Here is an 87,941-nt window from a genome sequence, read left to right on the forward strand (position 1 = left end):
AAAGGAAAGAACAATCATGAAATTGATGTTTATATCAGATATTCACGGCTCACTACACTGGTTGCAATTGGCACTGGAAAAGTACAGGGAGGAGAGAGCCGATCGTCTTGTTCTGCTCGGAGATTATATGTACCACGGACCACGTAATCCGTTACCAGAAGGGTATAATCCGGCAGAAGTGGCAGCTCTGCTGAATAAGTACAAGTCCCATATTGCGGTTTCTGTGCGCGGAAATTGCGATGCAGAGGTGGACCAGATGCTACTGGAGTTTCCTATGATGGGTGATTATGCTATGCTGCACCATGAAGGACGGCGAATCTATGTCACGCACGGACATGGCTTTAGTATCGGAAATTTACCACCATTGGAAGCGGGAGATGTGTTCATCCAGGGACATACTCATATTCCGGTAGCGGATGTGGAAAATGGAGTCTTTATACTGAACCCCGGTTCGATCTCGCTGCCAAAAGAAAACTATCCATCCTCTTACGGTGTGCTGGAGGGAGCACAATTCACTGTGAAGGATTTTGATGGGAATACGGTGAAAGCAATCACGTTTTCAAAGTAATTTACTCCAATGTGAATGTAAATTATTAAAACTTTTCCGCTTCGATTGAGACAAAGATCATATTATTGTATGATAGGAGCGGAGTCTACATTATGAAAAAGAAAGAGAGCTTCCATACATGCAAATTAAGGATTCACATTATAAGATGCCGCCTGAATGGGCGCCACATGAACGCACGTATATTTCATGGCCTGTAAAATCTTCAATGGTATACCCGGATATGCATGCTGATGTATGCAAGGGCTATGCCGGAATTGTACGCGCCATGGCGGAATTTGAACCAGTTACTGTGGTCGTAAATCCGGATGATCTGGAGAGCGTTAAGGCGCTTGAACTTGGGGAACGGGTAGAACTGCTGCCGATTGAGCACAGCGATGCGTGGCTGCGTGACAACGGCCCTACTTTTCTCACAGACGAGCATGGTCAAGTGGCAGGTGTAAACTGGAAGTTTAACGCTTGGGGTGGCAAATACGCTCCATGGGACCTGGATGACCAGGTTGCGCCGCAAATTTTGGACAAACTTGGAGTTCCACGGTTTGATGCACCGCTTGTGATGGAAGGCGGCTCACTGCACGTAGATGGCGAAGGCACACTGATTACAACCGAAGAGTGTTTGCTCAATTCCAACCGAAATCCGGAATTAAGCAGAGAAGAAATTGAACGGCATGTATGTGAGTATACAGGTGCCGAGAAGATAATATGGCTAAAACGTGGTCTTAGTGGCGACGAAACAGACGGTCATGTGGACAATATTGCTTGTTTTGCAGCTCCTGGGAAGGTCATTATGCAAGTGTGTGATGATCCTGAGGATGAAAATTACGAAATCACGCAGGAAAATCTGCGTATTCTGGAGCAAGCAACGGATGCCCAAGGCCGTAAGCTGGAAGTGATTCGGATCGGTCAGCCGCCGCGTGTGGATTATGAAGACAGCCGATTGACACTGAGCTATATTAACTTCTACTTTGTGAATGGCGGCATTATTTTGCCGGTGTTTGGCGGCACTGCCGCTGAGAGCGATCTTGCAGCTGAGCAAGTGCTGGCAAATGTATTTCCAGATCGCACCATTCGTACTGTAGACGGCATGGCGGTCATCCGTGAAGGCGGTAACGTGCACTGTACGACCCAGCAGATGCCTGCTGTAAAGCGTTGAACGATACAACATCTAAAAGGAGGACTACAGTGAGAAAAGTAAAAGTGGCAGCAACTCAAATGAGCTGTTCTACCAATATCGAAGAAAATATAAGCAAAGCAGAGAAGCTAGTACGTGAAGCGGCTGCGCAGGGCGCACAAATTATTTTGCTGCAGGAGTTGTTCGAGACTCCATATTTCTGTCAGAAGGAAAAGTCTGATTATTATTCATATGCAACTGAACTGGAGCACAACAAGGCGGTTAACCATTTTAAGAAGATCGCCAAAGAATTACAGGTTGTGTTGCCAATCAGCTTTTATGAAAAGAAAAACTACGCGCGCTACAACAGTCTTGCTGTCATTGACGCAGACGGTGAAGTATTAGGTAAATACCGCAAAAGCCATATCCCGGACGGTCCTGGGTATGAGGAAAAATTCTATTTTAATCCGGGCGATACCGGTTTTAAAGTATGGAATACACGTTACGCCAAAATTGGGGTAGGCGTGTGCTGGGATCAATGGTATCCTGAGGCGGCCCGCTGTATGGCGCTCATGGGGGCAGAACTTTTGTTCTATCCGACAGCTATTGGCTCAGAACCGCAGGATTCTGCCATTGATTCCAAGGATCACTGGCAGACTTGCATGCTGGGTCATGCTGCTTCCAATCTGATCCCAGTCATTGCTTCCAATCGGATCGGAACTGAAACGGACGAGGACTCCAGTATTACATTCTACGGTTCATCCTTTATTGCCGGGCATCAAGGTAACAAGATCGCAGAAGCGGGTCGTACCGATGAGGAAGTGCTTACTGCTGAATTTGACCTGGATGAGCTGGAAGTAGGACGGATTGAATGGGGCATTTTCCGTGACCGTCGTCCTGAACTGTACAATATGATTGCCACCTATGATGGTGATTTAAAAGTATAATCTATATACGGATAGACAAATCTCCCTTGACGTCAAGCTGAGGTGTTTCCTTTCATTGGACTCACCCGGCTTTTCGGGCAGGGGATTTTGGAGCGTGCACCCAACGGTTTCAAAAGAGCGGATCGGTAGGTGGGTCCGGAATATAAGCATGATTTTTTCACACAAAAGGAACATTCCTCAAAGGATTGTTCCTTTTTTATGTCTAACTCCAGTTAATCTATAGATTAAAACTATGATTTACTACATAAAATAGCATTAGAATTTATGGATTAGATGATATAAAATCAAGTCATAAGGAATGATCGTACTTAATAACATCTCGATATTCCCAAAAGTGAAAAAAATCACATATGAGAATGCTTTAATGGAAGCTTGAACATGAAATTTGTAAACTCGCAAGGAGGAAGAACAATGAACCACTATCCTGCTATCTTTGAACCTCTGACCATACGACGCATGACCTTGAAAAATCGGATTGTTATGCCCCCGATGGGAACTAACTTTGCTGCCATGGACGGAAGCTTTGTTCAGGATCATATTGACTATTACGTGCAACGGGCCAAAGGTGGTACCGGCTTGATAACAGTAGAAAATGTTTGTCTGGATTTCCCAATGGGTACAAACGGAACAACCCAGCTGCGTATGGATAACGATCAGTTTATTCCCGGACTGTTTAGATTAACAGAAGCCCTGCACTCTTATGGAGCTTGTGTTTCTGTACAAATTAACCATGCGGGTGCTTCGGCTTATGCGGGACGACTGAACGGAGTTCAGCCTGTATCTTCTTCGAATATTCCTTCTAAAAAGGGCGGAGCCATTCCAAGACCTCTGCAAAAAGAAGAAATTTACGCCATTGTGCGCAAATACGGAGAAGCAGCAGGAAGAGCGCAACGAGCAGGATTTGACTGTGTTGAAATTCATGCGGGACACTCCTACTTGTTGAGTCAGTTTCTTTCGCCGATGTATAATAAACGCACGGATGAATTTGGCGGCAGCGCAGAAAACCGCACCCGTTTTGCCAGATTAGTCATTGATGAAATTCGTTCAGTGGTGGGTCCATTTTTCCCTATTTGCTTACGATTTAGCGCGGAAGAGTTCACAGAAGGTGGGAACACCCTGGAAGATACACTCGAGTTATTGGAGTATCTTAATGATGAGGTAGATATTCTGAACGTTTCTGCTGCTCTGAATGATTCCATCCAGTTCCAGATTGACGGAATGAACCTGCCGGATGGTTGGCGCTCTTATATGGCCAAAGCGGTAAAAGAAAAATTCGGGAAGGTCACGATGACCTCGGGTAATATTCGAAGTCCACAGGCAGCGCAGGATATTTTGGAGAGAGGTGACGCGGATCTTTTGGCTATGGGTAGAGGCTTGATTGCAGAACCGAACTGGGTGCTTAAAGTGCAAAACGGCTACGAACATTTGCTTAGAAAATGTATCTCTTGCAACATTGGTTGTGCTGATCACCGTATCTCCAAAAGTAAGCCGATTTGCTGTACGGTAAATCCAGATCTGTTCAAGGAAGCTGAATACCGGAAACAACGTGTTAAAAACAATGTTCAAGTTGTTGTGATCGGTGGGGGTACCGCTGGGATGGAAGCAGCATGTACGGCAGCCGAAGTAGGCTGCAAAGTAACCCTCTTTGAGGAGAAACCAGAGTTGGGCGGCTTGGCTCATGATATTGCCCGCTTGCCAGACAAAACACGCATCAATGATTTCCCTGATTACCTGATTCAACGCACCAAACAGTTAACCAATCTGAATATTGTAACAGGGACCCGAGCCGATTTGGCGATGATTAGTGCCCTGAATCCTGATATTATTGTCAATGCGACGGGGGCCACACCACTTCTTCCGCCCATTGCAGGTTTGCATGAGCAACTGGGCAAACCAGGCACAAAAGTGTTCTCCATCTTTGATCTTTTGCACAACATGGAGAAATTTCAGGAGTTTGAAGGTAAACGCATTGCTGTAGTTGGTGGCGGAGCTGTGGGACTGGATGTCGTCGAATATTACGCAGAGCGTGGAGCACAAGAGGTTTCCATCATTGAGATGATGCCGCTACTGGGTAAAGATCTGGATATGATTACCCGGATTTCCATGATGAAAATGGTAGAGGAGCGGGAAGTAAACGTCCATACGGAAACAGCTTTGACAGAAGTGCGTAGCGACCGCTTCAAAGTAAAGCACGGAGAACAGGAGTTTGAGATTCATTTTGACCTTGGATTCGTATGCTTGGGTATGCGTTCATACAGTCCGCTGCTGGACAGCTTGCTCGAATATGGTAAAGAACATCAAGTAGAAGTTATTAATATCGGGGATAGTAAACAAGCTCGTCGTATTATTGATGGCACACGTGAAGGTCGCAATATATTGAAAACCATTCAACGGGTAGACGAATTTAAACATGAGTTTTCTTATTCTTACTGATTTGACAATATAAGTGATGGGTATACACGAGGGCAACTCAGTAAATATTGAGGTTGAAGAGACAGCTTGTCTTTTCAGCCTTTTTTATTTGAATTTTTCTTGGCAAGAAGATTGATTCCTCTGTCATTTCAAAGGTAAACTATGGAAAGCATGTATAGTAAGTAAGGCTATTTTAACGTGGGGGGATGAGCGTGAATCAACTCTTTAGTGAAATACCGGGTTCCAGCACGTGGAGCAAGGTGGAAGAGATTCATAGGGGCTGGTCCAGTGACAAAAAATATTATATTCAAACCACTGACGGCAGGGATTTGCTGCTAAGAATGGCGGATATGGTTCATTATGATAAAAAGAAACGCGAGTTTGAAGCTATAACAAAGCTGAATCACGTGGCGAATCTGTTCATGTCCCGGCCGCTTGATTTTGGGATTTGTCATGATGGTCAATCTGTATATTCCCTGTTCACCTGGATCGAAGGGAAAGATGCTGAAGAGATGATCCCCACGTTAACCGCAGCACAACAGTATCGACTCGGAGTTCAAGCAGGAAATGCATTGAAAAAAATGCATGAGATTCATGCGGAGCAAGATCGAGTTCCATGGGCTGAACATTATAGTGCCAAAATCAACAGATATATTACAAACTACAAGTCATGCGGTATTCCCTTAAAGGGAGCAGATCAAGCCATAAGCTTTATTGAGCAAAACCGTCATCTATTAGAAAATCGTCCCCAGACTTTTCAGCATGGGGATTATCATGTGGGCAATATGGTGGTTACCCCATCTGATGAACTGGGTATCATCGATTTTAATAGAATGGATTATGGTGATCCTTGGGAGGAGTTCAATAGAATTACCTGGTGCGCAGGATTAAGTCCTTTATTCGCTTCGGGCCGTATCCACGGTTATTTTGATAACAATGTACCTGATTTATTTTTTAGATTAATGGCTCTGTATATTGCAAGCAATCAGCTTTCATCGGTTCACTGGGCCATTCCATTTGGCAAAAAAGAGGTAGACGATATGGTGCAGCGAGCTGAAGAGGTTTTGGAAGCGTATGATTACTTTCAAACCTATATACCGAAATGGTATGTGCCCAGTTACTGCGACTTGTAAAAGCGAAGACCGCCGCTCCTGGGAGTGACGGTCTATTTTCAGTATTCTATTATTGTTTCTTAATTTTATACGTAAATTCCCAAACGGCTTGATGACCTGAGTAACGTCCACGGTTTTCAGTAACCGTCACTTTTAACTTAACGGTAGAACCTTTGGCAGAAACAGAGGAGACCTTTATATTCTTGGTGGCTTCGCCTTCATCAGGAATTTTGTCTTGTTCCTCAGCGTACGCATGCATACAGCTTTATGCTGCCACTCGATTTGACCTTCACCTTTACGCTGTTACCTTCACTAATGGATTGGCCAGCTACCTGGGCAGCAATGGCCCATTCGTTGCCTACGTGATCGTTGGATACCAAAGTTGCTTGTTGAAACGTAACGATATACGTTGATGTTGCTGAAGCTGCGAGCGCGTACGTTCCATTGAACGTCAGGGATATCACTACCAATAGAATAGCCGATGCTTTCGTCCATATGACCTGAATTTATTTAGTAGAGAAAGGGAAGGGAAAATCTGTTGAAAAAAATATACAGCGAACAAGAACTCATAGATATGACGATTAAACTGCTTGAAAAAACTTCAATATATGAAGAGCAGTATGAGCAATATGTAAGACGACCTTTCCGTACAGATTTTTATGATGATCTGAGCCCGTATGTGCAAGTGGGCAAGCGGGGTTATACGCTCCAGATGTATGAAAGAGGCATACAGATGCTGAACAAGCTTACGAAAGAGGAAGAGGATGTGATTTATTGGATCATCGAAGATACAATTCACATCATTGCTCATCTGAATCTGCTTCGCAAATATAAAGTCGATAACATAAATACTCATTTAAAATATACTAAGGAGATCATGAAGGAGCTGACAACTGCAATGAACAAAGCATTTTATGAAATTGGAGGAATCTATCAGGAATGGCATGAAACGAATAGAAGAGGAGTACTGGAGAACCCATTAAAGTAAAACAAAAAATTAAAGAAACAGTTGACAATCAGTGAGGTAAAATTTACAATTTTATATTAGTGATAATGATTATCAATATCACTAATTTTAAGTATGTTTTGCACTTACTATATTTCAAAGGAGATTTACAACATGCATCGTATGATGAATAAGAAGTTTCACATGATTTTATGTGCACTATTCGTAGTGATTTTCGTTATTTCAGGTTGTGGGAATGCTGGCAGTTCCTCTGATTCATCTGCTAAACCCGCGTCGTCCACGAAGGAAGAGGTAAGCAGTGATTCTGATACCCGTACAGTCTCTACGGTAAAAGGAGACGTGAAGGTGCCCGCTAATCCTCAACGGGTAGTAGTGAACTGGTATGTTGGCGATGTATTTACACTAGGGATTAAGCCGGCCGCAGTCATGGGATGGAAACAAGAAACGATGCCTTTTTACGATAAGTTTAACGACATCCCCAATATTGAAAAGTGGGAAACTGAGGAAATTATGAAGTATGATCCTGATCTCATCATTACATATGATACAAAGGATTATGATAAGCTGTCTAAAATTGCGCCTGTTCTTGTGATACCTGAGGATAAAATGACCTCTCTAGAACGTTTGAAATTTCTTGGTCAGGCCACAGGACATGAAGCAGAAGCGGATAAAGTGATTTCACAGTTTGAAAGCAAGTTGAGTCAGGCCAAAGAAAAACTAAATTCCGACATATTCAAGGACAAAACGTTTAGCATTTTCGAGGACTGGGGCAGTGGTTCCTACGGAATTTATTATGAAACAGGCTCACGTGGAGGAACGTTGCTTTACAATTATCTTGGACTTCACAAACCGGAAAAGCTCAGCACATTGGTTAAAAGCTCCGGAGAGCGTCGAGGTTCTTTATCTTATGAGGTAGCTGCTGAATACTTTGGAGATTATGTTCTTTGGTTTAAGCAAGAGGGCAAGGAATCCGAATATGCGAAGACAAAAATCTGGAGCAGTATTCCAGCCGTTAAAAACGGACATATCATCGAAATTCCAGCGAAATATGCAGGACTGTTCTATTATTCGGACGTTGCTAGTATGACGGGACAGCTAGATTATATGACTAGCAAATTGCTAGAACAGACGAAGTAACGATGCATAATTGACCAACTAAGGGTGTAATCGATGTCTACTCACAAAGAACCAAATAAAAAAGGAATATTTCATTTTGTAAGCTACATGATCGTGGGCGTGTTCCTGCTTCTGGTGGTTACCGCAGCATCTATTACCTTTGGTGCTGCGGAAATGAGCTTGAAGCTGGCGTGGGGGGCAATATTTCAGTTTGATCCCAACATTACGGAACATCAGATTATTCACACCTTGCGTTTTCCACGCACCGTGGCAGATATCATCGTAGGGTGCAGCTTGGCTGTGTGTGGGGCGATTATGCAGGGAACCACTCGCAATCCACTAGCGGATTCGGGACTCATTGGCATAAGTTCAGGCTCGACATTTGCTATTGCGTTATGTATGGCCTTTTTGCCTGGTCGCACCTACGGAGAAACCATGCTGTATTCTTGCCTAGGTGCAGCAATCACTACGGGCATTACGTATTACATCGCATCCATAGGCAAGCGAGGAATGACGCCTCAGCGACTGGTGCTGGCAGGAATGTCCATCTCCATGCTTTTTGGTGCGTTTAGTACGTTTATCGCTATTAAGTATGAGATTGGCCAAGCCCTTGATTATTGGTCTGCTGGTGGTACAGCCAGTGCCAAGTGGGGTGAATTGGCTTTCATTGCGCCACTGTTTGTAGTGGGTTTGATCTGTGCCATCGCGCTTTCTCCCTCAATTACGATTTTGAGCTTCGGGGAGGATGTGGCATCAGGCTTGGGTATTCGTGCGAACAGGATTAAGCTGTTTTCAACCTTAATTGTATTAATTCTAACGGGGTTATCGGTTATTGTGGTCGGCCCTGTTGGCTTCGTTGGTTTGATCGTGCCACACATTATGCGCCATCTGGTCGGAACAGATTATCGGTATATTATCCCGGCCTCAGCTCTGTATGGAGCAGTCTTTCTGTTGGCGGCGGATTTACTCGGACGACTGATCAATCGCCCTCACGAAACGCCCCTAGGCATTATTTTTGCCTTGGTGGGTGTACCCTATTTTCTCTACCTTGTGCGCAAGCAGAGGAGGGAGTTTAGTTGAAACTGTCCCGTAATACCAGGGGGATTAGCATTATTTTACTGTTAGTAGTGCTGACGCTGTTAGTGGCTGTACTCAGTATGAATGTTGGGAAAATGAACCTATCTCCACTCGAAGTTTTCAAGGTTATCATTGGCGAAGGAACGAGCAAACAGAACCTAATCGTGTTTGACTTTCGACTGCCACGTATTGTGCTTTCCATATTGGTAGGTATTGGCATGGCGATATCAGGCTGTATTATGCAAAGCTTGCTCAAAAACGACATGGCCAGCCCGGGGACACTCGGCATCAGCTCAGGTTCGGGTTTATTTGTACTTATGTATATAACGCTGTTCGCTAGTGAAGGATTGCTATCGCCTATTCTTCTTCCAGGGCTGGCTTTTGCAGGCGGCCTTACGGCGGCATTTTTGATTTTTATGTTTGCTTTCAGGCGGGGAAGAGACATCTCGCCTACAGGCTTAATTTTAACTGGTGTAGCTATGGGCAGTGGCTATAGCGCATTATCTCTGATGTTGACACTCCGGCTAGACAAGCAACAATATGACTTTGCTCTGCGATGGCAGGCTGGAGACCTGTGGGGGGACGACTGGAGCTATATTATGGTGCTGCTCCCTTGGGTACTTATCATCTGCTTTTACGTTTTTTACAGGTCTAACACACTCAATACGTTGAATTTGGGAAATCAGACAGCATCGGGGCTCGGCGTAGCGATTAAAAGGGAGTTTATCGGCTTGACGATTGCTGCCGTTGCGCTTGCTTCTGGTAGCGTGGCACTTGGCGGGAATTTCTTTTTTGTAGGCATGGTCAGTCCCCATCTAGCGCGCAAGCTAGTAGGGCCCAATCATAAGCTATTGCTACCTACGACGGCATTAGTTGGTGCACTCGTCATTTTGATTGCTGACACAATTACTCGGACGATCAGTTTTGGTGCAGATATTCCAACCGGAATTATTATCACCATACTGGTTACCCCTTATTTCCTTTACTTGCTGTCGAAAGCCAGTTAAATGTACGATAAGTAAAAAGACGCTAACCATGTCCATGGAAAAAATGGCTAGGTTAGTATCTTTTTTTGTTACTACTTAGGTCTCCTTGCGGAAAAACAATTCTTTCTCACATTCTGTTAGGATTTCCGGCCTTCGTGTTGAAGGGGGGGATTGTAAATAAAGCCTAATCCTTGGCATAATTCAAACCCAAGCGATAAGCTTGGTCCAGCAGTATTTCAAAATGACTGGGATTTGAACTCAGAGTCTCAACTAAGAATTCAACCTTGGAATTGGTAACACCGCAATAATCTGCAATACCCACATTCAGCAAATGAGTAATCATTTCATCATAGTTACGCTTTTTCAGCTGTTCCTTCGAAACGCCGGCCAAGCCAATCCACAAGACATGCTGATGATGCAGGTAATTCGAACCGTACGCAAACCCATTGTTCCATACACGGTCAATATAACCCTTCAGCATAGCTGGCAAATTCCACCACCAAAGTGGAAAAATAAATGCCAATGCATCATGCTCCTTCATCCGCCTTATTTCCATTTCTACTTCAGGGGAAAAGGACTGTTCCGCAACTGTTAAATCCGGTTCATCTACTCCTTTTAAAATAGGATCAAAACCAATCCCATGCAAATCCAATATCTCATAATCGTGGCCTGCATCGGCAAGACCCTGTACGAAACGATCCGCAACCTTAAAGGTCAAGGAATCTTTTCTCGGGTGTGAAACAACGGTTAATACTTTCATGCCTCTTCACTACCTTTCTCAATAGCTTACTTCTAGGAATGCTCAATGCTTGATGCTATTATATACAGTAGGAAAATAATCTGGAAGTACGCACTTTTAAGTTCTATAGGATGATACAGGTGTCATAGGAACATGGAAGTGCCCTAGGTAGATTCCCTAGAAACTGATCTGAGTAATGAATTGAAGTGATGGGTTGTTCTGAGCAAACGAAGCCTTCTAAAGGAGGATTAAGAAATGACTGAACAGACGGAAAATAGGGTTCAAAAGAAGTATCAAGTTGGAGTGGAAGCGGCTTTAGAGGTGATGGGAGGGAAATGGAAGCCTTTAATTATCTACCATCTGATGACAGGACGGAAACGAACGTCTGAGTTTCGTCGGTTAATACCCGGCATTACACAAAAAATGCTGACTACTCAGCTCAGAGGCCTAGAAAAGGATGAGATCGTTACACGAAAGGTTTATAATGAAATCCCTCCTAAAGTGGAGTATGAGTTAACGGACTACGGCTGGGGATTAAAACCCGCGCTAGACCATTTATGCTACTGGGGAGAGGATCACCTGGATAAGGTCCATGGAGACAAATCCAAGGTCTTGGAAGAATTCTAAGGCTGCTGTATAGAGTAACTTCAAGCTAATATTAAGCCCTCACAAAGCATTCAATCAGAATAGCTTGCGAGGGCTTAACTGTCGATGATAATATAAAAGGCTAACTTTCGGTCATTCCGTTATCATAGCTCAATTGCCACTCAATTCCGAACTTATCTTTAAGGCTACCGTAATATTTGCTCCAGAATGTTTCTTGAAGTTCCATGCTTACGGTTCCTCCTTCTTTTAATTTATGAAAGTACGATCGAATTTTCTCTTCGTCCTTATTGACGATGGCGAGGCTGATGTTGTTTCCGGCTACGAAAGGCATACCAGGAAAAACGTCTGAAAACATGACATTACTACCATCAATTTGAAGCCGCGTGTGCATGACCAAATTTTTGGCTTCTTCTGGTAGAGGATAATCGGGATTGGGTGGTGCTTCACCAAACGTCATGATTTGAGGTTTCTCAGTCCCAAAAACCTCTGCGTAAAACTCCGCTGCTTCACGACAGTTTCCATTAAAGTTAAAATAAACATCAACAGACATGTGTTTCACTCCTTCAAGAATATTATTTTTCCATACTAAACGACCTTATTTCATTATTTACCTGCAAACAAACAAAAATACCATAAGATCCGTTTTGCGAAAGTATTTGCGGCTTAACATGTTCAATTTTTAAAACAATTGGGCATGATGATCAAAGTAATGGTATGATAGCTTAGTTAAATCTGAACGACTAGTAATGGAGTGATCATATGGGTGGAAAAAGCAAAGGCGGCGGAACCGGCAGAGGTACAGGTAGTAAGGGCTGGACACGCTGGAACAAAACTGCGAAGCCAGTAAGGATAAAAAGCGCTTCTACAAGTGCACCGGGGAGCAAAGCGGCAGGTGGCACAAAAAGCAGCACTGCCAAACCAACAAGGAATAAAAGCGGCGGCAACAGTAGTAAATAAGCCGGGAAAGTATAAGTTGTCGTAAACGGCGAACATCTGATTAAGCAAGAACAATCAGGTGTTTTTTTAATTATCTTACTTAAACTCGCATATTATAATCAGAAGCAGGTGAATCGTGAGAATTAACAAGTACATCAGTGAGACAGGATTTTGCTCACGTCGGGAAACCAACAGGCTGATTGCAGCAGGACGAATTACGATTAATGGAAATGTTTGTGAAGCGGGCGCAGAAGTACAGCCACAGGATATCGTGCTGATTGATGGAGAAGTTATTCCAGCCAACTGTAATGAACCTGTATATTTGGCTCTGAATAAGCCTATAGGCATTGTTTGTACCGCAGCGGAGCAGGTGGCTGGCAATATTATTAGTTATGTCAATTATCCTTCACGTATTTTTGCCATTGGCAGACTGGATAAAGCTTCAGAGGGACTCATTCTATTAACCAACGATGGAAGCATTGTCAATCAAATGATGCGTTCCGAGCATGGTCATGAGAAGGAATATGTAGTGACTGTAGACAAACCAGTTACAAACGAGTTTACGCAGGTCATGTCGGGTGGCGTTGAGATATTGAACGTCGTTACTAAGCCGTGCAAGGTTGATCGTACGAGCGAATACGAGTTTCGGATTATTTTGACACAGGGTCTGAACTTGCAAATTCGTAGAATGTGCAAAGCTTTGGGATACAGGGTATTAAAGCTGGAGCGTGTTCGAATTATGAATATAACACTGGATCATCTGGAACGGGGGCAATGGAGACATCTTGAGAAGGAGGAACTGGAGTTGCTTCTTGCTAAATTGCAATAAGGAGTACAACAAAAGTTTATTTGAGGACCTTATGCTCATACAGCCAACGCAACTTTAGTGATACTTCTTACGTAATTTCAACGAGCCGCCTACCTTACCCATCAGCCATAGCACAATAGGAAATACAATACCGAAAATCATGGCGTAAAAAGGCCATACTGAAAAAAACATGGTTATAAATTGCATGTTTGGCCAAATAGAATGAACCATTGCCATTGCGATTAGGATTAGAGGAACTAAGAGAGAGTTAGCGCTTCGAAGACGAAAAGCATCTGCAAGCCCTTGCGCTGAAACATATAAAAGCAGTGCGAGTCGGAAAAAAATAGTGACAAACCAGAACACGGCAACGACAATTTCAAACCGTTGTAGAAACTCTCCGTTACTGATTGTTCGGTTAATAAAATAAGTAGGAAACGTCAAATTAGATACAACACCTTCACTCATCACGGCGATTATTTGTAGAACCATGAAAAAATACATGCCGCCGCTAATCAATGCAGAGGTAATCACTGTCTTTCTCCACTTTTTTGGATCGGGGATGTACTGTGCAAAAAAAAGATATAGAATTGCTTCAAGGTAGGGAAAGGCAAACAAATTGAACGAAGCGAGAACGATAGGGTTCAAACCATACTCGAAAATAGGAAGCACATTATTTATGTTGGTATCAGGAAGGAGGGTAATTCTGACCAAAAGATACAGAGCGAGAAGGAAAAAAAACAGGATTTCCGCACAACGGCCAATTACAGCAGGGCCTGATCGAACGGCGAAATAAATGACTATTAGCATGATGAAATATATCGCGTCGGAGGGAGTTTCCGGCATAATAGCTATCGAGATAAAGTCGCCTAGATTTCGAAGCGTCATGATGAACACAAGAAAGGGAAAGAAAAAAATGAAAACGATGCTGATCGTCCCGCCCAAGGGACCGAAGAGGCAACGGAGATGCTCTACGAAAGATTTCCCCTGTATTTGCCTAGCGATGGAGGCATATAAAGGTATCAATAAGAGATGGAAACCTACGGAGATTGGGATGGAGAGCCAGGCATCTTGTTTAGCGGCAGTGGTAATTGCCGCCGGAAGTACCAGATATGCGCTTCCTATTTGATATAATGTAAACCACATAATAGCTTGTCGAATGGTCAAATTGGAATTCACTCCAAAGCCCCCTTAAGATAACATTTCTGTAAGTAACCGGCTTACCGGTTGAAATAGGATTTGAATGCCCGTCAGTGGAGTCGGCAGTTCAATGTTAGCGATCCTTAGGATAATCAATATAACGCCTATAATTAACAATACTGCGCTGAATACAATTTCACGCACATAGTGTTTCTCCTTAAATTTTTTAAACTCATACAACGATGTTAAAATGGAACTTACGAGAATCACGTAAAGCATATGCATTCACTCCTGATTGTGTAGTCCCATATCGATTGGACTGGTGATGTCTCCGAACCGGACTAAACGATAATTGAGCTGAATATCCACTTTAAGCGTTTGGAATTTTTGTGACCAATCCTCTTTCCATCTATGCCATTCACGCGGGAACTTGCGGTGAAAAGCTTCTCCAAACCCGAATATATCGGAACCGATATGTTGTGCATTTCGAATGCCTTCCTTCAAAGACTGTTCCAGATGCTCTTTAGCTGATTTTTGAAGATCTCTAAATGTCTCTTCATTCATAAGATTGGCATTGCACGAGACCGTTCCGATGTTGGATTCTGTATCTACAATAAGAGAAATATGCGGCTCATGGTCTATTATTTCTGGACGCATCTTTACTTTGGAACGGATTACTTCAACAACAAATTTTCCTTTGGAATTCGGACAATCAATGGAAGCTACGGTGCTGGAAACACGGTTGGATATATAGGTAAAGGCTTTACTTTGTGAATCATCCATCCAATCGATAAGTCGGTCGCCCTTGAAAACACCAATTCCAGTAAAAAAATATTTAACATGTTGGGGCGACTTTGTCACATTATCAATAGTTAGACCTTTTTCTAGGTTTGTCAGTCGAATACCAGTGAGAACCGGTTCAATGCCATCCTCTGTAAATTTCTGCAAAAGATCTTTTACATTGACTGCAGAAGTTGGAGCCCATGCTTTTTCAGAAATCCTTAATGCCTTATACATATCCATTGCAGGCAAGACCTCGGTTGGAGCTACAAAAGTAACGGCCTCCTTTGCCGAGTTTCCTCTTACAACGGCCAAATAGAAATCAGGCCGAACTTCATGATCACGGAATAGAAAGTCCAGTGGCTCCTTGATTCCTTTTTTTGCCGTTTTCTCATCAAAAATGACAAACTTTAAGTGAGACATATACATTTTTCGGGAGGATTCCGTTGTTAATTTTCGAATAGCTTCAAATATGGTATCGGCGCGTTTGGAAAAAATGATCGTTGGCGTCCGTTCCATGGGGGAATTCTGAGACATTTTCGATGGGTCAACCACTTGTAAACTGACTTCATATTGGTCATCAACTGCATCAATGCCCAGAGCCATCACGACGGAAATTGCGCTCAATTCCTTACTGTTCCAGCAACCCGTAAGAAACACCATTAGCCAGATGCACATAAACAGTAATAAAATGGTGGATCGATACGAGTTCATGATGGCCTACTCCTTTAGTTTTTGCGATGTTTTTTAGTTCTATATGGAAAACGCAATATGGCGTCCCTCTGCTCCGACGATTTGTAATTGGCAAAGGGGCTCAAATATGGTACACCGAATGAATGAAGCCCATTCAGATGCACAAAGAGCATGAGAATACCAACAGTCAATCCGTACACACCAAACATAGCGGCTATGCCTATGAAAGCGAAACGTAATATCCGAATTGGAATTGCAAAAGTGTACGAGGGAATGACAAAGCTCGAAATGGCAGTTATTGCAACAACAATGACCATAACAGCCGAAACGATGTTTGCTTCTACGGCTGCCTGGCCGATCACTATTGACCCGACAATAGAAACGGCTTGACCGACCGTCCGTGGCATACGAAGACCTGCCTCCCTCAGAATTTCAAAAACCACTTCCATGATCATCGCCTCAATAAATGCTGGAAACGGTACTCCTTCACGTTGCGCGGATAAGCTTAATAACAAAACTGTTGGAATCATATCCTGATGGAATGTCGTTAATGCGACATAAATGGCCGGAGCCAACATACAGATTGCCAGGCAGATGTACCTTAATATTCGAATGATACTGCTGTAAACAAAGGATTGATAATAATCTTCTGCAGATTGAATAAAATCTACAAACACTGCAGGTGCAAGGATGGCGAAGGGAGATCCATCCACAAAGATCGCAATTTTCCCCTCCATAATTCCTGCTGCAATAGAGTCTGGGCGATCAGAATTATAAAAGAGCGGAAATATCGTGAGTTGTTTCTCTTCATGGAGACATTCTTCCAAATATTCGCTTTCAAGCACGCCTTCTACATGCATGTTCTTTAACTTGGATATCATATTCTGCACCTTTTTTGGGTCAGCGACCTCATGTAAATACATGACCGATATATCGGTCTTGGTTTTTTCGCCAACTTTTATGGTAGTTAGACGTACTCTTGTATCCTTCACCCTTCGACGAACCATAGTCGTATTCGTACGTAAAGTTTCTGTAAACGACTCTTGCGGACCTCTGACCACTGGCTGTGTCTTCGAGTCCGAAATGCTGCGTTCTTCCCATCCAGGCAAAGAAATGACCAATCCTTCATCCGTATCGTCCAATAGTAGGAGAAGACCACCTGAGAGGATCTGATCCAAGGCATCTTCAAAGTTTTGAGTGAAGCTTGCTTCACCAATGTCCAGAATTGCGTTTTTCAATAACGGTAAAGTGATCTCGTCAGAGGAGACACGATCATGCAACGGACGGATCACGTTGTCCTGCACCTTTTGCATGTCAGTCATTCCGTCCAAATAAAAAAGAGCGGCATGCTTATGGCCAGTCGTGATCTCACGAACAACAAAATCCGAACTGTTTCCCATGAAGTCACAAATGAGATCGATATTCCGGCATAATTGTCTTGAAAATTTGGTATGTAACTTCATTGTTCCCCTCCTCAGATACGTAGTATTAACAATAATCCGAAATAATACCACAATAATCCTGCTCGTTGTCGGCAAGGTCCATGACATCTCTATTCTCTTTCTTTGAAGGTTTTGTATGATGAGGAAAAGTAAACTTGACGTGATATGTAAAGAGCTTAATTTATCGAAATTTCAGTTTATCCGATTATTCAATGCTCATACTGGAATTCCACCATACCAATACTTTCTTAACAGCAAGATCGAACGTGCAAAGCAGTTAATAGAAAAAAATAAAGATATTTATTCAGCAGTAGCAGAATGTGGTTATGTGGATTTAACTCATTTAAATAAACACTTTAAAAGCGTCTATGGGACAACAGCATTTGAGTATATGTCACATCTAAAGTGAGGAGGAGGGAGTATGTTTAAACAGGCTACAGATAACTATCCTTTTTTGGAATAGTTTACTTGTGTAGTATAATATTTTTGACGGATATTCTTTTCTGTCAATTTAAACATCCAAATAGAGAGGTATTTGATCATGCTATTCATTACAAAAAAATCGATCGATAAGCTAGCAGAACCTCATAAAGAATCTGACATGCTTGTCTGCTATTCAACTCCACAAAGCTTTTCGGCTTATACAAGTCGAGCTATATTACTTCTAAATAATGATCGGATTATTATGCTTTTCCTCAATCTATTTTCCACTAAAGTAGTACAAAAAGTTGAATTTGAAGTAGCTGATTTACAAGAGCAAAAATATCATTCTGGACTCCTGTCTTCTGTAATATGGTCATTTAACATCAATGGGCAGCATTGGAGGTTTAGTATAATGAGAAAAATTCTTCCGCTTGGCTCTATGCAAAGGAATTTTCTGAATTTCTTGCAAGAAAATATCTTAAACTAGCGACCGAGTAGATCGGTAATTTCTGTCTGCCTAAGGCAGGGGTACTGAAAGTACTTTATGGGGATAAGTGATAAAGGTAATATTCGGTGTTTTTTTTGTTTACATATCATTGAGGGGAGGAATTCTTCTACATGAATGAACTACTCATAAAAAGCGATGGGATAGTAATTTGTACTGACAGTTTCGGAAAGCAAGTTAACCCGGCAATATTACTGATTATGGGCGCTCAATCCTCACTGGTTTGGTGGGAGGAAGAATTCTGCCAGCGTTTAGCAGCTACAGGTCGCTTTGTCGTTCGCTATGATAACCGAGATGTTGGACGTTCTACAACCTATGAACCTGGGCAACCGGACTATACTTTCGAAGACATGGCAGATGATGCTGTTCGAGTGTTGGATGCTTATAAGATTAAGCAAGTGCATATCGTAGGGATGTCTATGGGCGGAATGCTGACTCAAATGATAGCTCTGCGACATCCAGACAGAGTTCTAACCGTTACCCTTTTAGCAACGTCCAATTTTGCTCCCGATCTTCCACCGATGGAGGAAAAGGTTACGGACTATTTCTCGAATATGGAGGCAATAGATTGGACGAACGAACAATCGGTGGTCGATTTTGTGATAGGTAGATCAAGAATTCTAGTAGGTTCAAAACACCCTTTCGATGAGAATAAAGTTTATAAATTAGCAAAAGAAGAATGGAAAAGAAGCAACAAGATGGCCAGCATGAACAATCACGCAATGCTGTCAGGTGGAGAATCCTATCTGGCTAGGACTGGTGAGATAAACGTACCCACTCTGGTGATACACGGTACTGAAGACCCGATTATCCCTTATGAACACGGAAAAAATCTTGCTAACGAAATTCCAGGTGCGGTTTTACTGACATTGGAAGGTGCCGGACATGAGCTTCACTTCAACGATTGGGATTTAATAATCGAGTCTATTTCAAAACACACTTCGAAACACAATTAGGTCAACTGATGTATAGGAGAGTTGAATAAAACAGCGGCAGTCTAGGACTTAGTTTTCCCGTCCATGGCTGCCGCTGTTTCTATAACTTGGCTCAGTATAATGTAGTATCGTTTTACTCTTTGCCATTCCTCGTTCAACTAACGTTTTTCGTTAGGTAATTAGTAAAAGCAAATAAGGGGTTATACATATATAAATAGGTTGGCTAAAGAATAAGTCTAATGGAATACCTATTGGTGAACCACTAACTAATAGTGTAATAGTTAAGAATACTCCCCCTACAATGAATGAGATCATTGAAGCTAAAAAAGGGGAAATCACGAACTTTCTTAATTGAGCATTAATGGCTGTTTGTACAGCAAAAACAGCTCCAAAACTTATAGCTAGAAATATTGCAAACATTAAAATCACTTCCGGTTTAGCCTATTTCAATTCTATCTCAAAACTTAAAAAAAATTTTAAAATGACTGTATTGTTTAAATTCAAGGATGCTATGTCGTTATTTTTTTTTGATTCTTTATCCATTGTAGCCAATAAGAAAATTCACATGCTAAATGCATTTGATGTGGTTTGATAATGCTTGTAGGAGCAAGTGCAGGAAATTCCACGGAAAGCTTAACTTTTATCCCCGTTTTTGTATCTTTAATTTGGTGGCGAACTCCTCCGATAACTGTGCCATCTTTCAGACGAGCAACACCTACTGATTGATATTCATAAGAATGATCTCTAGGTGTTTGTAACCCTGTTTCATCATCAAAAACAATAAAAAACTGAACAGGTAACGGAGAATTTCCAGTCGTCTCAATTACTTCAAGTTCATTTTTTCCTAAAGGTCTTAATACATAGTGGTCAGGACAAGCCGATAAATTCACCCGATTGTTTTTATCTGATTGATTTAACATAAGATTGTCTATGCCCTTTGTTGCTTCTTCAGCTGTAATTCCATCTAAATAGATTTCTGTTCGAGAAAATTTCCGTCTATTTCCAGATAAAGCAGCGCCCATACGCATAATTATTTCGCTTAATTTCAATTTAGATTCCAATTTGTTATACATTTCTTGATATGAGTAGCCCATTTTAATTTCGGCTAGCTGTTCACTTATCTTATCTGGATTATTTATTTCGGCACTTTTATAATTTAATACTTTAAAAACTTTTTTACACGTTTTCTTTTCCATTCTGTCAATTGTTCGTTTGTAATGTTTTTTCCGTCGATACAAATTTTCATATAAATTCTCCTTTGTCCCAAAATTTTTTAGATGTCTTCTTTCTGATTGTATTTTAGTGTGGTTAATACCAAACTAATCATTTCTTTCTTAATATCATCATTCAGGTTTAACTTCTTTGAATGAGCAATGCTACTGAGTCCGTATAAAATAAATCCAGAGGCTAAAATTGGATTATCGGTATTGAAAATCCTCGTTCTTACTCCATCTTCAATCACCTGTTGTATTAGTGGCTGCATTTGCATGAATACTTTCTGCTCGAGCTGAAAATGTTGTTCTGTTTGAAACGAATCCTCATTTTTATATGGGGCTAGTTTTTCAACAAACGCCCAAAATGTCTCTAAGGATTCTGTCATCTTTTGCATAACGGTCAATTTATTAGAATTAAGTATTTGTTGGATTTCTTCCATATTGTTTACAATAAAATCATTTAAGATTTCATCAACGAACTCTTCTTTAGATTTAAAGTAGTAATAAAATAATCCCGTTGCTACACCAGCGCGATTAACGATATCTTTTATGCTAAATCCTTTTACTCCACCTTTCATATAAAACTCAAAACCAATATCCATTAACTCTTGGCGTCTTACGTCTGGTTCTTTTGATATTCTCTTCATAGTCCATCTCCTACTGTATCCTTCGCGACTGAATTTAATTCAATGGTACAAAACTGAATATAGTTCAGTCAAGTATTATAAAAAACCACTCATTTTGAAAAATAAATGAGTGCGTTAATTTTCTTGTTTGTTACTAAACAATATGGTGCTCGATTGCGGAACAAAAAATCCTGTTTAAGGCAGGATTTTTAATCAAACTTTATTATAAAGGGGTCTCGCCAACCAAATGACATAAAACCCACGCTGATCATTATTAGTTTTTCAAGTAGGAGTAGCATGAGGATTTCGAGTTTTCCATGCTTAGACAGAAAACCTTGTATCAATAGGGTTTGATTTATTAAGACTTAACCTACTTTGTGTCACTTTAGTTGTTATTTTGCACCTGTTTTAAGCGTTATTTTGCACTATAAGTAAATATAAAAATGCTACCTTTTAATAAAGGGGTAGGGTCAGGACCACATATTTTAAAAGACCAATTTCTCAGCACTAAAATTGAGAAATTGGTCTTTTATCGTTACTCCAGAAAAGCGCCCTTTTATGGAATAACAAAAGAGCTTCTATTAACTGGTTTTGTTGCATATTATATTGAATCCATAAGAGTAATTTAGTAGATATACAATTATCTGTGAGAATTACTAACGAATAACCTCATCTCTATATCTAGCAGTTGATCGTTTTTTAAGGTCGTCCCAATTTGGAGTTGAAATATTCACTTCCTTTTTCAATTTATCAAATGTTTCATATAAGGATTCAATCTCACTAAAGGAGCACTCAAACAATTTAGTCACCGGAAGTTTGTGGAATATTTTCAAACCGTGGTAGATTAAATTCCGATGGTTACGAACCATTTTCACTTGAAATGCTGGATCAATTCGATATCCCAATTTTTCTAAAACCATAAATCCTTCATCCATTACAGAAACCATCCGCATTAATGCATTCTTATCCTTAGCTATTTTTTTAAAGTCAAAATTATTTATATAATGGATTGAGTTCATAGCAACAATCGGTACCATATGACTTTTAAGCCAAGCATCAATACTTTCATTAAAACTTAGTTTATATTTTGCATTCTTAAACGTCTGCTCTAATGCAGATTTAAATGATAAGTCACCGTCTAAGCTGCCGATTACCATTTGTCCTCCACCGCGTATGCAAATGATACGACCGCTGTCTTCCCTCGTTCCTCCAATAAGTTGAAAACCAAACGCAATATTCTTTTTAACTTTGCTATTTTCATTTAGGAATGTCTGCATGCTTGCAGCATCAGCATTATTCCCAACAAGCACAATATTGTTACTTGTGTTTTCAGCTAATATCGGAAGGACCGATGGGAATTGGTTGTATTTCATCACAACAAATATGAGATCATAGTGGTCTTCAGGTTGAAGTTGATCGATCACATTTACTGCATCGACAGTATTTTTTCGTTGGAAATGATGACGAATAACAATTCCATCTTCTTTCAATTGTTTATATCGTTTTCCTCTAGCTAAAACGGAAACATCATTCCCTCCTCGAACTAATACGTGGGCAAGATAGCTTCCTAAAACGCCGGCTCCATAAACTAATACTTTCATCGTAATACTCCTCTTCTATAGAATCTTTATCGTTAAAGTTTTTTGGAAAATTAAAAGACAATTGTTGATTATTAAACAAAAGTATATTATATAAGTATAGCGACAGTCTATCTCTACTTCAATCGCTAAATAAACCGTTTTTGTTCAATAATGAACAGATTCAAGTTATCTGTTCATCAACAGGAAAATAAACACCTGTTTCTTTTTGGACCTTTGTTCATTATACTTACAGTTCCAGAGATATTCTTAATTAAACGATCCTGAAGGGAGAATTTTATGGATAAAAGAATTAAAAAATCTAAAAAAGCGATAGAGGAAGCTCTTATTAGTTTAATGGCGGAGAATGATTTTGAAGATATCACCATTAACTCAATTGCGGAAAGAGCAGATGTTAATAGAGGTACAATCTACTTACATTACAAAGATAAATTCGATTTATTGGAACAATGTGTTGAAAGGAAAATACAGGAACTGCTTACTTTTTGCCTGCCTGAAGGGTCTGGAAGTTATCCTTCTAAAACACTTTTACTGCGAACATTTAAATATTTGGAGGAACATTCTTTTACTTACCATACATTGTTAATAAATGAAGGAGTCCCCACCTTCCGAAATAAATTATTAAATGTCATGAATGAAGGACTGAGGGAACAATTGAAATTAAACGGAATGAATCAAAATATGAACAAAGAGATTCTCATTCAGTTTTGGTCCTCCGCAATAATTGGTGTAATAGAATGGTGGATAATGCAATCGATGCCTTATCCCGCAGAAGAAATCACTGAACAATTATGGATTATACTAGAACGGAATCAGATTATACCCAAGTAAAGAGTATCCGGGCTATTCATACTGATCATGTTGAATTCAAATTCACGTGCATCAGTATTTTTTATTTGAACGAAACTGCCCCTTCGCTCCACAAAAAATAGCTTCTGAGATCTCCAGTAACTGTTACTCAACAATCTGGCCCGATTGAGGAATAGAGTAAATAAGCAAGGGACTTTATATTTCAGAGGCAATGGCTGGTCAACTGGTCACTGTCTATGCTCTGCTACATTGAAGGGGAGGGGGATGGCGGTTGCCATGGTTGGAACGCCCATCGCCTTGGCTATTGGTGTCCCTGCGGGAACGTTTCTGGGGAACCTTATGGGTTGGCGGTCTGTTTTTGGAATCATGTCACTACTGACTGTTATACTGATCGCATGGGTGCTTTGGAAGGTGCCGGACTATCCGGGACAGTCCTCCGATAAGCAAGCTTCGATCTATGCAGTCTCCCTCACACCGGGGATTCGGCCCATACTATTGGTTGTACTGACCTGGATGACAGCCCATAATATTCTTTACACTTATATTGCTCCATTTCTTGCGGCCAATGGGATGGGGGAGAGAGTGGGTCTGGCGCTGGCTTTCTTTGGCATTGCTGCTCTCGTAGGTATATGGATAACTGGCTTATTCATCGACCGTTGGCTGCGTAAGCTTGTCCTTATTAGTCTTATTTCCTTCGTCTTTATTTCTATTGCCATGAGCTTTAGCAACTCCAATGTACTTATAATCTATATCATTGTTACGGTATGGGGTTTAACTTTCGGCGGCGCAACAACGCTATTGCAAACGGCGCTTGCTCAGGCAGCAGGGGAGAGCAAAGTGGATATGGTCATGCCAATTAACACGACCGTATGGAATCTGGCGGCGGGATGGCTGGGGGCATTTTACTTGAAACTTTTGGTGCGGGATCATTTTCATGGGCATTATTCATACTCTTATTCCTTGCGCTTCTCGTGGCTTGGGGTGGCAAAAAGTATTCGTTCCCTCCACAGTAATCTTGTAATTAGTGAGTATTTTTTTGAGTTTTGCTTGTTATGACTTCTAACTTTAATGCACAGAAGATGCTGTTCCAAGGGCAGTTTGCAATAAAATAAAGAGCGTTGTCCAAGCCGATGTTGTCGACAGGACAATGCTCTTTGTGTTTGCATTCAATCATACGATAAAAATAAAGTCCTGCTTATTTTCCAAGAAGGGCTGTATTCACTTCGTCCAGCAATTGCCCATAGGCAACCGGACCGAATCCGGCCACCCACACAGTATTATCCACGATGTGGACGTGATTCTTTTTCACTGCGTTCATAATCGGTGGAAATCCTCTGGTCACATTTCAGATACTCGGCATTTGTCATCAATTACTTTAGTGAAATATTCGCTAAAAATCAGTATTGATTTTTTTCTGAGATATCCTTGTTTTTGAGGACAAAATGCACTCTGTGTTCGAACTCAAAACCCTATCTATATCACGAAGGAGAAGATGAATATGAGTATCTTGGAGGATTTATATTATGGAAAATGGTACCCAAGCGAACGAACCAAACCTAAAAACCCTGAGCTTGAACTAGTCCATCAGAAAATATCCGCTTCTATGAAAGCACTAAAAGCAAGACTGTCGGAACAAGATTACGAATTAATTGAAGAACTATCCGATTTAAATGATGTTTTGTTTTCTATATTATCCGCCTCAGATTATATTTCTGGATACAAAGCTGGTGCTTTGACGATGGTTGAAATATTTGATAGAAAAATCATTTAAATTTTGATAGAAAAATCATTTAAATTAAGATAGATCCTAGTACTTTAAAGTTAAAAAAATGTATAGTTATAAGGCCTTACAATATGATTAAGGGTCACCAACGTTTAATAATATATAAGTCAGAGGTCGTAGGGATTAAGTCTTCTAATTCATATAACAATTAGTAATATAGATGGTTTTCCACAAATTTAAATAATGTTATTATGTCTTAATGAACTCATCCAAGGTAAATTATGACAACCATTAAAGTGACACCTGAACAACTTATAACTGTCTCTAAGAAATTTGAGCTTGCGCAGCAAACGGCGATGCAAATGAATAGTCAGTTATCGCAGCAAATTTCGTTTATGGAACGATTTTGGGAGGGGATAACAAAGGAGCAATTCTATTATAGATTCCAAACATCTCAGAAGAATATGGCTGACTTTGTTACACTAACAGATTCGATTGCTAGAGAACTACGGCAGCATGCAAATAAGTTTAGATTAGCAGATATGATGGAGGATGGGAATCTAGACCCAGGTTGCTTGCCACCTCCACCGAATACTTGCGCAGTTCCTGTTGCAGATACACGAAATGCGCTCCAGAAATCGGCGGATAGCTTAACGGAGCTTGGGCAGGATTTTGTAGCAGCTAATTCAGAACGATATGAGAAAAAATTTGATTCAGTCTGGAGCTTCCTAGATTATATGTCGTACGGCATTCCGAAGGGAATGTATCAAGGGTACATGGAACGGGCAGCTAAACAAAACGATTCGTGGAATGACATGCTCAATTTCGGTACATTTGGAGTATCGGGCATGATTCAGGGAGCATTTAATCCCACAAATGCATGGTCAAAAGAACATATGGCAAACTTGATTGGTACAGCAGGCTTGATGATAGGTTCTACGACGACCAAAGCGCTGATTAAGCCCAAAAATATTTTGGACGGGTCTGTTAAATATGAAGTTACTAAAAGTACAAATATTTTAAAAGAAAGCGAACAGCACCCTGCTTTTGTAAGAGGGCTCAATACAGATATTGATGATATATTCAGAAAGAATCCTGATGATCCTTTAAAAGAAGTTATTGGATCTGGAAGAGAGTCACATCCACAAGAATGGAATAAAATTATTGATGAGTTACATTCAGAGGGAGTAGAAGTAATATATAAAGGTAACACAATGGCATATTCTCCTAGCAAGGGAGGGCCTGGCCAACTAATAATAGATGAAGATGCTTCTATAGGAGCGTTAATTCATGAGTATACTCATTACCTAGATGATTCAAAACAAGGATTTCCAGGAATGAGTTACCATTTTCAAACAATAAATCGTGTGAAGATGGAATTAAATGCATATATGAGAGAAATAAAAATTGCCGAAGATATGGGACGTAATGATATTGCAAATATGCTGTTTGAAAATTATATTCAAGAAAGAAGATTACTGACCAGTCACTTGAAATAAAAATAATTCAGGAGGAACAAAATGAATATAGTAAAAAAAATAGAAGAAGGAAAATGTTCAATACAAGAGTTAGAAAATTTGCTGGAAGAAAAGAACCCCATAGTTTTATATCATGCATTAACACATATCGGAAAAGAAGGCCTCCGTACAGAGGAAATTATAAAAAAGTTAAGTGAATTGTCTTCAAAAAGGGAACCTCAAGATAAGCTGATAGGTCATTATAAAGTAGGAGACTTAGCAATAGCTACTATGATAAAACTTGGAGAAAAAGAAGATGAGATAACTGGGTTTAAGATATTAGATGAATTTGAAAAAAAGATGGTTTTCCGTTTATTTGAAGAAATCGAATGGTAATGCCTCCTGTTCGTCTGAATGAATGCACTTAATTCAAAACTTATTTCCCCTCGAACCATGAGGAGAAATAAGTTTTTTTCATATCTAATGGAGGTGAACCAAATGAATAGAATACTTATTCAAGCTGTAGAGCGTTTGTATTCAATTCATTTTGGAAGTTTAGTCAAGTCCAAAATTCTCCGAAAACGTCGCTCTAGGAGAAACTACTTAGCTGCTGAGTGTGTAGAGTAAAAGCCTAACCCAAAATGGGTAACGGATATTACGCAATATCGAGTGGGCGAACGCTGGTGGTATCTTTCTGCGATAAGGACTTGCCAAAGCTTTTGCAAGGCAAAAGACGTGACCGGGCTGATCGTTCATAACGACTAGGGATTCCAGATACAAAATAACAATTGTTTATTTGATGTCTGAAATTTCCAAATGATATCATTGTCACCATGTTGACGATAATGCAAAATGCTGTTATTGTAATTATAGTCAGTATGGTGACAATAAAAAGAAAAGGATATATTTATGGAATATTCTAAAGCGCTTAGAGAGTTATATATAATGCAACAAACTTACGCTACTTTTTTTTCCGTTACTAATAAGTTGCAAATACAAGGCGACAACTATTTTGAGAAATTAACATCACGACAGTACATGATCATGCTGGCAATAGCTCATTTGCCAGAGGATGAAACGACACTTGTTAATATTGCAAGAAAGTTAGAAACAAGCAAACAAAGTGCACAAAAGCTTGTAGTTAATTTAGAGAATAAAGGATACTTGATTACGACACCAAGCAAACGGGACAAACGTGCCATTAACGTGGAAATCACGGAATTAGGGAAAAGAGTCATGCTGGAATGTGGTGAGAAAGCAATATGCCTAATGGCAGATATTTTTAATGAATTCACAACTGAAGAATTAGAAGTGTTATGGAGTTTATTGAAAAGAATATATGGTACTCACAACGAAGAGTATGTTGGTTTTGAGGAAGACGTAAATTATAAATTTGAAGACCTGGAAGGGTTTCAAGGAGCACAAATTCGAGCTTTAGATAGTTTTATTTTGCGGAGAAAACATTTTAAATGATGGAATTGAAAATAGGCAATATTTCCATTCAACTTCTATATTTTCTTTGGAGGCTACGAGATGAAATTACAAGTACAACCAAGAGTTGCACTTATTGATGAAAAAATCGATTTTTGTGTCACAGGGTTACCACCAGAGGGCAAAATGAAAATAACTGCATCCATGCATTTTCCATGGGCAGAAAGTGAAAAGTATCAATCATTTGCTTGGTTTACTGCGGATTCAAACGGCAGTGTTGATTTATCAAAACACAAACCTGATTCTGGAACTTATGATTATATAGATAGTATGGGGCTTATTACTTCTTTACAAAAGATTAATAGTGAGGGAGGGAATATCGCTCTTAATATTTCAATAGATGATAGTGTATTTATTGATATAGTATGTGAAAATGGACAAGATCGAGAATGTATAAGACTAGAGCGTATGTTCAAGTTACCGGAAGTGAAAAGACAACAGGTCACTGATGAATTTATGGGAGAGTTATTTTATTCTGAAAACTCAAATAATAAAACGATTGTAGTATTGGGTGGATCTGATGGTGAACGAAGTGGTCTTTCGCTTTTGTCAGGACCATTGGCATCTAGAGGTTTTAATATTTTAACCGTTGGATATTTCAATGAAAAGGGATTGCCTAAAAAACTTGAGGAAATTCCCCTTGAATATTTTGAAAAGGTGTTCTCTTGGCTTAAAAAGAATCCATTAACACGTGCTAATGAAATATATGTACACGGTACATCTAAAGGCGGAGAATTGGCGTTACTTTTGACATCGCGATATAATTTCATTTCTAAAGTTGTGGCTTCTGCGCCCCATGCATATTGTTTTCAAGCGTTGGATGGTTTGATGAGTGGTAAAAATGTTTCATCATGGTCATATGAAAGGATATCATTACCATTTACACCAGTTTATAATTATATTTTTTACGACCATCAGCGTCATTGCTTAGAAAGGAATATACCTTTTGGTTTTACTACTACATATAAAAAAAGTGTGGAAAGGGCAAGAAATAAAGAGGAGGCTCGAATAAAAATAGAGAATGCAAATGCGAATTTATTGCTAATTGCAGGTCATCAAGATAATATTTGGAATACTCACGAGGCATGTGTAGAAATAATGAGTATTTTGAAAAAAAACAATTATAAATACAAATACAATCTTTTAGACTATAAGGATTTAGGTCACTCATTACCAATACCGTTTATTATACCTTTAAGCGAAACATTGAACTTAAAAATGGGTGGAGGCGTTTTTACTTGTGGTGGTACTTTAAAAGGAAATTCTTTTGGTCAATCAGATTCTTGGCAGAAAACAATAGAATTTTTTATGAATTAGGGCGTGTCTTCAAACTCAGGCAAGCCAAACCATAATGGTTGCCAAGGCAAAAAAAGACTTCAATGTACACGCCAATTTACATAGTGAGTCGCCAGACGACGATAAATTCTTTACTTTATTAAAGAACATTCCACCAAATAACGTTTTTTGTAAACGATCTTATCATATTTTAGGATGACTCGGCGATTTTTTTTCCGGGAATCACTGGAATAGCCTGTTGTTCCTTCAAAAACATGCGAATGGCATGGATATCTTACGCGCGGTCGTTAAACAGTTGGGATGAACATTCCGGGATTATTCGTTTTAGGCTCCATGTTTTTTCGACAAACAGTAATGATGGAGGAGATAAAGGAGTGAACGGTGTTTTATCCCAGTTCGAATATTGATTTTCGATACAAAAGCCTCGGCTCGTTAATAAACGCTGAAGCGTGTCATTATCAGTAAAGCGACATGCAATTCGAGAAGTTGTTTTCTCCGATCCCCAATCACGGAACGTGACCCAGTGCATGATCTGGTTACTTGAATCATACGACTGTGTCCCAGATACCTTGACTTTTATTCCATCCTTATCGATAAAATTTCCCCAGATGCTTTCCTCTTGGTTGGATAAATCGGTTCCCAAGGGGTTTCGTGTTTCAAAAACAAATATCCCATTTGATTCTAGGTGCTTGTAGACGGTTTCGAGTAAGGCTCGTTGATCCGCATCGCTCAAAAATGACTGGAATGCATTTCCTGTCAAATAAATCATGGAAAAACGCTTTTCGGAATCGAATGTACGAGCATCAGCTTCAATAAAATCCACAGGCAAACCTTGAGCTTTAACCCGCGCATATTCAAGCATCGATGAAGAAATATCAACACCTGTTATATGTATCCCCGATTTTGATAAATGAATGGTTGTCAATCCTGTACCACATGCAAGTTCCAGAACCTCGCCTGGGTTCAATCTAGCCATATCAAGATAAAAATTGTATTTATTAGTCTCGCCGCCAAATTCAAGATCATAATTAATCGGGTCTCGATACTCTTCAAGATTATCGTGATCTATCAATACGAATCATCCCTTCACTACAATACAGATTTCTTTAAATCATCCTTCATTATACCATCCATTCTCGGTTTTGCGATATATGGAAACCATGTTGATGTTTTAAAAAAAGGACTGACGCGCCAGCACTTTTAAAACAAAAAAGTCGCTAATTTAGCGGATCTGATGAGGCATATCTTTTTACTGGACGAGAGCGTGTTTATAAACCTAATTTAACATCTCTTGAAAGATTACATTACTAAGGGATGCCATAATCCGTTTAAAAAATGCTGATTAACGTATACGTGATGTTAAGGGAGAACTTTATATTGAAGAATGATAAAAGGGGCAACGTTTAAAATGGGAAAAATAATGGATGTTAGTTTAACTTTTGAGTCAAAAGATGAAGGTACAATTATAGTAGGGACAAACAAAGGATTAGATCATTTAACCTACCCAGAAATAAAAAAAATCATAGGTGATAAAATTCTTATTAAAAATGCAGATCAAGATGAGACAGTATTAAACGTTAGCTCTGTTCAAATTCCAACTTCAATGGCTGAAAGGAAAAATATTGGAGTATGCGTTGGTAAGTTAGCATCTCCTGATCTTGTTCAAGCGGGGGCAAGTATTTACAGTTTGGAAGATTAAGAAATTAACACTAGGCATGTTTTGGGCAATCTTACGTAAAAAAGACGGTTTCCCCTTTTGGGGAAACCATTCGTTATACATAATTTTTAAAATATTCGCTAAATATCCGCATTAACCATACTCTTAATTTTTTATGTGATGTACTTTTAGTGTTTATACCTCTTTGTTATAGGAATTTCTTCATTTCATTAAATGCTAACTCCCTGTGACCTGCTTGGCAGTGTTGCTCACCACCCGTTTCTTTAGTAAATACTTTGGTTGTAATAGACGCAGCATTGATTAATTCTTGTTGGATTTGTGCGAGTCGGCTAATAGGTACGTATTGATCATCTTCTCCAGCTAGTAAAAGAACATCTTGATTAATGAATGCTCCAATGCCTTGCATCGTGTGCTTTTCAAAATTTTTAATGAGATCAAAAGGCGTTGCTTCACCGGTGTTTTCCATCCCTTTGGTAATCTTCCAATGCAAATCAATATTGTGAGTCATCATCTGTTCGAATAATGAATTCACCTGATCTACTTCATCATGATCGACTAGTTGCACTATGCGCTGGTAAGTATCTTCTGGCATCCCCATTTTTAAGGCATCTAAACCGCAATAGAAAATGTTAAAAGCAACTACTTTATCGATTCTCTTTTCGAAGGCTGCCGCACGCATAGCTAAATACCCTCCCCAAGAAGCACCTACGAGACTTACACGATCTAATTTGAAATAATCAATCACCGTTGATATGGGCTTTTCCCAGTTATGAATGAATTTTAGGCCGTTTTTTAATGCAGTTCCTTGGCCAGGACCATCAAATACAATAATATTGTAATCAATTCCTTTCATAAATCTCATCATTTTAAGCATCTCTTCCATATAAGAATCATACCCACCAAAGACAAGCAATGTTTTCGTAGCTCCAGACGCCAATAATTTTACAGCAGGAAGATACGAGTCTTCATAGGGAATTTTGTAGGATTTATAATCAAAATCATGAAAGCCTTTATAGAATGTTTCTCTATATTTTTGATACATTTTTTCTTTATTGGGGTCTGTGGTTGCAAGATAAAATTCTGCAGCTTGATAGTAGACTGAGGCTAAGTCATAGTCCTTGTTGTCTTCGCGTTTCTTTGCAAAATTGAGCCAAGCTTCATACCAGCTATGGGTGTCTTTTAATTTCGGAATCATTTTTTCCAAGTCAGCTTGTGCTCGATCATCTTCTTGATAATAATCATTGATAAAACGATTAATTTGAAGATTGAACTGTTCGTTATTGACATAGGATTTAAACATATATTGTCCTCCTTCAATTTGGGTATGTGCTTACTATAGAGTATAGTTACTACATAAAAAATAATTAGTATCGCATAATCTGTAGGATATCTTACACGGTATATATGAAGTGTTCGAAAACTTACACATAAGGAGCAAGTGGTTAAATGAATGAAGATATCAGAATTTATAAAACAAAAATAGCTATTGAGCGTGCTTTCATTGAATTACTCCAACAACATGATTTTAAAGATATTACGATCAAAAAAATTTGTGATCAAGCTCTTATCGGACGTTCTACTTTTTATAGCCACTATTTGGATAAGTACGACTTGCTAGAAAAAATAGTTAAACAGTATGCTTCTGATTTTAAAGTTGAGGTTGAACATCGCTTTGAAGCAATGGAAGAGGGTAAGGTAGCAAATGCCATAGAACTTGTGACCGATAATATGATTAAAAATAAGCTTGAAATTTCAACATTGTTAGCCGTTCATGAAGTAACAGCAGATCTACGTAAGGAATTTGAACAAATTTTGTTTCAGGCTTGTTTAGATTATTTAAAGCAACAGAATTCTTCAACTTCGATCGCATTGGAGTATTTAGCAGAACTATATGCTGCTAACTCAATGATGTCTATTCAGTGGGTTTTAAAAAATGGAAAAGATGCTAACATCATTCTTCTTTTAGATCAAATGCAAGAATATATTTTTAATCAGTTAAAGTCTGATCTATATACAAGTTAGCACGCGTGGGGTGATGTTTTTATGAATGATATATCATCAGATGGGTTGAAGGGAGGAAACAGTAGAAGAATTGAAGCACTGGTTCAATTCTTCTACGCTAACAACATCGGTTCACCAAAAGGTAACTTGCCGGAACTTTATCTTTACACTGTACATCGAATCCCCGGCAATGAGAGTCTTAAATAAAGACTGATATGACCAGGAGTATGCCCAGGCGTATGGATGACGCGAATTCTGCCGCAAAACGGCAGTTCCTGACCATCTATTAAGGTATCATCCACTCGCCCTTCGGGGGATTCACAAGGTGACCATCTTTTAAAAGTGGGATATCCCCCTGAATATACGGCTTATCCAGTTCGTGTGCATAGACTTTAATATGGTTGCCACACTCCTGCAAAATCTCAGGAAGACAACCTATATAATCCACATCTTGATGCGTCAAAATCACAGCTTTTAGTTTGTCGAACGACACGTCTTAGCCGAAGCATTTCTACTCCCTGTGAAATTTCCATAATATCGGGTTTCACGAACACGAATTGTTGTCACATTGCCGTAAACTGCATCACGTACATATTCCGTATATTGTGTTTGAGTCGCAGAAATTGGTTTCGAGACACCAACAAGTAAATGCGACGTTGCATCATAAGTGTACGTTGTTGGTACACCCAGCACGTCAACAGTGCTTGTGATTCTTCCTTGGTTTTACGAGTCCTCCAATACCGCAAGATCGAATTACAAAATTGTTAGGTAGATGTAAGGCAAATCGATAGCTTAGGCCAGCCTGGGAGGATAAGATTAGAACAAACGAAAATAGAAATTTTTTAAAAGGAGAATCGAGATGAGGCTGTTTGAACTGTTGCTTTTATTGTCAAACATCGGCTTGTTTGCATTAACCGTACTATTAAAAAAAGGACGGCGTAGAATTCCAGTATTCGTTGCAAGCGGGATTGCCACACTTTTACTGGTCATTCATTGGACGGTGGAAGGATCCAGAGTTCAGCTATTTTTCCCATATTGCATAACGATCATTTTTTTAGCCATTTCAGGTTATAGCTATTTTAAAAAAAACGGCCCAAAAAAAATCCCACGATTCATGTTGGGTTCAGCTTATACCGCTATAGCGATAATGCTGGTCGTAACAGCGGGTCTCATGTATGCTTTTCCTGTATTTAAACTACCTGAACCGACAGGCGAATTTAAGGTAGGAACGCAAACTTTTCATTTCGTGGATACAAATAGGGAAGAGATTTTCGACGAAGCCAGAGATGGTAAGAGAGAATTGATGGTTCAGGTATGGTATCCGGTTCAAGCTGGCATCGGCAAGTACGCTCCCTTTATTCCCGATACCCAGATTTTACGTTATATGGCCGCGGACTATGGCCTTCCCGGGTTTACTTTTCAACACCTGAAGTACGTATCCAGTCATGCTTATTCGGGGGTCGAAGTCTCTTCGGCACAGACTTCATACCCGCTGATCCTTGCGAATCCCGGCAACGGCTCTTCCAGGTTCCTCCACACGTCGCAAGCCGAAAATCTCGCGAGTCATGGATATATCGTGGCAGTGATCGACCACACCTACAATACATTTGCAACCGAGTTTCCGGACGGGCGAATCACGACCAGCACAACCAACGACTTATTCTCGTCCGATCATGATTACCAGACGAGTAGAGGAAATCGCGACAAGTTGGGACAAGTTTTAACCGGCGATGTGGCGTTTGCGCTGGACCAATTCGAGCTCATCCAATCGGGGCAGATTCCAAGTCGTCTAAAAGGGAGGATTGATCTCGGTCATGTCGGGGTGTTCGGTCATTCCATCGGCGGAGCGACGGCCTATGACGCTTCTTACGATCCGCGAATCGCGGTTGGAATAGACCTTGATGGAGGGCTTTATCGACTGCGTGACAGAGAGGGTCTGCGAAAGCCGTTTTTATTCATCAACTCGGAAAGCTATTTCGAAAAATTAAAAATGGTGATGGATAACCGGGTCTACACGGATGCAGAGCTTAGCCGTATGGGCTCAACAAGAGAGTGGGAGGATCAAGTAACGGCAGATAAAAAGTTGGAGCTTGAACGGATGCGCGAAACGGTCGACGAAGGGGGACAAGTCCTCTATATCGAAAATACGGAGCATTTGAATTTTGCCGACGTACAGTTCATTTCTCCGATTTTCAAAATGCTGGGCATTACAGGAAAGATTGCGCCCGAAAGAGCGAACTCCGTTATCAATGCCTATATGCTGGATTTCTTCGATAGGTATCTGAAAAATCAAGGCGGAATCTTAATGAAAGGACCGGATAGCCGCTTTCCGGAGGTGAAGTTCGTAACCTCGCTATTATAAATTACGGAACAGGCTACCGATTTTGATATGCTCCCCTTCAAGTAGACAGGTTTAATAAATAAACTGCTACTTGAAGGGGAGTTTTCCTTTGTCTAAGAAGAACGAATACAATGCGATTGAGAAACTAGCCATCATACAGGAGTTAAAAGCAGGACAGAGCAGCCGTGTGGAGCGGAACTGCTCTTCGTACCCTTTGAGCTTGGCCGATAGTTCGATGATTTGTTGTTGTAGGGATTCGATGGTTGGCGTATCTGCATGTTTTTCCATACTTTTACCCATTAACCGATCTCTGTAAGTACCTATGACGAAATGATTACAAAGATGTGTCTAAATGACGGTAATGGCATTAACCTTGGGATGGGCTTGCCGCTGGCTAAGTGAAAGACCATCCAGCGGCCAGCGAAGCTCCCTGCTGGAAATGACTATTTTCGATACGTGCTACTACGTTTGTTTTAATGGCTGTTAAATTTCTTATTGATTTATAAAGACCGGCTTTATCTATATGGGAAAGTAATTTTTGAGAAAAAACCTTAAATATAGGTTGAATATGGATTTTGTTTCCATTATACTCCTGCTTGAGCGGTATATTTTTTCAATCGTCTATCTACGATTCTAATTTATGAGCTGTCCAAGAAGAAAAATACAAAGAGAGGTGATCCCCGTTTCAATGGTCAATACCGCTTGAAGGCTTATTTTCCTGAAGTGTCTAAGAACTTGGATTATTATTATTGAGGAGGGAACTAATGCTAAGAAAAGGATTATGTGCGGTTGCGCTGCTCAGTCTCCTAACCGTTCTGCTTCCAGCAATGCATACAAGCGCAGCACCGAACTCGAATCTTGTGTGGAGCGACGAATTTAATGGAACTTCGTTAAACCGGTCCAATTGGACCCCTGAAATCGGTACCGGAAGCGGCGGATGGGGAAACAATGAACTGCAGTACTATACCGACCGTAAGCAGAATTTGCAGGTTACCGGAGGCAATCTGGTGATTACGGCACAAAAAGAAGCTTACGGCGGAATGAATTACACCTCAGCCCGGATCAAAACTCAAGACTTGAAAAAATTTACTTATGGGAAAGTGGAAGCGCGCATCAAGTTACCGTCCGGTCAAGGGATATGGCCGGCTTTCTGGATGTTAGGCAGCAACATCAGTTCGGTAGGTTGGCCGAAATGCGGAGAAATCGACATTATGGAACGTGTAAACAACAATCCTTCTGTGAACGGTACTGTGCATTGGGATGCGGGAGGCCACGCTGACTTCGGGCGGGTATCGGGCAATCTGGATTTTTCTCAATACCATGTGTACAGCATCGAGTGGGACTCCAAGTATATCCGCTGGTTTGTCGACGGGCAGCAGTTCAATGAATTTTATATAGAGAATGGAACCGGGAACACCGAAGAATTTCAACAGCCGTTCTTTATTCTCCTGAACCTAGCGGTCGGCGGAAACTGGCCTGGTGCTCCCAATAACTCGACGCAGTTCCCGTCCCAAATGCTAGTCGATTACGTGCGTGTCTATCAATAAAGTGTGGGTATTAGATACAATTCATATGAACATTATAAAAGCAACCCCGGTCATTTACGGGGTTGCTTCAATTCGCTATAAATTAACTCGCCACTAAGTCCTAATATCTGATCATTCACATGTACATTACTTAATCCCCCGTGGTAACAAACTACGGATTCAATGTCGAGATCTAAATACTTTTTCAATGAGAGACGAGCTGCATCCATATCCGGTGTGGTCGGGACATGAATTCCCCCCAGAATCCCGTTTACACTGTACATCGAATCCCCGGCAATAAGAGTCTTACTTTGCCTTAAATAAAGACTGATATGACCAGGAGTATGACCAGGCGTATGGATGACGCGAATCCTGTCGCAAAACGGCAGTTCCTGACCATCTATTAAGGTATCGTCCACTTTGCCCTTCGGGGGATGCACAAGGTGACTGTCTTTTAAAAGTGGGAGTTCTCCCTGAATATACGGCTTATCCAGCTCGTGCGCATATACTTTAACATTAGGACCGCACTCCTGCAAAATCTCAGGAAGACAACCTATATGATCCACATCTTGATGAGTCAAAATCACAACTTTTAGTTGGTCAAACGACACGCCTACCTTTTCCATTGCCACGCGTAATTCTTCCATTTGTCCGGGGAATCCTGTGTCTATTAAAACAGCCATTTCTTGATCCCACAAAAGAATAGGGTGAATCATATTCCCATGAAAATCTAGCTGAAGCATTTCTACTCCCTGTGAAATTTCCATAATATCGGGCCTCCGTACAATGTAATTGCCACCCATGCTAAAATAGGTTCAAGGGGCGAATCCAACTCTATGGCGTTGCCGTTCCTTAATATCAATGGATACGGTGCGAATAGATGTAATAGGAATAACAAACGTCTGATATTGCGTAAGGTATTTAACGAACTGTTCGTCAACCTGATCCAATATCCCGTCGCATACATGGGTCCCATCTATAAAATGAATAGTTACTTCCTTGCCTTGTAAGCTTGCTAACATGATATCACCTCGTATTATTTCTTGAAGTTTCTTGCAGATCATTAGGTTTTGAGCATACTCTACAAAGAAGTGATCACTTGATCAATAACCCCATATTCCAGTGCCTCCTGAGCGGACATGTAAAAATCCCGGTCCATATCTTTTTCGACTTTTTCAAAAGATTGTCCGGTTCGTTCAGCTGTGATACGAGTTGCCTTTTCACGAGTCCATAAAATTCGTTTCGCGCTAATCGCAATATCGCTGGCTTGCCCTTGTGCGCCTCCGTGCGGCTGATGGATCATGATTTCACTGTTCGGCAACGCCGAACGTTTCCCTTTGGCGCCCGCCAGCAAAAGGATCGCGCCAAACGAAGCAGCGAATCCCGTACATATCGTGTGTACATCGGGTTTGATGTACTGCATCGTATCATAAATGGCAAATCCTGCGGAAGTAGAGCCACCTGGGCTGTTAATATACATGTAAATTTCTTTTTCCGGATCTTCTGCCGCCAGGAACAATAATTGAGCAATAATACTGTTAGCCAAATGATCATCGATGGCTGCCCCGACAAACACAATACGATCCTTTAAGAGCCTAGAATAGATATCGTACGATCTTTCACCTTGAGCGGTTTGCTCAACAACATAAGGAACATAAACACTCATTTTGATACCCCCAATTTCCTGTTTTCAGTTGATTTCTCCTTGTAAACGAATGTAGGTCGTAAAAAGATACGGAGGTTTCAATGGGAAAACGATTTGCGTAAAAGGTGTAACTTTTACAACCACTTGTTCGTTTACATTGGAGGTAGCAAATGGCTTTGCTCTAGGAAAGGGCAGAATAAGACCGTGGAGGAGAGGACCTATGCGCATAGATGATTCTATACAAATGACAGATAATACAATAAACATCGAGAACTTGGAGGAATTACAGGCGGTCCTGAAACGTTACTGTCTGTCGCTTACAAAATCAAATTGGGATGCGGAAGAACTGGCTCAGGAAACTTGGATAAAAGCATTAGGTAAGTTAAATAGCTTCGAGCATACAAATCCCCAAGCGCTTTTGCTGCGGATTGCTAAGAACACCTGGATTGATGATATACGGAGAAAAGCAGTCTACACTCGGATATTGAATAGGGAACAATCGAAAGTAACTGTACCGGATCATGGATCTTTTGAAATCGAGATAGCGTTGCAGTCCTTAATGAAACATTTATCTCCGCTTCAGAGAACTGTTTTTTTGCTGCGAGATGTGTTTGGATATTCGATTAGCGAGACATCCGACATGCTCGAAACCACGGAGGGAGCGGTAAAAGTTACACTCCACCGGGCACGAAAATCGCTTGAAGCAGTCAAGGAGGATCTCCTCAAAGGAGAGTTATCCTTACCAGAAAGTGAAAACTCGAAGACTTTTCTAAGGGCGTTGACGGCGGCATATCAGATGGGAGATATTGCAGCAATGGTTATGCTCTCCCATCAAGATGTAATGGAGCCGGACGTGGTGATCGGAATCGTCAATCATAAGCTGCACCGGAGACTCGCTTCAGTAAAACAAACGGATTCCCATACCATGAATATGATAGCGGCGTAGTTTGCGAAGAGAAATGCGGGGCTGATCATAGTGGTTGTGTTTCTGATGAAGCAAGTTCCCGGTCATTCCAATTTACAGCTCTTAGCTGGGAATAAAATAAAGTATATTAAAGAAGGCTTCCGTACAGAGAAAATGATAAAAAAATGAAGTGAATTATCATTAAAAAGGGAACCCCAAGATAAACTATTAGGTCATTATAAGGTGGGAGACCTAGCAATAGCGATTTTGATAAAACTTGGAGAAAAGAAAGAAGAAAATAATAATATCTCTTCTAAGTGATTATTTAATAAAAAGATCGATGAGCAAGTATCATCGGTCTTTTTATTAAATGTTGGGGGTGACTGCTATGGTTCAATCAGAGCGAATATAAGTTGCATAACAAAACAAAGGGCTTTGAACCCTTTCCTGTATTGGTATCTTAAAATTAATTGATGCAGGGTAATTTCAAGCCTCTGTTGAAGCGGGTATTATGAAACTGCTTTGAGTCCAACAACACCAACGACAATGATCATGAGACTTATAATGCGCTCAATGCTTTTGGATTCATTGAAAAAAATCATATTTACTAGAACGGCAGCCGAAGTTCCTATTCCAATCCAGACCGCATAGGCAATGCTGACTTGAAGATAGTTAAAGGAGGCGTAAAGAAATGCAAAAGAACCTCCAAATCCGCCAAAGAACATCAGCAAATTCAAAAAGGATTTCCTTAGGCTGAATTTTTTTAAACCGATGACCCCAATCAACTCGAATAGAGCAGCAATAAATACGAATAGCCAACCCATATTAACGAACTCCTTTTGCCGATCCGAATTCCGGCTTATTGTCAAATAGTTTTAAAGCAATAACCCCAATGACCAGAATCCCCATAAACAGACCTTTGGCAACACTGAATTCCGCGTCGAAAATAATAATGTCCATAAGAGCCGTTCCTACTGTACCAGCTGCTGCAAAGATGGCGTAAACGGTGCCTGTTGGCAATGACTCGCATGCTTTTGAAAGAAATTGCATATCGATGATAATAATGGTGATGATGATAACCCAGTGCCACCAAGTATTGGCAACATTAAAGCCAAAGACCCAAAGCAATTCAAATAGAGAAGTCAAAATGACAAAAATCCAACCCTTGTTCATAAAGCATATTCCTTTCCGCTAAGTAAATTCATAATAGTTACTACATGAATAATGAATGAACGTCAGTCATTTTATTTTAAAAAAATAAGGACAAGTTTCCGGTGTTTTTCTTCATATTTCCCGTAATGATCTTTTGATGAAATGAAATACCCGAGTCTTATATACGTCCAGGGGTTCTTCTTGTTCAAGTCCAATATAAAATCGTTCGGCAGCATTTTCAATCAGATTGATGAGAAGTTTGGCCGTCCATTTGGGATGAGGATCATGAATGATCTCATGATGGTTATTGGCTTTCAATAATATGTCCTCAAGCCAATCATAATAAGGAGAATAGATGGCTTCCCATTTTTCCATGGAATGATCGAACGCAAGACCGGAGTAACAAAGGACAAGGATTTCTTTGTATGAATCGGTGATGTTGAAGGTTTCGTCGATGACAACCTCCAACACCTCCCAAAAACTTTCTTTATCCTGTGCTTTTTCTTTAATTTTACCGAAAGTAATCGTCAGAAGATGATCTGCGATCGCCGGAATTAACGCTTTTTTGGAGGAGAAATATAAATAAAACGTTCCTTGGGCAATGCCCGCTTTTTTTGTGATATCGGAAATAACCGTCTTGTCGTATCCTTTTTCAGTTATGACTTCGATAGACGCGTTTAAAATGAGATTGTATTTCCCATCCGTGAAGTTTGCCAATATTTTTTACCCTCCTCAACATGAATGATTGTCATTCATTGTAGGGGGAGGTGAAACTATTGTCAACAAATTATTCCCAGCAGGCGATTAATTGATTGATAAAATCATCGAAATGATCGAGGGATGACAACAGATTCACATGTTTATCCTCCGTCAATATGGTGGCGAGCGCATCGAATACGTCACGGAATATTTTTCGATCCTCCCCGCTGACGGTGATTAATAAAACTATTTTCACGGTAGAATGATCCCATTTGATGCCATTCGGATTCAAATAAATGAACATGCCCGTTTTGCTGGATTCCATTTTGATCGCATGAGGAAGGGCTACTTGTCCGAACGCGGTAGAGGACATTGCTTCCCGTTCCATAATTTGGGTAAAAAAATCTTCGTTCGTATAACCATCCTGGTTCATGGTGTGACAGATAAACCGTAAAACGTCCTCTTTCCCCGACTTTGCCGTGGAGTGGCAGAAATGTCTTTCGTCTAAAAAAGATTCCAGATGGAGCTTAAATTGATTTTTCTTTTTTTGCTCTTTTAATTCAAATATTCTGTTCGATACTTTTTCCCGGTCATTTTCGATAAAAAACGGGGTAATCACGACATAGGGGACTTCTGGAATTTTGTGCAATTGGACGGAAGAAATAATAAAGTCGCTAGTTGCATAATTCAAATCGCTCTCGTCCGTGACAATCGAATGGATCGAGATATCGTCGCCAAAATACTGCTGCAATTTATTGATCATTTGCACATTCATATTGTAGTAGAGCGGAAACAGCACCGTACACGAGATTTTTACGTTCGTTTGCCGCTGCAATTCAATAGCATATCCCAGGTGAAAGGCCAAATAAGCAATTTCATCGTCGCTAATCCGATGACCGGTTTTTTCTTTAATCACATGGGAAGCATGCACAGCGCAATCGTAAATGAGCGGGCATTCTCTTTTGATCGTGTTCGTTAGTGGATTTTTCGTCGAATGATGATTTTTTAATCTCATCAAAAGGTTTTTAACATGCAGTGAAAAACGCGTAATAAAATCGGCATCGGCAATACTGATATAGTAATACTTATCCAAGTCGGATGCGATTTCGCTGACCAAATCAATACAGTCTTTCCCAGCGATCTGCTCCAGGTCACTGACTTCAATTTGCGTAAAATTAATGTTCGTCCCATTGCATGAAATTAAGATCGCCAAATCGGCGATTTCTTCTTCTGAATATTGCACGTGAAAATAGGATTCCAATTTAAAGGCGATTTCTTTGGCGATTAAATACGCGGTGTTGTCCATGTTATAATTCACGGTCTTATTTAAAAACTGAAAATCATGTTTCATTCTGTCCAATGCAATGGTGATATGGATGATCATATTGGTTAAATAAAAATCATTGGTGAAAAAGTGATGGGAAGAAAAGGTTTCAACAACGACTTTCCGAATGTAATCCACATTCAATTCTTGATAAAATCTTTTGATTTTATCAATATCAATAAAGCTTCCATTGGCCTCCTCATACAAAATGCTGCTCATTAATTTACGTTTATCCTTTTCCTTGCCTTGCAAACTAATATGGTCCTTAACCAGGCTCAATTCTAGGCTGTTTTTGGAAATCTTTTCCTTGATCAGCTTTAAATCCACCCTCAGCGTTGATTCGCTGATAAACAGCGCTTCGCTTAAATCATAAATATAAATGGGTTGATTGGTTTGCACCAGTTTTTTCAGAATATAAGCCATTCTTTCGGATTGGGTTTTCGGAATTGACTTTTGTTTGGTAGTTAGAAAGGTGTTCACCTGATCCGTATCGATCTTATAGCCTTTATTCGACGATAGAATTAACCCGTGGTGAATCTGATTAATCTCACCGATATAAGATTTGATGGTACGTTTGGACACGCCATAATTATCCGCTAAACTTTGCGACGAAATCCAATGCTCAGAGGAGCTTAAATATTGAATTAAATCAATATACTGTGTTTTCATATGCGTCTCCTCACTTTAAAATGTTGCACCATAGGGGTGCAGTTTTTTATTTGAAACTGTTTTTGGATTTGTAATATAGTTTGGTTGTAGTAATGATAGCGCTATCACACCACGATTATAAAGAAAAGCGAGGAGGATTACCATGGGAAATTCAAGCGAAATGTTAAATGTGCTGTTAATTTGCGGGTCAGGGGCAAGCTCCGGTTTTATGGCTGCCAATATTCGCAAGGCCGCTAAAAAAAGAAACCTGAATATGGACATCAAAGCCAGAGGGGAAGCGGAAATTGAAAATTACATCCATGACATTGATGCTTTATTAGTCGGCCCCCACTTGGCTTATATCATGGATGATATCAACGAGCTTACCCAAGATACCGATGTCAAAGTGCTCTTGATGAAGCCTTCTTATTATTCCACTTTGGATGGGGAAGCGGCTTTAGATGACCTTCTGAGTGAGTTGAACAGCTAAAGGGGATAAGAAAAATGAACAAATTAATGGAATGGCTTAAAAACGACTTCTCTCCGAAGATGAATAAAGTCAATAACAATGTATGGATCGTAACTCTTAAGGATTCTGTCATGCAGCTATTGCCTTTTATTCTTTTAGGTTCGGTATTTTGTCTTCTGACTATACCCGGAGATGTGTATCATATCAAAAATTATCCTAATTTTTGGGTTCCGTTTGGATGGACGATGGGTATGCTTTCGCTCTTGGTTTCTTTCCTGATTCCGTTTAATTTGATGGAGAAAAAGAAGTTAAGAAAACAGCGCTTTATTGCCGGATGTACCAGCTTAATTACATTTTTAATCATCATAACTCCCCAGGTCGTAAAAGATGGTACGGTTGGTTTTACGCATAATTCTTTGGGAACCGGAGGTATGTTTGTTGCGATCATCGCCGCTCTTTTCACCGGTTATATTATGAGCCTGTTCGGAAAATTCTCTTTTTTCAAAGAAGATTCCGTCATCCCGGACTTTGTCAGAGCCTGGTTTGATTCCATGCTTCCCATCGGGATCACTTTAGTTGCGGCTTGGGTGTTGGTCGATATTGTTCATGTTGATATATACAACATCATTTTGAATATTTTTATGCCGTTGGCCAACGTGGTAGAGACGCCTTGGGGATTCATGCTGATTATATTTCTTTACTGTTTCCTATATTCCATGGGGATCTCCAGTTGGGTGTTAACCCCGGTCACCAAACCGATTTTTCTGGCGGCTATTACCGTAAACGCGACCATGGGGGCGCATAATCTCGTAACGGCCGAAACGATTTTTTCGGCATACTTGTTTGTAGGCGGCGTGGGCTGTACGTTACCCCTGGTTATTATGCATGCGTTCTCTAAAAGCACCAAGCTAAAAGCGCTAGGCCGGGCAAGCTTTATACCCGCCATCTTTAATATCAACGAGCCTTTAGTATTTGGTTCTATCGTATGGAACCCCATATTGATGCTGCCGATGTGGATCATTGGTATTATCTTGCCGGCGATCATTTGGATCGGAACCAAAGTCATACCTTTCGCTCCCATACCGAAATTGATCTTCGATCTGTGGTATGCTCCTTTTCCAATTTCCACGTGGATTACGACAGGAACGATCACAGGCATTATTTTGATGCTCATCTGCGTTGCGGTGGCTACGCTGATTTGGTACCCATTTTTCAAAACCTACGAAAAACAAGAACTTGAAAAAGAATTGCCGCAAACTAATTAATTTGTTAAGGGGAAGTTAACAATGACAACGGAACAAGTAGCTCAAGATGCGATGCAAATCATTTTGCACGCAGGGGAAGCAAGAAAGCATTGTACGGATGCGTTAAAAAATATTGAAAAAAGCGACTTTGCCGGAGCTAAGGAGAAGATGAAATTAGCCAACGGCGAAATTGTGATCGCTCATCGCGTACAAACGAATTGCATCCAAAAAGAAACGGAAGGTGGACAAGGGGAGTACTCAGTGTTATTTGCCCATGCGCAAGACACGTTAATGACGATTTATAGTGAAATTAATATTGCCAAGCGGTTAATCGACATTTTCGAGAGCTTTAATCAGAGGCTGACCCAATTAGAAATGACCAATAAATAAAGAGAGGAAGTAATAAAAATGAAAAATATTCCATCAGGATTTCCAGCCGATTTTTTATGGGGAGGAGCTATCGCTGCCAATCAGGCAGAAGGCGCTTACAATGTGAACGGAAAAGGGTTAAGCGTAGCGGATATTAATGAATTTACGGATGAAATTCCTTTAGATAAAAAGAACAATTTGGAACTGACTACGGACTATATTAAAGAAGCCATTCAAAACGAAGAGCGAATTTTTCCGAAGCGTTGGGGAATTGATTTCTATCACACTTATAAAGAAGACTTGAAATTGTTGAGCGAACTTGGACTAAAAACCTTTCGCACCTCGATCAATTGGACAAGAATTTTTCCGAATGGCGACGAAGAGAAGCCTAATGAAGAAGGTTTGAAATTTTATGATAACCTGATCGACGAAATTATAGCGAACGGAATGGAGCCGATGATCACCCTGTCCCATTACGAAATGCCGCTTCATTTGACCCTGGCTTATAAAGGGTGGTACTCCAGAGAAATGATCGAGTTTTTTGCCCACTTTAGCAAAGTGATTCTTGATCGATACCATAAAAAGGTGAAATATTGGATTATTATTAATCAAATCAATTTAATTGTTCATGAATCCTTTAACCATCTGGGCATTGCGGAAGATGTAGTGGATGATTTAGCCTCCGCCAAATATCAAGGTGTGCATCATGAAATGGTAGCTTGCGGTTTGGTCACGAAGTATGCCAAAAACCTGGATTCCAACTTGCAAATCGGGATGATGCTTTGCGGGGGACCTGCCTATCCGGCTACCAGTAAACCGGAAGATGTATTCGCCACCGTACGCAATAATCAAATGGAGTACTTTTTCTCCGATGTTTTAATGCGCGGATATTATCCTGGCTATGCTTTCCGTTATTTCCACGACAACAATATTACCGTTGAATTCGCGGAAGGCGACGAAGAAGCATTGAGAAATACGGCTGACTTTATGTCATTTTCCTACTACTATACTCGCATTTTTGATGAAGAAAGTTTGAAAAACAAAACAGGACCTTACCGCAATTTTGAACTTCCGGCCAATTCATGGGGATGGACTATTGATCCTATCGGTCTTCGCACTATGCTTAACCTGTTCTATGACCGGTATCAGTGCCCTATTTATATCACGGAAAATGGGGTTGGCTACCATGACAAATTAGAAGAGAATAATTCGATCCATGATCCTTATCGGGTTGACTATTACCGGGCTCATATCGAACAAATGAAAGAAGCCATTAAGGATGGGGTGGATCTAAGAGGCTATTATGCTTGGGGACCGATTGATATCGTTAGTTGTTCATCCTCGGAAATGAGCAAACGCTACGGATTTATTTACGTGGACCAGGATGATTACGGCAAGGGCAGCAAAAAGCGCCTCCGTAAAGACAGTTTTTACTGGATGAAAAAAGTGATCGCTTCCAATGGAGAAAATCTGGACTAAAGGTTGCGTAAATACATGGCTCTTGCGAAATTTGGCGGACGATTAGTTATTGTGGCCGTTGCCACGGCGTTAAGCGCTCTAGCCGTTAATCTATTTATCGAGTGCAATATAGGGTCTGATACATTAACGGTTTTATTGGATGGATTGCATAAAAGCCTCGGAGTTAGTGTCGGTCTTGCAAGCTTTTGCGTAAGTATTGTTTTTCTGGCTGCGGGTTTATTGCTAAATCGTGAATCAATCGGTTTTTCTTCCATCATGTATTCCTTTTTGGTCGGGCCCTTGATTAACTGGATTCATCCGTTTATTGCCAATATGGAACTGGCGGATTTATCGTTATTCAACAAAATCGTCATCGTCATCCTGGCTAACTTTTGTTTCTCCATGACTTATGTGTTGTTGATGAATTTTGGCAATGGCATGTACGCCTTAGACGCGATTTTGCGATATACGGAATCAAAATTCGGAATCAGGTATGATCTCGGCAGAATCGGTGTAGACGCGATCTTTTTAAGCACCGGGTTTTTGTTCGGAGGAATAGTGGGGATCGGAACGGGAATCGCTTTTGTTTTAACCGGACCAGGAACCATGCTGCTCGAAAAAATACTGTTTAAATTTGGAAGGTTATATAAGTTGAACTAAAGAAAGAGCAACTTATATAGAGGAGAGGAGATAGAAACTATGGTGAAAAAAACATTTACAGTCATTGACGAGGTGGGCATTCACACGCGTCCGGCTTCCATCTTGGTTCAAGCCGCAAGCAGATACAATGCGGAGGTTAACATCGAATATAACGGCCGAACCGTTAACCTCAAATCGATAGTGGGTGTAATGTCTCTAGGTGTTCCGCAAGGAGCTCAAATTCAAATTGCTGCGGTTGGTTCCGATGCGGATAAGGCAATCCAAGGGATTGAAGAAACCTTGAAAAACGAAGGGCTTGGCGAATAATGAGCAATAACCTGAAAGGAATTGGTGCTTCAGCCGGTATAGCGATTGCCAAAGCCTACCGCCTGGAGGAGCCGGAGCTTCAAATCGTAAAAAAGAGCATTGAAGACAAGGACGCCGAAAAAAGGCGATTGGAACAGGCCATCAGCCGTTCCAAAGCGGAGCTGGAAAAAATTACGGAATACGTAAACCGTGAGCTTGGCGCCGATAAAGCGGAAATTCTCGCCGCTCAGTTATTGGTGTTAAACGACCCGGAACTATTAAATCCGGTTTTCGAAAATATAAGTACGGAAGGCGTAAACGCGGAATTTGCCTTGAAAGAATCAGCCGACAGGTTCGTTTCCATGCTGGAATCCATGGAAAGCGAATATATGCGGGAACGCGCCAAAGATATCCGCGATGTAACGAAACGGGTAATCGCGCATGTATTAGGCGTGCAAATTCCCGATCCAAGCTTGATTTCCGAAGAAGTTGTCATCATCGCCGAGGATTTGACACCTTCCGATACCGCGCAGTTAAATCGTAGATATGTGAAAGGTTTTACGACGGATATCGGCGGCCGCACTTCTCATTCGGCGATCATGGCCCGCTCCATGGAAATTCCGGCTGTCGTCGGCACAAAGCAAGCTACGGCCAGGATTGAAAACGGCGTAGTTGTTATTGTCGACGGTTTGGAAGGCGATGTCATTATAGACCCATCATCAGAAATCATTGCCCAATATGAAGCGAAAAAAGCAAAATACGAAACGCAAAAAGCACAATGGGCCAAATTGGTTCATGAGCCGACGGTAACTAAGGATGGCGTGCATGTCGAACTGGCCGCTAACATTGGCACACCGGCTGATGTTAAAAGTGTGCTGGAAAATGGAGGAGAAGCGGTCGGGCTTTACCGTACGGAGTTTCTTTACATGGGCAGAGATCGGCTTCCAACAGAGGAAGAGCAGTTTGTCTCTTATAAAACCGTTTTGGAAAAAATGCAAGGGAAGCCGGTAGTTGTCCGTACTTTGGATATCGGTGGCGATAAAGAACTGCCTTACTTGAAACTGCCCAAAGAAATGAACCCGTTTTTAGGCTTTCGGGCGATTCGTTTATGTTTGGAAGAACAGGACATTCTCCGTACACAATTGCGTGCATTATTACGTGCAAGCGTCTATGGAAACCTGAAAATCATGTTTCCTATGATCGCAACATTATCTGAATTCAGGGAAGCCAAAGCCATTCTTTTGGAAGAAAAAGAAAAGCTTGTGGTCAGCGGCGTAAAAGTAGCGAATAATATTGAAATTGGCATGATGGTTGAAATACCGTCTACAGCTGTAATGGCGGATCAATTTGCCAAAGAAGTCGACTTTTTCAGTATCGGCACCAATGATTTGATCCAATATACCATGGCCGCCGATCGTATGAATGAATGCGTATCCTATTTGTATCAACCCTTCAATCCAGCGATTTTACGGCTGATTTCAATGGTCATTGATGCGGCGCATAACGAAGGAAAATGGGTTGGAATGTGCGGAGAAATGGCAGGCGATCCGATTGCCATTCCTTTATTGCTTAGTTTAGGACTTGATGAGTTCTCCATGAGTGCAACCTCAATCCTTCCGGCACGTGCACAAATTAAAGAGCTGGCCAGTGAACATGCAAAAAGCGTTAAAGAGGCCGTTCTATCCATGAAAATGTCGGAAGAAGTTATTGAGTTTGTAAAAAAGACCTTTAATTAATAATGATTGCAGCTTTGGGCTAAAACTTGAAAGGCGATTCTGCTGGATATCTCGGCAGGGTCGCCTTTTTAAGTATCTTGTGAAGTAAACTTATTGCCGCGAAAGAAAATGAGCTGATACCAGTCAGCGCAATGACGGCGCAATCACTCCAATATTTGTAGAAAAACAACCTGCTTGAATATAAGCAGCTTGCGGCTATGAGAACAAACGTCGAATTAAAGACCGCAACGGTTGATTACGCCAAAACCCGTACTGTGTTTGAAGGGTACAAATCCGCGAAATACAGCAGGAAATATTATTCGGAGCATAAGGCCGACATTGAACTGCACCGGGCGGCGAGGGCCGCAGAGAGTTGTTTCAAATAAATAAGTGTGATAAAATACCCATAAACCAAACATCCTATGTTTGATAAAAAAGGTGAAGAGAGGGTTAACACATGCTTCAGAAAACAAACCGGCTGACGCTGGTTGAGCAAGTCGCACTGCAAATGGAAAGTCTGATCGAATCCGGCAAGTGGACTGTCGGGATGCGCATTCCGGCCGAGCCGGAGTTGATGGCGGAGTTGAATGTTAGCCGCAATACATTAAGGGAAGCAGTTCGGGCGTTGATACACGAGGGACTCTTGAAGACGAAACAAGGGGACGGAACTTATGTCTGTTCTTCAAGCGTTTTGGGGGTCGTGCTGCAAAAACGTATTTTGCGCTCCGATACGCTGCAGACGTTAGAAGTCCGGCATGCGCTCGAACGTGAGGGAGCCCATCTGGCTGCGCAACGTAGAACGAGCGACGAGGCGAATGAACTTCTTCTCCAACTTGAACGCTGCGAGGCGGCTGCTGCACTCGGAGACATTGATGGATTTGTAACGGAGGATATTCGTCTTCACCAAAGCATCGTCACTGCATCTCACAATGAAATATTGATCGAATTATACGACCATATCGCTGAAGCGTCGCAAGATTCGATTACAAGCTTGACTCGTTATGAAGTCGGTGCGGATTTCTTGGAAATGCACCGGCTACTTGTCGAAGCGATTGTCGATAAAGACGCCGATCGGGCTGTGGCAGCGGTTCACCGTTATATTGCGGAATCGCAAGCTGTTCTCGACGTCAAAGGAGGGGAACGGCCGTGAGCGTACAAATCGATACGAAGTCAACGATGGTCAAGAAGTCGTTGTCGTCGAGTTGGCCGATCATCATCGGCATCGTCCTGATCTCACTGACCATGCGATCACCGCTAACGTCGGTAGGCCCGTTGGTTGGCTCGATTCGCGAGTCCCTCGGACTGTCGAATACCGGGGTAGGTCTGCTCACAACTTTGCCGATGCTTGCTTTTGCGCTTCTTTCACCGTTCGCGCCCATTCTGGCGCGCCGCTTCGGGGTGGAAAGGACCATGCTTTATGCGTTGGTTCTGCTCATGGCGGGTATCGCGATCCGCTTGTTGCCTGCAACAGCTTCTTTGTTTGCAGGCACTGCTTTGCTTGGGCTCGCGATTGCGGTGTGTAACGTGCTCATTCCGAGTATGGTTAAACGGGATTTTTCTCGTCAAGTCGGTCTCATGACAGGAGTGTACTCCGTGTCGATGAATTTATGCGGGGCGATCGCATCCGGTGTAAGCGTTCCGCTCGCCCGTAATCTAGGTTTCGGTTGGAATGGCGCGCTAGTCATCTGGGGCGCACTCGCTTTGTTGGCCGCGCTATTCTGGTTGCCTCAAGTTCGGGCGAGTCACGCGTCTTCCAGGACAATAACGGGCGGTGCGTCAGCTCGTCGAAGTCTGTGGCGTTCACCGTTGGCATGGATGATTACGATTTTTATGGGGATGCAGTCTCTCTTTTTCTATGTTTTGATCGCTTGGTTGCCTGAAATTATGACAAGCCGGGGCTTGAGTGAAGACAGCGCCGGTTGGATGCTGTCGCTGTTTCAAATCGCTGCGCTGCCCGTAGCGTTCATCGTGCCGATCGTTGCGGGGCGCATAAGGAATCAACGTTTACTGGTTATCATAATGATTATCCTGTTGTTTGTATCTTTGGGAGGCCTTTATTTCGGCGGAAATGCTTTCATTTCGTTATGGACAATTTTACTTGGAATTGGTGGGGGATTTGCGTTCAGCTTGGCCATGATCTTTTTAAGTTTGCGAACGAAAGATGCCCACGATGCAGCTTCTTTGTCCGGCATGTCGCAATCCGTTGGATATTTGCTGGCAGCAACTGGACCGATCTTATTTGGTTTGCTCCATGACATCACAGCAAGTTGGAACTTCCCGCTGTTATTATTGCTTGTCGTTAGCGCTCTGTTGTTCATATCTGGCTTGGGTGCCTCAAAAAATCGCACAGTATAAGGCAGAATCGCCCCCAAGAGCGATCATGACATCGCAACCTTGTAGTTCAGGTGCGTCAGATGAACACATCAACTGTGAGAATTCGAAAAGCTCGCCTTACACCAATGTCCAAACAAGAGTACAACGAGGTTTATTAATAAGTATCGCATTTAATTACATTTACTTGCAGATAGAATTGAATTGTAAATCCTTTCATTTGTTTTAAAAAAGTTGATACTAATTATTAAATCAGTGTGTAGAGATATAGGTATAAGCTTTAATGGCCAAAAATATATGTCGCATGATACGTCTACCATCTGAAATATTTTTATTTCGGAGGGAAACAATATGTATAAGGAAGAAAGACTGCCTCAAAACGCAAGAGAAGGTATATTATTTTTATTGATTATTTCAATTATTTCAGTAAACACGATCGCCCCGATTATTATGGGGTTGGAACGCGGCTTTAGTAAAGAAAATTATTTAGAAACGCTTAAGATTATTCCGTTTATGTGGCTTATCGTTGTTTTGTTAGTAAGATTGGTTGCAAGACCATTAGTAGGTAAAGTGATACCCAAATTCGTAGGACAAACAGATGCATTTAATGCTAGAGTTTTATTGAATACTTTATTGAATGTTACAGTCTTATCTATGCATCTAACCATTATAGGAATTTGGGTTGGTACGAAACAAATAAGCCTAGAACCTTTTCAGAACTTTTTTCATAGTTGGTTTAGAAATTTTGGTGTAGCATTTTGGATTGAGCTATTGATTGCTCAGCCAATAGCAAGATTTGCAATGAAAAAAAATACACGCAAGACAGGCTAGCAAAGCAGAGAGTGTAAATCCGTAACACGATACCAAAGTCATAATAAAAAACCGCATAATAACGTGTTTTTTCGTAAATCGGTAAAGTTACAAACCATGTAGAAAAAGCGCTGGTCCCGGGCTGGAACCAGCGCTTTTTCGCGTTTCGGATTACGAACTTTCGTCAGGCCAAGCAGGCCGGGTTGGCGACTTATTTCCTAAAATGACGCATTGCCGTCCGTTCGCCTCTATTCTTACTGGGCCGTTAAAATCAGTGGTCCGTCTGACGTAACTGCGATCGTATGCTCATATTGCGCCGACAACTTGCCGTCGGCCGTTCTCGCCGTCCACTGATCGTCGTCGATCGTGATACGGAACGTACCTTCGTTGACCATCGGTTCAATCGTAAACACCATGCCTTCCTTTAACCGAATGCCTTTGCCGGCTACGCCGATATGCTCGTAGCTCGGCTCCTCGTGCAGGCTCCGCCCGATCCCATGCGCCAGCAGATCGCGTACGACCGAAAACCCGTTCGCTTCCGCATGCTGTTGAATCGCCGACGTTATGTCGCCGAGCCGGCCCCCAGGGAGGGCCCGGGCGATCCCCAGATCCAAGCATTCCTTTGTCACCTTCATTAATTTTTGCGCCTCCGGCCGGATATTGCCCACCGCATAGCACCAGCACGAATCGCCGAACCATCCGCCGTATTCCACGACGATGTCGAGCTTCAGCAAGTCGCCGTCCATAAGCATCTGGTTCGAAGGAATGCCGTGGGCCACCACATCGTTGACCGAAATGCAGGTTTCGGCGGGGAAACCGTTGTACCCTTTCGTAAACTGCTTGCCGCCCAGCTTGGTGATGTGTCTGGCAACAAAGTCATTGATTTCCCGGGTGGTGATCCCAGGCTCGATCAGTTTCGCCACCTCGCGGTAGCAGTCCGCAACGATTTGGCTCGCCGGCTTCATCTCTTCGATTTCCCTAGGTGATTTTAAAATGATCATTTTTGTCTATTCGCTCCTTATCAATTCTATAATTTTAAAAACCGGACGATATCTTTGGCCTCCTCGTGCAGCTTTCCGCGGCGAAGCGAAAGCGACGCGCAGCCGACCAAGGCGGCCAACAGCATTTCCGCGCGCTGTAGCCGATACGGTGGCTCTGCCGCGTTTCCACCGGAAGCGGCAGCCCCGTCCGCCGCACGACCGGTTTCCAGCAGCGCGGCAAGCGGCGCGAGCACCTCCCGGCGAAAGGCGGCCGAGAGCGGGACAGAGCGCGCTTCAGGCAGCGAGGCAAAACCCTCACCGGCCAGCTTATGCAGCAGGTACAAGGCGTGGTCCTCCGCCCAAAGCTGCAGCAGCCGAATGCCGGCGACGGCGACGGGGCCAAGCTCTGCGAAAGCGGCCGTTTCGCGGCTTCCGCTTTGGGAATCTGCGGCAACCGAGTTCCTGGTGTCCTCCGCAGCAGCCAAGCCGAAATGCCCGCCCGCCGGCGCCTCCCCCGAAGCCGAAGCGCGCGGGGCCTCCAGCCATCCCCCGGCCCGCTCCAACGCGTCCCATAGCAGATCGTGGAGCAAATTGCCCTTATTGCTGTAATAATGGTATACCGTGCCATAGCCGAGTCCCGCCTGCACGGCCACATCGCGGATTTCCAGTAAAGGCCCTTTATTCAAAAACACATCGGCAGCGGCTTTCCGGATTTGCGCCAGACGCCGCAGCCGGATCTCTTCGTTTTGTTCCTTCGTACGTGGAGACATCTCGTCCGTTCACCTCTTTTATTTTTGACCTACTCTTATGTCAATATAAAACATCGGCTTGCGAATAACAAGAGTCGGGCAAACAAAAGTTCCGGCAACACCTCATAAACGAACGAAGATCAGTTATATATCAGCTCAATTTTAATGGTTTGATTGTACTGATATCATTTAGCTGGTTTCAGGTGAGCAGAGTTATGCTATATTATCAGTGCAGTTGATTTAATACCAACAACCGATCTTACCGAATCTACACTAATGGAATCACGTAAAAATCAATCTCAAATGATGCAACAAATAGATGTAACGCAGATGTTCCCTGTTACATTAGAAAAAAAGGTTGTGCCAAGTTATTTTAGTGGTCCTGATATTCAATTAGAAATCATCAAGCCTAAACAATCAAAGTATCATAAGATGCCTCTATATTATTCGATATACGGAGACGGGATGGTCTTAGGAAGTCCAGTCGTGGATCGTCCTGCTAATGCATCTCTTGCTGCACAACATGGTTTCTGTTGTGTATCCGTGTACTATCGCCCAGCACCAGAGCATGTACAGCCAAGTCAGTTACAGGATTGTTATTCGGGCCTAAAATGGTGTATTGAACATGCGGAAGAGTTAGGGATAGATACTCAGAAAGTTTTATTAATTTTAATCTGATAGTATCTTTTTTCATCCCTTCCGACTTTTACCACCCATTTAGGGTAAAATAGTAGCAAGCATAAAATCCAACTACGGAAGTGGTGATGTCCCATGACAACGAGCAGCAAACCGAATAGACTATCCAAGGAAAAATCACCGTATTTGCTACAGCATGCTCACAATCCGGTAAATTGGTTCCCTTGGTCAGATGAGGCTTTTGAAATCGCTAAGCGTGATAACAAGCCTATTTTCCTATCTGTCGGCTATTCCACTTGCCATTGGTGCCATGTAATGGGGAGAGAATCTTTCGAGGATGAAGAAGTGGCTGATGTATTAAACAGGGATTACGTATCCATTAAGGTGGATCGTGAAGAACGTCCGGATGTGGATCATATCTATATGTCCATCTGCCAGACGATGACGGGGCATGGAGGCTGGCCACTGACGATATTGATGACCCCGGATCAGAAGCCTTTTTTTGCGGGGACGTATTTGCCCAAGGAGCAGAAGTTTGGCCGTGTCGGACTGTTGGAGCTGCTGGATAAGGTGGGTACTCGGTGGAAAGAACAGCCCGAAGAGCTGGTGGAACTGAGTGAGCAGGTGCTTACCGAGCATGAGCGGCAGGACTTGCTTGCAGGTTATCGCGGTGAACTGGATGAACAGAGCTTGAATAAAGCTTTCCATGAATACAGCCACACCTTCGATAAGGAATATGGCGGCTTCGGGGAAGCTCCCAAGTTTCCTTCTCCGCATAACCTGTCTTTTTTGCTGCGATATGCACAGCATACGGGGAATCAACAGGCACTGGAAATGGCAGAGAAGACGCTGGATGCGATGTCACGGGGCGGAATCTATGACCATGTAGGCATGGGATTCTCACGATACTCCGTGGACGAGAAGTGGTTGGTGCCGCATTTTGAAAAAATGCTGTATGACAATGCTCTGTTGGCCATCGCGTATACAGAGGCTTGGCAGGTGACAGGCAAGGAACTGTACAGACGGATTACAGAACAAATCTTTACATATATTGCAAGGGACATGACGGATGCAGGTGGTGCCTTTTATTCGGCGGAGGATGCGGATTCCGAAGGAGAAGAGGGAAGATTTTATGTCTGGGACGACTCTGAGGTAAAGGCTGTACTAGGCGATGAGGATGCCGCCTTTTTCAACGATTTGTATGGGATTACACCTTACGGCAATTTTGAAGGTCACAACATTCCAAACCTGATTGATATCAATCTGGAAGCCTATGGGATCAAGCATGACTTGACTGAGCAGGAACTGGAGCAGCGGGTTAGTGAGCTACGCGCCAAGCTGTTTGCTGCCAGAGAGCAGCGGGTTCATCCTCACAAGGATGACAAGATTTTGACCTCGTGGAACGGATTAATGATTGCTGCACTGGCGAAGGCAGGACAAGCTTTTGGAGACACGAGATATACAGAGCAAGCTCGGAAGGCTGAGACGTTTTTATGGAACCATTTAAGACAGGAGAACGGACGGCTGTTCGCACGTTATAGAGACGGAGAAGCAGCTTATCCCGGTTATGTAGATGATTATGCTTTTTATGTGTGGGGCTTGATCGAGCTATACCAGGCGACCTTCGAAATAGAGTATCTGCAACGGGCGATAACGCTCAATCAAAATATGATCGACTTGTTCTGGGATGAGGAACGGGACGGCTTATTCTTTTATGGGTCAGATAGTGAGCAGCTAATTGCCAAGCCTAAAGAAATCTATGACGGTGCGATTCCGTCGGGTAACAGCATTGCAGCTCATAATTTTGTGCGGCTTGCGCGGTTAACAGGTGAATCTCGATTAGAAAACTATGCAGCCAAGCAGTTTAAGGCTTTTGGCGGTATGGTTGCTCATTACCCGTCAGGCCACTCCGCGTTGCTCAGCGCGTTGTTGTATGCGACGGGAACGACGAAGGAGATTGTGATTGTGGGTCATAGGGACGATCCGCAGACCGTACAGTTCATTCAGGCGGTTCGAGCTGGGTTCAGGCCGAATACGGTCGTTATTTTGAAAGATGAAGGACAGTCGGAGATTGCAGAGACGGTTTCTTATATCCGTGATTACGATCTTGTGGAAGGCAAACCAGCTGTATATGTGTGTGAGCATTTTACCTGTCAGGCACCAGTTACTGAACTTGAAGGTCTGAAGGTGTTGTTGGATTGAACTGAATAAAGCGAACAAACCTAATCCCCTTGGGGGTAGTAAGCATACGGTGATTATCGAAAATGACCCTATGTTTGCTACCTTCAAGGGGATATTTTCATGTTAAGAGGTAGGTATAGTGAAATGAAACTAATATTTTCTTAACATGTGCTATGCATTTTTTTTAATATTTTTTAGGTATATTATATCAAAGAACCGGTTCCGACCAGCCTTGTTGTTTTCGAAAATAAGTACATATACCTATTTAACTAGCGCGTTTATATCTTTTATGTCCAAGCGTTTTAGCAGCAGATGTGAAAAATGTGAAAGAGAGTCTGTCGGGTGATTGTCATCATCGGCAAGACGAAGAGGTTCACCATAGGTTAGGAAATCCAGGTAATGAAATGGAGATGTTTATTAATGAAGAAGTTATCGGGAAAAAAGTGGCTAGTTGCAAGGATGCTCAGCAAAAATTTTAAAACGAAGCTAATGGTCGCCTTTATTGCATTTCTGATTTTACCGTCCATGATCGTGGGGGCTTTGTCGTTTATAAGCGCTAGCCAGCAGATTCGAAACCAGATTGAAGAAAGTGCCAAGCAGGCTATCATCCGCACTAATTTTATTGTTGATAGTACTATTAAACCCAAGGTACATGACGCAGAATATTTTGCAGAAAGACTAAAAGGCAATCGGGTAGAGACGGAGGAACAAGCGGCCAAACTGGAAGAGTTTTTCAAGCAATATGCTGCACTTCATCCTGAAGCAGAATCCATCTCTTATGGTACGAAGGACGGTAAATTTATAACCTATCCACAAAAGCAGTTACCGGACAATTATGATCCACGGGTCAGACCTTGGTACGATGAAGCGATAAAGGAGCAAGCAAAGACAGCGATTAGTTCTCCCTATCTTTCGGCAAGCTCGAAGCAAATGACGGTTACGGTGTCTAGGGCAACGTCAGATGGATCGGGTGTTATTGGCATTGACCTGAAAATTGGTGGTATTAAAGAGACGTTGAACAATATTAAAGTAGGTCATGAAGGTTATGCCATATTGCTGGACAGCAACCATACTTACATTGTACATCCGACGAAGGAAGCAGGCACCAAAATTACAGATATTGAATCACGCATGTTTCAGAGCGATACTGGTGAATACGAGTATGAGTATGAAGGCCAGCCCAAATATATGAACTATGCGACTAACAAGCTGACTGGCTGGAAGATAGGCGGAACGCTGTATATGTCTGAAGTCGATGAAGCAGCAGGACCAATTTTGATCAGCACTTTACTAACCATCGTCGGTTGTCTTGTGATTGGTATTATCATTGTTTATTTCCTGATCCGTTCCATCATCAAACCGATTTTAAAGTTAAAAGAACAAGCGGTAAATGTGAGCGCCGGAGATCTGACACAGGACATCGAAGTAAAGAGCGAGGACGAGATCGGAGAATTAGGAGTGGCTTTTCAAAATATGCAGAATAACTTGCGACTTGTCATTCAGAACGTAGGGAACAGTGCAGATCATGTCGCCCTTTCTTCGAATGAACTGACGATAAGTGCGGAACAAACCAGTGCTGCAAGTGAGCAGGTGTCCCAGGCTGTACAAGAAATAGCCAGTGGTGCAGAGAAGCAGACTACAGGGCTGGAAAATAATTCGGTGGCCCTGGATGAAATTGCACAGGGGATCACCCAAATCGCTGAACGCTCGATTTCGGTAGCCGATTTGGCCAAACGATCTGCCTTGCAAGCCGAGGAAGGACGAAAGTCTGTTGAGCAGACAGGCGAGCAAATGAATTCCATTCATCAATCAGTAGAGCGTTCTAACCAGATGATTCAAACCTTGCAAGCCCGCTCTCATGAAATTGGTGAAATTACGAAGGTTATCGGCGATATCTCCAATCAGACAAACCTACTGGCCTTGAATGCAGCTATTGAGGCAGCCAGAGCGGGTGATCATGGAAAAGGCTTTGCCGTCGTTGCTGATGAGGTGCGTAAGCTGGCAGAGCAGTCTCAGACTTCCGCCACACAGATTGCCACCTTGATTGCCGAAATTCAGCATGAAACCGAAACAACAGTGAAGACGATGGACAGGGTTACGACTGAGGTGCAGGATGGACTGCAGATTTCCAAAGCAACCATTGTCAAGCTGGGTCATGCGATGGAGGGCATTCGAGAGACAACGCCTCAGGTAGAGGAGGTCGCTGCGATTGCACAGCAAATATCAGCCAGTGTACAAGAGATTGCAGCGACAGCCAACGAGCTGGCGACGATTGCGACCGGTAATGCCGCCACATCTGAGGAAGTTGCTGCCTCTTCACAAGAGCAACTGGCTTCCATGGAGGAAATATCAGCTTCTGCACAGTTGCTTTCAACCATGGCTGCTGATTTGAAGGCGATGATCAGTCGTTTCAAATATTAAAATGAACTTGAACCCTATGGAATGTATAGTACAATGAATGCTCGGGACAGTTCTTTAAGCCTTATGGCATAAGGAATCTGTCCTGAGTTTTTTTATATTTTCGATATATCTCACAAAACATGGAAGATTATAAGGGGGCGAACATTTGGTTCGAGATTTAATGCTATGTGCTATCGTGATATTATTGTTAGTTTTGGTTTTTCAGCGTCAACTTGTTCGTCAGGCGATCACAGGTGTATTTTATGGAGGGGCGGGAATGTTGTTCTTGTGTTTTGGCATAAGCGATAAAACACTGTTGAGCTGCGTGCTAGAGTTAGGGATGGGTCTAATATTCATGACTCTGTTTGTGTACACTTTAACCACCGCTAAGTATACATATGGACAACGTTTGTTAAACAAAGACCGTGATCTGCTGAATTTACTCCGGGTTCAACCTGGCTTTACCTTTAGGCTGGAGAAAAGCGGTGAGGAATTTTATTATAGGCTGCTTGAAGGTGAATTGCTGGAGCGCGTGGGTCTGAATCTGCAAGTCAACTACAATAAAAGGGAGCATGTGAAGCGCCTCGGTGACATTTTGGAGCTTTCCTCTGAAACGATGGAGCAACTTAACCAATACTACAAACAGGCCTGGTTTGGTGATCGAACCGTATTTGAATTGGAGTTTTGGGAATATTCAGCTCTCATTACCTTACATCCGGTTATGGAGGACGGGGTTACGAGGTCTGTTATCGGTCACGTGTTGGATATTACGGAGTATAAAGCCTCAGAGCAGAAGAGAAAGGAGATGGACGAGGCTAACCATGCGAAAAGCGTTTTTTTGGCTCATATGAGTCACGAAATTCGCACCCCGCTGAATGGAATCATCGGTCTGTCAAAGCTGTTGAATAAGACTGAACTGACTGCCGTTCAAAGAGATTACCTCCACAAGCTTCATGCTTCCTCGCGTACCCTTTCATCCATGCTCAGTAACGTATTGGATTTTTCCAAAATGGAAGCCGGCAGTCTGGAACTGGAAAAGGTAGAATTCGAGCCGGAAAAAATGCTTCGACATCTCGCAGATACCATTGGAACTTTGCTCGAAGATAAGGGAATAGAGGTCGTATTTATAACGGACCCGGCGTTACCGAAAAGGTTTAAGGGAGATCCGCTTCGAATGGAGCAGGTGCTTTCAAATCTTCTGACCAATGCCATCAAGTTTACGGATCAAGGACATGTATTGTTACATGTAAAAAAGCTAAGTCAGCAGGAAGGGCGAGTGGGCGTTTCTTTTATGGTAGAAGATACGGGCATAGGAATCTCCGAGACGTGTAAGGACAAGCTATTCATCCCTTTTATCCAGGCGAGTACATCAACCAGCCGCAGATATGGGGGCTCTGGGCTGGGTTTGGCCATTAGCAAGCATTTGGCTGAAGCTATGGGCGGGAAGGTAGAGGTGAAAAGCCGATTAGGAGAGTACAGTCAATTTTACTTTAATGTCGAGCTGGAAACTGGGGAATTGAATGCAGGAAGCACACGAATAGAAAAACAAATAGAAGGCAAAGCCTTAATTGTTGCACAGCATGAACTGGTGAGATACAGCTTGAACAAACTACTGCAAGATTTGGGATTAAAAACATTCACTATATCATCCTTCCAAGAATGTGTGGACGCTTTTCAAAAGGGTGAGCATTTTGATTTTGTTATCATTGATATGGGGATGGAAGGTTTTAGAGAACTGGACTCCCGGAGGCAATGGCTTCAAATGCTGGATAGGCAGATAACTCAGATCATTGGACTTACAACTGTGTTTCAGATGGAAACAATAGCTGCTGGGGACATGGATCATAGTGTGGATGCTTTTTTGTCCAAGCCCGTTACCCGGAACGCTCTGCTGGAGGTTCTCTGCTGGAAGAAGGAACGGTCAGTGGCTACTGATGGTAATACACTGGAGACTCATGCGACGATGAGTTTCCGTAATGAGATGGGGGATACAACACAGAAGTATCAAATTCTCATAGCAGAGGATAACGAAATTAACCAGGTGGTGATTACCGAGTTTTTAGCAGAGCGTAACTTTGAAGTAACGATGGTCACGAACGGAAGAGAACTAATAGCGTTACTGGAACTGCGTTACTGGGATATGGTGCTGCTTGATCTGCATATGCCAGAGATGGATGGTTTTGAGACGGCGAGACATATTCGGAGAAACAAAGCTTTTAACAGGCTTCCCATTATCGCTTTTACCGCTGATGCTGTGCAGCATGAACAGGAAGTTTGTCTTCGTGCCGGTATTAATGCCGTGTTGCTCAAGCCTGTCCATGAACTGACCGCTGCTAGAGTGTTAACTAGCTGGATTAATTTAGCGTGGCTGCAAGATTTACATGGTATTCACGCTGAGCAGTCGATAGCTGGCATGGATGGCAAGGTGTATATTTTTCAATTTGCCCTTTATAAATGGATACAGGAATACCAGCATCTCGATAAAAGAGTTGTGAGAAAAATGGACAATGGGCAGTTATCTTCTGCTCTTCGATTAATCCACTCGCTTAAGGGAGGAACGGGGAACCTGTGCGCGCCTGAGTTGCTGGCAAAGGTAATAGAGCTGGAAAAGGCATTGAAGCGCAGCAATGAAACCTCAATAGGAGAACTGTATCCAGACTGGAAAGAGCATCTGAGCACGGTTCAGAAGGATATTAACCAAATCAAGTCATCACTTCCCTGGAGCTGACCATGTTATTGCATAAATTTGTAGCCGATTCCCCAGATGGTCTTGATTAATTGCGGTTTCTTAGGGTCTTTTTCGATTTTTCTGCGTAAATGGTTAATATGTACGTCCACAGCCCTCTCATTAATAAAGGAGTCTGTGCCACGAAGAGCCTGAATCAAAGCATACCTGCTGAATACAATTCCCCGGTTCAAATAAAAAAGCTTCATGAGCTCAAATTCTGAATATGTTGTCTCCACATTTTGTCCGTTAACGGTAATCATTCTTCTCGCTAGATCCAAAGTAATGCCCGTATCAGGTTCAGGTGCTCTGCCTCTTCCTTGCAAGCGCGTGATTTCAATACGACGGAAAAGAGCTTCCATCCGTGCTTTTAGCTCTTGCATACTAAAAGGCTTGCAAATATAATCATCTGCTCCCAACGTAAGTGTACGAATGCGCTCTGATATGTTGTTTTCTGTAGAAATCACGATGATGGGCACGTCCGTATGCTTGCGTATCAGTGGGCAGGGATTCATTCCATCCAAATCTGGAAGCAACAGATCCAGCAAAATAATATCGGGCTGTACGATCTCAAGCCTAGCAATACCCTCAGACGCTTGTTCCACTCGAGTAACGTTGTAGTCTTCTCCTGTTAAATACAAGGAAAGGGTATCTCCCAGCATATTGTCATCTTCAATAATCAAAACATTAGACATGATCATATTTCCTTATCTTTCTATCAAATTCGAGCCAAATAGTTAGGATAGCTGCAATGTTTACAACAAGTTTTTGGCAGGTTCTTTTGATAGAGTAAACTCCTTTGGACAGTCTGTCAAAAGATCAGATTTATTTGTGGCAATCCTGTGGCCAAACAGTCCAAACGTATATCTATTTGATATGGAAATGTACTATTTTTGAGATTTGTTTCTATAATACGACATTTTTCGTTTTCTTTTAACAATATACTACAAGTCGTTGATGATAAATTACAAAAATTTAACAAAACACCTCAGAAACATGCATTGACTTAAATGAAAATTATGGTATTTTATTACATAGGAGTTGACATCCTCTGATAGGCCTCTTAGAAAAACCCACTATTTAATCTTCTACTAACCTACTCTCATGTGCTATCTCTGTATTTAATTTTCGTACTTTAATTGTTCTTGTGATCATACTTATGATTCTTTGGTGTGGATATCCCAGTGTGAATTCAGACTGTCTACTCATTTAGATTACATATTTACATTTTTTTGCTTTCCATGCTTGTATTTTTTAAAATCAGGTCAGCGGGAGGACGAGAGATCATGAACACATTCGAAGTGCTGGAGTCCAATGTAAGATCCTATTGCAGAAGTTTTCCAGTTGTTTTCAACAAAGCTAAAAACGATGTACTGTACACGGAGGAAGGCAAGGGCTACATTGACTTTTTTGCCGGGGCAGGGGCTTTGAACTATGGGCATAATAATGATTTTATGAAAAACCGGATATTGGATTATTTAAGCTCCGATCGGATTATGCACGGTCTGGATATGTACACGACGGCCAAGCAAGAGTTTATGGAGTCTTTTTCAGAGCGTATTCTCCAGCCCAAGGGCTTGAATTATAAGCTGCAATTTTGCGGACCGACCGGAACCAATGCGGTGGAAGCAGCACTGAAACTTGCACGCAAGGTGAAAAACAGAAATGGTATTTTTGCTTTTATGGGTGCGTTCCACGGGATGTCGCTGGGCAGTTTATCTATTACCAGCAACAACTCCATGCGAGAGAGCGCAGGGGTTCCCCTGAACAATGTTACCTTCATACCTTATAACAGCACATTTAACGGAATGGATACCATTTTGTATATGGAGCAGCTTTTAACAGACACCCATTCGGGTGTGGAAAAGCCTGCCGCGATCATTTTGGAAACGGTACAGGCTGAAGGCGGTATTCATATTGCAGATACCGAATGGCTGCGTGATTTGCGGCAGCTGTGCGATGATCATGATATTTTGCTCATTGTTGACGATATTCAAGTCGGTTGCGGTCGAGTTGGTTCGTTCTTCTCATTCGAGCGGGCGGGAATCGTTCCTGATATGGTTGTTTTGTCCAAATCGATCAGTGGATACGGATTGCCAATGTCTCTGTTGCTACTCAAGCCAGAATTGGATATATGGAGTCCAGGTGAGCATAACGGCACCTTCCGTGGAAATCAGCTTGCTTTCGTCGGGGCAAAGGCTGCGCTGGAGTTCAGAGATACGGTAGAGCTGGAAGCACAAGTGAAGGAAAAAGAGGCTTTTGTTCAGCAGTTCTTGCGTGAACATATCCAATCAATAGACCCTCTTATTGAAATTCGCGGCATGGGATTGATCTGGGGGATTGATGTATCTCATCTGGGAGAAGCGTTCGCCAAGGAGGTAACGACTCTCTGCTTTAGTAGGGGACTCATTATTGAGCGTGCTGGGCGTAACGATACAGTAATTAAAATTATGCCAGCGTTAACGATAAGCTTGGAAAACTTGCGTAAGGGCTGCGACATTATTAAAGAAAGTATGGCACAGGTAACCAGTACCTTGGTTACAGTATAAATCGATCAGTAAAGCCCCTTGGCTGGAGCTGCCGTCTGCTATAAAGCAGGTATGGCAGGCACCGTCCAAGGGGCTTTTCTAGTAAAAAATTACGAAATAACCGTTTGCACGTATTGTTGTGCGGATTGCTCTAGTTGCTCATCGGTCAATACTGCAGCACCATATTGTATGAAATAAGGGAGCAATTTGACACCAATCATATGGCCTGTAGCTTCCAGGGGTCTCAACAGCTCTTCGATCGTATATCTGTTCCGTCCGTCATGTTGATAGTTTTCCTCAACGCTGGCAGCAGACAAGGCGATCAACAACTCTTTGCCCTGTAGCTTGCCACCTTCGCTTCCATACGCCCAGCCGTAGGTTAAAACCTTATCCTGCCATTTTTTCAGTAAGGAAGGAGTGCTGTACCAGTAAAAAGGGAATTGCAGAACGATACGGTCATGCTGCTCTAGCAGTTCCTGCTCCTGGGCGACATTGATTTGCTCATCCGGATATACTTCATACAGGTTGTGAACGGTCACGCCGGATTGTTTCTTGAGTTCTTGCACCCATCTTTTGTTAATGCGAGATTCCGCAAGATCAGGGTGAACGACAATAACGAGGGTTGACATATAAAAACCATCTCCTTCGAACTTATTTATTGTAAGTAAATAACCAATACATATGTAATGATTTTAGTTTCAACTTATGGAATTGTCAACTCTATTAAATTTTAAGCTCTATATTCAAAAGACTCCGGCAAGCTCATGCCGGAGTCTCATCAAATGAAGTGTTTTTACATTAAGCGATATGATTAAGAGCAACAATTTTGTTTTTACCGGAGCGCTTAGCTTGATACAGATAGTCATCTGCTTGCTGAAAAAATACATCTTTATCTTTGTTCATTTCTTCTGTATAGCTTTTCAGTCCAATGCTTACGGTTACAGAAACGAGTTGCAATTTCTCCTGAAAGGTCATTTTCTCCACTTCACGACGGATGTTTTCGACGATCTGATAAGCTTCTTCGAAAGTATGCTCGAACATCAAAATAGCAAATTCCTCACCGCCATAGCGAGCCGCAATGTCATTTGCGGTAATCTGTTCTGTAATGATTTGCGAGATGCCTTCCAAAATTTTATCTCCGAACTGGTGTCCGTAAGTATCATTGATCTTCTTGAAATTATCAATATCCACTAACGCCAGATGGATGATCGCGCCTTGTTCGGCATATTCGAGTGCTTTTTCATAAAAGTTTTGAAAGGACAAATGATTGTACAGCTTCGTCAAGCCATCAGTCATTGACATTTTGCTGATAATCGCGTTACTGATCATTAATTCCTGTTGGGCGCGCTTTGTTTTATATAAATCCACTAACAAATCGCGGCCGCTGGCCTGAATAATGAGAGCAATAAAGGTGGACATAATTAAAAAGGTTGGAATCGCCACGATATCAAAGTCTGACAAATAGCTGCGGAATGATCCATCTGCTGTCAGCAACAGAAAAAAGACGACCACTTGCAATACAAAGGAAAGCCATATTAAGCGACGATTGAAGAACAGAATAGAAGAGAAAATAGGCAACAAACATAGCGCAGGAATAATCCGGATATCATAATTTAGGCGAATAATCATCCAGCAAATGACGGTGCTTGCCATAAACAGGATCGCAAAAGAATACCTGTTAAATTTAAAATAAGCCAACTCTGCCAGTAAGTTGGAACCACTCATGATTAGCGTGGGAACAATAAGGGTTCCGACGTAAAATTCATAAGGCGAAGCGTGGTAATCAAGAAATAAGTAGCTGCCCAGCTGGATGATAAAATGTACAGCTATAATCATCCAATACAGTAATAACATTTTGCGTACCCAGCGGGCTTGCTTTGTTTTGTAATCCATGGTTTGAGTAAGCCGTTTTGTCTTGTTCATGATGTCACCACACTTAATGTATCTTTAGCCATTCTCGTATTATAAGATACTATGTGGTGAAGTTGAAGCTAATTTTTTTGAGGGGCATGAACTCGTTAGCCCAGTAACACTTTTACCTGGTGAATAGTTCCATCTCCTGCAACCGGCAGAATATTATTCGTTAGAACAGTGCCATCCACGGTAACTGTAGCTACACCTTTGGAGACGTGTTGCGGATTCGTGATATGAATCACATATGTGTCGCCACGGAAGACGCGGGTGACTGTGAATTCTCCCCAGGATTTGGGGATGCACGGATCTACACGCAGACCGTCCCATTCCGGCTGAATACCGAGGATGGATTGAGTAATAGCTATAAAATTCCAAGCCGCAGTACCCGTTAGCCAGGAATTTTTGGCTTCACCTTCACGAACCGCATTCTTGCCCGCAATCATTTGAGCATACACATACGGCTCGGTGCGATGAATGTCGCTGATGTCCTCTAGATAAGCGGGAGCAATTTTGCTATACAGCTCGAAAGCGCGATCACCACGTCCTATGACAGCTTCTGCCATCATAATCCAGGGGTTATTGTGACAGAAAATACCTGCATTTTCCTTATACCCAGGAGGGTAAGAAGAGATTTCACCCAGATTAATATAGTAGCGGGAATAAGGCGGATGTTGCAGCACAATGCCATAGGGAGTTTCCAGCCGATCACGTGTAGAATCGAGAGCTTTTTGAGCCAGACCTTCTTCAACGCCAATTCCTGCCATTACACAGAAGCCTTGAGGTTCAATGAAAATTTGGCCTTCCTCACAATCCTTGCTGCCTATTTTGTCTCCATAATGGTCATAAGCACGTAAGAACCATTCCCCGTCAAAACCATGCTCCAATGTGGCTGTTCGCATACGATCTACATGCGCTTGAGCTGTTGCTGCTTCCTCATCCAATCCTCTGCGCTCGCAAAGCTCAACAAAATCCGGTCCTGTATATACGAATAGTCCGGCGATGAACACGGATTCGGCTATTCGGCCCTCCAAATTCTGTGTTGTCTGATAGGATTCATCTGGTGTAGCGGAAAAACAGTTGAGATTCAGACAGTCGTTCCAGTCAGCCCGGCCAATGAGAGGAAGACCATGCGGACCGAGATTGCCCACAACATGGTAAAAAGAACGCTTCAAATGCTCAAACAGAGTAGCCGTACGCTCTACATTCCCGTCAAAGGGAACTTGTTCATCCAGTATGCCAAAGTCTCCGGTTTCTTTGATATACGCTGAGGTACCGACAATAAGCCACAGCGGATCGTCGTTAAAGCCACCGCCAACCTCATGATTTCCTTTTTTGGTTAACGGTTGGTACTGATGATATGCCCCGCCGTTTTCAAATTGAGTAGAAGCGATGTCGATAATCCGTTCCCGTGCCCGCTCCGGTATTTGGTGGACGAAGCCGAGCAAGTCCTGATTCGAATCCCGGAAGCCCATTCCACGCCCGATACCAGATTCAAAATACGAGGCAGAACGCGACATATTGAACGTAACCATACACTGATAAGGGTTCCATATGTTTACCATTCGGTTCAGCTTGTCGTCGTGGCTTTGAAGGGTATACTTGGACAGCAGATTATTCCAATAGGTTCGCAGCTCACTCAACGCTCGTTCCACATCGGCTTCATCTGCAAACTGCGCAATCATGGCATGTGCCTGTTTTTTATTAATAGCACCGGGCGACTCCCATTTTTCTTCCTCGGGATTTTCCACATAACCGAGTATAAAGTTACAGCTTGTTTCTTCGCCTGGTTCCAGCGTTATCTCAATGCAATGTGATCCGATAGGGGACCATCCGCTGGCAATAGAGTTCGAGGCTTGCCCTGCGGCGACCGTCTGAGGCTGATCTAATCCGTTGTAGAGCCCGAGAAAAGCTTCACGGTCTGTATCATAACCCGCTAGCGGACGATTAGCAGAGAAAAAAGCATAGTGATTGCGACGTTCACGGTATTCCGTTTTGTGATAAATGATAGAATCTTGTATTTCAACCTCACCCGTGTTCAAGTTGCGCTGGTAGTTGGTCATATCGTCATAGGCGTTCCACAGACAAAATTCCACGAACGAGAAGAGTTTGATCTTTTTCGTTTGTAACGATGTGTTCTGAAGCTTAACCTGATGGACCTCGCCGTCAAAGGATAGGGGCACAAGAGCCAGCTGCGTGGCCCGAATACCGCTGCGTTCCCCCATAATTGAGGTATAGCCAAGTCCATGGCGGCATTCATACTGCTCCAGCTCCCGTTTGACCGGCATCCAGCCCGGAGTCCAATAATCCCCATCATCATAAATATAAAAATAACGACCACCGTTATCGACAGGAATATTGTTGTACCGGTAACGTGTTAAGCGACGTAAGCGAGCATCCCGGTAAAATGCATAGCCGCCACTTGTATTGGATATTAGTCCAAAAAATCGTTCATTACCTAAATAATTAATCCAGGGATAAGGGGTTTGAGGGGTGTGGATGACATATTCTTGGTTGACATCATCGAAGAAACCGTACTTCATGGGGCAGAACTCCTCTCGATTTGAAAAAATAAAGACCCAACACATGATTATATTCAAACATAAGGCCATTCTTTCTTTAGGAAGACATTTCCCGCCTTATGTAAAATGTGCTTGATTTTCTCAACCTTTCTGCTGGAATTTGCAAAATATTTGAAATGGGTAAATATACCTTTTTATGCTAAAATGAAAAAGTTAGAACTTAGCAAGGCAGGAGGTTGCAAGAATGGCACCTATCACATTATTTTTCATCCCGTATGCAGGCGGATCGGCGTCGGTCAGCTTCAAATGGAAAAAGTTTCTGTTTCCGCAGATTAAGCTTGTTCCACTGGAATTAGCGGGCAGAGGTATTCGTTCAGGGGAGCCGCTAAAGGAAAGCATTGAGGAGATGAGCGAGGATCTGTTGCACAAGATCAGCGAAGAGATAGCCCCCGGTGATCCTTATGCCATATACGGCCACAGTATGGGAACGATGATCTCATTCGAGCTGTACTACAAGCTGGTGGCCGCTGGATATGGCAAGCCTGCTCATCTGTTCGTTTCGGGTGGACGGGCACCGCATGTCCCAAGAAATTCTCCGTGGCTACACGATCTGCCTGCAGATCAGTTCAGGACGCATTTGCAGCGGTACGGTCAGCTTTCGGAAGCGATTTTTGACAATCGGGAATTATACGACTATTTTATGCCGGTGTTAAGAGCGGATTTCAAAGCTGTCGAGTTGTATAAGTACATGGCTAAAGCCGCACCTTTACATTGTCCTATCACCGCTTTGACGGGAATGACCGATAACACGGTGACCTTACAAGATGCAGAGGCGTGGGCGCACCATACGGATCAGCAATTTCGTATGTTTACCTTTGAGGGAGGACACTTTTTTATTCATGATGAAGTGGAACGGATTACGCACATCATCAATGAGACCTTGGAGCAGAGTACAGTAACAAGTAGCATACAACAATAAAAATAAGAGGTGATTTTTAGTGACAGTAGGTGTATTGGCACATTTGTTTGGCAAGTTGCCTTATCGTGAATTGGCTGCAAAGGTAGGCGCAGCGGGCTTTACTCATGTTCAGCTGGCTCCGTGGAGAGCGATCAGTGATGTGGATTTTAATAAACCGGGTAAGTTCAATCCGGGATTGGCACTGTCTATCGCAGAAGAATTTCGTAAGCATGGTGTATCCATATCGGTGCTCGGGTGCTATTTGCATTTTTTTATACAGGATGAGGAATTGCTGCGTGAAAATGTAGAGCGCTTTAAAGAGCTGATCCGATATGCGGGTCTGTTAGGAGCACCAATGGTAGCAGCCGAAGTCGGACGTAATGAGGATGGTACCGCCTATACGGAACGTGACTGGAGAGTTGTAAGGGAAGTAGTGCGTGAATTAGCAGATGAAGCGGAGAAGTGGGGCGTATTCATAGGATTGGAAGCTGCAAACGATCATTTGGTTGGAACTGCCGTAGAGCTGGCTACCTTTCTGGAGGAAGTACCTTCTTCACACATCGGTGTTGTGATTGATCCGGGTAATCTGCTGAAAACGGAAAATCTGGCGCAGCAGGATGAGATCATCCGCGAAGCTTTCCAACTGCTGGGCCCTCGGATTATCGCAGCCCATGCCAAAGACCGACGTTTGTCATCGTCAGGTGAAATTGAGACGGTGCCACCGGGTTTTGGTGACATGAACTATGGCCTCTACATGGAACTGCTGGAGCAGTACAAGCCGGGGGTTCATATTATTATGGAAGCTGCTCAGGAGCATGAAATGGCTGAATCCAGACGTTATATCGAAGGTCATCGGATAGCCGCTCAGAAAGCACAGCAAGTGCAGACGAAATAATGTATTCTTTCATATACTTAGGAATGATAAGTTAATAAATCGAGGACTTGGAAGCGCCATCTTTTCCAAGTCTCTGTTTCTTTAACCTTGTTAACCTTGCACAACTGCCACGATCACAATGACCCAGCTTGCCAAAAAAGCCAACCCGCCAATGGGGGTGATGGCCCCAAGCTTTTTCACACCGGATACACTAAGGGCATACAAACTACCAGAAAACAGGAGAATACCCACCAGCATAAACCAGCCTGCGGTAACGATGAGAGAAGAATGGACAAGGCTGTCAGCAAGAACTCCAAGCAGCAGCAAACCCAGTCCGTGAGCGATTTGATATTGAATTCCTGTTTGGAATATGCTCATCATGTCCACGGAAAGTCTCTTTTTCAATGCATGTGCGCCGAACGCTCCCAGAGCTACGGCTAAAAACATCACGATACAACCAAGCAATAGCAAAATTTTCATGTTTTAACGCCTCCCTGTGAAATAGTACCGATTCCAATCGATTTCGTCAATTTTCCTTGTGAAACTCTAAACATATAGATTTTTTCGACTCTCATTTGGCGCCTAGTGTGGTATATTTTTCCCAGGGCCAATGCGAAGCATTTGGAGCAATAGACAGCGTGTCCTCCACCTTTTTTATGGGAAAGTGAGGTGATGATGCTGTCTTTTTGTGTTGTCGTTTTTCGGAATAAAATCTTGTGCAAAGCCAAAATTGATAATGGAGAGGATGAATGCAAAAGTGATCAGCAGAAAATCCGTGTTCAGGAAATCTGTCTCTATGGTCATGTCAGCCATTTTGGTACTTCCGTTAACCTTGGGCTTATTTCAAGCCGAACCCGACCGTGCATCAGCCGCAACACCGGAATCGACACGCTTTCTACAATTGTATAAACAGCTGAAGGACCCGGCTAGCGGATACTTTTCAAAAGAAGGCATCCCTTATCATTCCGTTGAAACGCTCATGAGCGAGGCTCCGGATTACGGACACTTAACGACCTCGGAAGCATACAGCTACTGGATGTGGCTGGAAGTGCTGTATGGTCATTATACCGGGGATTGGGGGCATTTGGAATCCGCATGGGACAACATGGAGAAATATATCATTCCTGTGAATGAAGGCGATGGTAAGGAAGAGCAGCCAACAATGAGTAACTACAACCCGAACAGCCCTGCCACCTATGCCGCAGAATATCCGCAGCCGGATCAATACCCAAGTCGTCTGAGTGGTCAGTATGGTGCTGGCAAGGATCCACTGGACTCTGAGCTGAAGGCAACCTATGGCAATAACCAAACGTATCTGATGCACTGGCTGCTGGACGTGGATAATTGGTACGGTTTCGGCAATCTTCTGAATCCGTCGCATACAGCAGCCTATGTCAACACCTTCCAGCGTGGGGAACAGGAATCAGTCTGGGAGGCTGTACCGCATCCATCACAAGATAATCATAAGTTTGGCAAGTCTAATGAAGGCTTTATGAGCCTGTTCACCAAGGAAAATAATGCCCCGGCACAGCAATGGCGTTACACGAATGCCACCGATGCGGATGCACGGGCAGTTCAAGCGATGTACTGGGCTAAGGAATTGGGATATGACAACTCCGTATATTTGGATAAAGCCAAAAAGATGGGAGACTTTTTGCGTTACGGCATGTACGATAAATACTTCCAGAAAACCGGAAGCGCTTCCAACGGCAGTCCAATTGCTGGTACGGGCAAGGATGCCAGCCTTTACCTGATGGCGTGGTATACGGCTTGGGGAGGCGGACTGGGCCAAAGCGGCAACTGGGCTTGGCGTATCGGCGCCAGCCATGCACATCAGGGCTACCAAAATGTCGTCGCAGCGTATGCGTTGTCCGATCAAGATGGTGGATTAATACCGAATTCACCAACGGCGGGACAGGACTGGGCGACCTCGCTGAAGCGCCAACTGGAGTTTTATACTTGGCTGCAATCCGATGAGGGGGCCATTGCAGGCGGAGCGACGAATAGCTGGGATGGTGCCTACAAGGCTTATCCATCTGGCACAAGTACCTTTTATGGCATGGCTTATACAGGGGCTCCTGTATATAACGATCCACCGTCGAACAACTGGTTCGGGATGCAGGCTTGGCCTGTCGAGCGAGTTGCCGAGCTGTACTACATTTTAGCCAAGAAAGGGGATACTTCATCCGAGCAGTTTAAAATGGCTAAACAAGTGACGGAAAACTGGATAGCGTGGTCCAAGAGCTATGTATTTGCCAACGAACGGCCTGTGACTGATGCGCAGGGATACTATTTGGACGCTCAAGGTAAGCGTATTCTGGGTGGCAAGAATCCGAAAGTGGCTACTACAGCAGCTAAAGGGGAATTCTGGCTGCCGAGCAATCTGGAATGGAGCGGAAAGCCTGAAACCTGGAGCGGATTTGCCAATCATAAAGGTAATAGCAATCTCCATGTGGTAACAAAGAATCCAGGGCAGGATGCCGGAGTGCTGGGCAGCTATGTTAAAGCACTTACTTTCTTTGCTGCTGGAACGAAAGCTGAAAAAGGAGACTATTCCGAGTTAGGCAAGGAAGCTAAGGATCTGTCTAAAGCTTTGCTTGATGCTGCATGGGGTTATAACGATGGTATAGGCATTACAACGAAGGAAGCGCGCGAGGATTATTATCGCTATTTCACTAAAGAAGTGTATATTCCGAGCGGCTGGAGCGGTAAGACTGGACAAGGCAACACAATCCCTGGCACAGACGCTACACCGTCTGATCCGTCCAAAGGCGGTAATGGTACGTATTCCAGCTATAGTGACATTCGGCCTAATATCACTAAAGATCCGCAATGGTCTTATCTCAAGGATAAATACACGACTTCATGGAACAAGCAGACCAAAAAATGGGATAAGGGTGCTCCAGAATTTACGTATCACCGTTTCTGGTCCCAAGTGGATATGGCAACGGCTTATGCCGAGTATGACCGTCTCATTAACGGTAGTGGACCAACCGAGCCGACAGCTCCCAAAGCTCCGGCAAATGTGAAGGCAAACGCAGGGGATGCTCAGGTTACACTGACCTGGAGCAAAGCGACGGGTGCCGATAGCTATACAGTCAAGCGCTCGACAACCAGTGGTGGCCCTTATACCACAGTAGCAACGGTAACAGACAGCACTTACAAGGATACAGGAGTGGTGAATGAAACCACTTATTATTATGTGGCAAATGCAACAAATTCTTTAGGAACCAGCCCGAATTCTGCCGAGGTCAGTGCCAAGCCTACGGCAGCACCCATTCCGGCAACGGGAGATGTGATTGCCCAATACCGCGTGGGCGACACCAACCCGGGAGATAACCAGATTCGGCCACTGTTCCGTATTGTAAACAAGGGTAAAGAGGCTGTTGATCTGAAGAATGTCAAGCTGCGATACTACTACACCGTAGATGGCGACAAGTCACAGGAATTCCATTGTGACTATGCACAGTTGGGTAGTAGTAACGTTCTGGGACGTTTTGTAAAACTGGATAAGGCCGTTACAGGCGCAGATTATTATCTGGAAATCTCCTTTGGAGCGGGTGCGGGAAGTCTGGCAGCAGGGGAAAATACAGGGGATATTCAGATTCGCATGAATAAGACGGACTGGAGCAACTATAACGAAAGTGATGATTTTTCCTATGATCCAACCAAGACCTCTTATACGGATTGGGATAAAGCACCTTTGTATATAAACGACAAACGTGTCTGGGGTCTGGAGCCTTGATTGTAAACTAATTGTAGAGATTACGGGCGGAACGTGAGAATGTTGAATTCACTTCCGTCCGTTTTTTTGTGATCGGATTCGTGGTACACTATGATCGTTACATCACTACATACATGACCGAGGTGACCTGAGACATGAATGACAATTTGGCACAGGCTCTGAATGAGCAAATGAACTTTGAATTTTACTCCGCTCACGTATATCTGGCGATGGCTGCTTATTGCTCCAGTGAAAGTCTGGATGGGTTTGCAAACTTCTTCCTGGTACAAGCTGAGGAGGAGCGGTTTCATGCCATGAAACTGTATAAATACATTAATGACCGTAGAGGACGCGCTACATTAGCTGCATTGCCTGAGCCGAAAAATAGCTACGATTCCATGCTGGACGTATTTGAGCATGGCTACAAGCATGAGCAGCAAAACACGCAAAAATTTTATCATTTGGCTGACTTGGCCCTCGATGGACGTGAGCATGCAACGATCCATTTCCTGAAATGGTTTATTGATGAGCAAGTCGAAGAGGAAGCCCTGTTCGACAGTGTTATCCAGAAGCTTAAGCGCATTGAAAGAGACAGTAACGCCTTTTATATGCTGGACAGTGAGTTTGCCAAACGCAGCTTTACTGCCCCTGCGGAGTAACACAGCATACATGTTGTGTTTGAATGCCGGAGATATGGCCCGCATTTTATTCGTCTAGAACGTAGAGGAGCCCGATTCGGGCTTTTTTGCGTTGACTTAATTAACGAATTCCCATCATTCGAGGGGCTATTGTTATTTTAAATGGAGTTATAGAAAAAATTAATTTGTCGCTGAATGGTGAGCATGCTACAGTTATGTTAACTTTTATATCTTATTAAATAGATGGGAATAGTTATATAGTGATTCACTCGTTTTATAAAAACATTATAAGGAGGCGGGTTAGTATGAGTGAAATCTATCGTCTGGCACTCCAGGAGGACGCAGAAAGATTGCAGTATGTGACGTATGAGGCATATGAAACAATTCGGCAGTTGGAGCTTCGATGGCCTGCCGCTCAGGCAGACGTTGCTCTCATTCAAGAAAACATTAAAAATAATGATTGCTATGTGCTGGAAGTAGACGGTGTCATTCAGGCTACCGTTAGCCATCTCAAAAATAGAGCCCTTAATTTTATAACCGATCTACCGTTTGTGATGTGGTTTGCTGTAGACCCGGCTGCCCAGGGCAAAGGATATGGGAAAAAACTGCTGAACTGGGTAGAGCAAACGATTATTCGTGACAAGGTCGGTGCTCCTGCTGTGACGCTGGCGACTGCGGAAAAGCATCCCTATTTGCTATCCATGTACGAGCGTTGGGGGTATGAACGTATCCATGCTTTTGACCATGGAACAGGGGACGGGACGATGCATTTATTGCGTAAAGTGGTGAATCCTGAATTATTCTCCACCTACATTCGTGAAAAAAATGAAGCCGAGACAGCTAACCGAAATTAGACGCGATCATAGGGAACGGACGAAGTCGATTCGTTCGCAGAAGGGGGGAGGAACGAATGAAGTTTGTTTGTTCAGCCTAATAGCTAATCTGCCTAATGCGATTACCGAAGAAGCCTGGAGTTCGCAGCAAAAAACGCTAATTGATCATTACCGTGAACGGCTCGCTTATTACGGTCATGATCCTGCTCAGGCCGTAATTGGTGCCGGAGCCGGGAGCTTGTATCTGGGGATACAGACGAGGAAGCGATCAGACGCTATCGCCCGTATTATGATGCCTACCACTCGACGACGGTAGCTCAGCATAAGGGTAGATGGGCTGGGAGAGCAGGAGCAGCTTGAACAGCTGCATCAGTTTGCCGAGGATATCATACCGGTATTGCGGCGAGAGATTCCCAGTACGATTTGGCAGCAGGGACCGAACCTAGATGACGGAAGCAGGTCGATTATCGTATGATGCAAAAGCCTTATCTCAGAAAAGTCTCCCATGCAGGGGGCTTTCGGGTCTGTGCCGACCAAGAGATAGGGTTTTTGTAGTGTAAATATGTATGAATAATTTCCATATAATTACTTGTTTTAAAAAAAGAAAAACATTGACATTTATGGAATACTCACTTTATGATGTTAGTGAAGTGTTATATATTTGACGCTTTTTTTATTTAGAACAACCACCTTGAATGACTCCCATATTTAATGATTAAGTTCATCTATGATGCTGAAATATTAAGTTTTTAATTACATATTTCAGTCCACTCAAATTCACAACCCCCTAAGATTATACACTTAATTTGTTTCCTTTCGCTCACACCGCGGAATGCAATTTGTAATCCTATGAACGTTCAACAATCTTCTGTTCATTGTTGCTATGGCTGTCTCGATACATATATATGTCAAAATATATGCCTTGAGGCATTTTTTGTGCTTGAGGCTGTACTTAGCCCTTACTTCTTTGCAATTTTTTGTCATTCACTCCGTGTCTATATGTACGAGGTTGGAACCATTCTGTCATTTGTCGCAGACGTATGCTGGGCTGGCTTATGAAAATTCAGTGGTAAAGGGGATATAAATATGGGGAATGAATATCCGGCGGCGGGATCGGTAATGGATCAGCATCAATCATCTATTCGCCAAAAGTTAGCGAAAATGATTGGAAATGTGTCCCAGCTTAGTCTGGGAGAATTGGAGCCGCAAGTACATTTTTTGGAGCTTGGATTGGATTCCATTAATTTGTCCCAAGTCCGTCATAGCATCAAGGATACATTTGGATTGGACATTCCAATGAATGAGTTTTTTGAAACACTAACCAACTTGGAGCTGTTAACGAGTTATGTCGCTGAACGGGTGGTTATCTCTACAGATTCTCCAAATGAAATTGTATTGGAAAACCATCTGGAAGCTCCATTCATTTTAAATAAGCAGCATTTGAACGAGCAGACGGTACCTGATGTATTTCAAACATATCGTCAAGCGGACCTTCCGGCATCCACGTCAATTCATGCAGCAGAGCCGACAGAAGTTCAAAGCTTCCAGGGGTCTGCTTCTTCTATGGGTCTAGAACGGATTTTGGAGCAACAGCTTCACCTGATGTCACAGCAGCTTGATGTCCTGCAGTACAGTAACTCTGCTCCTGTGGCAGATTCCGCTACATTCCAGACGAGAACGCTAATATCACCTTCGGTGTCGGTCGACGGAGAAAAGAGCGGGCTGGTTCGAGCAGAAGTTAAGCAAGAGATCGCCGCCTCTCAGGTATCCGCTTTATTTACCCCAATTGACTCAAAACAGACTGATCCCCAACCCAAGTCGTTCACACCATACAAAAATCTGGATGTTAAAACGCGCGAATTGCTTACGAACCGTCAGGAACAACATCTGCAAGAGCTGATTGAGCGCTACACGGCCCGTACGCGTAGCACCAAACAGTACACCCAGCAATATCGCTCCGTATACGCCAATAACCGCAATGTGGCTGGTTTCCGACCTGTTTTGAAGGAAATGGTGTACCAAATCGTATCCCAACGCGCCGATGGTTCAAAAATTTGGGATCTGGACGGCAATGAATATGTCGACTTGACGATGGGCTTTGGTGTGAATCTGTTCGGACACAATCCAGCCTTTATTCGTGAAAAAATTGAGGAAGAACTGAAGAACGGCATGTGTGTCGGCCCCATGTCCAACATGGCCGGACAGGTCGCTGAGCGAATATGCAAGATGACCGGCGTGGAACGGATTGCTCTGTATAATTCCGGTACCGAGGCCGTTATGGTCGCGCTCCGTTTGGCACGTGCTGCCACAGGACGGGCTAAAGTCGTCATTTTTGCTGGCTCGTATCACGGTACATTCGACGGGGTGCTGGCACTGGGGAGCGCGGGTGATAACAAGGAGCATTCGACACCTCTAGCTCCCGGTATCTTGCAGCATATGGTGGACGATGTCGTCGTGCTTCATTATGGGGCGGACGATTCCCTGGATTATATCCGCACCCACGCACATGAACTGGCCGCGGTTATAGTGGAGCCGGTGCAAAGCCGTCGACCAGATTTTCAGCCTAAAGCCTTTTTGCAGGAAATTCGCCAAATAACGGAGCAGTCGAGTACTGCCTTCATTTTTGATGAAGTCATCACAGGCTTCCGGATTCAGCCCGGAGGGGCCCAAGCGTGGTTTGGGGTGCAAGCCGACCTCGTGACCTACGGTAAAATCATTGGCGGCGGGCTGCCCATCGGCATCGTAGCCGGAAAAGCCGCCTTTATGAACGGGATCGACGGAGGCACATGGAGCTTCGGGGACGATTCCTATCCGCAGCATGAGCAGCAGCGAACCTTTGTCGCAGGAACCTTCTGCCATCATCCGCTGGCAATGGCTGCATCCTTAGCGGTGCTAGACCATTTGGAGAAAAATGGCGAGCAACTGCAAAATCGCTTGAACAGCCGCACCTCGGCGTTAGCAGCGGAACTGAACAGCTATTTCATTGACGAACACGTACCTATGAAGGTCGTTCACTATGGTTCCCTATTCCGCTTCGTGCTCAAAGGTGATCTGGAATTGTTCTTTTATCACATGCTGGACAAAGGCATCTATATCTGGGAAGGACGAAACTGCTTCTTGTCCACGGCCCATACCGAGGAAGATATTGCGCGAATCGTACAAGCGGTCAAGGATAGCGTGAATGAGTTGCGTAAAGGGGGATTTTTACCGGACCCGCCCCCGAATGGAAACGGCCCGGACCCAGATAAGCAATCTGTATCCGTATCTCTTGGGTCCGAAGCAGTGGGTGTTCCAGAAAGTGTGATTGCGCTGACTCCAGACCAAAAGCAGCTTTGGTTCGCCTCCGTCTCGGAACGAAGCGACTCTCAAGCCTTACACGAAACGGCCTTGCTACGGTTTCGCGGCCCATTTCAACCGGAGATTTTCACCGGGGCAATCCGTACCATTATGAGCCGCCATGAAGCTCTACGCACCTTCATAAGCCCCGATGGGGAGACACAGGTAGTTGCTTCTGTGATGAACATCGAGGTACCGCTGCATGATTTCACGGGCTTCCCTTCGGATCAACAGGAACAGCACCTCCAAACATGGATGATTGAGGACAGCACCATGCCGTTCCCTTTCACACCGGATGAGCCGCTATTCCGTGTTCAATTACTGAAAACATCGGAGCAGGAACACCTTGGTGTGTTTACCTTCCATCATTTGATTGCTGATGGCTGGTCGATGGGTGTATTCATGCAGGAGCTGGAACAGATCTACTCCGCACAGGTTCGTCATGAAGCGGTTACTTTACCCGCCCCAGTACCTTTTCGGAATTATGCCGCTTGGCAGCAAGATGAGCTGAGGACGGGGGGAGAGGAAGCCGTCGCTTTTTGGTCGACCGTACTGGAGAAGTCTTTGCCTGTTCTAGATCTGCCTTCCCCAGTACGTGGAATACAGGATCCATCCTCCAACGGAAGCCGACATACCGTTATTCTTGAAGCGCCACTCGTCAAACAATTGAGAACAACCAGCATCAAGCTCGGCAGCAGTCTGTTCGTCACCTTGCTATCGGCATTTCAAATTTTTCTGCATCGGCTGACAGGACAGCAAGAAATAACTGTTAACGTGCCTACGGCGGGACAATCACATATGGACACCTTCTCACTGATCGGCAATTGCGTCAACTTGCTTCCAGTCATTGGCAAGGTGCGACCTGAGATTACTTTTAGTGAATATACTGAAGTGATCAAAAAGCGAATGCATGAACTGGAGGCTTACCAAAAATACAGCTTTGCCGGATTGGCTCAACTGGGGCTAAAGCATCTGCCTGTGATGAATGTTGTATTTAATATGGATCGGCCGATTCCGCGTTTTCAATTCCATCAATTGGATGTTGAAGTGCTTGAAAACGCTGTAGCTTTCAGCAAATATGAGTTGTTTTTGAACGTCACAGAGGTACAGAAGCAATTACGTCTGGATTTTGAATTTAATACGGATCTTTTTGAGGTAGTCACGATTAAAGAATGGGCTGGATATTTCCTCCATCTGCTGCATTCCATCGTGGCGGACGAGAGAAGCCGTGTTTCCTCACTATCTTTACTTTGCGGTTCGGAAAAGGAACAGCTTTTAGCTACTTGGGCTGCGAACGCCGACATCCACGGTAATTATCCTTGCGTTCTCGATGCGTACAAGCAGCCAGCTCCTGCCGGAACAGCGGGGGAAGTGTATCAAGCCTCGGCAGACGCAGGTTTGTTGGGTACAACTCGGGAATGGGCTTACGTCAAAGCTGGAGGCAAGCTACAGCATATGGGTCATTTGAACCGGATGATGCACATTCGCGGGCACCAGGTCAATCTGGAGCAACTGGAAAAATACTTGCTGCAAATGTTCCAATTGGAGAGCTGCGTCATTACGTCACAAATGGATGAAGCTGGAGAAGTTTCTTGTGTGACGGCTTATGTGGCGACAAGCGCATCCGTTCCTTGGGAAGAAGCCGAATTGAAACAGGCTGTGAATGAAGCATTTCCAGATTATACGCAACCCCGTTATTGGATTCTAATGGATCAGATTCCGCTCTTGCTTGATGGTCAGCCGGATCTGCAGGCTCTGCCGGAGCCGGGACAGTCCAGTCTTTTTACGCCAAAAGGTGCCGACGCTGAGTTGCATGCCGTAGAGGATCAACTCGTGACTATTTGGAAGGATGTTTTGAATGTACATGAAGTCCGCCGACATGATAACTTTTTCCAACAGGGTGGAGATTCGTTAAAAGCGACGGTCATTCTCTCCAGAGTGAGCAAAGAGTTGGGTGTACAGATTCCGCTTAGCCATATTTTTGAGCTGCAAACAATCGCGGAGCTGGCAACTTATGTGACCAGAGGAACCAAACAGACGTATGAACCGATTGTACCCGTAGCAACCCAACCTTTTTATCCAGTTTCCTCATCCCAAAAAAGGATGTACGTACTAGATCAATTGGGAGGGGGAACGGCTTATCATGTATCCGGTCAGCTTCACATTGAAGGCAATTTGGACATTACCCGATTTATTGGGGCTGTTCAGGAAGTTGTTTTGCGACATGATTCCTTTCGGACGTATTTTGAACTGGAAGACGGGGAAGTCGTACAAAAAGTTCGGGACACGATATCGTTTGATATCCCGTTCTCCCCAATCACCAAGGAAGAAGCAATACGGGCACAAGCTTTGTTTGTTCAGCCTTTTGACTTGGGAACAGCGCCTTTGTTCCGCGCCGAGCTGTTTGAAGTTATTCAGAGCGGCTTCGTGCTGCTAGTAGATATGCATCATATTATTGCGGACGGGTTCTCTATGGCTGTGCTGCTGGAGGAGATCATTCAGCGTTATCAGGGTAGACAGCTTGCCCAGATTCAGCTTCATTACAAAGACTTTGTTGCTTGGCATAACGAGCAAATCACGGGTAGCTTATTACAAACGGATGAAACATTCTGGCTCGAAACCTTGAATGGGGAACTTCCTGTACTGAACATGCCTACGGACTTTCCGCGTCCGCAAGCCCAAAGCTTTGAAGGAGATAGCTTCACTTTCACGTTGGAACTTGAAATGACGCATGCGCTCTACAAGCTGGCTCAGGATACCGAATCGACGATCTTCATGGTACTTTTGGCGGCGTATAACGTTCTGTTAGGAAAATATTCGGGTCAAGAGGATATTATCGTTGGTTCTCCTGTTGCCGGAAGACGGCATGCAGACACACAAGCGATGATTGGCCTGTTCGTGAATACACTCGTTTTCCGTAACCAGCCGCAGTCGACTTTATCGTTTCAATCCTTTTTGCAGGAGGTCAAACAAAGCTCGCTATCGGCACTGGAGCATCAGGACTATCCGTTTGACGAGCTGGTAGACAAGCTGGAGCTGGTTCGGGATTTAAGCCGAAATCCGGTGTTCGATACGATGTTCAGTTTGCAAAATGTCGGCACAGATGTTTTGGAGGCCGGAGGCATCCGTTTTATACCGGAAGAATTGAACGCTGGCATATCCAAAGTTGATTTTTCATTACATGTGACTGAGGGAAAAGATCGGTTATCTTTCACTTGGGAGTATGGCACGAAGCTGTTTAAGATGGATACGATCCAACAGATGGCGAAGCATTTTGTGCGAATTTTGGAGACGGTGACGAAGGATGTTGGTGTCACTTTGGCTGATATTGATATCGTATCGGATGAGGAGAAGTATTTACTTGTGTCCGGGTTCAATGATACAGCCGTACCTTTCCCGCAGGGTGAAACGCTGCATGAGCAGTTTGAAAAACAGGTTGCGAAAGCGCCAGAGCGGTTGGCATTGGTATTTGGGGATGAACAACTGACTTATCGGGAACTGAATGAACGGGCCAATCAATTGGCTCGCATATTACGTAGTCACGGTGTAACGAGAGACCATTTGGTCGGTTTGATGACGGAGCGTTCGGTGGATATGATCGTTGGAATATTCGGTATTTTAAAGGCCGGGGGCGCGTATGTGCCAATTGATCCGCTGTACCCGGAAGAGCGTATCCGCTACATGCTGGACGACTCGGGAGCAGAGCTGCTGTTAACGCAAAGTCACTTGGTGGAAAATGTAGCCTTCGACGGCAAGGTCTTGGTGTTGAACGCGGAGCAGGCTGAATATACAAAATCACAGCCGGATACGCAGAACGAGATGATTCAGGAGCACCGGATTTTTACCTCCGTGTATCATGAGGACGGCTCGAATCTGGAACCGATATCCGGGCCGAACGATCTGGCCTACATGATTTATACCTCAGGAACGACCGGGCAACCGAAAGGGGTCATGATTGAACAAAGCAATGTAATCAATTTGACACATGCTTTGTCTGAGCGTGTGTATAGCCGCTATGATCACCCTTTACACGTGGCGTGGCTGTCAGCGTATGTGTTTGACGCCTCGGTACAGCAAATTTTTGCAAGTCTGCTGTTGGGACATGCACTGCACGTTGTTGCGCGTGATATCAGTCTAAATGGTGAACAGCTTATCGCATACTATCGTGAGCATCAGATCGACCTGTCAGATGGTACGCCAGCGCATTTGTACATATTGAACGAAACAGCCACGGCAACAGAAGCGCCTGGAGTGAAGCATTACCTGATCGGCGGCGAAGCGCTGTCCGTACAGTTAGTGAACGGATTTTTGCATAAATGGTCCGGGTATCAGCCTGTAATCACGAATGTGTATGGCCCGACTGAAACGACGGTAGATACAACCGCTTATACAATTGAAGATGCAGAAGTCCTGAATGTACTTCTAGATAAAGGAGTGCACACACTTTCCATCGGAACTCCGTTGGCCAACCACTCGGTGTATATTTTGGATGCCCGGCACAAGCTGGTTCCGATGGGTGTTGCCGGTGAGCTGTATATCGGCGGGGCTGGTGTAGGACGTGGTTATCTGAACTTGCCGGTCCTGACGGCAGAGAAGTTTATCCCCAATCCGTTCATCGAAGAAGAGACTCAACGAGCTACAGGATTACTAACAACTCGCGCCAACAGAATGTACCGAACAGGTGACCTTGCGAAATGGTTGCCGGATGGCACGATTGAGTACTTGGGTCGGATTGATCATCAAGTGAAGATTCGAGGTTATCGGATTGAGCTGGGTGAGGTGGAGGCGCATTTGCTGAAGGTAGAGGCTGTGCAAGAGGTCATCGTGCTGGCTCATCCCGACGAACAGGGACAACATCAGCTCGTTGCCTACTATGTAGCGGAACGGGAAGTAAGTGCCGGTGAATTGCGTGGCTTACTGGGCAAAGAGCTTCCGAATTACATGGTGCCTTCATACTTTGTGCAGCTGGAGCACATGCCGCTGACTCCAAACGGTAAAATTGACCGCAAGGCGTTGCCTGTACCGGACGGAAGTTTGCAAACGGGAGCGGATTATATCGCGCCGCGTACGTGGGTGGAATCGAAGCTGACGCAAATTTGGCAGGATGTGCTGGGCCTGGAGCAAGTCGGCGTGAAAGCAAACTTTTTCGAAATTGGCGGACACTCATTACGTGCAACCACACTGGTCTCCAAGATTCACAAAGAACTGAACAAATCACTTCCGTTGCGCATCATTTTTGAAGCGCCGACGATTGAACAGCTGGCAGCGGTTATTGAAAATCTGGATCAAGTGGCGTATGCGTCCATTCCAGTAACGGTAGAAAGCAGCTTCTATCCGCTGTCCTCCGCGCAAAAACGGATGTATGTTCTGCAACAGCTGGATCCCCATGATGTGAACTACAACATGCCTGCCGTGTTCCAGGTAAGCGGCCCGCTGGATGTAAACCGAATGGAAGAAGTATTCCGTCAGTTGATCTTACGCCATGCAACCCTTCGCACCCACTTTGAAATGGTGAACAGCGAGCCGATGCAGCAGATTCAAGATAATGTATCGTTCGAAGTGGAGTACGTGAAGGTGCAGGCAGGGCATGAAGTAACGTATCCAGCTGTTGAACGACAAACCTACCTGGAAGTTTTAAATTGTGATACAGCACTGGAGCAATATGCATCGGTGTCTGAGCTGCTTGCAAGCAGGAAAGTACAAGAATGTGTTCAACGCTTTGTGCGTCCATTTGATCTGCAAGCCGCTCCGCTGCTGCGGGTAGCTTTGATGGATTTATGCGTACAGGGAATAGAAGAACCGCAGTATCTGTTAATGCTCGATATGCATCATATTATCTCGGACGGTGTGTCGACGGGTGTGCTGACCCGCGAATTTGCTCGCTTATATAGCGGCGAAGAACTATCCCCATTGCGGATTCAATACAAGGATTATGCCGTTTGGCAACAAAGTAAAGCACGGCAAGATTGGATGAAACATCAGGAAGCATACTGGCTGGATACCTTTAGAGGTAATCTGCCTGTACTGAACTTGCCAACGGACTTTACACGTCCTGCGGTACGAAGCACGGCAGGCGCTACGGTGGTATTCGGCTTGGAACGCGAAGTCAGCGAGCGCTTGAAGGAACTGGCAGCCCAGACAGGTTCGACGCTGTACATGGTGCTGCTGGCAGTCTATACAGCGCTGCTGCATCAGTACACCGGACAGGAAGACATTATTGTCGGCACCCCGATTGCAGGACGACCACATGTGGATTTGGAGCCGATCATCGGGATGTTCGTCGGTACGCTGGCCATGCGTAATCATCCAACCTCAACGCAAACATTCCGTCAGTACGTGGAGGACGTGAAAAAACGGGCCTTGCAAGCATATGAGCATCAGGACTATCCGTTTGAGGAACTGGTGGAAAAGCTGAACGTGAAACGGGATATGAGCCGCAACCCACTGTTCGACACGATGTTTGTGCTGCAAAACACCGAAGAAAGTGAGCTGAGACTAGCGGATATCAGCTTCCGTCCATATGGTATGGAACAGGCTCCGGCGAAGTTTGACCTGATGCTGGAAGCCAGTGAGAAGGAAGAAAGTATTCAATTCGGATTAGAGTATGCAACGTCACTGTATGAGCGAGAAACCATCGAGCAGATTACGCGCCACTTCGTACGGTTGGCTGAAGCTATTGCGGTGAATCCCGATACGACGTTGGGTGAGCTGGAATGGGTCACAACAAAAGAAACCGTACCTATCCTAAAAATCCATCAAGACCGCCAAAAGGCTTCTCGTTACTGGAGGGCATATTTGGAGGGGAATACGGAGCCGTCCCATTTGCCTCAGGCAAAAATGCTGAGTAACAAGAAATATCAGCCAGAGCAACTTGATTTTGATCTGGGTGTAAGTCTGACGATCCAGATTCAGCAGATCGCCAAGCGTCATCAGGTGACTTTAAATACGCTGATCCAGAGCGTTTGGGGCATATTGCTGCAAAAATATAATGGCACGGATGACGTCGTGTTTGGCAGTATGGATTCCGAGCGTACGATGGACGCTTCACAAGTAGGGCAAATAATTGAGCAGCACATAAATACGATACCTGTACGGATCAATAGTCATGAGGAAAGCCTGTTCTCGGATTTGATGAAACAAATTGAGAAGCAGTCTAGATCTATCCATGCGCATGCCATGTATTCACTGGATGAAATTCAAGCGTTGTTGGAGCTTAAGGAGGATTTGATCAACCATATACTCATTTTTGTAAATGATTCAGGTGAGGAACAAGCTGAGCAAGTGAATGACGTTGCCGAAGCTAGTTTCAGTAGGAATCGTGTAGAGTCCGTCGAACCGACGAGCTATGACTTTAATCTGGTGGTACAGTCGGGGAAAGCCATTCACATGAGCTTTAATTACAATGCTCTGGCTTTTGAGCAGGCAAATATAGAACAGATTCAGAGACATCTGGTGCAGCTGCTGGAGCAGGTAACGGCCAACCCGAATATTCCTGTACGTGAGCTGGATGTATTGAGTGAGCAAGAACGCGAGCAAATCCTTCGCGTGTGGGGAGATACGGCAGCGGACTATCCAAGCGAGCAGACCATTCACGGTTTGTTTGAAGCGCAGGCTTTGCAAACCCCAGAGCAGGCGGCCTTGTTCTTCGAAGGAGAACAGCTGACCTACCGCGAGCTGAATGAACGAGCCAACCGATTGGCTCGTACCTTACGGAGTCATGGCATGACGAAGGATCGTCTGGTGGGTCTGATGACGGAGCGCTCGATAGATATGATCGTGGGGATGTTCGGGATTATGAAAGCCGGAGGCGCGTATGTTCCGATAGATCCGACGTACCCAGAGGAACGTATCCGCTACATGCTCGATGACTCAGGTGCAGAATTGCTGCTAACGCAAAGCCATCTGGTGGAAAAGGCTACTTTTGGCGGCAAGGTACTGGTGCTGGATGGGGTGCAGGAGGTCTACCACGAGGACGGTTCGAATCTGGAGCCATTGTCTGGCACGAACGATCTGGCATATGTGATTTATACGTCGGGGACGACGGGACAGCCGAAGGGTGTGATGATCGAGCACCGCGGGCTGTGTAATCTCAAAACCTATTTCGATGAAACCCTACAGATGAGCTTGTCGGATCATGTCTTGATGTTTGCCAGTTATTCCTTTGATGCCGCTTGC

71 protein-coding genes and 9 pseudogenes are annotated in these 87,941 nt (G+C 43.3%); 50 read left to right on the forward strand and 30 right to left on the reverse strand.

The features are described from left to right. Positions 1-16: 16 nt before the first annotated feature. The 5 genes from yfcE to AC5ELV_RS22880 all read left to right on the forward strand — a co-directional run bounded on the left by yfcE (position 17) and on the right by AC5ELV_RS22880 (position 6,168). Complete coding sequence (yfcE, locus tag AC5ELV_RS22860) at positions 17-568, forward strand: phosphodiesterase (RefSeq protein WP_493432012.1); 552 nt, start codon at positions 17-19, stop codon at positions 566-568. Between the two features lie 118 nt (positions 569-686). Then, positions 687-1,718 carry an agmatine deiminase family protein gene (locus tag AC5ELV_RS22865; protein ID WP_493432013.1) on the forward strand — a complete coding sequence of 344 codons (1,032 nt, stop codon included), beginning with the start codon at positions 687-689 and terminating at the stop codon, positions 1,716-1,718. A 29-nt stretch (positions 1,719-1,747) separates the two neighbouring features. Continuing rightward, positions 1,748-2,623 (forward strand): N-carbamoylputrescine amidase, encoded by an 876-nt coding sequence (gene aguB / locus AC5ELV_RS22870; protein ID WP_025721082.1) that lies wholly within the window; start codon positions 1,748-1,750, stop codon positions 2,621-2,623. Positions 2,624-3,034: 411 nt separating this feature from the next. Then, positions 3,035-5,056 (forward strand): oxidoreductase, encoded by a 2,022-nt coding sequence (locus tag AC5ELV_RS22875; protein WP_493432014.1) that lies wholly within the window; start codon positions 3,035-3,037, stop codon positions 5,054-5,056. A gap of 191 nt (positions 5,057-5,247) precedes the next feature. Next, the gene (locus AC5ELV_RS22880; RefSeq protein WP_493432015.1) at positions 5,248-6,168 is read left to right on the forward strand and encodes an aminoglycoside phosphotransferase family protein; all 921 of its coding nucleotides are present in this window, start codon (positions 5,248-5,250) and stop codon (positions 6,166-6,168) included. Positions 6,169-6,217: 49 nt separating this feature from the next. Here the strand turns inward: AC5ELV_RS22880 and AC5ELV_RS22885 are convergent. Beyond that, a pseudogene (locus tag AC5ELV_RS22885) lies at positions 6,218-6,653 on the reverse strand (hypothetical protein). Positions 6,654-6,685: 32 nt separating this feature from the next. On the opposite strand from AC5ELV_RS22885, the gene AC5ELV_RS22890 reads away from it, so the two are divergent. The 4 genes from AC5ELV_RS22890 to AC5ELV_RS22905 all read left to right on the forward strand — a co-directional run bounded on the left by AC5ELV_RS22890 (position 6,686) and on the right by AC5ELV_RS22905 (position 10,314). Then, complete coding sequence (locus AC5ELV_RS22890) at positions 6,686-7,135, forward strand: Imm63 family immunity protein (RefSeq protein ID WP_493432016.1); 450 nt, start codon at positions 6,686-6,688, stop codon at positions 7,133-7,135. Positions 7,136-7,267: 132 nt separating this feature from the next. Further along, the gene (locus tag AC5ELV_RS22895; RefSeq protein ID WP_493432017.1) at positions 7,268-8,251 is read left to right on the forward strand and encodes an ABC transporter substrate-binding protein; all 984 of its coding nucleotides are present in this window, start codon (positions 7,268-7,270) and stop codon (positions 8,249-8,251) included. Positions 8,252-8,284: 33 nt separating this feature from the next. Beyond that, entirely contained in the window at positions 8,285-9,310 is a 1,026-nt protein-coding gene (locus AC5ELV_RS22900) for a FecCD family ABC transporter permease (RefSeq protein ID WP_493432018.1), read from the forward strand. Continuing rightward, on the forward strand, positions 9,307-10,314 hold the full coding sequence (locus AC5ELV_RS22905; protein ID WP_493432019.1) for a FecCD family ABC transporter permease: 1,008 nt from the start codon (positions 9,307-9,309) through the stop codon (positions 10,312-10,314). Before AC5ELV_RS22900 ends, AC5ELV_RS22905 begins: the two co-directional genes overlap by 4 nt. Positions 10,315-10,477: 163 nt before the next feature. On the opposite strand, the gene AC5ELV_RS22910 is transcribed toward AC5ELV_RS22905, so the two are convergent. Further along, positions 10,478-11,053 carry an NAD(P)H oxidoreductase gene (locus AC5ELV_RS22910; RefSeq protein WP_493432020.1) on the reverse strand — a complete coding sequence of 192 codons (576 nt, stop codon included), beginning with the start codon at positions 11,051-11,053 and terminating at the stop codon, positions 10,478-10,480. Between the two features lie 234 nt (positions 11,054-11,287). On the opposite strand from AC5ELV_RS22910, the gene AC5ELV_RS22915 reads away from it, so the two are divergent. Next, complete coding sequence (locus AC5ELV_RS22915) at positions 11,288-11,659, forward strand: winged helix-turn-helix transcriptional regulator (RefSeq protein ID WP_493432021.1); 372 nt, start codon at positions 11,288-11,290, stop codon at positions 11,657-11,659. A gap of 100 nt (positions 11,660-11,759) precedes the next feature. Here the strand turns inward: AC5ELV_RS22915 and AC5ELV_RS22920 are convergent, their stop codons facing one another. Next, positions 11,760-12,188 (reverse strand): VOC family protein, encoded by a 429-nt coding sequence (locus AC5ELV_RS22920; RefSeq protein ID WP_493432022.1) that lies wholly within the window; start codon positions 12,186-12,188, stop codon positions 11,760-11,762. Positions 12,189-12,397: 209 nt separating this feature from the next. On the opposite strand from AC5ELV_RS22920, the gene AC5ELV_RS22925 reads away from it, so the two are divergent. Beyond that, positions 12,398-12,595 (forward strand): DUF3934 family protein, encoded by a 198-nt coding sequence (locus tag AC5ELV_RS22925; protein WP_493432023.1) that lies wholly within the window; start codon positions 12,398-12,400, stop codon positions 12,593-12,595. A 115-nt stretch (positions 12,596-12,710) separates the two neighbouring features. Further along, positions 12,711-13,403, forward strand: coding sequence for a pseudouridine synthase (locus AC5ELV_RS22930; protein WP_493432024.1), 693 nt, complete (start codon positions 12,711-12,713; stop codon positions 13,401-13,403). A gap of 54 nt (positions 13,404-13,457) precedes the next feature. Here the strand turns inward: AC5ELV_RS22930 and AC5ELV_RS22935 are convergent, their stop codons facing one another. The 4 genes from AC5ELV_RS22935 to AC5ELV_RS22950 are packed head-to-tail and all read right to left on the reverse strand — an operon-like array spanning position 13,458 to position 17,455. Then, positions 13,458-14,558: a GerAB/ArcD/ProY family transporter gene (locus AC5ELV_RS22935; protein ID WP_493432025.1), complete on the reverse strand. Its 1,101-nt coding sequence runs from the start codon at positions 14,556-14,558 to the stop codon at positions 13,458-13,460. A gap of 12 nt (positions 14,559-14,570) precedes the next feature. After that, complete coding sequence (locus tag AC5ELV_RS22940) at positions 14,571-14,798, reverse strand: hypothetical protein (protein ID WP_493432026.1); 228 nt, start codon at positions 14,796-14,798, stop codon at positions 14,571-14,573. A gap of 6 nt (positions 14,799-14,804) precedes the next feature. Beyond that, entirely contained in the window at positions 14,805-16,013 is a 1,209-nt protein-coding gene (locus AC5ELV_RS22945; protein ID WP_493432027.1) for a Ger(x)C family spore germination protein, read from the reverse strand. Positions 16,014-16,027: 14 nt separating this feature from the next. Continuing rightward, complete coding sequence (locus AC5ELV_RS22950) at positions 16,028-17,455, reverse strand: spore germination protein (protein ID WP_493432028.1); 1,428 nt, start codon at positions 17,453-17,455, stop codon at positions 16,028-16,030. Positions 17,456-17,585: 130 nt separating this feature from the next. Here AC5ELV_RS22950 and AC5ELV_RS22955 point away from each other — a divergent pair. From AC5ELV_RS22955 to mle, 3 genes and pseudogenes are all read left to right on the forward strand, one after another. Next, a pseudogene (locus AC5ELV_RS22955) lies at positions 17,586-17,843 on the forward strand (helix-turn-helix domain-containing protein); the annotation flags it as partial. A 132-nt stretch (positions 17,844-17,975) separates the two neighbouring features. After that, positions 17,976-18,344 carry a hypothetical protein gene (locus AC5ELV_RS22960; protein WP_493432029.1) on the forward strand — a complete coding sequence of 123 codons (369 nt, stop codon included), beginning with the start codon at positions 17,976-17,978 and terminating at the stop codon, positions 18,342-18,344. A gap of 131 nt (positions 18,345-18,475) precedes the next feature. Beyond that, positions 18,476-19,318 (forward strand): alpha/beta fold macrolide esterase, encoded by an 843-nt coding sequence (gene mle, locus AC5ELV_RS22965; RefSeq protein ID WP_493432030.1) that lies wholly within the window; start codon positions 18,476-18,478, stop codon positions 19,316-19,318. A gap of 186 nt (positions 19,319-19,504) precedes the next feature. Here mle and AC5ELV_RS22970 read toward each other — a convergent pair. The 4 genes and pseudogenes from AC5ELV_RS22970 to AC5ELV_RS22985 form a co-directional block, all read right to left on the reverse strand. Then, positions 19,505-19,717: pseudogene (locus AC5ELV_RS22970) on the reverse strand (DMT family transporter); the annotation flags it as partial. A gap of 89 nt (positions 19,718-19,806) precedes the next feature. Next, a pseudogene (locus AC5ELV_RS22975) lies at positions 19,807-20,543 on the reverse strand (hypothetical protein). A 27-nt stretch (positions 20,544-20,570) separates the two neighbouring features. Further along, positions 20,571-21,158: a TetR/AcrR family transcriptional regulator gene (locus AC5ELV_RS22980; RefSeq protein WP_493432031.1), complete on the reverse strand. Its 588-nt coding sequence runs from the start codon at positions 21,156-21,158 to the stop codon at positions 20,571-20,573. 635 nt (positions 21,159-21,793) lie between these two features. Continuing rightward, positions 21,794-22,738 carry a ketopantoate reductase family protein gene (locus AC5ELV_RS22985; RefSeq protein ID WP_493432032.1) on the reverse strand — a complete coding sequence of 315 codons (945 nt, stop codon included), beginning with the start codon at positions 22,736-22,738 and terminating at the stop codon, positions 21,794-21,796. Positions 22,739-23,014: 276 nt separating this feature from the next. Here AC5ELV_RS22985 and AC5ELV_RS22990 point away from each other — a divergent pair, with 276 nt between their 5' ends. Next, positions 23,015-23,566 (forward strand): TetR/AcrR family transcriptional regulator, encoded by a 552-nt coding sequence (locus tag AC5ELV_RS22990; protein ID WP_493432033.1) that lies wholly within the window; start codon positions 23,015-23,017, stop codon positions 23,564-23,566. A 243-nt stretch (positions 23,567-23,809) separates the two neighbouring features. Then, a complete protein-coding gene (locus AC5ELV_RS22995; protein WP_493432034.1) occupies positions 23,810-24,601 on the forward strand; it encodes an MFS transporter in 792 nt (263 codons plus the stop codon). 139 nt (positions 24,602-24,740) lie between these two features. On the opposite strand, the gene AC5ELV_RS23000 is transcribed toward AC5ELV_RS22995, so the two are convergent. After that, a complete protein-coding gene (locus tag AC5ELV_RS23000; protein WP_493432035.1) occupies positions 24,741-24,863 on the reverse strand; it encodes a hypothetical protein in 123 nt (40 codons plus the stop codon). A gap of 180 nt (positions 24,864-25,043) precedes the next feature. On the opposite strand from AC5ELV_RS23000, the gene AC5ELV_RS23005 reads away from it, so the two are divergent. The 5 genes from AC5ELV_RS23005 to AC5ELV_RS23025 all read left to right on the forward strand — a co-directional run bounded on the left by AC5ELV_RS23005 (position 25,044) and on the right by AC5ELV_RS23025 (position 29,533). Beyond that, complete coding sequence (locus AC5ELV_RS23005; RefSeq protein WP_069291877.1) at positions 25,044-25,316, forward strand: DUF6809 family protein; 273 nt, start codon at positions 25,044-25,046, stop codon at positions 25,314-25,316. 233 nt (positions 25,317-25,549) lie between these two features. Continuing rightward, positions 25,550-26,767 (forward strand): WXG100 family type VII secretion target, encoded by a 1,218-nt coding sequence (locus AC5ELV_RS23010; protein WP_493432036.1) that lies wholly within the window; start codon positions 25,550-25,552, stop codon positions 26,765-26,767. Between the two features lie 21 nt (positions 26,768-26,788). Next, on the forward strand, positions 26,789-27,121 hold the full coding sequence (locus AC5ELV_RS23015) for a hypothetical protein (RefSeq protein ID WP_493432037.1): 333 nt from the start codon (positions 26,789-26,791) through the stop codon (positions 27,119-27,121). A 513-nt stretch (positions 27,122-27,634) separates the two neighbouring features. Beyond that, positions 27,635-28,198 carry a MarR family winged helix-turn-helix transcriptional regulator gene (locus AC5ELV_RS23020; RefSeq protein ID WP_061830185.1) on the forward strand — a complete coding sequence of 188 codons (564 nt, stop codon included), beginning with the start codon at positions 27,635-27,637 and terminating at the stop codon, positions 28,196-28,198. 60 nt (positions 28,199-28,258) lie between these two features. Then, a complete protein-coding gene (locus tag AC5ELV_RS23025) occupies positions 28,259-29,533 on the forward strand; it encodes an acyl-CoA thioesterase/bile acid-CoA:amino acid N-acyltransferase family protein (RefSeq protein ID WP_493432038.1) in 1,275 nt (424 codons plus the stop codon). A 253-nt stretch (positions 29,534-29,786) separates the two neighbouring features. On the opposite strand, the gene AC5ELV_RS23030 is transcribed toward AC5ELV_RS23025, so the two are convergent. Beyond that, on the reverse strand, positions 29,787-30,584 hold the full coding sequence (locus AC5ELV_RS23030; protein WP_493432039.1) for a class I SAM-dependent DNA methyltransferase: 798 nt from the start codon (positions 30,582-30,584) through the stop codon (positions 29,787-29,789). 336 nt (positions 30,585-30,920) lie between these two features. Between AC5ELV_RS23030 and AC5ELV_RS23035 the strand changes: the two genes are divergently transcribed. Continuing rightward, positions 30,921-31,211: a hypothetical protein gene (locus AC5ELV_RS23035; RefSeq protein ID WP_493432040.1), complete on the forward strand. Its 291-nt coding sequence runs from the start codon at positions 30,921-30,923 to the stop codon at positions 31,209-31,211. 166 nt (positions 31,212-31,377) lie between these two features. On the opposite strand, the gene AC5ELV_RS23040 is transcribed toward AC5ELV_RS23035, so the two are convergent. Next, entirely contained in the window at positions 31,378-32,490 is a 1,113-nt protein-coding gene (locus tag AC5ELV_RS23040) for an alpha/beta fold hydrolase (protein WP_493432041.1), read from the reverse strand. 146 nt (positions 32,491-32,636) lie between these two features. On the opposite strand from AC5ELV_RS23040, the gene AC5ELV_RS23045 reads away from it, so the two are divergent. Beyond that, positions 32,637-33,212 carry a TetR/AcrR family transcriptional regulator gene (locus AC5ELV_RS23045; RefSeq protein ID WP_493432042.1) on the forward strand — a complete coding sequence of 192 codons (576 nt, stop codon included), beginning with the start codon at positions 32,637-32,639 and terminating at the stop codon, positions 33,210-33,212. A gap of 144 nt (positions 33,213-33,356) precedes the next feature. On the opposite strand, the pseudogene AC5ELV_RS23050 reads toward AC5ELV_RS23045, so the two are convergent. Further along, positions 33,357-33,684: pseudogene (locus AC5ELV_RS23050) on the reverse strand (MBL fold metallo-hydrolase); the annotation flags it as partial. Between the two features lie 366 nt (positions 33,685-34,050). Here AC5ELV_RS23050 and AC5ELV_RS23055 point away from each other — a divergent pair. Further along, the gene (locus AC5ELV_RS23055) at positions 34,051-35,553 is read left to right on the forward strand and encodes an alpha/beta hydrolase family protein (protein WP_493432043.1); all 1,503 of its coding nucleotides are present in this window, start codon (positions 34,051-34,053) and stop codon (positions 35,551-35,553) included. Between the two features lie 66 nt (positions 35,554-35,619). Here the strand turns inward: AC5ELV_RS23055 and AC5ELV_RS23060 are convergent, their stop codons facing one another. Then, positions 35,620-35,832 (reverse strand): hypothetical protein, encoded by a 213-nt coding sequence (locus AC5ELV_RS23060; protein ID WP_493432044.1) that lies wholly within the window; start codon positions 35,830-35,832, stop codon positions 35,620-35,622. A gap of 464 nt (positions 35,833-36,296) precedes the next feature. Between AC5ELV_RS23060 and AC5ELV_RS23065 the strand changes: the two are divergent. Beyond that, positions 36,297-37,076 (forward strand): annotated as a pseudogene (locus tag AC5ELV_RS23065) (glycoside hydrolase family 16 protein); the annotation flags it as partial. Positions 37,077-37,129: 53 nt separating this feature from the next. Here the strand turns inward: AC5ELV_RS23065 and AC5ELV_RS23070 are convergent. From AC5ELV_RS23070 to clpP, 3 genes are read right to left on the reverse strand one after another with little or no spacing between them, the layout of a single operon-like run. Continuing rightward, entirely contained in the window at positions 37,130-37,825 is a 696-nt protein-coding gene (locus tag AC5ELV_RS23070; protein WP_493432045.1) for an MBL fold metallo-hydrolase, read from the reverse strand. Positions 37,826-37,873: 48 nt separating this feature from the next. Beyond that, the gene (locus tag AC5ELV_RS23075; protein WP_250245017.1) at positions 37,874-38,080 is read right to left on the reverse strand and encodes a hypothetical protein; all 207 of its coding nucleotides are present in this window, start codon (positions 38,078-38,080) and stop codon (positions 37,874-37,876) included. A 59-nt stretch (positions 38,081-38,139) separates the two neighbouring features. Beyond that, positions 38,140-38,724 carry an ATP-dependent Clp endopeptidase proteolytic subunit ClpP gene (gene clpP / locus AC5ELV_RS23080; protein WP_013310269.1) on the reverse strand — a complete coding sequence of 195 codons (585 nt, stop codon included), beginning with the start codon at positions 38,722-38,724 and terminating at the stop codon, positions 38,140-38,142. A 199-nt stretch (positions 38,725-38,923) separates the two neighbouring features. On the opposite strand from clpP, the gene AC5ELV_RS23085 reads away from it, so the two are divergent. Then, a complete protein-coding gene (locus AC5ELV_RS23085) occupies positions 38,924-39,649 on the forward strand; it encodes an RNA polymerase sigma factor (protein ID WP_493432046.1) in 726 nt (241 codons plus the stop codon). Between the two features lie 467 nt (positions 39,650-40,116). Here AC5ELV_RS23085 and AC5ELV_RS23090 read toward each other — a convergent pair whose 3' ends face one another. The 4 genes from AC5ELV_RS23090 to AC5ELV_RS23105 all read right to left on the reverse strand — a co-directional run bounded on the left by AC5ELV_RS23090 (position 40,117) and on the right by AC5ELV_RS23105 (position 43,451). Then, positions 40,117-40,431, reverse strand: a complete 315-nt coding sequence (locus tag AC5ELV_RS23090) for a DMT family transporter (protein WP_307354103.1) — start codon at positions 40,429-40,431, stop codon at positions 40,117-40,119. A gap of 1 nt (position 40,432) precedes the next feature. Then, entirely contained in the window at positions 40,433-40,780 is a 348-nt protein-coding gene (locus tag AC5ELV_RS23095) for a DMT family transporter (RefSeq protein ID WP_493432047.1), read from the reverse strand. A 111-nt stretch (positions 40,781-40,891) separates the two neighbouring features. After that, positions 40,892-41,476, reverse strand: coding sequence for a TetR/AcrR family transcriptional regulator (locus tag AC5ELV_RS23100; protein ID WP_493432048.1), 585 nt, complete (start codon positions 41,474-41,476; stop codon positions 40,892-40,894). 70 nt (positions 41,477-41,546) lie between these two features. Next, positions 41,547-43,451 carry a BglG family transcription antiterminator gene (locus AC5ELV_RS23105; protein ID WP_493432049.1) on the reverse strand — a complete coding sequence of 635 codons (1,905 nt, stop codon included), beginning with the start codon at positions 43,449-43,451 and terminating at the stop codon, positions 41,547-41,549. A gap of 160 nt (positions 43,452-43,611) precedes the next feature. Here AC5ELV_RS23105 and AC5ELV_RS23110 point away from each other — a divergent pair, with 160 nt between their 5' ends. From AC5ELV_RS23110 to AC5ELV_RS23160, 11 genes are all read left to right on the forward strand, one after another. After that, a complete protein-coding gene (locus AC5ELV_RS23110) occupies positions 43,612-43,920 on the forward strand; it encodes a PTS sugar transporter subunit IIB (RefSeq protein WP_223822108.1) in 309 nt (102 codons plus the stop codon). A 110-nt stretch (positions 43,921-44,030) separates the two neighbouring features. After that, positions 44,031-45,164, forward strand: a complete 1,134-nt coding sequence (locus tag AC5ELV_RS23115) for a PTS transporter subunit EIIC (RefSeq protein WP_493432050.1) — start codon at positions 44,031-44,033, stop codon at positions 45,162-45,164. Positions 45,165-45,185: 21 nt separating this feature from the next. Further along, positions 45,186-45,533 carry a PTS lactose/cellobiose transporter subunit IIA gene (locus AC5ELV_RS23120; RefSeq protein ID WP_493432051.1) on the forward strand — a complete coding sequence of 116 codons (348 nt, stop codon included), beginning with the start codon at positions 45,186-45,188 and terminating at the stop codon, positions 45,531-45,533. 18 nt (positions 45,534-45,551) lie between these two features. After that, positions 45,552-46,991 (forward strand): glycoside hydrolase family 1 protein, encoded by a 1,440-nt coding sequence (locus AC5ELV_RS23125; protein WP_493432052.1) that lies wholly within the window; start codon positions 45,552-45,554, stop codon positions 46,989-46,991. Positions 46,992-47,006: 15 nt separating this feature from the next. Further along, positions 47,007-47,630, forward strand: a complete 624-nt coding sequence (locus tag AC5ELV_RS23130) for a DUF6198 family protein (protein ID WP_493432053.1) — start codon at positions 47,007-47,009, stop codon at positions 47,628-47,630. Between the two features lie 42 nt (positions 47,631-47,672). Beyond that, entirely contained in the window at positions 47,673-47,936 is a 264-nt protein-coding gene (locus AC5ELV_RS23135) for a phosphocarrier protein HPr (RefSeq protein ID WP_493432074.1), read from the forward strand. Further along, positions 47,936-49,651: a phosphoenolpyruvate--protein phosphotransferase gene (ptsP, locus tag AC5ELV_RS23140; RefSeq protein ID WP_493432054.1), complete on the forward strand. Its 1,716-nt coding sequence runs from the start codon at positions 47,936-47,938 to the stop codon at positions 49,649-49,651. Before AC5ELV_RS23135 ends, ptsP begins: the two co-directional genes overlap by 1 nt. Positions 49,652-49,848: 197 nt before the next feature. Next, positions 49,849-50,016 carry a hypothetical protein gene (locus AC5ELV_RS23145; protein WP_493432055.1) on the forward strand — a complete coding sequence of 56 codons (168 nt, stop codon included), beginning with the start codon at positions 49,849-49,851 and terminating at the stop codon, positions 50,014-50,016. Positions 50,017-50,087: 71 nt separating this feature from the next. Continuing rightward, positions 50,088-50,780, forward strand: coding sequence for a FadR/GntR family transcriptional regulator (locus AC5ELV_RS23150; protein WP_493432056.1), 693 nt, complete (start codon positions 50,088-50,090; stop codon positions 50,778-50,780). Continuing rightward, entirely contained in the window at positions 50,777-51,985 is a 1,209-nt protein-coding gene (locus AC5ELV_RS23155) for a CynX/NimT family MFS transporter (protein WP_493432057.1), read from the forward strand. The genes AC5ELV_RS23150 and AC5ELV_RS23155 overlap by 4 nt, the downstream gene beginning before the upstream one ends. Before the next feature lie 327 nt (positions 51,986-52,312). After that, positions 52,313-52,792, forward strand: a complete 480-nt coding sequence (locus AC5ELV_RS23160; RefSeq protein ID WP_493432058.1) for a DUF2798 domain-containing protein — start codon at positions 52,313-52,315, stop codon at positions 52,790-52,792. A 233-nt stretch (positions 52,793-53,025) separates the two neighbouring features. Here AC5ELV_RS23160 and map read toward each other — a convergent pair whose 3' ends face one another. Both map and AC5ELV_RS23170 read right to left on the reverse strand, forming a co-directional pair. Beyond that, positions 53,026-53,772 (reverse strand): type I methionyl aminopeptidase, encoded by a 747-nt coding sequence (gene map, locus AC5ELV_RS23165; RefSeq protein ID WP_493432059.1) that lies wholly within the window; start codon positions 53,770-53,772, stop codon positions 53,026-53,028. 26 nt (positions 53,773-53,798) lie between these two features. Continuing rightward, the gene (locus AC5ELV_RS23170; protein WP_493432060.1) at positions 53,799-54,521 is read right to left on the reverse strand and encodes a TetR/AcrR family transcriptional regulator; all 723 of its coding nucleotides are present in this window, start codon (positions 54,519-54,521) and stop codon (positions 53,799-53,801) included. A gap of 201 nt (positions 54,522-54,722) precedes the next feature. Between AC5ELV_RS23170 and AC5ELV_RS23175 the strand changes: the two are divergent. The 4 genes and pseudogenes from AC5ELV_RS23175 to AC5ELV_RS23190 form a co-directional block, all read left to right on the forward strand. Continuing rightward, positions 54,723-55,160 (forward strand): annotated as a pseudogene (locus AC5ELV_RS23175) (alpha/beta hydrolase); the annotation flags it as partial. A 111-nt stretch (positions 55,161-55,271) separates the two neighbouring features. Beyond that, on the forward strand, positions 55,272-57,338 hold the full coding sequence (locus tag AC5ELV_RS23180; RefSeq protein WP_493432061.1) for a thioredoxin domain-containing protein: 2,067 nt from the start codon (positions 55,272-55,274) through the stop codon (positions 57,336-57,338). 399 nt (positions 57,339-57,737) lie between these two features. Beyond that, positions 57,738-59,738, forward strand: coding sequence for a methyl-accepting chemotaxis protein (locus AC5ELV_RS23185; RefSeq protein WP_493432062.1), 2,001 nt, complete (start codon positions 57,738-57,740; stop codon positions 59,736-59,738). A 145-nt stretch (positions 59,739-59,883) separates the two neighbouring features. Continuing rightward, positions 59,884-62,445 (forward strand): response regulator, encoded by a 2,562-nt coding sequence (locus tag AC5ELV_RS23190; RefSeq protein ID WP_493432063.1) that lies wholly within the window; start codon positions 59,884-59,886, stop codon positions 62,443-62,445. 5 nt (positions 62,446-62,450) lie between these two features. On the opposite strand, the gene AC5ELV_RS23195 is transcribed toward AC5ELV_RS23190, so the two are convergent. Next, complete coding sequence (locus AC5ELV_RS23195; RefSeq protein ID WP_493432064.1) at positions 62,451-63,137, reverse strand: response regulator transcription factor; 687 nt, start codon at positions 63,135-63,137, stop codon at positions 62,451-62,453. A gap of 591 nt (positions 63,138-63,728) precedes the next feature. Here AC5ELV_RS23195 and ectB point away from each other — a divergent pair. Further along, positions 63,729-64,991: a diaminobutyrate--2-oxoglutarate transaminase gene (ectB, locus tag AC5ELV_RS23200; protein ID WP_493432065.1), complete on the forward strand. Its 1,263-nt coding sequence runs from the start codon at positions 63,729-63,731 to the stop codon at positions 64,989-64,991. An 89-nt stretch (positions 64,992-65,080) separates the two neighbouring features. Here the strand turns inward: ectB and AC5ELV_RS23205 are convergent, their stop codons facing one another. The 3 genes from AC5ELV_RS23205 to AC5ELV_RS23215 form a co-directional block, all read right to left on the reverse strand. After that, positions 65,081-65,599 (reverse strand): NAD(P)H-dependent oxidoreductase, encoded by a 519-nt coding sequence (locus AC5ELV_RS23205; RefSeq protein WP_493432066.1) that lies wholly within the window; start codon positions 65,597-65,599, stop codon positions 65,081-65,083. Positions 65,600-65,768: 169 nt separating this feature from the next. Beyond that, a complete protein-coding gene (locus tag AC5ELV_RS23210) occupies positions 65,769-66,893 on the reverse strand; it encodes a GGDEF domain-containing protein (protein ID WP_493432067.1) in 1,125 nt (374 codons plus the stop codon). A 95-nt stretch (positions 66,894-66,988) separates the two neighbouring features. Further along, complete coding sequence (locus AC5ELV_RS23215) at positions 66,989-69,424, reverse strand: glycoside hydrolase family 94 protein (protein ID WP_493432068.1); 2,436 nt, start codon at positions 69,422-69,424, stop codon at positions 66,989-66,991. Positions 69,425-69,647: 223 nt separating this feature from the next. Between AC5ELV_RS23215 and AC5ELV_RS23220 the strand changes: the two genes are divergently transcribed. Together AC5ELV_RS23220 and AC5ELV_RS23225 are read left to right on the forward strand one after the other, a co-directional pair. After that, complete coding sequence (locus tag AC5ELV_RS23220) at positions 69,648-70,382, forward strand: thioesterase II family protein (protein WP_493432069.1); 735 nt, start codon at positions 69,648-69,650, stop codon at positions 70,380-70,382. 19 nt (positions 70,383-70,401) lie between these two features. Beyond that, positions 70,402-71,256 (forward strand): sugar phosphate isomerase/epimerase family protein, encoded by an 855-nt coding sequence (locus tag AC5ELV_RS23225; RefSeq protein WP_493432070.1) that lies wholly within the window; start codon positions 70,402-70,404, stop codon positions 71,254-71,256. Between the two features lie 90 nt (positions 71,257-71,346). Here the strand turns inward: AC5ELV_RS23225 and AC5ELV_RS23230 are convergent, their stop codons facing one another. Then, entirely contained in the window at positions 71,347-71,715 is a 369-nt protein-coding gene (locus tag AC5ELV_RS23230; RefSeq protein ID WP_493432071.1) for a DUF423 domain-containing protein, read from the reverse strand. A gap of 316 nt (positions 71,716-72,031) precedes the next feature. Here AC5ELV_RS23230 and AC5ELV_RS23235 point away from each other — a divergent pair, with 316 nt between their 5' ends. From AC5ELV_RS23235 to AC5ELV_RS23255, 5 genes and pseudogenes are all read left to right on the forward strand, one after another. Then, positions 72,032-74,980, forward strand: coding sequence for a glycoside hydrolase family 48 protein (locus AC5ELV_RS23235; RefSeq protein ID WP_493432075.1), 2,949 nt, complete (start codon positions 72,032-72,034; stop codon positions 74,978-74,980). A 134-nt stretch (positions 74,981-75,114) separates the two neighbouring features. Continuing rightward, positions 75,115-75,618, forward strand: a complete 504-nt coding sequence (locus tag AC5ELV_RS23240; RefSeq protein ID WP_013310291.1) for a ferritin — start codon at positions 75,115-75,117, stop codon at positions 75,616-75,618. 284 nt (positions 75,619-75,902) lie between these two features. Beyond that, positions 75,903-76,451, forward strand: coding sequence for a GNAT family N-acetyltransferase (locus AC5ELV_RS23245; protein ID WP_023988541.1), 549 nt, complete (start codon positions 75,903-75,905; stop codon positions 76,449-76,451). A 121-nt stretch (positions 76,452-76,572) separates the two neighbouring features. Then, a pseudogene (locus AC5ELV_RS23250) lies at positions 76,573-76,905 on the forward strand (LLM class flavin-dependent oxidoreductase); the annotation flags it as partial. Positions 76,906-77,516: 611 nt separating this feature from the next. Then, positions 77,517-87,941, forward strand: a pseudogene (locus tag AC5ELV_RS23255) (amino acid adenylation domain-containing protein); the annotation flags it as partial.

Source organism: Paenibacillus sp. NMA1017, assembly GCF_058895805.1.

What these genes read in the sequence shown, in the direction of transcription:
- AC5ELV_RS23060 (WP_493432044.1), bottom strand. Translation starts at nt 35,832, where the DNA reads ATGGGTAAAAGTATGGAAAAACATGCAGATACGCCAACCATCGAATCC.
- AC5ELV_RS23105 (WP_493432049.1), bottom strand. Translation starts at nt 43,451, where the DNA reads ATGAAAACACAGTATATTGATTTAATTCAATATTTAAGCTCCTCTGAG.
- AC5ELV_RS23210 (WP_493432067.1), bottom strand. Translation starts at nt 66,893, where the DNA reads ATGAACAAGACAAAACGGCTTACTCAAACCATGGATTACAAAACAAAG.
- AC5ELV_RS23025 (WP_493432038.1), top strand. Translation starts at nt 28,259, where the DNA reads ATGAAATTACAAGTACAACCAAGAGTTGCACTTATTGATGAAAAAATC.
- AC5ELV_RS22995 (WP_493432034.1), top strand. Translation starts at nt 23,810, where the DNA reads ATGGCGGTTGCCATGGTTGGAACGCCCATCGCCTTGGCTATTGGTGTC.
- AC5ELV_RS23045 (WP_493432042.1), top strand. Translation starts at nt 32,637, where the DNA reads ATGAATGAAGATATCAGAATTTATAAAACAAAAATAGCTATTGAGCGT.
- AC5ELV_RS23220 (WP_493432069.1), top strand. Translation starts at nt 69,648, where the DNA reads ATGGCACCTATCACATTATTTTTCATCCCGTATGCAGGCGGATCGGCG.
- ectB (WP_493432065.1), top strand. Translation starts at nt 63,729, where the DNA reads ATGAACACATTCGAAGTGCTGGAGTCCAATGTAAGATCCTATTGCAGA.
- AC5ELV_RS23035 (WP_493432040.1), top strand. Translation starts at nt 30,921, where the DNA reads ATGGGAAAAATAATGGATGTTAGTTTAACTTTTGAGTCAAAAGATGAA.
- AC5ELV_RS23000 (WP_493432035.1), bottom strand. Translation starts at nt 24,863, where the DNA reads ATGAACGCAGTGAAAAAGAATCACGTCCACATCGTGGATAATACTGTG.
- AC5ELV_RS22990 (WP_493432033.1), top strand. Translation starts at nt 23,015, where the DNA reads ATGGATAAAAGAATTAAAAAATCTAAAAAAGCGATAGAGGAAGCTCTT.
- AC5ELV_RS23215 (WP_493432068.1), bottom strand. Translation starts at nt 69,424, where the DNA reads ATGAAGTACGGTTTCTTCGATGATGTCAACCAAGAATATGTCATCCAC.
- AC5ELV_RS23185 (WP_493432062.1), top strand. Translation starts at nt 57,738, where the DNA reads ATGAAGAAGTTATCGGGAAAAAAGTGGCTAGTTGCAAGGATGCTCAGC.
- AC5ELV_RS23245 (WP_023988541.1), top strand. Translation starts at nt 75,903, where the DNA reads ATGAGTGAAATCTATCGTCTGGCACTCCAGGAGGACGCAGAAAGATTG.
- AC5ELV_RS23120 (WP_493432051.1), top strand. Translation starts at nt 45,186, where the DNA reads ATGACAACGGAACAAGTAGCTCAAGATGCGATGCAAATCATTTTGCAC.
- AC5ELV_RS22950 (WP_493432028.1), bottom strand. Translation starts at nt 17,455, where the DNA reads ATGAAGTTACATACCAAATTTTCAAGACAATTATGCCGGAATATCGAT.
- AC5ELV_RS22865 (WP_493432013.1), top strand. Translation starts at nt 687, where the DNA reads ATGCAAATTAAGGATTCACATTATAAGATGCCGCCTGAATGGGCGCCA.
- AC5ELV_RS23055 (WP_493432043.1), top strand. Translation starts at nt 34,051, where the DNA reads ATGAGGCTGTTTGAACTGTTGCTTTTATTGTCAAACATCGGCTTGTTT.
- AC5ELV_RS23075 (WP_250245017.1), bottom strand. Translation starts at nt 38,080, where the DNA reads ATGTTAGCAAGCTTACAAGGCAAGGAAGTAACTATTCATTTTATAGAT.
- AC5ELV_RS23020 (WP_061830185.1), top strand. Translation starts at nt 27,635, where the DNA reads ATGGAATATTCTAAAGCGCTTAGAGAGTTATATATAATGCAACAAACT.
- AC5ELV_RS23115 (WP_493432050.1), top strand. Translation starts at nt 44,031, where the DNA reads ATGCAGCTATTGCCTTTTATTCTTTTAGGTTCGGTATTTTGTCTTCTG.
- AC5ELV_RS23150 (WP_493432056.1), top strand. Translation starts at nt 50,088, where the DNA reads ATGCTTCAGAAAACAAACCGGCTGACGCTGGTTGAGCAAGTCGCACTG.
- AC5ELV_RS23160 (WP_493432058.1), top strand. Translation starts at nt 52,313, where the DNA reads ATGTATAAGGAAGAAAGACTGCCTCAAAACGCAAGAGAAGGTATATTA.
- AC5ELV_RS23235 (WP_493432075.1), top strand. Translation starts at nt 72,032, where the DNA reads ATGGTCATGTCAGCCATTTTGGTACTTCCGTTAACCTTGGGCTTATTT.
- AC5ELV_RS23205 (WP_493432066.1), bottom strand. Translation starts at nt 65,599, where the DNA reads ATGTCAACCCTCGTTATTGTCGTTCACCCTGATCTTGCGGAATCTCGC.
- AC5ELV_RS22925 (WP_493432023.1), top strand. Translation starts at nt 12,398, where the DNA reads ATGGGTGGAAAAAGCAAAGGCGGCGGAACCGGCAGAGGTACAGGTAGT.
- AC5ELV_RS23005 (WP_069291877.1), top strand. Translation starts at nt 25,044, where the DNA reads ATGAGTATCTTGGAGGATTTATATTATGGAAAATGGTACCCAAGCGAA.
- AC5ELV_RS23090 (WP_307354103.1), bottom strand. Translation starts at nt 40,431, where the DNA reads ATGGGTTGGCTATTCGTATTTATTGCTGCTCTATTCGAGTTGATTGGG.
- AC5ELV_RS22980 (WP_493432031.1), bottom strand. Translation starts at nt 21,158, where the DNA reads ATGAAGAGAATATCAAAAGAACCAGACGTAAGACGCCAAGAGTTAATG.
- AC5ELV_RS22875 (WP_493432014.1), top strand. Translation starts at nt 3,035, where the DNA reads ATGAACCACTATCCTGCTATCTTTGAACCTCTGACCATACGACGCATG.
- AC5ELV_RS23180 (WP_493432061.1), top strand. Translation starts at nt 55,272, where the DNA reads ATGACAACGAGCAGCAAACCGAATAGACTATCCAAGGAAAAATCACCG.
- AC5ELV_RS23010 (WP_493432036.1), top strand. Translation starts at nt 25,550, where the DNA reads ATGACAACCATTAAAGTGACACCTGAACAACTTATAACTGTCTCTAAG.
- AC5ELV_RS22940 (WP_493432026.1), bottom strand. Translation starts at nt 14,798, where the DNA reads ATGCTTTACGTGATTCTCGTAAGTTCCATTTTAACATCGTTGTATGAG.
- AC5ELV_RS22895 (WP_493432017.1), top strand. Translation starts at nt 7,268, where the DNA reads ATGCATCGTATGATGAATAAGAAGTTTCACATGATTTTATGTGCACTA.
- AC5ELV_RS23130 (WP_493432053.1), top strand. Translation starts at nt 47,007, where the DNA reads ATGGCTCTTGCGAAATTTGGCGGACGATTAGTTATTGTGGCCGTTGCC.
- AC5ELV_RS23230 (WP_493432071.1), bottom strand. Translation starts at nt 71,715, where the DNA reads ATGAAAATTTTGCTATTGCTTGGTTGTATCGTGATGTTTTTAGCCGTA.
- AC5ELV_RS22910 (WP_493432020.1), bottom strand. Translation starts at nt 11,053, where the DNA reads ATGAAAGTATTAACCGTTGTTTCACACCCGAGAAAAGATTCCTTGACC.
- AC5ELV_RS23085 (WP_493432046.1), top strand. Translation starts at nt 38,924, where the DNA reads ATGCGCATAGATGATTCTATACAAATGACAGATAATACAATAAACATC.
- AC5ELV_RS22900 (WP_493432018.1), top strand. Translation starts at nt 8,285, where the DNA reads ATGTCTACTCACAAAGAACCAAATAAAAAAGGAATATTTCATTTTGTA.
- AC5ELV_RS23125 (WP_493432052.1), top strand. Translation starts at nt 45,552, where the DNA reads ATGAAAAATATTCCATCAGGATTTCCAGCCGATTTTTTATGGGGAGGA.
- ptsP (WP_493432054.1), top strand. Translation starts at nt 47,936, where the DNA reads ATGAGCAATAACCTGAAAGGAATTGGTGCTTCAGCCGGTATAGCGATT.
- AC5ELV_RS23110 (WP_223822108.1), top strand. Translation starts at nt 43,612, where the DNA reads ATGTTAAATGTGCTGTTAATTTGCGGGTCAGGGGCAAGCTCCGGTTTT.
- AC5ELV_RS22985 (WP_493432032.1), bottom strand. Translation starts at nt 22,738, where the DNA reads ATGAAAGTATTAGTTTATGGAGCCGGCGTTTTAGGAAGCTATCTTGCC.
- AC5ELV_RS23145 (WP_493432055.1), top strand. Translation starts at nt 49,849, where the DNA reads ATGAGAACAAACGTCGAATTAAAGACCGCAACGGTTGATTACGCCAAA.
- AC5ELV_RS22945 (WP_493432027.1), bottom strand. Translation starts at nt 16,013, where the DNA reads ATGAACTCGTATCGATCCACCATTTTATTACTGTTTATGTGCATCTGG.
- AC5ELV_RS23015 (WP_493432037.1), top strand. Translation starts at nt 26,789, where the DNA reads ATGAATATAGTAAAAAAAATAGAAGAAGGAAAATGTTCAATACAAGAG.
- clpP (WP_013310269.1), bottom strand. Translation starts at nt 38,724, where the DNA reads ATGAGTGTTTATGTTCCTTATGTTGTTGAGCAAACCGCTCAAGGTGAA.
- AC5ELV_RS22960 (WP_493432029.1), top strand. Translation starts at nt 17,976, where the DNA reads ATGCTATTCATTACAAAAAAATCGATCGATAAGCTAGCAGAACCTCAT.
- AC5ELV_RS23195 (WP_493432064.1), bottom strand. Translation starts at nt 63,137, where the DNA reads ATGTCTAATGTTTTGATTATTGAAGATGACAATATGCTGGGAGATACC.
- yfcE (WP_493432012.1), top strand. Translation starts at nt 17, where the DNA reads ATGAAATTGATGTTTATATCAGATATTCACGGCTCACTACACTGGTTG.
- AC5ELV_RS22915 (WP_493432021.1), top strand. Translation starts at nt 11,288, where the DNA reads ATGACTGAACAGACGGAAAATAGGGTTCAAAAGAAGTATCAAGTTGGA.
- AC5ELV_RS23095 (WP_493432047.1), bottom strand. Translation starts at nt 40,780, where the DNA reads ATGAACAAGGGTTGGATTTTTGTCATTTTGACTTCTCTATTTGAATTG.
- AC5ELV_RS23170 (WP_493432060.1), bottom strand. Translation starts at nt 54,521, where the DNA reads ATGTCTCCACGTACGAAGGAACAAAACGAAGAGATCCGGCTGCGGCGT.
- map (WP_493432059.1), bottom strand. Translation starts at nt 53,772, where the DNA reads ATGATCATTTTAAAATCACCTAGGGAAATCGAAGAGATGAAGCCGGCG.
- AC5ELV_RS22920 (WP_493432022.1), bottom strand. Translation starts at nt 12,188, where the DNA reads ATGTCTGTTGATGTTTATTTTAACTTTAATGGAAACTGTCGTGAAGCA.
- AC5ELV_RS23240 (WP_013310291.1), top strand. Translation starts at nt 75,115, where the DNA reads ATGAATGACAATTTGGCACAGGCTCTGAATGAGCAAATGAACTTTGAA.
- mle (WP_493432030.1), top strand. Translation starts at nt 18,476, where the DNA reads ATGAATGAACTACTCATAAAAAGCGATGGGATAGTAATTTGTACTGAC.
- AC5ELV_RS23070 (WP_493432045.1), bottom strand. Translation starts at nt 37,825, where the DNA reads ATGGAAATTTCACAGGGAGTAGAAATGCTTCAGCTAGATTTTCATGGG.
- AC5ELV_RS23040 (WP_493432041.1), bottom strand. Translation starts at nt 32,490, where the DNA reads ATGTTTAAATCCTATGTCAATAACGAACAGTTCAATCTTCAAATTAAT.